This is a genomic window from Francisella philomiragia subsp. philomiragia ATCC 25015, from assembly GCF_000156715.1.
Lineage (GTDB): Bacteria > Pseudomonadota > Gammaproteobacteria > Francisellales > Francisellaceae > Francisella > Francisella philomiragia.
On the sequence record NZ_DS999316.1, the window covers coordinates 110619 to 225961 of the forward strand.

The window sequence follows — 115343 nt, forward strand, 5'->3', positions numbered from 1 at the left end:
AATAAAAAGGAATTATTTTAATAATGCTTTTTGATGTATAATTCGAGTCGAAGTTTAATAATCTTTTTTAACATATGCTTGTAGATAAATATATTTCTCATAGAGGTGCTAATAGTGATGCTGTTGAGAATACAATAGACGCTTTTCAAATTGCTAAGAGTGCTGGTTTTAACTGGTTTGAAACAGATGTGCAAATGAGTTCTGATGGGGAATTATTTTTATTTCATGATGATACTCCACAAAGATTTTCTAGTATTTCTGAAAATGTCACAAATATGTCATGGTCTGAACTAAAAGCTATAGAACTTATTCATCCTGTAGTCAAATCAAAGGCAAAGGTATTAGCTTTGAAAGAGTATCTTGAGTGGGCAGAGCATAATAATGTTTTTTTGAATCTAGAAATTAAAGTAAGTAATGAAAACATAAATTATCAAAAGGTCTTAGTCAATAAAGTTATAGGTCTGCTTGGAGCTTATCCAAATATGAAATCAAAGATTCTATTATCAAGCTTCTCAAAAGTGGTAATGAGAGAATTAAGAAGACATAAAGATTTCACTCAAGGCAAACTTTTTTATACCACTAACTGGGTTAGGGATTTTGAGTATATTGATGGTAAGCTTTATAGAAACTTTATTAAAAACAGATATATAGCAGTCATAATAAATTATAGTTGCTTAACTCATTCAAGAGTTAAATATTTAAAACGCAAATTTGGTAAAGTTTTTGTTTATTCTGTTTACACAGATGATGAAATTAAACAATTACTTGAATGGCAAGTTGATGCTATATTCATTGATAAAAAAGAACAGTTAAACCTTAGTATTTAAATATTTAAATGCTCTTTTAAAAGGTGCTCCACATTTATGATAATATCTTCACTATATGGACAGCCTTCAGGGTAAAAATATTTCAGCTCTATAAATCCTTCAGCAATTCTATATTTGAAAGTAACAAATGAATATTTTTCTTTTATAGTTTCAAGCTTTTCGGCAAGCAGGCTTTCACCTATATTATGAATATTCCATCGTTTACGGATTATTTTTCTGTTTTTTGATTTATTGGTTAAATTTAAGGCTTCAAGCATTGGTATACATTCTTTAGGAGGTCCTGGGAAAGCAAATATAAATCTATTAGAATCGAACTCTAGTTTGAATCCATTGGCGGTACCATTTTGATTTATTATAATCTTTGCATCAGTAGGGAACATAGCTTGTTTTTTAGTTCCCAAAGTGATTTTGCCATATTTAGCTAGCATTCTTTTTTCTAATTTATGCCATGATGAATCATCCAAAAGCATATCTTTTTTGAAGTATTTTGCTATGGACTCTGTGGTTAAATCATCTTCAGTTGGTCCTAAACCACCGATAGTAATAATATTTTTATGATTAGATCTTAGAAAATCAATGCTAGAAATAATATCTTCATAACTATCTTTGCAACTGATATGAAATCCTATTTCAAACCCATTACTTACTAGATATTTAGCAAAGTTACTTGAGTTTGTATTAACAATATCACCGTCAACAATCTCATCACCAATAGCTATAAAGCCAAAGTCATATCTCATATTCTTCCTTATGATTTTTTATTGATTTATTAAAATCCGCTATTCTTGAACATAATTTTTATGTATCATGATTTGTGAAGTATATATTATCTGTATACAACATTGAATATCTAAGGAGTCTTAAATGAAAATACTATCTACTAATGTTTATGTGGGACCTAACATCTATGCAAACTTTCCTGTTATAAAGCATGAGATTGATTTAGGCGTACTTGAAAACTGGCCATCTGCGAAGATTGGTGAGGATTTTATAAATCGACTTGTGGATAGTTTACCAGGATTGGAAGAGCATGGTTGTTCTTATAGAGAGAAAGGCGGCTTTATCCGCAGATTAAGAGAAGATGATGGAACTTGGATGGGACATATTTGGGAGCATGCAATACTTGAGCTTCAAGATATGGCTGGTAGTGATGTTACCTATGGTCGTACAAGATCTACAGGCGAAGCAGGTCACTATAATATGGTTTATGAATATAAGCAGAAAGATGTTGGTCTAAGAGCTATGGAGTTAGCTAGAGACTTATTAGTATCTTTATTACCTGAAGAGCTTAAGAAACAAGTAGAACATAAGAACGAAGACTTTGATTTTGAATATGAGAAGGTTAGATTTATTAAATTTGCTCAAAGCAAAGAGTTTGGACCAAGTACAGCCTCATTGATTGAAGCTGCTAAAAAAAGAGATATTCCATATCTTAGACTAAATGATCAGTCATTAGTGCAATTTGGTTATGGTAAATATCAGCAAAGAATTCGAGCAACAATAACTGGTAAGACAACTAGTATTGCGGTTGATTTATCATGCGATAAAAATCAGACTAACACCATATTGGAAGGTTTGGGGCTTCCAATGCCTAAGCAAAGAATGGTAACCACAGAAGAAGGTGCTTTAAGAGCTGCAAAAATTCTAGGTTTTCCACTGGTTGTTAAGCCTTTAGACGGTAATCATGGTCGTGGTATATCGATCAACTTAAAAACAATGCAAGAGATTAAGGAAGCTTTTGTTGAAGCGAGTAAAGTATCTAGATATGTTTTAGTAGAGCAATTTGCAACAGGCTTTGATCATAGAATGTTGGTAGTTGATGGTAAGCTTGTTGCAGTTGCAAAAAGAGTACCTGGACATGTTGTGGGTGATGGGAAACATAACATAAAAGAATTAGTTGATATCGTGAATGAAGATCCGCGTAGAGGTGTCGGACATGAGAAAGTTTTAACAAAATTAGAGCTAGATTATCAGGCTAAGACTTTGTTGAAGGCAGCGGGATATGACGAAAACACTATCCTTAAAGAAGGAGAGATTTTCTATTTAAGATCTACAGCTAATCTTTCAACTGGTGGTACTGCTATAGATGTGACGGATATAGTCCATCCAGATAATAAAGATATGGCAGAAAGAGCTATAAAGGCTATAGGACTTGATGTTGGTGGTGTTGATTTCTTGATAGATGATATTTCTCAATCATACCATGATATTGGTGGCGCTATTTGTGAGTGTAATGCTGCTCCAGGATTTAGAATGCACGTAGCTCCTAGTGAAGGTAAACCAAGAGATGTAGCTGGAGCTGTTATTGATATGCTAATTCCTAAAGAGTATGGTAACGCTAGAATTCCTATTGCTGCTATCACAGGAACAAATGGTAAAACTACAACTTCGCGTATGGTTGCCCATATGTGGAAAAATGCTGGTAAGATCGTAGGTTTAACAACTACTGATGGTGTATATATCAATGGTAAGTTGACAGTTGCTGGAGATACTACAGGTCCAACTTCTGCACAGATGGTTTTAAAAGACCCATCAGTAGAAATGGCAATCTTAGAGACAGCTAGAGGTGGATTACTAAGAAGTGGTATGGGATATGATTATTGTAATGTTGGAGCATGTCTAAATGTTTCATCCGATCATTTAGGTCTTAAGGGGATAAATACATTAGAAGATTTGGCTAAAGTCAAGAGTATTGTTCCTCAAGCAGCAAAAGATGTTGCGGTATTAAATGCTGATGATCCAAACGTACTTAAGATGTCAGCTAAAGTAACAGCAAAGCACATATTATATGTAACGATGAATCCAGAACATGCTTTAGTCAAGCAACATATACGTGCTGGTGGAAAAGCTTGTATCATCGAGAAGGGTGTTAATGGAGACATGATTACAATTTTTGATAATAATGTTCACATACCAGTTTTATGGACTCATCTAATACCAGCTACTATGGAAGGCAAGGCTATTCATAATGTTCAAAACTCTATGTTTGCTATTGCAATATGTTATAGTATGGGTATGAGTTTAGATGATCTTAGAGATGGTCTAAGAACGTTTGTTACATCATTTTATCAAGCACCAGGGCGTATGAACTGGTTTGAAGAGCATCCATTTAAGGTGCTTATGGACTATGGCCACAATCCTGCTGCAATCAAACTTGTAAGTCAGATGATTGATAATATGGAATTTTCTGGTAAGAAAATATGTGTATTAGCATCACCAGGTGACAGACGAGATCAAGATGTCTACGAGATAGCAAAAACAGCAGCACCTTATTATGATTATTTTATATGTAAAGGTGATGATGATACTCGTGGAAGAGCAGATGGTGAAATTCCTAGAATGCTTAAAGAGGGATTGATTGAGGCTGGTGTTGATGCTTCTAGAATTGAAACTATTCAAAGTGAGCAGAAGGCTGTAGATCATGCTCTTAGTATGGCACAGGATGGCGATTTGGTTGTTATATTTGCTGATAAGCTCAAGAGAACTTGGAAACAAATCATTTATTTTAACAAAAATGAAGATGATGATAAGAAAGAGCACAAAATTGAAAAAAGAGAGATGTTCTCTGCTTCAGTAATAGCTCAAGATCCTAGTTTATCATTGGAGATCTCTGAGGTTATCAAAGCTGGTGTTATAGCTGATGAAAGTGGTGTTAGAGTTATTTTCGATGAAGAAGATAATGACTAATTGTTTGGTTTTTATTATTTAATGGAGCCTTTGTATGATTCCTGAAGGTTATTCACGTAGACTTGTTGGACCTAATCTGTTTTTTAAAGAAACTGGAACAGTTCTAGATGTACCACTTATAGATAATCGCGATAAATTAACAAAACTTTTCTACCAAGAGGCAGAAAGGATACTTCCAGCTCTTGGTTGGGAGTATATAAAATTGACACATAAGTTTTTTAATAATGGTGTCCGTTATGCGATGGTCGCGCCTGTAGATATTACTATGCCAGCGTGTGATGTTATTGACTTTATTTGGTTATCTGTTAGGGAAGGTTTTGAAACTGGTGTTTTTAAGTCTCTTGATGAGGCGAAAGACAAGTTATTACCTTTGATAAATGAAGATAAGAACTTAACTTATAGAAAACTCTATGATTTAGCTAAATCTAAAGGTTTTAATGCTTTTAGAGATAAAAATAAAGCTTTTGTTGGTTCTGGTACTGGTTGTTATGAGTTTGATCTAGACAACGACAAAATTGAAGATGTTGATTGGTCAAAAGTTTATGATATTCCAGCTGTGATTGTGACAGGTACTAACGGCAAGACAACTACAGTTAGATTGACTGATTATATTTGTCGCACTGCTGGTAAGCTTACTGGTTACACATCTACAGATTGGGTTAAAGTTAATGATGAGTTGATAGATGAGGGAGACTATTCTGGTCCAACAGGTCATCAATTTGTTTTGACAAACAAAAAAGTAGAAGTTGCTTTGCTTGAGTCTGCTCGTGGAGGTCTCCTAAAGAGAGGCTTGATAGAGACTTATGTAAATGCAGCAGCTGTTACCAACGTTTCTGCAGATCATCTAGGTGAAGATGGGATTGAAACAGTTGCAGAACTAGCAGAAGCGAAAGCGATTGTATTTCGAACAATGGGCAAAGACTCTCATGCTGTAATCAATTTAGATAATTTCTATATGAAACAGCAGTTTGATAAATTAAGTTGCGCTAAAATCATTGTTACACAAGATCCTGATCAACATGATATGGATTACTACTTGTCAAAGGCTGATTATGCTTGTGTAGTGGAGAATGGTATTTTCACATGGATTGATAAAAAATCTAAAAAGCAAATTCTTCCTGTGGTGGATGCTCCTTTAACAGTTAAAGGCTTTGCTAAGCATAATATTGAAAATGCTATGATTGCTATAGCTTTATCATTTAAACTTGGCATTGATTTTGATTATATTGAAAAGGCGCTTAGAAGCTACAAGAATGATCCTAAAGTTAATAGAGGCCGAGCAAATATTTTTGAATTTGATAATAAAGTTGCTGTTCTTGATTACGCCCATAATGAAGCTGGTATGGAAGCTTTATTAAATATGATAAAAGCCTACGATAAAGGTGGTAAGAAATATTTAATGATAGGAACCACAGGGGATCGCAAATACTTAATTTCTGGAATTAATGACATTATACTCGAACATGGTATAGATTTCGTGGTTATCAAAGAAACTGAGAAGTATCTTAGAGGAGCAAAACCTCTTGAGTTACCTACGCTAATCCGTGATGATTTAGAAAGAAAGGGCTTTGACATCTCAAAAACTTATATTTCACATGGAGAGTTAATAGGGGTTAAATACATACTAGATATGCTTGAAGATAATGATATAGGTATTTTTTGTTGCCAAGCAGAGCTGGAAGAAGTTGCAAATTATCTTGAAAATTTAGCCGATAAATAACTATCTATTTAGTAGGCAAACAACATGTGTTGCGATGCCTTCTTTCCTACCTATAAATCCTAATTGTTCAGTAGTTGTTGCTTTTATGTTTATTTGATTAACTTGTATTTCAAGTACATTTGCCAAGCAAGCTTTCATTTTTTCTATATGAGGAAGCATTTTAGGTGCTTGTGCAATAATGGTACAATCAATATTGCTTATCGAGTATTCTTTATGATCAAGCATTTTTTTTATTTCAGCTAAGAAAAATTTACTATCAGTATTTTTATACTCCATGTCAGTGTCTGGAAAATGTTTACCTATATCTCCAAGACATAATGCACCTAAAATAGCATCACAAAGAGCATGAATTAATACGTCACCATCAGAGTGAGCTTCTAGTCCCATTTTATATGGAATCTCGATTCCACCAATAATTATATTTTTTTTTGTAGATGTGAATTTGTGTACATCATATCCATGTCCAATTCGAAACGACATTATATAGTTCCTAGTCTTGTGTTACAGGATAGTTATTATTTAACCATGCATTGATGCCACCTTCTACAGATATAACACCTGTATAGCCCATACTTTTTAAGCTTTTAGCTGCTAATGCTGATCTGAAGCCACTACCACAGTATAAATATATTTTTTGATGTTTATTTGGAATTAGACTTTCAATTTTAACTTCTATTTGTCCTTTGCTAAGATGGGTAGCACCTTGAATATGGAATCTATTGAACTCAGAATCTTCTCTAACATCAAAAATCACACCATCTAGCTCATTAGAGTTTATCTTATCGTATAAATCTGTTACAGAGCATTCTTTGATATCAGATTTAGCATTATTGACAAGCCTTAAAAACTCATGAGGTCTAGCTTGATTAGGTGATTTAGTAGGATAGCCTTTAGCATTCCATGCTCTCCAACCACCATCAACAGAGATTACATTTTTATAACCCATCTCACGTAGTTTATCAGCTACGATAGCAGACCTAAAACCACCACCACAATAAAAATACATCTTTTGATTTTTGTTAGGAACTGCTGACTCAATAGCACTTTCGATAATTCCTTTACTAATATGAATCGCATTAGGAATGTATCCATTTGCAAATTCTGACTCTTCACGTGTATCAATAAGTAAACCATCAAGAGTTTCTGTTTCATTCATTTTGTTGATATCATCAACTGTACATTCTTGTATTCTACTTTTTGCATCGTTTACTAAATCTAAAAAACCTGATGTGTGTTGCATATCTATACCTTGTAGTTTTGTGATTAAATAACTATTTATATTTTATCTTTTTCTTTGCTTAAAGAGAATATTTAAAGAATATAATCAATAACTTGGAATATGATAATAATAATAGCAATAGCTAGAGCAAAGTTGTTAAGCTTGCTATTTTTCATTGATTTGTAAATTATTTCAAAATTACGGTTACGAAGTATTCTAACCATATTTAGTGGACATGAAACAAGCATTATTAGAGAAAATAGTCCAACAACAGATAGTGCTATTAAAAAAAGTTTTTTAAAATAATAGTTCAGGATTATCGGTAGCATAAAAAGCAGAAAGCTTAATAATATGTTTTTGCTTAGTGTTGATAGGTTGTTCATTTTGAATCTATCAAGTATTAGATCTTTTAATGCTAATGATAGAGTTATAAAAGCAGTTGTTACAGAAATTGTAATAAAGGTATAAATTAAAGTTATAACCTCAGAGGACTGAATATTAGCTTTGAGGATATATATAAGTTGAGTTACACTATCTTCAGAGCTAAGGGATTTTAAGACTTCAGCAAAACTATTTTTATCACCATAGATAGCTATATTGCCAAATATTGATACTATCCAGCATACATATATTACTAATATTATTAGAGATGCAACTATAATAATTCTTCTAATATCTTTTGGATGTGGTCCAACATAGTTCACAACACTAGGAACAATTATATGAGCTGAGAATGTTGTAGCTAGTATTGGTAAAGTAACTATAACTTCTTTTAGAGTACCAAAACTATAACTATCTAGCTTGGAGATATTTATAGACTTGAAAAGTAATAATATTGTAAATAATATGATAATAAGTTTTACGGTAAGAAAAACCCTATTAAGCCATTCTGCAGGTCCTGTACCTTTTAAAATAAATCCACCAAAAAGTATAACAAAACTAATTTCTATAATAATATAATTTATATCTAGTAGGCTTTCAAAAGATGAGCCTATTGCAGAGATATATGCTGCAAGCATTCCGTAAAGTATTCCAAAAGCACATATATAAACCAGAATAACTCCTGGTTTTTTGAAGAGTTTATGAGCAAGTCCTAGATAACTAATACCGCTTTCAAAATGTAGGCATGCTTCTGCAACAGCTAATGTTGAATATGTCATTAAAAGCCACATCAAAAACATTATGATGCAACCAATAACAACACCAAAGCTTGAAAGAATCATAGGAATAGCAAGGATACCTCCACCCAAAGAAGTACCTATAATTAAGAAAATACTACCAATTTGCTTATTTATACTTGTCAATTTTTAGAATAGTAAGTTTTATGTTTGAATAAATTAAAGCATATAAATTAACGATTATAAATTAATAAATGAAAGAAATAATTACCAAGCAGGTATTGCTGCACCATTCGGATAAAGTTTTTCAGCTAATTGTTTAACTTCATCAGTATTAAATGCTTGTACATACTCTTTAAGTTTAGGATTATCTTTTTGTGATTCTTTAACGGCAATAACATTTGCAAATGGAGAATCTTTAGGTTCTACAAAAAGAGCGTCTTTTAGACTTAACCCTGCTTTAGGGATATAGTCATTATTTACAATACCAAGATCGACATCGCCTAGGTTATTAGGGATTTGATCTGCTTGTAGAGCTATGATTTTTAGATTTTTTGGATTACTAGCTATGCTATCTGTAGTGGCTTTCCAAGTTATACCATCTTTAAGTTTGATTAATCCAGCATCTTGAAGAATCATTAGTGCTCTACCTTGGTTAGTAGGGTCATTAGGGATTGCTACTGTAGCGCCGTTTGGAATATCTTGGATATTTTTATATTTTTTAGAGAACATTCCCATTGGGTATAAGAAAGTCTTACCAATATAAGTAAGTTTATAACCAAACTGTTTGATTTGATTTTCTAAGAATGGAATGTGTTGGAAGACGTTTGCTTGCAACTCACCATCATTAAGTGCTCTATTAGGAATATTGTAATCACCAAATGTTACTAGATTTACGTCAAGATTATATTTTTCTTTAGCTATTTTTTTACTTAGCTGCATGATTTTATCTTGAGGAGGACTGGTAATATATCCTACAGTTATTTCATTTGTATTGGTAGTAGCTGCAGCATTTACATACAGCTGTGTACCACATGCACCCAATAGAATAGCTGTAATAATCCAAAGTGAAGTTAACTTCTTGGCTGTAACTAGATAGTTGCCGTATGATTGTGTAATTTGAACAAGTATAACTAACATAATTACACCACCAAGTAATAAAGTGTAATTACCGTAATTATAACCTTTGAAGTAAGTCAAATCACCTAGGCCGCCGCCACCAACGATACCAGCCATAGCTGAGAAACCGATTAGTGAAATACATGTTAAAGTAGCAGCATCAATTAACAAATTTTTTGATTCAGGAAGTAATACTTTAAAAATAATCTGTCTTTTAGTTGCTCCCATTGATTTGGCTGCTTCAATAAGCCCGTTATCAACTTCACGCAAAGCTGATTCAGTTAGTCGAGCATAAAATGGTAGGGCAGCGATAGCTAGAGGTACTATCGAAGCTGTAGTTCCTATTGTTGTGCCAACTATAAGTCTTGTTAGAGGGTATAGAAGTATTAGCAATATGATATATGGGATACTTCTAGTTATGTTTATAATAATACTAAATGTTTTATTAAATCCTTTAACGGCAACATTTTTACTATCTTGTGTTATATATAGTAATATGCCTAATAATATACCACCTATGACAGCTACTAAAGTAGCTATGAAAACCATAAAAATAGTTTCCCAAGTTGATTGAGCTATTAGGCTAAGCTCATGTAAACTAAATATTGTCTGCTGTTGCATAACCTAACACCTTTAAATTAACATCTTGGTTTGAAAGAAATCTTAATGCATTTTCCCAGTCTTGACGTTCACCTGTAATATGACAAATCGCAATCCCCACTATCTGCTCTTGGATTGTTTCTATATTCGCTTGGATAATACTTGCAGTAGCATTAAACTGACGAGAAATTTCAGCAATGATAGGCATCTTGCCTTTGTCTCCATAGAATGTTAGTTGTACTACTGGGTATGTATTATCATAACTGTAAGGATTATCATAAATTCTTTTAGCAATAAAATCTGGAACTTTTGTATGTATGCTTGTCTCAACAAAAGATCTTGTTACAGGTGCTTGGGGATCTAGGAATATGTCTAAGGTTTTACCCATTTCTGCAATACGACCTTTGTCAATAATTGCTACACGATCACAGATTTTTCTGACAACATCCATTTCATGTGTAATCAAAACTATTGTTAAGCCAAGTTCTTTATTTAATCTTTTAAGAAGTGCCAAAATCTGTTTTGTAGAAGTTGGATCTAGTGCCGATGTCGCTTCATCAGATAATAAAACTAAAGGATCTAAAGCCAAAGCTCGAGCAATAGCAACTTTTTGTTTTTGGCCTCCACTGAGCTCTTGAGGATATGCATTTGCTTTATTTGGAAGCTCTACCAGCTCTAAAAGCTCAAAAACTCTTTTTTTGATTTCAGCTTTTGGTATTCCTTGAATCTCAAGTGGAAGGGCGATATTCTCAAAAACATTACGAGATGATAGTAAGTTGAAATGCTGAAATATCATCGAAACTTTTTTGCGAAATTCTCTAAGCTGTTTTGGATTCTTCTTTGTAATATTCTCATCAGCAATGAATATTGAACCATCAGTAGGTTGCTCTAGAAGATTTAAGCATCTTAAAAGTGAGCTTTTGCCTGCACCACTATGACCTATTATACCAAATATCTCGCCTTGCTTAATATCAAGATTTATATTGTCAAGCACGAGATTGCTAGTATTATTTGATCTGTACTCTTTTTTTAAATTTTTAATTTGAATCATTTTTCGCCTTTGCTTTATCGCCAATTTTACTTTCTTGACCACTGATTAATCTTTGGATATTGCCTTTATGTTTTACAAGTATAATTATTGCTATTATCAAAAATGGCGTTGCCACCTGCAAATCAGATGTAAATATTACTGAAAAACTTGCTATAACAGTAGCTACTAATGCTGATAAAGATGAATAACGAGTAATCACAGCAACACATAACCAAGTAACAACAAATATTAAACCTAAAATCCAGCTAAATCCAAATAGTGTACCTATTAAAGTTGCAACACCTTTGCCTCCCTTGAAGCCAAAAAATATTGGGAATATATGGCCAAGAATTGCATATAATGCAGTACATGCAGTTATAAATTCATTACCAGTTAATACTTTAGCTAAAACTACAGGCACTAGACCTTTTAGTATATCAAAAGCAAGGGTGATGATTGCTGGAACCTTGCCACCTATTCTTAGAACATTTGTAGTTCCTGGGTTGCCAGAGCCAACACTTCTTGGAGATGGTAATCTAAATATATAACAGACAATAATTGCACTATTAATTGATCCCAAAAGATAAGCAAACACTAGCATGCTAAAATTTAAAAAGTTCATTGTTTTCCTTGATGATTTTAAAACTATTTGAGTTATTATAAGAGATAATACTATCTAGGCAATATCTTCGCTAGCTATTTTTATAACTTTGTTATAGGATTAGTAGCTTAAAAAACTTATTCATTAATTTCTGTTTCAAAAGGTTAAATTTTATGACTGTAATGAAGTTCGACTTGATCAAAAAAGAAGGCAAAGCTAGAAGAGGAAAAATAAGCTTCCCAAGAGGAGATATTCAGACTCCTGCATTTATGCCAGTAGGGACTTATGGAGCTGTTAAATCACTATCTCCTGTTGAGTTAAAAGAAATGGGTGCTGATATTATCTTGGGTAATACATTTCATTTATGGTTACGTCCTGGTACTGAAATTATCAAAAAACATGGTACTTTACATGATTTCAACGGTTGGGATAAGCCTATACTTACAGACTCAGGGGGATTTCAAGTCTTTAGTTTGGGTAAAATGCGTAAGCTTACAGAAGAAGGCGTTACATTTAAATCACCAATTAACGGTTCAAAAGTTTTTTTATCTCCTGAGATATCAATGCAAGTCCAAAGAGATCTTGGCTCTGATATTGTAATGTGTTTTGATGAGTGCACACCATATCCAGCTACTGAAAAAGAAGCAAAAGATTCTATGGAACTCTCTATGCGTTGGGCAAAAAGATCAAAAGATGCTCATGGAGATAATCCATCTGCATTATTTGGAATTATTCAGGGTGGAATGTATGAGCATTTACGTGATGAGTCTCTAAAAGCTTTAAAAGAAATAGATTTCGATGGTTTTGCTATAGGTGGATTATCTGTGGGTGAGCCAAAGGAAGATATGATTAGAATCCTTGATCATACTGCTCATCAGATGCCAGAAGATAAGCCGAGATACTTGATGGGTGTAGGTACGCCAAAGGATTTAGTAGAAGCTGTTTATCGTGGTGTTGATATGTTTGATTGTGTAATGCCGTCACGAAACGCTCGCAATGGTCATATGTTTACATCAGAAGGTGTTGTTAGAATTAGAAATGCCAAACACAAGGATGATGTGTCTCCATTAGATCCAAACTGTGATTGTTATACTTGTCAAAATTTTAGTCGTAGTTATTTGCACCACCTAGATAAAACTCAAGAGATATTAGGTTCAAGATTAAATACAATCCACAATTTAACATATTACCAAAATCTGATGAAAAATATTCGCCAAGCTCTAGAAGAGGGTAGATTTGAAGAGTTTAGGAAGGAGTTTTTGGAGAACTATAAAGGCTAAATTTTATAGAAAATTTTATGTAGCATTATAAACATAGAGTTAAAAATAAGAACTCAATAATTTTTTGATAATATCAAAATTAGTTGTTTCAGAATCTCTAGCCAAAAGATAATAGGATTTTCCAGTGTGATAGCTTTTTTGTGGTGGTACATAAAGAAATCCATTTTTGATGTGTTCCTGAATTAAAAGTCTATCTGTAACAAAAAATCCAATACCTGAAAAGCAAGCCTGAATTGCTTGAAGAGAATTTTTGAAGATTATATTTTTGTTAGGCTTTTTTGAGATGTTGTTGTGCTGTGCCCAGAGTTGATAATCATCAATACGAATTTTATCATCTACATAAATTAACTTTTGTTTTGATGTTATTTCTGAGTAACTTTCACCAAAGTGTTTATTGTTGCAAACTAGTATTAATTCGCCATCTGCTAGTTTGAATTTGTGCTTATTGTTAAAATCACTATCTATACCATATTCTATGCTTATATCTATATCATCATAGTTAAAATCGACTTTTTTACCCAAAGTTACAAGTTGTATTTCAACGTTTGCTAAAGAGTCTATTAAGTCATCTAGTTTTGGGATTAGCCAATTTGCACAAAGTGTAGTCATACAGTTTATTGATAATTTTTTAGCACGTTGTTTTTTTAGGATCTCTGTTGCATTGTGAATTTCTGATACTAGAGGGTCTATCATTGTGTAGTATTCTTTGGCTAAGTCAGTAATAACTAGATTTCTTTTATCCGTGATAAATAGTTTTTTATTAAGGTGATTTTCTAATTTTTTTATAGATTGGCTTACAGCAGAGTGAGTCATAAATAGCTGTTCTGCAGCTTTAGTATAACTTTGTGTTTTCATTACTGCTATAAATACTGGTAATGAGTTTAAGGGAGGTAAGTCATTTTTTTTAATCATATTATGTAAGAAAAACTTACTTATAATGTAAGAATAAAGCGTTTTACAGATTGGTGCAAGAGTTATATTATTCTTATATCTTAAATTCATGGAGTAAAGAAAAATGAACCGAATTAATAACTTTATAAGTTTATGGTTTATGACGGTTTCTGCAGCTCTGATAGCTTTTGGCTCATTTGCACGCAAGTATCTGATACAAATAGATGGGATCTACTTAACCATGTTAGTTTCATTTGTTGGTGGAGGCATACTTATGTGGTGGGTTGTAAGTATTTCTTCCTTTTCAAGGGTTGCTCCTTTCGCTTGGCGTTCAATATTTATTAGGGTGGTGTTTAGTCTATTTGCACAGTTATTTTTCTTTATAAGTTTAAGTAATGGCTCATTATTGATTACCATTTTACTATTTAATACTAGTCCTTTATTTATTCCAGTTATTAGGTTTTTGTTTTATAAGCAGAGTGTTAGTTACTTTAATTTTGCTTGTATTATTATTAGCTTTTTGGGAATTTATCTTATACTGGGTGTTGGAGAAGGTAATGTTAATACATATAATCTTTGCGCTCTTTTTGCGGGAGTTTTAAATGCAGCATCTCAAGTTGTTTTATACAATGCAAGCAAAAAAGAAGATGTGTTTATTATAAATCTTTGGATATATACATTTATAGGAATATTTTTATTATTATTGCTACCGTTTAACATGTCTGCTATATCTAGCTTAAATGAGGTGTCAATGAAGCCTGTAGTCATTTGGGTATCAGTAGCTATAATTATATTTGGTATTAGTTCACAGATTTTTAGAGTAAAAGCCTTTAAGTACACTAAAGATCCTTCACTAATAGCCCCAGCTATGTATTTTTCAGTAATAGTTGCAGCACTATTAGATGTTGTGTTTTATGATAGCTCTATAGGTTATATGGAGATGATAGGAATTTTGATGGTGTGTGTTTCGAGCATATTGTCTTTAATAAGAAAATAATAAGAGGAAAAGAAATGAAAAATAAAATCGTGATTGTTGCAGACTTTATAAATGAGATAGTCGATGAGAAAGGCGTTTTTGGAGCTCATAACGCTAAGAGAGTTAAAGATGATAAAACTATGGAAAAGGCAAATCAATTAATTGCATGGGCAAGAGAAAATAATATTATGATTGCCCATGTTAAGGTTGGTTTTAGTAAAGATTATAAGGAGTGTTCAAAAGTTTCTCCTATGTTTAAACAAGCTCCTGAATATGGTGTTTTGCAGTTAGATACTTGGGCAACAGATTTTCATCCAAATATGGACGTCCAAGAGCATGATATAATAATTACAAAGCATCGTGTAAGTGCATTATATGGAACTAATCTTGAAGTTATTTTACGAGCAAATAATGTTCAAGATGTTATTATTTGTGGAGTATCGACTAGTTATGTGATAGAGTCTACAGTTAGAGAACTACATGATCGTGATTACAGTGTTACAGTTGTAGCTGATGCTTGTAATGCCAGTAGCCAAGAAGCGCATGAAGCAAGTTTGTCAAATCTAAATAAAATTGCTAGAATTATATGCGTAGATAATTTATTGAAGGGAGAGTGTTTTGGTAATTAAACTTACTCCCTTTTTGCTGTACCATGATATAATACACCGTATTGCATATAGAGAGTAAATAATATGAAAAAAATAACTTCTTTCTTTGTTGGGACAATGATCTCAATTTCATTATTCAGTTTCTCGTATTCATTCAATGATACTGAGAATTTGCTGTATCTTCAGGCTTACTATAACAAACAAAACGTTGAAAAAGTTAATACTTTTAAGCAGGGTTCCAGAATGTCTAGATATTCAACAAATTTGAAAGTTGACGATTATAGATAATTGTAGTCATAAAATTTTTAAAGTTATTCCAGAATAAAAACTACTCAATTAACCTAATAGATCTTCCTGTTATCTTCATTTAACTATATAGTATTTAGTTGATAAAACTATTTATATGAGTATTAATTTAGCTAAGGACTTGTTATGGCATCTATAGATATATCTCAAGATATTAAAAAAAGTTTGTTTGATAAAGATATCGATCGTAAAAAGGCTATACTTCTTACGTTTGTAGCATTTTTGTTTACTGGTTTTCAGTGTGCTATTTATGGCATGTTGACAGTACCGATTTCACAGCATTTTAATATTGATTCTAATACTATTATATTTTTTGATGGTTTCGGTTTATGGGGGCAGATTTTAGCAATGGCGACTGGAGGCATCCTTATCAAAAAATTTAAAGGCAAAAATACTTTAATAGTTGCTGCGTTATTTATGATTATAGGGTCAATTTTATCGATATTTGCTCCAGATATTTATGTTTATACAGCAATGACTTTTATATGTAATATGGCTGTTGGTTATGTGTTAGTGTCATGTAACTATATTGTGATGGGAACTGTAGAGAAACAAGGTGAATCTGAAGGTAAACTTAGCCTTTTAAATGTATTTTTTAGTCTTGGTTTTTTATCTAGTGCTTTTATAGTTGGGAATATTCTTTTTTATACTAGTTGGCAGGCAGTATTTGTGGTTGTCATGGTTTTATTTATCATATTTATATTATTTTTGTTGTCTCTTCGAATTAATGAGAAAATTGAACAGGGCGTAATCACTAAGGTAGAAAATACATCGCAACCTAGATTTATATTTTTGTCTAAGCCTATTATTTTAATGGCTATAGCACTATTTTGTATAGTTTATACAGAGCAGATAATGAACTACTATAATCAACCGCATTTACATTTTGATTTGGGCTTTAATATGAAAGATGTAGGTCTGCTAGTGGCTGTTTATATAGGTTCTCAACTTTTGGGTAGGATCTTTTTTGGTAAATTTTTATTACCTAGAGTAAGGATTGAGCGTTATCTTGTGGTGTCAGGGTTAGTTTTTGCTTTTGCTATATTCATTTTCATATATACAAAATCATTTGTCCTAGTACTAATTTTAATGGCTATACTAGGGTTTAGTGACTCATGTATATATCCATCTGTTTTAGGTTATGCAATGGATAAGCTTCCACATGTATCAAGTGGAGCAACATCATTTTTAGTAACTGTGGGTGCAATAGGTATTCCGTTAGGAACATCCCTATCTGGTATGCTTGGTAACTTATTAGGGCGTGAGCCTGCAATGTTAGTAGGGCCAGTTATGCTTTTGGTATTGGTTACATTGGTAGTGATTGTACACAATTTAAAAGTCGTGAAATAGTGGGAGTGTTATGTCTAATATAGATCAGATAAAAAAATTTATTCAAAGCTCAAAATGTGTATACAAAAATATAGAGATACCAGAGGGTGGTAGTATTAACTATATGAATGAGGATTTGAAGCCTATCCTTGAAAATAAACTTACATCTGCTCAAGCAAAAATCATACTAAATAAATATCATAAAGCTTTTGATATAGGTTTAACTAAGACAGGTTTTCCTAAAGCAGCGGAAAGAGATACAAACGATGATGCTACAAACTATGATGCTGTATGGGTGCGTGATGCAATTTGGGTGTATTATTATTTTAGTGAATTTAGAGAAAATGATGCTAAAACTCTAATTAACAAGCTTTATGAATATTATGATTCGCCGGCACAACAGAGACGTTTTGAAGATATTATAGCAAATTTAGAGTTAGCAGCAGATAAAATGGCTGTTCCGCATATCCGTTTTGATAGCTCTAGTGATTGCTATGATGATGTGATGATAAATGGTAAACCACAAATATGGAACCATAAGCAGATGGATGCTCATGGACTTTTTTTGTTAGCTCTAAATGATGCTTATCAAAAACAGATATTTAATGTAAATGATTCAGAATTGTTAGCGTTTTTAGAGAGGTTTTTTGGCTTCTTAAAGGCAATAAAATATTATGAATATGCTGATGCAGGTGCATGGGAAGAAATTGATAGGGTAAATACAAGTAGTATTTCTTTGGTGGCGAATGCTGCTAGGCAATGGAAAAGTATTTTAGATAATAAAAACCTTAAGTTATCACTAAATTTACAACAGCTAAGTGATTTAGGTATAAATAAAGTTAAAACTCAAATAGCTAGAGGAGGTGAATCACCACTTTATGATGCGGATGATATTTGTTACCGTGAGAGTGATGCTGCGATGTTGCATATTTTTACACCATACTTTAGTGATGATTTAGAATTTGCTGAATATCAAAAAACTTTAGCTCTAGTAGGAGATCTTATCCGTGATTATGGAGTGATACGTTACAAAGGGGATAGTTATCAATCTGGTAATTTTTGGTTTGAAGATGATAGTATAGCAAAAGAAAGCTTAACAGATGATGCCTCAAGTGTAGAAGAATTTGCAAAAAGAGCTAAAGGTAGATTTGAAGATTCTGAAGCGCAATGGTTTTTTGATAGCATGTTAGCTTTAGCGATGATGAATCTATATGATAAATATTCACAAGAATTTAACAAAGATAAGTATTTTAATAAAGTTGCTTGGCATCTCAAAAGAGCTTTAGCTCAAATGACAGCTAGTGATTATATAACAGCAGATGGACAGCCAGTTAATGCAGAACTGTTACCCGAGAGTATAAATGTTATTATTTTTGATGAGCAAAGGTATTATTTACCATCTCCTATTACTCCACTTAATTGGGCGAAAGCTTCATTAGCAACAGCGCTTAAAAAATTTAGTAATTATAATATTGAATAAAAGCCACAAATTAGAATGTCCAACTTTCTAATAAAACACTTATTCTAATCTTATTATTAGTCTTTAATTGATTAAGTACTACTACTAATGTAAAATTCCTACGTTTAAAAATTAAAAATTTTCGGGAGAAAAAATGAGAAAGTTACTATTATCATTATCTGCAATTGTATTATTTGCATCAACTTCATTTGCAGAAGGTGCTGAGCAAGCAGCTGGTAGTCCAATAAGCTCAATCTTAATGCTTGTGGTATTTTTTGCAATATTCTGGTTCTTGTTAATCAGACCGCAACAGAAAAAAAATAAAGAACTACGCAAAATGTTATCTGAGCTTTCAAAAGGTGATGAAGTTGTCACAAATGGTGGTATGATAGGAAAAATCGCTAAAATTGATGAGTCTTTTGTAGACTTAGAAATTGCAGAAAATGTTGTTGTTAAAATTCAAAGAAACGCAGTAGCTAATATTTTACCTAAAGGTGCTACAAAAGCTTAATAAGCTAAATTTTTATAAAGTCTTTTAATTTTTTTCTTTTTAGTAAAGGAATTTTCAATGAGTAATAACAGAAGCCTACCTATAAATCAATTTCCTCTATGGAAGAATCTTTTGATAGTGATTGTATTAGCTCTAGCACTTTTTTATGCCTTACCAAATGTGTTTGGTAAAAGTCCAGCTTTACAGATATCTCAGAAAGATGGTAATGTAAGTACACAGCTTGTCAAAAGTATCGAAGATACTCTTAATACTGACAAAATTGTATATCAAAAAGCTGAACTATCGGATGATAAAAGTAATGTTGCCATTATCTTCAAAGATGTCGAAGAGCAGCTAAAAGCTAAAAAAGCTCTGAAAGAAAGCCTAGGGGATCAGTATATTATAGCGATGAATATGCTTTCGAATTCTCCAAGCTGGTTGTCTGCGCTAGGCGCTAACCCTATGAACTTAGGATTAGATTTACGTGGTGGTATGTATTTGATGTTAGAAGCTGATACAAATACTGCGATTAATGCTCAGTTAGATAATTCTTTAAGTACAATTCTAAGTGCTGCGAAAGATAATAATATAAATATTGTTGGCTCTACAAAAGCTGAAGAGAAATCAATAGTAAAAGCTCCGCAAGATTATGTAGATAATGGTTTTGTTTCTGTTACTCTAGCAAACTCGATAGGTGTTGATCAGCTAAAACAATATTTGAATAATGAATTTAGAAAAACTCAAGACCCTAATATAATTTATAGTGTAAAAGATAATACGGTATTTATATCTTATAATAGTGCAAAAATTTTACAACTTAGACAAGATGCTATATCACAAGTTGTGACAGTTATGCGTAATCGTATTAATGCTTTAGGTGTTGCAGAAGCATCTGTGGCTCAGGCTGGTGATAATCGTGTAGTAATTGAAATACCAGGTATGCAAGATGCGACTCAGGCTAAGCAAATTCTAGGTGGCACATCCACAGCTAGTTTTTATTTAGTTAGTCCTGTGACAGATAGGTTAGCTGCAGAAGAGCAGGGTTATAAGGTTTATGCTTTAGATAATGGTAGAGGCTATCAAAGTTACTATAGTCTAAGAGGAGCACCTGTAGCTGGAGGTGCTGATATTATCGGCGCAAGTCCTTCTATCGATCATCAGACGGGTACTCCGATTGTTATGGTTGAGTTAGATAGAAGTGCGGCAAGCCACTTTAGACAAATAACAGGTAAAAATATTGGTAACCCAATGGGTGTAATGCTTGTTAATACAACTTATGAAAAAGTTAAAGATAAAGATGGTAAAGAGAAAAATGTAGTAAATAAAACTGAAAAGCTAATCAACGTTGCTACAATTCAGTCAGCACTAGGTTCTCAGTTCCAAATTACAGGATTAAATCAAAAAGAAGCAAATAATCTTGCGTTGATGATTAAATCAGGTGCGCTACAAGTGCCAGTACATATAGTACAGGAAACACAAATTGGTCCAAGCTTAGGTAAAGACAATATCGAAAAAGGTATGTTATCTATTGTGGTAGCGCTGATTGCGGTTATAGTTTTTATCTTAGTTTATTATAGAGTCTTTGGTGTTATAGCTAATATAGCTCTTGTAATGAACTTAGTATTGATTGTTGCTGTGATGTCAATCATACCAGGTGCTACACTTACATTACCTGGTATAGCAGGTATTGTACTAAACTTGGGTATGTCAATAGATGGTAACGTGCTTATATTTGAGAGAATCCGAGAAGAAATTAGAGCGGGTATGCCACGCCAAAGCGCGATTCATATTGGCTACGAAAAAGCATTTACAACTATTGTCGATTCAAATATTACAACTTTGATTGTTGCTGTTATTTTATTCTTCATAGGTAGTGGTGCAGTCAAAGGTTTTGCTATAACTCTAATGATAGGTATTGTAACATCTATGTTTACATCAGTAACTGTCTCTAGAGCAATGACAAACTTTGTGTATGGTAAGAGAAAGAAATTAGAAAAAATTTCTATAGGTATATAATTTTAGGTTGGATTTATAATGGAATTTTTCAAACAAAAAACAAATATAGACTTCTTAGGAATAAAAAAATATACAACAGCTTTCTCTGTTCTAATGATTGTTGTGTCATTATTTTTCATATTCACAAAAGGACTAAATCTTGGTTTAGATTTTACAGGTGGTTATCAGGTACAGATTCAAGCAACTAGTTTACAAAACTCAGCAACAATATCTGAAAAATTGGCTAAAGTTGGTTTTGAACATACTACAGTTACAACTTTTGGCGAAAATAATAATTATCTTATTAAGTTCACACCAGATGAAATTAATTCAAAAACTAGTAGTTTAGATAGTGCTCAACAGTATCTTAAACAACAGGTTGAGAGCTCTCTAGATGCTAAAGTTTTGAGTGTTAATTATATCGGTCCACAAGTAGGTAAAGAGCTTGCTAGTAATGGTGTTTTAGCAATCATAATTGCGATGGTATGTATTTTGATATATATCAGTGCTAGATTTGAGATGAAGTTTGGTATTAGTGCATGTGTTGCGTTGATACATGACCCTATTGTGATTCTAGGCATATTTGCAGCATTTCAACTAGAATTTGATTTGACTGTGTTAGCAGCTATATTAGCAGTGATAGGTTACTCACTAAATGACACAGTTGTAATCTACGATAGAGTGCGTGAAAACTTTAGAAAAATGCGTAATGCCAATGTAGTTGAAGTAGTTAATAAAAGTATTAACGATACCTTATCTAGAACAATTTTAACTTCTGGATTAACGATGTTGGTTGTAGTTGTGCTTTATCTATTCGGTGGTAGCTCTGTGCATAACTTCTCATTGGCTTTAATTTTGGGTATTGTAGTTGGAACATACTCATCTATATATGTTGCAGGTGTTGTGGCTGTAGCACTAGGTTTAAATAGAGAATCTTTGCTTCCTAAGCAAGTATCAAAAGAAGATATGCCAATACTTTAATATTTATTAATGTCTCTTATATAGTCAAATAGTGTATAATTTAAGTGAGAAATTGAATTAAGGATTAATAAATGAGAAAAATAATATTAGCTTCGTTAGCTATATCTTTGGGGATGTCATCTAGTTTTGCAATGTCAAAGAGTGAACCTGCACAAGCTCCTAAAGTTATTGAGGCTTCGCAACAGTCAGACAAGCTTGTAGACATATATGCAAAGGATGATCAGTCATCTGAAGTGACTGGGCAAATTTATTTCAAAAGCCAAGATAATTACAACATTTTTTATTGTAAGCAAAATAACTGGTGTGAAGTGGTTAATAAAGACAATGGCGATACTGGTTGGATAAGCTTGGAGCAGTTAAAACAAGCTCAACAAAAAATTGCTAAAATAATGCAGAAGAAAAATGCAGTTAAAAGATTAGAGGAGTATATGGTTATTCAAGATCAAAAAATTGCTCAATTATATGCGATGATGACTCAACAACAGCAGGAATTTGCTAAAATCATAGAGCAACAACAAGCTCAAATCAATCAGTTGAAGCAGGCATATTACTACCGATAGTATATTCTTGTCTTATGGGAGCTATATGACCACAAAAAAATTATTACCAGTTGCAAAAGGCAAATCGTTACCAGTTGTATCTGATAATAACCTAAATTCTTACCTTAACTTTGTTAACTCATTGCCGATACTATCTGTAGAAGAAGAGCAGGAACTTGCTAGACGCTATAAATATCAAAAAGATTTAGATGCGGCTCAGCAACTTGTTTTATCGCATCTACGTTTTGTTACTAAAATCGCGCGTAATTTTTCGGGTTACGGCTTATCGATAGCAGATCTTATCCAAGAAGGTAATATTGGTCTTATGAAGGCTGTGAGTAAGTTTGATCCAGATCAAGGTGTTAGATTAGTATCATTTGCAGTGCATTGGATTAAAGCAGAGATGCATGACTATGTTCTTAAAAACTGGAAGATTGTTAAAGTAGCTACTACAAAAGCTCAGCGTAAGTTATTTTTCAATCTTAGAAGTAGTAAAGATAAGATTGGTTGGTTAAGCTCAGAAGACATCAAACAATTAGCAGAAGAATTAGGTGTCAAAGAAGAAACAGTTATCGAGATGGAAAAGAGAATGTGTCAAGGAGATGCAAGTCTTGATTTACCATATACTGATGATGAGGGTGGGCAGTCTAATCAACAAAGCTTGTATTTAGAAGATAAATCTTCAGATATAGAACATCAAATAGTTCAACAAGATTATTATGATAATTTCAAGGCAATAGTAAAAGATGTGATAAGTGGTTTTGATACACGTACAAAAGACATTATTATGTCGCGCTATTTGCTTGATACAAAAGCAACTCTTCAAGATCTGGCCACTAAGTATAATATTTCTGCCGAAAGAGTACGACAAATCGAAGAAGAAGCGCTTGTTAAGCTCAGAAAAGCTATCAAAAATAAGTCTTAGTTTTTATTATTGTGGATGGTTAATTATTCAAAAAAATAGTATCACTTATGTTAATATAATCATCAATATAGTTTTTATTTATTTGTTAAATGAAAGATTTTATACCTAAAGTAAAATCAAAAGTAAAACACTTAGTCTATTTAGATGGTTCAAAGAGTATATCTAACAGATCTTTGATAATTGCTGCTATGGCACAAGGTCAAACAACATTTGAAAATCTGCCTAATAGTGCTGATGTATTAGCATGTGTCGGCGCGTTAAAAGAGCTAGGTTGTCAACTAAAGCATAATCAAGAATCTAAAACTTTGGTTATCCAAGGGTGTAGTGGAAAATTTGCCAACTCGAATGCAAAAATATTTTGTAATGAGTCTGGTACTTTGACAAGATTTATAATTCCTATGTTGGCTATACAAACTACAGGTCAATACTATGTATATGCAAAGCAAAGAATGATGGATAGACCTTTAGCAGATCAATTGATACCACTTGAAAAGCTAGGCATGTCAGCACTTTATCATCAAAAAGAGCATGCTATGCCTCTTACAATTGAGGCGAAGTCTTTAAATGGTGGTGATATCGAAGTAGATGGTGCTAAGAGTTCTCAGTTTGCATCAGGATTGCTTATGGCAGCACCATTTATGACAAAGGGCCTGCAACTAAACTCTATCACAGATCATAAACAGCCATATTTAGACATGACAGCTAAAGTAATGGCTGAGTTTGGTATAAATGTAAATATTGATGGAAATATTTATAGTGTAAATAACTTTAGTTATGTTTCTCCAGATAAATATGTTGTTGAGCCTGATGTTTCGACTGCATCGTATTTTTGGGCGTTTGCAGCGATTACAGGTTCAGCTATTAAGGTTATGAATGTTACTCAAAAATCTAAGCAAGGCGATATTAAATTTTTAGAAGTGCTAGAGAAAATAGGTTGTCAGGTTAATTACTTTGATGATGGTATAGAAGTTATAGGTATAGATAGTTTAAGTGGTATAGAAGTAAATATGCGTAATTTTTCTGATACCTTTATGACACTTGCTGCTATTGCATGCTTTGCAAATTCTGATACTCATATTTCAGGACTTAGTCATACTAGAGGACAGGAGTCAGATCGTGTCGATGCTATAGCAGAAGGACTTACAAAGCTTGGTATCTACGTTGAGACAACTCAAGATAGTATCTTAATATCTCCAGCAAGAAGCAAATTTAAACCAGCTGAAGTTGATAGTCATAATGATCATCGTATCGCTATGTCGTTAGCATTGTTAGGATTAAGATATGATGGTGTTGTGATAAATAATGCAGGGGCGGTTAGCAAAACATGCCCTGACTATTTTGATAGAATGAGAAGCTTAGTAGGTTCGTGATGACAAATAAAGAGCGTATTATCACCAGATACTTAAGTCAAAGATGGTATAAGAAGGCTCTTATTATCACAGCTAAAGAGCAAAACTATTTTTATAAGATAAATGTTCTGAAGCTCGTGGCTTGTTCGGGCTATCTAAAAAATGAGCCTCCGCTAGGGTGTGTATTTGATGTGGAAGCTTGGCCTTTTGAGCATAAGTTTTTTGATCTTATCATATTAGATGAGAGTTTTATAAATTGTCCTGCTTTAATGAAAGCAATATTCAATCAGCTTCATTTCTGTCTAGCAGATGATGGTGAAGTTATTGTCGCTTGTTCGGGCAATATTAGCCTATACAGTTTATTATCTAGATTTATCTCAAATGGCTTTATTAGTAAGCGAGTTAGGTTAATAAACTATACTGGTAACTTCATAGTAAATATGTTCAAAAGAATTTTTAGTAAATATTTTGTAGTGGTTTTTAAGAAAGATAATTACTTCTCCGTTGATCCGCTTAGTGTCGGAGAGCTAATCAAAGAACCTACAAAGTCAGAAGTGGCTAAAATATACAGTGGTGGTTGTGCTAAGGAAGTATATGGGAATTTTCACAAAGAAAAATAATGTAATTGCTTATACAGATGGAGCATGTAAAGGTAATCCAGGTATAGGTGGTTGGGGAGCTATCTTGAGTTATAACGGTGTTGATAAAGAGATTTATGGTGCCGAAAAAGATACAACGAATAATAGAATGGAGCTCATGGCAGCAATCAAAACTTTACAAGCGCTAAAAAGAAAATGCGATATAACAATCTATACAGACTCTAAGTATCTTCAAAATGGTATTAACCAATGGTTAGCAAATTGGAAGGCTAATGGTTGGAAGACAGCAGCTAAAAAAGAAGTCAAAAATAAAGATCTCTGGCAAGAGCTAGATAGTTTGACAACTAAACACAATGTAACTTGGAGCTGGGTAAAGGGTCATAGTGGTAATCAAGGTAATGAAAAGGCTGATGAGTTGGCAAATAAAGCAATCGCTGAATTGACAGGAAAATAAATATGAATAATTACTCTAATAAAAAAATTCTAGTTTTATATACTGGTGGTACTATCGGGATGATTAGTACTGAGCAAGGCTATGATGTTGAAGCAGGATATCTGACAAAAACAATCGCTGGGATTAGAGATTTTTATCATTATGATATGCCAGAGTTCGAGATCAAAGAATATAGTGATCTTATTGATTCATCAAATATTGATCCTAAAAGATGGATTTCGCTAGCACAAGATATATTGGATAATTATGCTAATTATGATGGTTTTGTGATTTTGCATGGTACAGATACTCTTGCTTATACGGCATCGGTATTATCTTTTATATTGGGTGAAATTGATAAACCAGTTATTGTTACAGGCTCACAAATACCAATCTCCAAGATCAGGTCAGATGCTATATCAAATATCCTTAATAGTTTGATTTTTGCATGCAATGATAATATCAAAGAAGTTTGTGTCTATTTTAATCAAAAGCTAATGCGTGGTAATAGAACTACGAAAATATCAGCGACAGATTTTGATGCTTTTGGATCTCCGAATTATCCCACTCTAGCAAAAGTTGGTATAGACATCGCAGTCAAGCAAAAAAGATTATGGCAGAGACAAGGGTCATTTAATATACCAAATTTAGATACGTTTACAATTCCTAAAGTTGCGATACTACAAGTTTATCCTGGTATGAATAGTGATATGCTATCAGCTATTGTTGAGCAACCATTACAGGGATTAATCCTCAAGACTTATGGTTCTGGTAATATGATGAATGATCCAGAAATTTATGCGACTCTCAAAAAGGCTAGTGATAGGGGTATTGTGATAGTGAACTGTACGCAGTGTTTGTATGGTAGTGTCAAAATGGCTACATACAAAGTCGCAAGAGGACTGATTGATGTTGGCGTGATTTCAGGTCATGATATGACTGATGAAGCGGCGTTTGCTAAGCTTTTTTATTTACTAGGTCAATCTAATATTTCTCTACTAGAGATCAAAAGTGCTTTCGCTACTTCTTTGCATGGCGAAGTAACATTGCTATAGCAATTATAAAAAAATGTTTATTTTATAGTACTAATATAGTATATTAATACATGAAAAAAAATTCACTTATATGTAAGGGGACTAATAATGAGCAATATTTCTGAATTAATTAAAGGCAACAGAGCTTGGGCTGAACAAATCAAAAAAACTAATCCTGAGTTTTTTGAAACTCTATCAAAAGGCCAATCTCCAGAATATTTTTGGATAGGTTGTTCTGATAGTCGTGTACCTGCTAACCAAGTTTGTGGTTTGGTTTCTGGTGATGTTTTTGTACATCGTAATGTTGCAAATGTTGTTTCACTTACAGATTTAAATTGTTTGTCGGTGTTGCAGTATGCGGTAGAAGTTTTAAAAGTTAAAAAAATTATAGTATGTGGTCACTATGCTTGTGGTGGTGTTGAGACTGTTGTTAAAGATAAGAGCTATGGCTTGATTGATAACTGGCTAACATCTATCCATGAAGTTAAAGAACAGAATAAAGAGTTTATTGAAGAAGCTTTAGCTTGCTATAAAGGTAATGAAGAAGAGTATATGAAGAAAAAAGTTGATATGATGTGTGAGTTAAACGCGATTCATCAAGCTTTAAATCTTTGTAAAACTACAGTTGTTAAGAATGCTTGGGCAAAAGGTCTTAATTTCACAATTCATGCAGCTATTTATGGCGTAAGTGATGGTAAATTATTTGAAATTGGTGGTGGTGTAGGCTCTAGAGAAGAGATGGATATTATCTATGTAGAAGCTCTCGAAGCTATCAAATCTAGATATTGTCAACCTGAAGCTTGCTCACTGTAACTCTTAATTTTCTATAGAAAAATCTTATCATTAATCATATTATATAAAATATATGTGATTAAAAATCTCCTAAATGTCATATTCTGAAGCAGATACCAAAGCAAAACTCATAACCCCAAAACTTAAAGATAGTAGTTGGGATGAACGTAGTATTACCCGTGAATATTATTTTACAGATGGTCGTAAACAAGCTGGTGGAGCCAGAGGCGAGAAAAAATATGTGGATTATTTACTTCGTTATCAAGATATAAATCTAGCTATAGTTGAGGCAAAAAAAGAAGGTGTAAACTATAAGCAAGGCTTACAACAGGCTATTGAATATGGTAAGGCGTTAGATGTTGAATATGTTTACTCTACAAATGGGCATAATATCCTTGAGTATCATATTCCAACTGGGCAAAGCCAAGATATAGATGAGTTTCCAACACCTAGAGAACTTTTTGAGCGTAAATATCCAAATATCAACAAAATTAGACAAAATGTCGTTACACAAGAGTTTTTCTCGGATGGTACAAAGGCACCACGCTATTATCAAAAGATAGCGGTACAAAAAACTATAGATGCTCTTAGTAGTGGGCAAGATAGAATATTATTAACTCTAGCGACTGGTACTGGTAAAACATATATAGCCTTTCAGATAGCATATAGAGTGCTTGAGTCAAGATGGCGAAAAAACGATATAGGTAATAAAAAACCACGGATCTTATATCTAGCTGATAGAAATATCCTGATAGAACAAGCTATGAATGAGTTTAATCCTATAGAGAATGATTGTAAAAGATTACAAGGTGTATCAATTAAGAAAAACGGTGGTAAAGTGCCACTAAGTGGCAATGTCTTTTTTGCGATATATCAAGCAGTTGCAGAGAATAAAAATCGTCAGTATTTAGCTACAGATAGTGAAGATGACAGCCTAACAGCATACTATAAACAATATCCAGCAGATTTCTTTGATTTGATAATTATAGATGAGTGCCATCGTGGTAGTGCCAATGATGATAGCTCGTGGCGTGATATTATTGAGTATTTCTCTAGTGCGGTACATCTAGGGCTGACAGCTACACCTAAGAGGGATGTCAATGGTGATACTTATAGCTACTTTGGAGATCCTATTTATGAGTACTCGCTCAAAGATGGTATCAATGATGGTTTTTTGACTCCATACAAGGTTAAACGCATTACAACAAATATTGATGAATATCGACCAAACACGCATGATAGTGTAGATGGAGATTTACCAAATAAAGTCTACGGCATCAGCGATTGGGAGAAGACTATCACCAGCCAACAACGCCATGAGCTAATCGCAAAAACTGTGTTAGATAACATTAACAAGATGGATAAGACTATCGTATTTTGTAAAAATCAAAATCATGCTCTAGAACTAAAGCTAGCTATAGATAACTTTAAAAAAGTCAAAAACCCTGACTACTGTGTGCGTGTGACTTCTGATGAAGGACAAATTGGTCGTGATTACCTTGAGCAGTTTCAAGATAATGATAAAGATATCCCTGTGATTTTGACATCTTCAAAAATGCTAACTACTGGTGTAGATGCTAAAAATGTCCGTAATATCGTCCTAACAGCACCGATAGACTCAATGATTGAGTTTAAGCAGATAATTGGGCGTGGTACACGAACTTTTGAAGGTAAAGATTTCTTTACAATCTTAGATTTTGTCAAAGCTAGTGATAAGTTCTATGACAAAGATTGGGATGGTGTTGCTGATGTGGTTACAGATGTCAAAGCTGATGGTAAGCCAAAAGAAGATACAAAAGAAGTTAAAGAAAAAGACCCTATAGAAAATCTTAAAGATAATGAAGAACCTACCAAGCAAGAGCCAATCAATATCACAATCAAAGGGCGTAAGCTTAAAGTACTAGATATAGAGACTAGTTATGTTGGTGTCGATGGGCGACCGATTGCAACACAAGAATATCTTGAGCAACTAATAGGTGTACTAGGTAAATATTGTCAGCATAATGAGCAAGCTCTCAAAGATGCTTGGGCAAACCCTAAATATAGGCAAACACTACTAGCTAAGCTTGAAGAGATGCTAAGCTTTGGACAAAATATTGACAATATCAAAGCAATCTTTAAAGCAAAAGATAGTGATATCTATGATGTGTTAAATCATCTGGTTTTTAGTAAAGATATCATCACTCGTGAGCAAAGGGCAGTTGCTGCAGAGTCATCAGAGTTTATACAGCAGTTACAAAATGCTAAGGCGAGGGAGTTTCTACTTTTTGTCTTAGATAAGTATAAAAAAGATGGCGTAGTCGAGCTAGAGCAAAAAAGACTACCGTCATTAGTTGAGTTAAGTGGTCTTGGTACAGTTTCTGAGCTTGCCAATGATTTTGGTGGTATGGCACAGTTAAAAGAAAGCTATTTGCAGTTGCAGAGGGAGATTTATAGGTGATAAAGAATCATTTAACTATAATTCCTCATAAAAACATAAAAAATAAAATTTGCTTAAATATAACAAAAAAACAAACAATTTTGATTGGAGAAAATGGATCAGGTAAATCAGCTATACTAGAGTCAATATTCAAAACTTATTCTTATAAAAAAGATGTTAGAATTGTAGGATTTAGTTCAGGAATGAATGAATCGTTTACATATTTGTTTAAACATTTAACTTTAGAGAATAAGAAAAAAATAATAAATCAAGAAAACAGTATTATAAATACTTTCTATTTTAATAGTAGTTGGGTTTTTGTATTAGTTTTTTTTGCGACCTCTTTGAAAGAAAATGGTTTAGTACGAGAGTTCTTAAAGAAAAAAAGATTGGTCTCTGAGTCGAGTGTTAAATATGATTTAACAACTAGATTATATTTTAAGCTTAAAATACCAAAAAGTTATGTAGGCACAATTCAGAGAAGCTTGGAAAAGGAAAAAGAAAAATATGATTTAAAATCTATTAGAAGATCTTTTCTTAATTTATTTTTAGAAAGAATATTGAAATTTAATGGTTATGTAAATTATGATTTCCAAGATTCGATTCCTAAAGAGTTTGTTCAAATAAAAGCAAGTAATATATATGATATTTTTAGTAAAAATATAGAAGAGATCTCCTCATTTTTTTCTATATTTAAAGATAGTTTAATAGATTTTACAGATATTAATCTTTTATTTAAAGATGGAGTAGAGCTTAATAGCTTAAGTGATGGTGAATATCAGTTATTAGCAATTTATGCGATGATAGATTTATTTGATGATAATAGAACAATATTTCTTTTTGATGAAGTTGACTCTCACTTGCACTATAAAAATATTAGTAAAATATGGGAATGTTTAGATCATATAGAGGGAAAATGTATAGCAACCTCTCATATCTCAGAAACAATTTTAAATGCTTGTCTAGATTGTATAAAATATGTTGAAAAAGGTGTTTTGCATGATACTTTAAAGTTAAAAGAGTTAAATTCTAGAATGATTAATCTTGCCAATCTAAAGCAGGATAATGAGGAAGTAATTGTAAAGTATCTAAAAACGAAAACTAATATAGTGTTAATTGATAATTATATAGATTGGATTATTTTTAAAAAATTGGTTGCTATAAAGGTTCCAGAAGGGAGTTCTACTATTTTTGATAACATAGAGGTTTATGAAAAATCTTCAAGTTATCAAGATAATAGAGATGTTTTTGCTAAAAATAAAATTGAATTTATTAAAAAAGTATTAGACAAAAAAGATAATAAAGTAACCGCTAGCGCATTTTTGATTTGTGATAGGGATGATTTAGATGGTAATACTATAGATGATGATTTAAGTATTAAATTATCTCAAGAGCAAAAAAAAGATTTTAATAAGTATAGTAAAAAACCGTATATATTAAGTTGGAAAGCTAGAGAAATAGAAAATTATTTAGTAAGTAAGACAATGTTAAAAACTAATAATAAGTACAAAGAGCTTGAAAGTAAATTTCCTTCTTTAAAATTTGAGAATTTAAAATCCATAGATGATTCTGAAGATCTAAGAATAGCCGATATAAAAGATTTTATACAACCTTTATATAATGATGATAATGGTTTTAATGAAAAGATATTAGATAAAATTATAAATCAAATACCTAAAGAAGAAATATCAGAAGATATTGAGAAGATGTACAATTTTATTAAGTCTAAGATAGAGAGTTAATATTGTAGCGATCGTGCCTTGTGCCGACCCATTTTATGATGAATTAAAATAATGGGTGTAAGGGCAACCACAAGGGATTGCCCCTACAAAAAAATATTATGTAGAGTTTGGTTTTATGCCGACCCAATATTAAAGTGTTATGGAAAAAACAAAAAAATGAGCGAATTATACAAACTGCCAGCAGGGTGGGAGTGGGAAAAATTAGAAAAAGTTTGCGATAAAGCATCATCTAACTTATCTTTAAAAAAAATAGAAAATGAAGATGGTGAATATCCTATTTATGGAGCAAAAGGATTTATAAAAAACATTAGTTTTTTTCATCGTGAAGAGCCTTATATTTCTATAATTAAAGATGGAGCAGGTGTTGGTAGGGTTACGATGCTAGATAGCAAATCATCTGTTATAGGGACATTACAGTATTTGCTACCAAAGAATTGCATAGATATTAAATATTTATACTTTTTACTTTTAGTCATTGATTTCGGTAAATATGTTAGTGGCACTACAATACCTCATATTTATTATAGGGATTATAAGGAGCATTTAGTCCCCCTCCCACCACTAGCCGAGCAAAAGCGCATAGTTGCCAAGCTAGATAGTCTTTTTGAGAAGATTGATAAGGCGATAGAATTACACCAACAAAATATCACAAATGCCAATACTTTAATGGCTAGCACCCTTGATAAGACTTTTAAAAAGTTGGAGGGGGAGTATTCATATAAAAATTTAAAAGATATAACAATTAAGATAGGTAGCGGTGCTACTCCTAAAGGTGGACAAAAAGCATATAAGCAAAAAGGTACCAGCTTAATTAGGAGTATGAATGTTCATGATATGGGTTTTTCTAAAAAAGGCTTAGCGTTTATAGATGATAGTCAAGCTGATAAATTGAAAAATGTAATTGTTGAAAAGGATGATGTCTTGCTAAATATTACAGGAGCATCTGTAGCAAGATGTTGTGTTGTCTGTGAAAGTGCCTTACCTGCTAGAGTTAATCAGCATGTATCAATAATCAGATTGAATGATAGTTTTATATCTAAATTCCTACATTATTATTTAATATCGCCGATGAAAAAAACTGAGTTATTGTTTAGTTCATCTGGTGGAGCAACTAGAGAAGCTATTACAAAAAGTATGATAGAAAATCTTCAAGTTCCTGATATTTCTCTACCAATCCAGCAACAAACCGTAGAGTATTTGGATAGTATTGCTACAAAGGTTGATAAGATTAAGCAATTAAATGAGCAGAAATTAGAGAATTTAAAGGCATTAAAAGCCAGTATTTTAGATAAGGCATTTCGTGGGGAGTTGTAATATTTAATTGTAGGGGTCGTGCCTTGTGCCGACCCGTTTTATGATGGATTCAAAATAATGGGTACAAGGGCAACCACGAGGGATTGCCCCTACAATAAAAAATAAAAATATTGGAATATATGACAAACCAAAATAACCAAACACAATATTTTAAAAATCGTAAAAATTTACGATTGCAACATTATGATTATTCATCGAATGGTGCATATTTTGTCACAATATGTGTCAATAATCGTGAATGTTTGTTTGGTGATATCATTGACGGTCAGATGTGTTTAAATGATGCAGGATTAATGATTGATGAAATTTACCATGATTTAGAAAATAAATTTACAAATATTCAATGTGGTAAATATGTGATTATGCCAAACCATTTTCATTGTGTAATTCATATTTGTAATGATGTTAAATCAAATGTAGGGGTCAACCTATGTGTTGACCCCAAATTAGAAAAGGGCGAACACGCAGGTACGCCCCTACATAAAATAATTCAATGGTTTAAAACCATGACAACCAACGCATACATCAATGGTGTTAAAACCAAAAATTGGCAACCATTTGATAAACGCTTGTGGCAACGAAATTATTATGAACATATAATTAGAAATGAAAAATCATATAATGAAATTGTAAAATATATTCAACTAAATTCTTTGAAATGGGAATTAGATGAATTAAACCCAAAATTTGAGAACAAAAATGCAATCAAAGATAAATAGAATAACAGACATACTAAGACGAGATGACGGAATCAGCGGTGCGATGCATTATACTGAGCAAGTCAGCTGGATTCTTTTTTTAAAATTCTTAAATGATTATGAAAATGAAAAATCTCTAGAGGCAGAGCTAATAGGTGAAGAGTACATATTTGTCCTAGATGAAAAATATCGCTGGAATACTTGGGCAGCTCCCAAAGGTGCAGATGGCAAGCTTGATGTTATCAATGCTGATAGCGGTGATGATTTATTAGAGTTTGTTAATAAAGAGCTTTTTCCATATCTGAAATCTTTTAAATCTATAGATGAAAATGTCAAAACTCTAAAATATAAAATAGGCGCAGTATTTGAGTATATAGATAACCGTGTAGCTAGTGGTCATACTCTACGCGATGTTATCAATGAAATTGATGAGCTAAACTTTAATAAAAAAGAAGATCTATACCAGCTATCGCAAATCTATGAGAATCTACTTAAAGAAATGGGTTCTGATGGTGGTAATAGTGGTGAGTTCTATACGCCAAGACCATTAGTCAAGGCTATCGTAGATGTAGTTAATCCTCAAGCTGGTCAAACTGTCTATGATCCAGCAGCTGGGACTTGTGGTTTTTTGATAGATGCTTATGAGCATATGTATAGTAAAGAGTTATCAACTACACAACTTGCATTTCTTAATGAAGAGACTTTCTTTGGTAAAGAAAAAACTCCTTTATCGTATGTAATGGGTGTGATGAATATGATTTTGCATGGTATTACATCGCCAAATATTAACAAGGCAAATACTCTTGTCAAAGATATTCGTAGTCTTGAGGAGAAAGATCGCTATGATATTATCCTCGCTAATCCACCATTTGGCGGTAAAGAAAAAGCAACTATTCAAACTAATTTCCCAATCAAATCAAATGCTACTGAGCTGCTGTTTTTACAACATATTTACAAAAGTTTAAAGTTAGGTGGCAGATGTGGTGTGGTTGTGCCAGAAGGTGTGCTTTTCCAGACAAATAATGCTTTTAAAAATGTCAAAAAAGAATTACTTGAAAACTATAATGTTCATACTATAGTTTCATTACCTGCTGGGGTATTTTTACCGTATAGTGGTGTTAAGACAAATGTGATTTTCTTTGATAGAGAGGGTAGCACTACAGATATTTTCTATTATGAAATAACACCACCGTACAAACTAACTAAAAATAAACCAATTCAGTTTGAGCATTTTGCAGAGTTCTTAGAAATTTGGCAGTCGCGTAAACTTACAGAAAATAGCTGGATAATAAATGTCGCAGATATCAAAGACTATGATATATCAGCTAAAAATCCTAACAAAATTGAAACAATCGAACATAAATCACCATTAGAACTAGTGAATGAAATTAAGCAAAATACTGATGAGATAGATAAACTAATAAACGAGATTGAAACTATTCTATAGAGATATTATTTTTCTATCTAATATTTTATACAAAATATAGGCTATTAAAGCTGTTGTAATATTAATAAAGAACACAGCCTCAACATATTGACTATAAATCTGACCACTAAATAGCGTAAGAGCATCTAATAATGTATAAATAGCAAAGAATATCAAACAAGCTGCTTTGAACTTTCTACTTTTAAATAGTGCTAAAATTGAGAATAAAAAAATGGCTAACTCAAAGATTCCAATCTGAAAAACAGCAGGGGTATAAATCCATCCTTGAAATTTACTAATACTATCCCCATCTACTAAATATGTAAAACTGTTGATACAAGAGTACAGGCTTATATTGAAAACAATAAAGTAGTTAGCGTAGGTGTTTGCATTATGTTTGCCATATATAATACTAGAGTGTAAAAACGCTATTATAAAAGGTGATATTAATAAACAAATACTTATAATTACAGTTACCATAAGTCGCTTAAATTTGTAGAAAATAGCTAGATTTTACAACAAATGCTTTGGCTTGTCATATATTTAATAATAAACATATAGACAATCTAATAGATGATAGTTAAAATTTGCTACTAGAAAATCGTTAAATAAATAAAAGGAAAACTTAATAATGCAAGTTACTGTAGAGAAGAAAGAAGGTATCCATTGTTCACTATTGATCGAAGTACCAGCTAATGAAGTTGATAGTATCGTTACAAAAGAAATTAACAAAACAGCAAAAACTATCAAGATGGATGGTTTCAGACCTGGTAAAGTACCTGCTGGTATGGTTGAGAAGAAGTATGGTGAGCAAATCCGTATGGAAGTAATCTCTGACTTGATTCCTCAAAAATACTCTAAAGCTATTCAAGATGAGAAATTAGCTGTAGCTGGTATCGAAGTAGAGTTAAAAGAAAATAAAAAAGGTGAGCCTCTTAAGTTTGTTGCTAATCTTGAGCTTTTCCCAGAGTTTGAAGTTACTGGTTTTGAAAAAATTGAAGTTCAAAAGCCTGTTGTTGAGCTAACTGACAAAGAAGTTAAGCAAATGATCGAAAATCTTAGAAAACAGTTAGCTACATTCTCAGAAGTAGAAAGAGCTGTACAAAAAGATGACAAAGTAGTGATTGATTTTGTTGGTAAGAGAGATGGTGAAGTGTTCGAAGGCGGTTCAGCTAATGATCAAGAATTAGTAATTGGTTCTGGTCAAATGATTCCAGGTTTTGAAGATGGTATCATCGGTATGAACAAGGATCAGCAGAAAACTATCACAGTTACTTTCCCAGAAGAGTACCAAAACAAAGATCTAGCTGGCAAAGAAGCTACTTTTGATATCACTGTTAAGAAGATTCAAGAAGCTCAATTACCAGAAGTTGATGATGAGTTTGTTGCTAAGTTTGGTGTTAAAGGTGGCGTAGATACTTTTGAAGATGAAATCAAAGAAAATATGCAACGTGAGCTTAAGTTCATCTTACAAAGAAAAGTAAAAGATCAAGTCTTCAAAGGTTTAAGAGAAATCGCTGAGTTTGAAACTCCAAAAGCTCTAATCAAAAGAGAAATTGATGCAGCTAAACAAAATTTAGTTAAACAAATGGGCGGCGGTCAAAATTTTGATGTTAACCAATTACCAGATAACTTATTTGAAGCTAATGCTAAGCAAAAAGTTGAGACTAGTCTAATACTTGACAGTATTATAGAGTCTCAAAAATTCCAAGCTGAAGATGCAGAAGTTGAGAGCTTATTAGATGAGTTAGTTCAAGCTTATGAAGAGCCAGAAAAAACTAAAGAGCAAATCAAAAAGAATGATAGAGAAATTTCAAATCTTAAAGGCTTAGTAATTGAAAATAAGCTAACTGATTGGGTACTATCTCAAGCTCAAGTAACTGAAAAGCAAGAAGATTTCTTCGAAGTTATTAAAGAAAATATGCAAGCTCAACAAGCTGGTTTCTAAACTAGTTTATAAAGAGAGGTTATAAATGATAACTAACAACTTAGTTCCTACTGTCATCGAAAAAACAGCTGGTGGTGAGAGAGCTTTTGATATTTATTCAAGACTATTAAAAGAGCGCATAGTTTTTTTAAATGGTGAGGTAAATGATCATTCAGCTAACTTAGTGATCGCACAGCTACTTTTTTTGGAGTCAGAGGATCCTGACAAAGATATATATTTCTATATCAATTCTCCGGGTGGTATGGTTACAGCTGGTATGGGTGTGTACGATACTATGCAGTTTATCAAACCAGATGTGAATACTATTTGTATCGGTTTGGCTGCTAGTATGGGATCATTACTATTAGCAGGTGGCGCAAAAGGTAAAAGATATAGCTTACCAAGTTCACAGATCATGATTCACCAGCCACTAGGTGGTTTCAGAGGTCAAGCTTCTGATATAGAAATTCATGCAAAAAATATTCTGCGTATCAAAGATAGATTAAATAAAGTTCTAGCTCATCATACTGGGCAGGATTTAGAAACTATAGTCAGAGATACTGATAGAGATAATTTTATGATGGCTGATGAAGCAAAAGAATATGGTCTTATCGATCATGTGATTGAGTCTCGTGAAGCAATTATTAAATAATTAAAGGAAGTCTAATTTAATAAGATGGCTAAAATTCTATACTGTTCTTTTTGTGGTAAATCACAACAAGAAGTCAAAAATATTATCGCAGGCCGTGATGGCAATATCTGTAATGAATGTGTCAGTAAATGTGCAGATAAAATCCATAATGCGACAGGAACTTCTGCAGAAGATGCATCATTTGAGAAGTTACCTAAGCCAATTGAAATCAAAAAATATCTAGATGATTATATTATTGGTCAAGATAATGCTAAGAAAGTATTATCAGTTGCTGTATATAATCACTACAAAAGAATTACTTCAAATACTACAAAGGATGATGATACAGAACTTAAGAAAAGTAATGTATTGTTAATAGGCCCTACAGGTTCTGGTAAAACATTATTTGCCCAAACATTAGCTAAGCTTTTGAATGTTCCTTTTGCTATAGCTGATGCAACTACTCTTACAGAAGCTGGTTATGTAGGTGATGATGTTGAGAATATCATTGTTCGCTTATTACAAAATGCTGATTTTGATGTTGCCAAAGCTCAAAAAGGTATTATCTATATTGATGAGATAGATAAGATCGCACGTAAGTCTGAAAGTGCATCGATAACTCGTGATGTATCAGGAGAAGGTGTTCAACAGGCACTATTGAAGCTTATAGAGGGAACAGTGTCATCTGTACCTCCTAAAGGTGGTAGAAAACATCCAAACCAAGATATGATTCAGGTTGATACTTCAGATATATTATTCATCTGTGGTGGAGCTTTTGCTGGTATCGAAAAAGTTGTTAAGCATAGAATGGATAAAGTTAGTATTGGATTTAATGCGGATGTTATCCAGCAAAAAAATAGCCTAGATACTGAAAAATTAATGCAGAAAGTGGAAAGTGAAGATTTAACTAGATTCGGTCTTATTCCTGAGCTTATTGGGCGTTTGCCAATTGTTACAGTTCTTAATGAGCTTAAAGAAGAAGATTTGGTTAAAATTCTTACAGAACCTAAAAATGCTTTAATCAAACAATACGTCAAACTGTTTAAGTTTGATGATGTAGCTATTGAATTTAGTGATGAAGCTCTTGTTGAGATAGCTAAAAAAGCAATAGCTAAAAAGACAGGTGCGAGAGGCTTGAGAACAATTCTTGAAAATGTGCTTCTTGAAGTAATGTTCCATGTACCATCATCGGATGATATTGAGAAAGTTATCATTAATGATAAAGTCATATTAGAACAAGAAGAGCCAATTCTTGTGACTAAAGCACAACAGCAAAAACAATTAAAAGAGATAATCTAAAAAATCTACAGGAGAATGTAAGTTTATGTCAGAAGTCCTAAATGTCGTTCCTGTTATTCCTTTAAGAGATGTAGTTATATATCCTTCGATGACTCTGCCTCTAAACGTAGGTCGTAAGAAGTCTATAGAAGCTGTCAAGCAGGCATCTAATAGTTATAATAATTATATCTTATTAGCTACGCAAAAGAATGGCTCTAGCTCTGGTGATGTTGTAGATAATATCTATGATATTGGTACTTTAGCTAAAGTTGTTCAAATTATGAAACTTCCTGATGGTAGTTTGAAAATCATAGTTGAAGGTATAGCTAAGAGATTGGTAGCTAAATATGAAAGTATTGATGGCTGTATCTATGCAAATTTAGATAGTCTTCATATTGATGATAATTATGATCCAAGTCAGATTGATAAAGAGCTAAAAGCGATTTTGTTATCAATAACTGATTCACTTAAAAAATTTGTTGATATCAGTGGTAAAGTATCAAAAGAATCTTTAGCTACGCTTATAAATACAGAAGAGCCTCATAAGTTTATATACGAGATCTCAACTATTCTAAATACTGAGATTGCCAAAAAACAAAAAATTCTAGAAGCTACAGATATTAAAAATAAAGCTCTATTACTCTTATCTTGTTTATATGAAGAATTAGAAATTCTTGAATTAGAGGCTAAAATTAAAGATAGAGTTAAGTCTCAAGTAGATAAAAATCAGCGTGAATACTATCTAAATGAACAAGTAAAAGCTATTTACAAAGAACTTGGCGAAGCTGATGAAGAGTCAGAAGTGACGGCTCTAAAAAGTAGAATAGAAGCTACTAAGATGTCAAAAGAAGCTAAAGAGAAGTGCTTAAAAGAGCTTAAGAAGCTTAAAGCAATGCCTCCTTCTTCATCTGAATCTGCAGTGTCTAGAAACTATATTGAGACTATACTTTCATTACCATGGGGCAAAAAAGCAAAAGTTAAAAAAGATATTAATTTAGCTGAAAAGGTTCTAGAGAAAGATCATTATGGTATCAAGAAGGTTAAAGAAAGGATTCTTGAGCATCTAGCTGTTCAGATCAAAAGAGATACTAATGCAAAAGCGCCTATTCTTTGTTTAGTAGGACCTCCGGGAGTTGGTAAGACATCTATTGGACAGTCTATTGCTAGAGCAACAGGGCGTGAGTATGTGCGTATGGCTTTAGGTGGCGTGCGTGATGAATCAGAAATTAGAGGTCATCGTCGTACATATATAGGCTCTATGCCTGGTCAAATTATCCAAAAGATAATCAAATCCAAAACTGAGAATCCTCTTTTCTTACTTGATGAGATAGATAAGATTTCGTCAGACTTTAGAGGAGATCCATCTGCAGCGTTATTAGAGGTGCTTGATCCAGAGCAAAATAGTACATTTAATGATCACTATTTAGAAATTGATTATGATTTATCTAAAGTAATGTTTGTTGCTACAGCAAACTCACTTGATATAGATCCTGCATTACGCGATAGATTAGAAATTATCCATTTATCAGGCTATACAGAAATTGAAAAGCAAGCGATTGCTAAACAATATCTAGTACCAAAAGCATTAGAAAATAATGGCTTAACAAAAAATGAGATTAATTTTACGCCTAAAGCAACGCTTGATATTATTCGATACTATACAAGAGAAGCTGGTGTAAGAAATTTACAGCAAAAAATAGATGGCGTGTGTCGTAAGGCTGTTAAAAATCTTCTTAAAGATCCTGAGCATGGTAAAGTCTCGATTACTCAGAACAATCTTGAGGATTATCTTGGTGTACATCAGTTTGATTATGGTATCAAAAATGCTAAACCTAAAGTTGGTCAGGTCACAGGTTTAGCATGGACATCTGTTGGTGGGGAGCTATTAACTATAGAAGCTCTGGCAATGCCTGGCAAGGGTAAAGTCAAATATACTGGTAGTCTTGGTGATGTAATGAAAGAATCTATTGATGCTGCTTTTAGTGTTGTACGTTCGATATCGAAAGACTATAGGTTAGAAGATGATTTCTATGAGAAAAAAGATATACACATACATGTTCCTGAAGGTGCTACACCAAAGGATGGTCCAAGTGCTGGTATAGCAATGACTACAGCTTTGGTCTCTGTATATACAAACAAGCCTGTTAGAAATGATATTGCTATGACAGGAGAGGTTACTCTACGTGGAGATGTCTTAGCAATAGGAGGTCTTAAAGAGAAGCTTTTAGCTGCATTAAGGGGAGGAATTAAAGAAGTTTTGATTCCTAAACAAAATGTCAAAAATTTAGCTGACGTTGATAAAGAAATACTTGAAAAACTCGAAATAACACCTGTAAACAGCATAAAAGAGGTTTTAGAGAGAGTTTTTTGATGCTAAAGTATTGAAACACTACATTTTTAGTGTTATAAACTTATATGACACTTGTCGATTATGTATAAATAAAGGAGTTTAAGACATGAATAAGAGTGAATTAGTAAGTGCTATAGCTAAAGAAGCAGATGTTACTAAAGAAGTTGCTAGCAACACTCTAGATGCTACTATTGCTGCTGTAACTAAAGCTTTAAAAAATGGTGATAGCGTTACTCTAGTAGGTTTTGGAACTTTTCAAGTAAAAGAAAGAAGTGCTAGAGAAGGTAGAAACCCTAAAACTGGTGAGACGATTAAGATTGCAGCTTCTAAAGTTCCAAGCTTTAAAGCAGGTAAAGGTCTTAAAGACGCTGTAAAATAATAAAAAATTACAAAAAAAGTAATTTTTTGAAAGGCATGCTTAACGGTATGCCTTTTTTTTATCTATAATATCTATAGTTTAATAAAGCAGTAATTATTTAAGGTTGATAAAATGTTACAGTCTTTCAATGATAGGCTCAAAGGTCCATTTACCTGGATCATCATTATTTCGATAAGTTTTATATTTGTCATATCTGGTATGACATTTTTTTTCACGAATATTGGCTCAAGTAGATCTTATGTTGCAAAAGTAGGTGATAATGAGATAGGTTTACAACAGTTTCAGCAGTATGCTCAAAATGCTACAACCGAATCACAAAAGAGAGCTGTTTTAGATCAAATGATAAATCAGTATTTAATCCTTGCAGATGCTCAACGCCATAATATTGTTGTGTCTAAGTTAGCTTTACAATCCGCTATATTTACAAATCCAATGTTCTTTGATAAAGATGGTAAATTTTCTGCAGATAAACTTAAGCAAGTTGTTGAATATATTGGAGGTATGAATAGATTAGAACAGATTCTAAGTCAAAATATTCAAGCAACAATGATTCCTAAAACTATAGCAGATACAGTAATCACTACAGACTATGAAAAGAAGCAACTAGCAAGTATTTATTTGGTTAATAAGAAAATAGAGTATTTGAAGCTATCTCCAGTAGATTTTCAATCCCAGGTTAAGCCAAATCAGCAAGATTTAGAAAGTTATTATAATGCTCATAAAAATGATTATATAAATCCAGCTCAGAAAAATATTAGTTATTTCATAATTAGTAAAGAAGACTTTATGAGTAAAAATAATATCAATAATGATGAGTTACAAGAGTATTATGAAACTCACAGAGAATTATTTAAAGATTTTGATAATAATACCAAAGCATCAATTCAAAAAATAATTCAAAATAGAAGAGCTTTAGAGCAGTTTAATAATTATTCTCAAAATATTGACAGCGTGAAATTTGCTGAATTAGAAAAAACTTTAGGTAAAGCTAAAACAGCTAGCATTGTAAATAATGATGAATCAACAATATCTGCGCTTACTAATGCTCAGTTTTTTGTAGATAATGACAAATATTCAAGTATCCCATTAGCTAATAATGAGCTTCTAGTATATCAAGTAGATAAGTCTCAACAAGCAAGTCAGCAAAAACTAGCTGATGTTAAAGATAAAGTATCTAAAGCTTTTGTTGCACAAAAATCCCAACAATTAGCTATAGAAAAATCGCAAAAATTACTTGATGACTTGGTTAGCAATAAAAAAGTTAGTATTAGCTTCAAACAAGCAACCGTTGATAGTAACTCGAAATTATTTAGTAAAGAGTTTAATGATTATGTGATGTTTAATACTAATAACCAGTATAATAGCTATCAAGCAAATAATGGTGATATATATATTTATAAAGTTACTAAGGTTGAACCTCTTGATAGTAAAAATGCCAAGTTACCTAGTCAGGTATTAAATGCAACTAAGGAAGAGGAGTTAAACTTCTATTTACAAGTAGTTAAGCAAGAAGTTCCGGTTAAAGTTAATTACAAAAATATCTAAATGAATAAACTAATCTATGGTCTTGCGGGACCAACAGCATCTGGTAAAACTTCTTTATCAATATCTATTGCAAATAAAATTAATGCTGAAATAATTAGTGTTGATTCATCACTTGTCTATAAAGGTATGAATATTGGTACAGCTAAGCCAACTTTGGATGAGCAAGGTGGTATTAAACATCATTTAATAGATATAATTGAGCCAACAGAGAGCTTTTCAGTTGCTGATTTTATAACAAATGTTAATAAGATTAAAAAAGAGATTTGGAGTAGAGGAAAAGAGGTTTTACTCGTAGGTGGAACAATGCTTTATTTCAAAGGTTTGATAGAAGGCTTATCATCTTTGCCTGAATCTCAACTAGAGATAAGACAAACTTTAGAATTAGAAAGAAAAGCAAAAGGTTTACAGTATCTTCATCAGCAGTTAAATAAAATGGATCAAGAATCAGCTCAGAAAATTAATCCTAATGACCAGCAAAGAATATTTCGTGCTTTAGAAGTAATTATGCTAACTGGTAAAAAATATTCTGAGCTTGTTAAGACATCTAAAGTTGGTGGATTAGAAGAGCAATTAAAACTATGTGCTTTGGTACCTAATGATAGGTCAATTCTACATAATAATATTGAATTAAGATTTAAACAGATGCTTGATCAAGGATTTCTAGATGAAGTTCAAAGTTTACGCAAAAATCCTAAGCTTACTAAAGAAACTACAGCTATCAGAAGTGTTGGTTATCGTCAGGCATGGGAATATTTAGATGGAGACATTAGCTATGAGGAGTTTGTCAAAAAGGGAATTGTAGCTACTCGGCAACTTGCTAAGCGTCAACTTACATGGATTCGTAACTGGCAGGATGAGATTAATCTAGTTGAGGTTGAAAACCAAAATAAAGAACAACAGATTCTAGAATATTTTGATTATAAATAAAATTTGCTGATAGATATAAATCTTGTTAGAATATATCGCGAAGTTTAATTGTTAAACTTGATAAAATAATAACTATAACAAAATAATTAAAAGGAAGTGAGACAATGTCAAGAATATCATCTTTACAAGACCCGTTCTTAAACGCTCTAAGAAAAGAAAAAGTTAGCGTATCTGTATATCTAGTTAACGGGATCAAACTACAAGGTCAAGTAGAAGCTTTTGACCAATTCTGTATCGTACTTAGAAATACTGTAAATCAAATGGTTTATAAGCATGCTATTTCTACTATAGTACCAGCTAAGAGTGTAAGAATGGTCTATAGCTCTTTTAACCCGTATCATCAAAATGCAAATGATGATCAAGATGAGAATGTAGATGATATTCATTCTGATGAGCTTGAAGTTCAAGAAAATCAAGAAAACATAAACGAATAATAATCTCTATTCTTTTTTCTTTAATAATTCCATTCGGAGTAATGTAAATGGAATTTTTCGAATCTTATGAAGCAGGTAGTAAATGCTTGCTTGTAAATATAAATTTTAAATATCGCCGCGAACTAAATGCTGATTTAACTGAGCTTGAAGGTTTAGTTTTAGCAGCTGATAAAGTTGTGTTGGAAAGTTTAGATTTCAATCACCCTGAACCTGATATCAAATATTTTTGTGGTATGGGTAAAATGGAGATGATCAAAAATAAACGTGATGAGTTAGAAGCTGATCTTGTTGTGTTTAATCATCCATTAAGCCCATCTCAAGAGAGAAATATTGAGAAGTTTCTTGAGTGTAAGATTATGGATAGAACGAGGCTAATTCTTGAAATATTCTCACTTCGAGCAAAAACTCATGAAGGTAAACTTCAAGTTGAATTAGCGCAACTAAACTATCAGTCAACACGTCTAGTCAAAGGTTGGACGCACTTAGAAAGACAAAAGGGTGGTATAGGTGTACGTGGTGGACCGGGTGAAACACAGCTTGAGATCGATAGGCGTCTAATTAGACAAAGAATTAAACAAATTACTCAAAAGCTAGAAAAAGTAAAACATCATCGTGATTTAAGTAGGTCGTCACGAAAGAAAAATAATATTCCGACAATATCATTTGTTGGTTATACCAATGCTGGTAAGTCAACGTTATTTAATAAAATAACAAATGCAGATGTTTTAGCCAAAGATCAGCTCTTTGCAACACTTGATCCTACTTTGCGTAAAGTAATCGTGCCCAAGCTAGGTGAAGTTATTTTCTCAGATACAGTAGGTTTTATTAAAAATCTACCTCATGATTTGGTAGAAGCTTTTCATGCTACATTAGAGGAAGCTATAGAATCAGATCTATTAGTCCATGTCATAGATTATGCAGATGAGGATTATAAAAGTTATATTGAGCAAGTAGAAAAAGTTCTAAAAGAAATAGGTATCGCAGATAAAGAGATGATCTGTGTTTATAACAAAATCGATAAAATTGAGAATGCTTATGCTGGATTCGTTCCTATGGATGATTCAGACTCAAGTGTGGTTGGCAGAGTATATCTGTCTGCTCAGACTGGAGATGGTATTGAAGAGTTTTATCATGCGTTGGCTACATTTTTTAATAAAACATGGGTTAGTGAAACTTTAGAATTACCACCTAAATATTCAAAGGTTAGAGCTATGATGTATGAGCTTGGAGCTGTCGATGCCGAAGATGTTTCTGAAGAAGGTAACTATTTGCTTAAAATAAAAATTTCAGAAGATGATTTTGAAAGATTTAAAAGAGAATTTGATTTAGACTTAGAAGAGTTCTTCGTTAAATAGTTTCAATCTTATTTGTACTCAGGAACTTCAATTGGATCTTTAAATATTCCAGCCCCTATGAATTTAGAGATAACTGGTGTAGATGATATTTTAACTGTAATAGTCGATAAATACTTTTTGACTATTTCATCTGAAGCAGCCACAGACAAGTTAGTAAGCCCAACTTTTTGCTTTCTAGCTATTATGTCTTTTAGTCGATGTTGCCACTGATCAAAAGCAATATTATGATCTCCTTTTGCTTGATGAAGTTCGCCCGCTAATACATAAGCCTCAACAATTGCAAATATACTTCCTAGCCCCATTAGTATAGATGGACAAGCAGCAGAGTCGCCAACTAATGCAACTCTTCCTTTATGCCAAGTATCCATACGTATTTGGCTAACTTTATCAAAATAAATTTCTTCTACATCATCTAACTTATTAAGTATATCGGGAGTTTCCCAGCCAAAGTTATTGAAAGACGTTTGTAGCAACTCTTTTTTTTGCTCTAAAGTTGCTGGGAATTGTTTTACAAGGTCAGCATCTAATGTAAACATGATTAAAGTTTCATCTTGGTCTAGACACACTCTAGCTACTTGTCGTTTCTCACCAACGCTTAGAGCATAAGTATATTTCTCATAATGATCGTAACTTTTGAGAGAAAGAGCAGCTACATACTTATCTAAATCATATTCTTGATATTCTGATTTATCAAAAGCGATGTTGCGTATATGAGAGTGTAAGCCATCAGCACCTATAACTAAATCAAAGTCTTCTTTAGTTCCATTACTAAGATGAGCAGTTATAGTCTTATCTTTTTCTTCTATTTTTTCGATAGATGTACCAAACCTAATATCTATACCTTCGCAGGCTTTATAAATGGTCTCTGCAATATCTCCGCGTTTCACACTTAGAAATTCATCATAATTATCAGTAATCAGTGAAGAAATATTAACTTTAGAAGATCTTCTACCATTTTCATCAAAACAGTGAATGTTTTTGATTTGATATGACTTTGCTTTAAGTTGCTCAAAAAGTCCCATCTTTTTCATTATTTCACAAGCTGTACCCCAAAAGTCTACTAAATATCCACCAGCTCTGAATTCTGGAGCTTTTTCAAAAAGAGTAGGTTGAAATCCATACTCTCTTAACCACCATGCTAAAGTTGTACCTGCTATACCAGTACCATTGATTGCAATTTTTTTCATTTTCATATCCCTAAGAAACGTATCTCTAATATAGATTTTAGAGTTATATTGATAGTTATTCAATACAGCTTTACTGTGCATTTAGCATTTATTTGTAGATAGTGCAAAAAATATAGGAAAATTTATATATAATAGTTATGGTAAAAAATATTTAACGTTATTTTGAATTAAAAATTATAGGAATAATTACTTATGATAAAAAGGCTAAAACAGAAGTGGTTTTGGAGTAAAAACTCTGAGCAAGGACCACCAGATTTAGAAGAAATGATTAAAAAGTTCTTTGGCAAAAAGTCAAAAAAGAACGATGATGATAATGAGAGTATTTATTCAAAAAATGCTAATAAAAATAAACCAATGTTTGAAAAACCTCCTGTAGCTAAAATTGCGTCTATAGTTATAGCATTACTGATAGTTGCGTGGGTTGGTTTTGGTTTTTATGTAGTACAACCAGCTGAGCAAGCTGCTGTACTTAGATTGGGTAAATTCTCTAAAATGGTAGAGCCTGGTCTACACTGGCATCCTATTGGTATCGATAAGGTATACAAGGAGAATGTCCAAGAGCTTAAAACTACATCGTTAAAACGTGATATGCTTACATCTGAAGAGAATATTGTCCATATTTCCTTTACAGTTCAGTATCGTATTGTAGACTTAGAAAAATACTTATTTGCAAATGTTAATACAACACAGTTATTGCAACAAGCTCTAGAAAGTGCAGTTAGACAGGTTGTTGGTGAAAATAAACTAGAGCAGATATTAACTACTAATAGAGCTGTGATTACGCAACAAGTTCGTAAAGAGATGGAAGCACTGTTACAGTCTTACAATACTGGTATATATATTAGTGAAGTAATCATGCAGCCAGCTCAGGCTCCAGAAGCTGTTAAGAGTGCATTTGATGATGTAATCAAAGCTCGTGAAGATCGCGAAAGGGAGCAAAATGAAGCCGAAGCTTATGCTAACAGAGTTGTACCAGTTGCTCAAGGTAAAGCTCAAAGAATTGTTGATCAAGCAAATGCTTATAAGCAAAAAGTAGTTTTAGAAGCACAAGGTGAAGTTGCTCAGTTTGAACAGTTATTGCCTATATACAAAAAATCTCCTGATATAGTTATGAACCAAATGTATTTTAATACTATCTCTAATGTACTACAGCACAATAAGATCTTCTTGATAGATGGTGATGGTGCAAAAAATATTTTTTATGGTTTAGATAATGCTCAAAAGCAAGCATTATTACCAAACGCTCAAGGAGGTAACTAAGATGAGTAAATTTTTAAAAATATTCTTAGTACTTGTAATAGTTATATCTGTTGTGGTGTTAAGTACTAAATTTATTGTTAAGCAAGGATCAGAGGCCGTTATCTTAAGACTAGGTGAGCTAGTAAAAGATAAAAATGGTAAAGCAGTTGAGTATGAACCTGGCTTACATGTTAAGATTCCATTTGTTGATACAGTTAAAACTTATGATATGCGTAATAGAGTATTAGAAGCAGATTCAGCTCGTGTGGTGACTAAAGAGCAAAAAGATGTTTTGATTAACGCGTATGTGGTGTGGAAGATAAGTAATAACAATATTTCAACATTCTATACGAGTACAAGTGGAAGTGTAGAGCGAGCGGAAACTCTATTGAAACAATTCTTAGAATCTTCTTTAAGAGCTGAGGTTGGTAATAATGATATTCAAAGCTTGATTAATAATAATCGTGATAAGTTAATGATTGCTTTGACAAATAGTGTCCAAAAGCAAGCTAAACAGATCGGTGTTGATGTCATAGATGTAAGAGTTAAGCAGATTGATCTACCAGATACTGTTACAGATTCTATCTATCAAAGAATGAGATCTTCACGTCAGAAAGTTGCTGCCTCAATTAGAGCAGAAGGTAAACAGTTAGCTGAAAAAATTAATGCAGCAGCAGATGCTAAAGTTACTGTAACAATGGCAGAAGCTGAGAAAGAATCTAAGATTATAAGAGCAGAGGCTGATGCAAAAGCTGCTAAAATTTTCACAGAAGCTTACTCAAAATCTGTTCCATTATATGAATTCTTAAAGAGTATGAACTCTTATAAAGAAAGCTTTAATGGAAAAAATGAAGTTGTATTTATGCTAAAACCAGATAGTAAGTTTTTCCAAGGTTTTAAATTAGAGCCAGATAGTAAGCTTGCTGAAGATATGAAGGAAGCAAAATAAAAATGACTAAAGTGAAAGTGCTTTTTGTGTGCAAAGGCAATATTTGTAGATCACCAACAGCTCATGGGGTTTTTAGAGATATTGTTAAGAAAAATGCTTTAGAAAATCATATCCATGTTGCATCGTGTGGCACAAGTTCACGTATGTGGGGACATGAAGGACATGGAGCTGATTTACGCTCTGTGGAAATGGCTAAAAAATATGATTGTGATCTTTCAGATCAAGTTTCTCAGCAATTAGAAGAGTCTGATTTTGTAGAGTATGATTATATTGTTGCGATGGATCAAGAAAATATTGATACAATGAGAGAAATGTTTCCAAAGGCAAACTTTTCGAAAGTATCAAGGATGTTACAGTATGCTCCTACCATTGAGCTAACTGATGTTCCAGATCCATATTATGAAAGTAATTTTGAAAAGGTCTTTTTGATGATAGACACAGCTTGTCACGGACTTTTCGAAAAAATAAAATTAGAGTACAAATTATGAATTACACTAAAGCAAAATATATAATGGGTGCAGCAAAAGTTTCTCAACTTCCTGAAGATACAGGAGTAGAGGTTGCTTTCGCTGGACGCTCAAATGCGGGTAAATCAAGTGCGCTTAATACTCTTACAGACCAAAAAGGTCTTGCTAGAGTGAGTAAGACTCCAGGTAGAACGCAATTAATTAACTTATTTGACTTAGGGGATAATAAGAGATTGGTTGACTTACCTGGTTATGGTTATGCAAAAGTTTCTGAAGCTATCAAAAAACAATGGCAAAGTGAGATGGAGAACTATTTGACAACTCGTAAATGTCTTGGTGGTATAGTACTTTTGGTAGATTCTCGCCATGAGTTAAAAGAGTTCGATTCTTTGATGATTGAAATGGCAATATCTTTTGATTTAGATTTACATATTCTTTTAACAAAAGCAGATAAATTAAATAATAAAGAAAGAGCGCAAGCAAATAAAATGATAGAAAGTTTTTTAAAAACTTTTATCCGTACAGATAAGATTTCATATCAGTTATTTTCTTCACTAAGTAAAATGGGCTTAGATAAGTTAAAAGAAAAACTTGATATATGGTATCAGTAATATTCAAAATATTCTTTTCATATATACTATTATCAATAGTTACATAATTAATTAAAATAGCCTATATAGAATATTCAATTCTAAGTTAAAATACTTTAGTATAAAGTAGATCTAAAATCTTTTATAAAATATGAGGTAATTCTAAAGAATGTATAAAATATTAAACTTTTACACCAAAGAAGAAGTTTCTACAGATAGTTTTGTGTTTGCTGGGGAGAATGAGCCTTGGGAAATTCAGATGGATATTGATGAGATTAGTAAAAAAATTAACAAAGACTATTTTACTCAAGCATCACCATGTTTATCTAAATATATACCATTTATGCCGATAAAAGATCCATCTAGTTTTGTATCTTTAAGAGAAGCAGCTACACCATTGCTTAAGAGTAAAATAATAGGTAAAGAGTTAGGAATTAATCTATATTTTAAGGTTGAGGGTAAAAATCCTACAGGTTCATTTAAAGATAGAGGATCTGCAGTTGATATAACAGTTGCAAAAGAGCTTGGAGCTAAGGGTATTGTGCTAGCATCTACTGGTAACATGGCGGCTTCATGTGCTTGTTATGCAGCAGCAGCTAAAATGCCTTGTTTTATTATTGTTCCAGAAGGTGTTGCAGCTTCTAAATTAGCTCAAGTTATGTCTTATGGTGGTAAAATAGTTCAAGTTAAAGGTAGTTATAATGAAGCTGCAAAATTAGCTTATGATATTGCAAAATCAAAAGATTTCTTTTTGGCTGGAGATTATGCATTTAGAGTTGAGGGTCAAAAGACAGCAGCATTTGAACTTATAGATCAGTTATTATTCCAAGTGCCAGATGAGGTTATAATACCTATAGGCTGTGGTACAAATATGACTGCTTATTATAAAGGTTTTTGTGAGTATAAAGAGTTAGGTTTTATTAATTCTTTGCCTAAACTTACTGGTGTTCAGTCTACTGAAGCAGATACATTAGCTAGAGCATATCAAAAGAATCAAAATAGAATTGAGCCTCTAAAAACAGCTAATACAATTGCAACGGCAATAGCTGTACCATATCCTATTGATGGTGATAAGGCTATAGATGCTATATATAGTACTGGTGGAGAGTCTACTGCAGTTACAGATATGAAAATGTTAGAGGCTCAATATTTGCTATCTACTAAAGAAGGGCTGTTTGTGGAACTGGCATCAGCGTCAACTATTGCACATTTACTCAAAAAATATGAAGAAGGTAAACTTCAAAAAGGAAGTACAGTAGTATGTGTACTATCCGGTGAAGGTCTAAAAGATCCTGCGGTAGTTCTGAAATCTGCTATTCAGCCACCGATTATATATCCTGCAGAGGCTGATTTTGACAGACTTTATAATAGTCATTTCTTTGATAATAAGACAATGTTATTCATAGAGCAAAATGAAGTAATATTTGATCAAGTTCCAACTCTTGAGGAAGTTAAAAAAACTCTTGGCAAATTGTTCGGAGCAAATTATGATCAGAATTTCTTAGCTAAGGTTAGAGAGCTGATTGAGAGATTCTTAGTCAAGGGTAAATCAATTAATGTCTCTGATATACAAGATATTATCCAAGATGCTACTGAGATGGCAGATGCCATTAGTAAAGATATATTAGATGTACAGTCATTTAAGGTAAATGTAGAGCTAGATCAAAAATCTGTAGCCGAAGTTACTGTCAAGGTTGCAGATCAGTTATACTTTGCATCAAGTTCTGGTGTTGGGCCTGTAGATGCTGTTTTAAATGCTTTATGTAAAGCTTGCCCGAGTGATATTAGCTATAAGCTAACTGACTATAAAGTGAAAATACGTGGACAAGGTGCTGATGCTGTTGTTTATGTAGAGATGAGCTTAGAAAAAGAAGGTATTAAAAGTATTGGTAAAGCAGTTTCTCCAGATATAATCCAAGCATCTGTAGAAGCATTTATAGATGCATACAATATTGCGTATGCATAAGTTTTTATTAAAGGTGGAACGTTATGACAAAAGTGTTGAATAAATATAGTAGAAGATTAACAGAAGATAAGTCTCAAGGTGCCTCTCAAGCGATGCTATATGGTACAGGTATGAATGACAATGATATGCACAAGCCACAAATAGGTATTGCTAGTGTATGGTATGAAGGAAATACTTGTAATATGCATCTAAATCAGCTTGCACAGTTTGTCAAAAATAGTGTTGAAAAAGAGAAACTCAAAGGTATGAGATTTAATACTATTGGGGTTAGTGATGGTATTTCTATGGGTACTGATGGTATGAGCTACTCATTACAGTCTAGAGATCTTATTGCAGATTCTATTGAGACTGTAATGTCAGCACATTGGTATGATGGATTAGTGTCTATACCTGGTTGTGATAAGAATATGCCAGGATGTATGATGGCTTTAGGTAGACTTAATAGACCAGGATTTGTGATCTACGGAGGTACTATCCAAGCAGGTGTAATGCGTGGCAAGCCTATTGATATCGTTACAGCTTTCCAAAGTTATGGAGCATGTCTATCTGGACAGATTTCAGAGCAGGAGCGTCAAGAGACTATCAAAAAAGCATGTCCAGGTGCTGGGGCATGTGGTGGTATGTATACTGCAAATACTATGGCATGTGCTATAGAAGCTTTAGGTATGAGTTTGCCATTTAGCTCATCAACACCAGCAACTTCTGTTGAGAAAGTACAAGAATGTGACAAAGCTGGAGAGACAATTAAAAACTTATTAGAACTTGATATCAAGCCAAGAGATATTATGACTCGCAAAGCTTTTGAAAATGCTATGGTGCTTATCACAGTTATGGGAGGCTCTACTAATGCAGTGCTTCATCTATTGGCTATGGCAAGTTCAGTAGATGTTGATTTAAATATTGACGATTTCCAAGAAATAGCTAATAAAACACCAGTTCTAGCAGACTTTAAGCCTAGTGGTAAATATGTGATGGCTGATTTGCATGCTATAGGTGGAACTCCAGCAGTGATGAAAATGCTATTAAAAGCTGGTATGTTGCATGGTGATTGTTTGACTGTAACAGGTAAGACTTTAGCAGAAAACCTTGAGAGTGTTGCTGATCTTCCAGAAGATAATACAATCATACATAAGTTAGACAATCCTATTAAAAAAACTGGTCATTTACAAATATTAAAAGGTAATGTTGCACCAGAAGGGTCTGTGGCTAAGATTACAGGTAAGGAAGGCGAGCTTTTTGAGGGAGTTGCTAATGTTTTTGATTCAGAAGAAAAAATGGTCGCTGCAGTAGAAGAAGGAAAAGTTAAAAAAGGCGATGTAATAGTTATTCGTTATGAAGGTCCTAAGGGTGGTCCTGGTATGCCAGAGATGCTTAAACCAACATCACTCATAATGGGTGCTGGCTTAGGTCAAGATGTCGCTTTAATCACAGATGGTCGTTTTTCGGGTGGTTCGCATGGTTTTATTGTAGGGCATATAGCTCCAGAAGCATACGAGGGCGGTATGTTAGCATTACTAGAAAATGGCGATAAAATTACTATCGATGCTATCAATAACGTTATAAATGTAGACTTATCAGATCAAGAGATTGCTCAAAGAAAAGCTAAGTGGCAAGCACCTAAGCAAAAGGCAACTAGAGGAACTCTTAAGAAATATATAAAAACAGTTTCATCTGCTTCAACAGGTTGTGTTACAGATTTAGATTAAAATTTTGTAAAAAAACTACTAAATATACTTTTTCTATTTAAAAATTTCAAGTCCATGTTTATAATGATCTAACATTTAGGGTATTAATAGTATTTCTAAATGATGTTAAGTGTTAAAATTATTCATATTAAAGGAGAGTGCTAAATTATGAAAATAACTGGCTCTCAAGCTATTGTTAAGTCGTTAGAAGCTCTTGGGGTTGATTGTATTTTTGGATATCCTGGTGGAGCAATTATGCCTACGTATGACGCTTTACATGAGGCAAAAGATACAATTCATCATGTACTTGTCCGTCATGAGCAAGGAGCTGTACATGCGGCTGTAGGCTATGCTAGGGCTACTGAAAAAGTAGGAGTGGCGATAGCAACTTCAGGACCGGGGGCAACAAATCTTATAACAGGAATTGCTGATGCTCAGATTGATTCTGTTCCTCTTGTTTGTATTACAGGTCAAGTTTTTAGTCCATTATTAGGTACAGATGCATTCCAAGAAGCAGATATTATTGGTATGTCTGTAGCAGCAACCAAATGGAACTATCAAATTACAGATCCCAACGAGATACCAGAAATATTCAAAAAAGCATTTGAGATAGCATCAAATGGTAGACCAGGTGCTGTGCTTATTGATATCACAAAAGATGCACAAGTCGGTATGATGGAGTATAAGGAAGCAGTTGGTAATAAGCTAGGTAAATGGTTGCATAAACCTACTATAAATATGGATGATATTTTAAAAGCATCTGAATATATCAACAATGCTAAAAAACCTATTTTAATTACAGGTCATGGAGTTATGCTTTCTGGAGCAGAGGAAGCAGTATTGAAATTAGCAGAGAAAGCAAATATACCTGTTGTGAGTACTTTACTAGGCTTGTCAGCATTTCCTTATAATCATGAGCTGTATAAAGGTATGTTAGGCATGCATGGTAATTATGCAGCAAATGTTCTTTGTAATGAAGCTGATGTAGTAATTGCTGTGGGTATGAGATTTGATGATAGAGTAACTGGTGATTTGAATCATTATTTACCAAATGCGAAGATTATCCATATAGAAATTGACCCTTCTGAAATTAACAAAAATGTTAAAGCTGATATTGGTATCAATGCTGATGCGAAAGAGGCACTAAATTGTTTGTTACCATATATAGCTAATAATTCTCATAATGAATGGCATAACGAGTTTGCATCTGAGCATCAAAAAGAAGTAGATGCTGTCATAAGAGATGAAACTATGCCGACTGAAGGTGAATTGAAAATGGCTGAAGTAATAAGTCTTTTATCTAAAGCTACAGACGGTCGTGCTATAATAGTTTCAGATGTTGGTCAACATCAGATGATTGCTGCTAGATATTATCAGTTTTTAGAAACTAACTCTCATATTAGTTCTGGTGGTTTGGGAACTATGGGATTTGCTCTTCCGGCAGCAATTGGTGCAAAGATGGGGGTTAAGGATAGTAGAACTGTAGTTGCTGTAATAGGCGATGGCGGTTTTCAGATGAATATACAAGAGTTAGCTGTGCTTAACCAAGAAGGAATTAATGTTAAAATTCTAATTCTGAATAATTCATTCTTGGGTATGGTTCGCCAGTGGCAGGAATTATTTTTTGAGAGTAGATACTCTTATACAAAAATATCATCACCAGATTTTGTGAAAGTAGCAGAAGCATATGGAATACAAGCTGAAAGAGTAAAAGAGAGAAAAGATCTAAAAGATGCTATAGAAAGATTTCTTAATTCTGACAGTTCATATTTGCTTGAGGTAATGGTAGAAAATCAGGAAAATGTTTTTCCTATGGTTCCAGCAGGTGAATCAATTAGTAACACAAAGCTAGGTAGAGAGGAGTAGAGCTATGAGCGAAAATATATATTTTATAACAATGAATACTGAAAATACTCTTTGTGTGTTACAAAGAATTTCTTCTGTTTTATCACGTAATCGTGTAAATATAGAACAGTTAACAGTTTTTGAAACGGCAAATAAAGGTATTTCTCATTTCAATTTGGTAGTACATAGTACACAAGATAAGATAGAAAAAATCGTAAAAAAACTGGCAAATGTGATCGAAGTAATAGATATTAATATTACAAACTGTTTACCTATGCAGGGAGCTGTAGTGAGTGAAATTCCACAAAATGTAAAAACAGTTAGTCAAAGAAAAGCAGCTTAATTAAAATTTAGGAGAATATAATAAATGGCAAAAATGAAATTTGGTAGTGTAGAAGAAACAGTTGTAACACAACAAGAATTTACTTTAGAGAAAGCTTTAGAAACTCTAAAAGACGAAACTATCGCAATTATTGGTTATGGAGTACAAGGACCGGCTCAAGCTCTTAATTTAAGAGATAATGGTTTTAATGTAATAATCGGGCAAAGAGAAAACTCTAAATCATGGGACAAAGCTATCGAAGATGGTTGGGTTGCTGGTAAATCTCTATTTAACATTGCTGAAGCTACTGCTAAAGGTACAATTGTTGTTAACTTGTTATCAGATGCTGGTCAGATTGCTTCTTGGAATACTATTAAAGAGAACCTTAAGTCAGGTGATTTATTAATGTTCTCTCATGGTTTCGGTGTGACTTATAATGAAAAAACTAGCATTATTCCACCAGCAGATGTTGATGTTGCTTTAGTAGCACCAAAAGGTTCTGGTACTAGTGTTAGAAGATTATTCTTAGCTAAGAAAGGTATCAACTCAAGCTATGCAATCTATCAAGATGCTACAGGTAATGCTGAAAAAAGAACTTTAGCTTATGGTATAGGTGTAGGTTCTGGTTATTTATTTGAAACTACTTTTGAAAAAGAAGTTTATAGTGATTTAACTGGTGAGAGAGGTGTTCTTATGGGTGCTCTTGCTGGAATCATTGAAGCTCAATATGAAGTTTTACGTGCAAATGGACACTCTCCAAGTGAAGCTTTCAATGAGACTGTTGAAGAGTTAACACAAAGTTTGGTACCTTTAGTTGCTGAAAATGGTATGGACTGGATGTTTGCAAACTGTTCTACTACAGCTCAAAGAGGTGCTTTAGATTGGGCTCCTAAATTTAGAGATGCTACTAAAGGTGTGTTTGCTGAATTGTATAATGAAGTAAAAAATGGTAATGAAGCACAACGTACTATTGATAAAAACAGTCACGCTGATTACCGTAAAGATCTTGAGAAAGAGCTTGAAGAACTTAGCCAAAAAGAAGTATGGCAAGCTGGTAAAACAGTTAGATCTCTTCGTCCTAATAAGTAATTAAATCATAAAACTATCATCTCTAATATTTATCTATAAAAATTTATAAATTTACTTAGAATTATATAATAGATATATCCTTTGATTATTAGGCTATTTTTTTCAAAAAATTCTCTATAAACTCTATTCTTTGTTCAGCGGTTTTAGTGCTTTTTGTGATGAGTAGATCTTGTTCTTTCGTGATTCTAAAATCAGCAGGCTGAGCTTGAATTAGCTTTATTAGCTTTTGAGGCTCAAATTTAGTAGTGTTAGCAAAATTAATCTTACCAGATGTGGCAAACATTTTTATTTGTCCAATGCCTAGACTTATAGCATCAATTTTGAGGTGAGCAACTTTTAGAAGATATAACACTTCAACAGGTAGCCTACCAAAACGATCAATAAGTTCAATTTTTATATTTACTAATTCTTTATGATCGGCTTTTGAAATTCGTTTATAAATATTCAATCTAGTATTTACATCACTAATATAGTAATCAGGAATTAGTGTTGGAATATTAAGTTCAACTTCACAAACAGTTGAATTAATGACATCTTCAATATTCAGCTCCTTCCCAGCTTTAAGATTAGCAATCGTTTTATCTAAGAGATCCATATATAGATTTAGACCTATACCATCAATATTACCACTTTGTTCTTGTCCAAGAATCTCTCCAGCTCCACGAATTTCTAAATCATGATTTGCGAGTGTGAAGCCACCTCCAAGTGAATCAGTGCTACCAATAGCCTCTAACCTTTTTGTAGCATCTTTTGTAATACTACCTTCACTAGGAACTAGCATATATGCGTAAGCTTGATGGTGTGAACGACCAACTCTACCTCTTAACTGATGTAATTGAGCTAGACCTAGATTGTTAGCATCTTCGATAATTAAAGTATTAGCATTTGGAATATCAATACCTGTTTCAATAATTGTGGTACAAAGTAATATATGATATTTATTATGTTTAAAGTCAAACATTATCTTTTGAATTTCTTTTTCACTCATCTGACCATGAGCAATAGCTATTCTCAAACGAGGGAATAATTCTTGAAGAATTTCTTTTTTCTTTTGAATAGTATCGACTTTATTATAAAGATAGAAAATTTGTCCACCACGAATGGTTTCACGACTTACAGCTTCACGAATTATGTTATTATCATATTCCTTAACAAATGTTTTTACAGATAAACGTTTAGCAGGGGGAGATGCAATAATTGATAAGTCACGAAGTGCTGAAAATGCCATACTTAAACTACGTGGAATAGGAGTTGCTGACATTGTTAGAATATCTATTTCAGCTTTCAGGGCTTTTAATTTTTCTTTTTGCGCGACACCAAAGCGATGCTCCTCATCAATAATTAATAATCCCAAGTTATTAAAGTCAATTTTTGAGGATATAAGCTTATGTGTGCCAATTATTATATCAACAGTACCTTTTTTGAGATTATCAAAAAGCTCTTCTTGTGCTTTTGCTGTTTTTGAACGAGTAATAACCTCGATATTTACAGCAGTATTAGCAAACCTGTCTTTAAAACTATTGTAGTGTTGTTGAGCTAAAATAGTTGTAGGTACTAAAATTGCTACTTGCTTTTGATTTTGAGTTGCTAGAAATGCTGCTCGCATCGCAATTTCTGTTTTTCCAAAACCAACATCACCACAAATAAGTCTGTCCATTGGCTTAGCAGATATCATGTCTTTGAAAACATCATTTATCGCTAAGATTTGATCAGGAGTCTCTTCATATGGAAAATCTGCACAGAATCGTAGATATTCTTCTTCATCTAAAGAATTGCTGAATCCTTGTCGCATTTCTCTTTTTGCATATATCTCTAAGAGATTTGCAGCAACATCGATAATCTTTTTGATAGTCTTTTCTTTTTGCTTTTTCCATTTATCTGAACCAAGTTTATTTAATGCTATTTTTTCAGTAATAGAAGAGTTATAAATAGAAATTAGATTTAATGAAGTGATTGGCACATAAATTTTTGCATCATTTGCATATCTTAGAAGTATAAACTCATCTTTTTTACCATTTAATTCAATACTTTCTAAGCCTTCGTATCTACCAATACCATGATCAATATGGACTACATGCATTCCGGGTTTTAGATCTGTCAGATCTTTAAGGTCAACAGTAGGGTGATAATCATGTTCTGATATTTTAGAAGAGTTTTGAATATGCTCAGGAAAAAGATCTGATTCGGTAATTAATATGATTTTCTTATCAATTATTACACCTTCTTGAAAAGGTGAGATAATTAAGCAGAATTTATCTTTGATTTTAAGAGCATCGTCAAAACTTTTTGCAATTCTTATATTTAACTGTAATTTATTCAAATGTTCTAAAAGTATTTCACCACGTCCATTCGAATCAGTTGAAAATATAACTTTATCAAAATTAGAGCTATCTATTAATTTTTGTAAATCCCTAAAAGGATTAGCTAATTTATAGTTTGCTGAGATTTTTTCTAGATGATCTATATTTAGAGTTTTAGATTTAGATTTTGGTTGTTGGAACCATTTGATATGTTGATGTTTTTCATACAGATCTTTGACTTCTTTTTGTGAATAAAAAAGTTCTTGATATGGTAAAACAGGTCTATCAATATCATGCTTTAACTCGTTATATCTATATTTAACCTCTTCTGAGAATGCTTCAATTGAGTTGCTAATATTGTCAATAAGGTGAATATTTGCAGACTTTGGTAAGTAGTCAAATAGACTAACAAGTTCAGGATAAAATAATGGTAAATAGAACTCTATACCACTAAAGTATTCATTATTTTTTATATATGTTGCAATAGTTGAATTTTGCGATTGTTCACCACATAGTATTTTGAGTTTTTCTAATGCTAAAGAAGTATTTTGTGAATTATAAATCATCTCATGTGAAGGCATAATATTTATAGATTTTATTTCTTTGCCAGAGCGTTGAGTTTCTGTATCTAACTCTTTGATTGTATCAACTTCATCATCGAAAAGATCAATTCTAAAAGCTACTTTTGATCCAACTGGGAAAATATCAATAATACTACCACGGATACTAAATTCACCTTTTTCAAAAACATTGTTTACTAAAGTATATCCAGCTTCGGTTAGTAATACTTTTTGTTTAGTTATATCTAAGCTATCACCTATCTTAAGTATAAAACTATGTTCTTTGATAAACTTGGCAGGTGGAAGTTTTCTTAATGTATTTGAAATACTTGTTATTACTAGAGTATTTTTAGGATTCTGTGTAAGTTTATGCAATATTTCTTGTCTTCTTGAGATAATGTCTATTGCTGCAGAAAATCTATCATAAGGTAGTATTTCTAAGTTAGGAAAATAGAATACTTCTATTTTTGAGTCTTTATTTAGATACTTTAATTCATCATAAACTCTATGCGCTTGTTGAGAGTCTTCAGCAACTATTAGATTAAATTCTCTATTTTGTTTAAGATATTCGTTAAACAGAATGCTAAAAGAAGAACCATAAGCATTGGACACAATAGTATCTTTTGCAGATATTTGATTGTTGAGCATTAAAATTTAGTAGATTAGAAATTATTAGAATAAATAATAATATAAATTAGTCTCTATCTCCAGCTACAGCACCAAAGATTTGTAATAGAGTTACGAAGATATTAAATAGAGAAACATATATGTTAACAGTTGCTAAGATATAGTTAGTTTCTTCACCTCTTACGATAGCATTCGTTTGCCATAAGATAAATCCACCAGAGATAAATGCAAACACTAATGAAATCACGAAACCTAAAGCTGGTATCTGTAAGAAGATATTAAGTACTAGAGCAACTATTGCAACAATAGCGCCTATAGCACAGAATGTTCCCACTCTATTAAAGTTTCTAGCAGGGCTCATAGCAACTACAGATAAGCCTAAGAAAATTAGACCTGTAGTACCAAAAGCCATCATTATAAGCTCAGCACCATTTGAAAATGCTTGGATGTAATGATTTAATATTGGTCCTAGCGAGTAGCCTAAAAGTCCAGTCAGTGCAAATGTTAAAACTATTCCCATAGGCGAGTTTTTAGTAGCATTAATACCAAATAGTAATCCAATGTAAACTACAAGCATTAGTATAGGGTTCAACACCGCAGCGCCTGAGCTCATAGCAACAAATGCCATCAAAGCACTAAATAGTAGTGTCATTGACAGTAACCAGTATGTATTTCTAAGAACCTTGTTAGCTCTTAGTGCAGACTCTTGTGATAGAGAATCTATTACACGAGTATTGTTTTCAAAGTTATTCATTTTTTCTCCTTTTTTAAATGTTTTATATATGAATAAAATTCAATCAGCTAAGATTATAGCATAATTGTATATTCTTAAATATGGGGTACGAAGTTAAAATTACAAGAAAATTGTTTATAAACTAATAGAGATATCATATAAAAAAGAGACAAATATTAAAGAAGAAAATATTAGATACAATAAGCTAGTTGTGATAACTTCATTTCTACCGCCAGCAAGTATCTTACCAAGTGAGAAATATATCGGGACAATAAAAATATTTAAAACTAAAGCTAATATAGTGGCAAAAATCAAAGCTAAATTGCAAAAAAGAACATTGTTGGTAAAAATAGCTATCATTAAAATAAAAACTCTAAAAGTTTCTATATACAGCATAGTTTTTATGATATGAGATTTGGTAATTGATTCTATGCGTAATGTTATTAGTTTGAATCTCCATCCGAAATATATGATTATACATATAAAATACCCAGCTAGTAGAAATAGTGATGTACTTAATGGAGAATTGAGATATTTTGGATTCATAACATTTTCATATCTAAGAAAGCTAAGATAAAAGATTTTATTTACTGCGAGAAGACCTAAGCTAAAATATACATATTTTAGAAGGTTTATACCACTTTCTTTATTATTTGAAATAGTAAGAATATGCAGATAAATCAAAGATAGAGGTAAGATAACCAAGTTTAGACTACTAAAGACATTAAGATTTTGTAGCAAATAGAATAAAATAAATGAAAATATAAAGAATATTAATAATACCCCATAAAAGCTGATATTAAATCGTTCAGTCTGATTAGTTAGAGAAGTGTTTAGTTTATAGCTATTTTTTAAGAAAAAAACTAATAAAAATATAGTTATAAATAGATAAAATATTTTAAAATTATACATATCTTTAAAGATTGTAATATAAGATATAATCCCTATTGCAATGCCAAGTAAAGCACTAGAGTAGACACCTATAAAACCATAAATTCTACGTAAATCAGTTTTTAGATAAAAAGCACTTAAGTTGAATAGAAGATTAACAATAACAATTGCTACTCCAATCCATAATACCGAGCAACTAAATAATATGATATTATGTATAAATGACAGAATCATAGCGATGATTATGAGCTGTAGCCCATGAACTATTGATTTGGTTGAACCAAAGAGATAATTACTGATACAACCAAAAATTCCAGCAAAAAAGATTACAAAGAGATAGTCATTTCTATTATAAAATAAGTCAATATCACCGTAACTATTTAAAATAGTCATAAAAGGTCCGATACATAAACATATGCAAAATGTCATAAATGCTATAATATGCAGGCCTTTGGGTTGATTAAAATGAATATTTACTTTAGATATTTTTTTAATATTTCTCATTATCTAAGCGCTAACTCTTGTAATTTTGTTAAATAATTTTGCTCATCTGGTAGAGTATTATATTTCTGTGATAGCCACATTTCCTCTGCTAGATAGTCTATCATAAGATGATGTACTTTATGCTCATCATTGTTATATTTACTAAGTAGCTGATGATACGTGGTATTTATCCCGATAGGGCGATTAGTTTGTACTTGTTCAATAATTGCTAAATGAAGGCTAATATGCAAAAAAGGATTTATTTGTCCCATCTCAGGCGAATAATCTTTATCAATGTTTTCAATAGTAATTTGCTTATGATATTCAGGGTGTAACTCTATAATTCTAGATATTTGTTCTTCAATAGCTGTTAGTCGTTGTTTATTTAGAAACTTATTCCAGCTATCTATAAAAAGTTTGCGAAGCTGATATCTATCATGAGAGAAAATCATAAATATTTTTCCTTATCCTTAAATTCACAGTACTGAAAAATTATACAATTACGACATTTAGGTTTTTGAGCTGTGCATATATATCTACCATGTAGTATTATCCAGTGATGTGCATCTTGAAGATACTCTTTAGGAATTACACGTAAGAGTTTTTTTTCAACTTCATTGACATTTTTACCTTTTGCTAATGGTATACGATTAGCAAGTCTAAAAATATGAGTATCAACCGCCATAGTTGGTTGATTAAATGCTGTGTTAAGAACTACATTTGCAGTTTTTCTACCGACACCCGCTAGAGATATTAGATCATCGAAGTTATCAGGCACTTGGCTATCAAATTTTTCGATTAAATCTTTACATGTTGCGATTACATTTTTTGCTTTAGTTTTATATAACCCAATAGATTTAATATATTGGGCTAACTTTTGTTCACCAAGAGCATATATTGCTTCAGGAGTATTGGCAATTTTATATAAAATTTGAGTAGCCTTATTCACACTGACATCAGTGGCTTGAGCTGATAAAATAACTGCAATCAATAGTTCAAAGTTAGAGTTATATTCAAGCTCAGTCGTCGGATGAGGGTCATTTTTTTTCCAAGTTTCAAAAATTTGGATTCTCTTCTGTCTATTCATTATTTGGTGTAGGTGTAGACTTTTTTCTATTTTTATATTTCGCTAATGAAGCAGCAATATAAGCTTTTTTATCTATTTCTTGAGCAGTAGCAATATTTTTATAAACGGCTCTTTGCTTAGCTTTTGTTTGATTTACTCTATACTTATGATATTCATATCTATCTCGGTAATGATTTTTTTGTTGAGTATATTGCTTCTCATCTAGATTACTAGGTTGCATATCTGTAGCTAAATCAGCTAGAGATATACAATCCATCGGACATGGTTCAATACAAAGTTCACAACCAGTACATTCTGATTCAATTATAGTGTGCATGAGTTTTTTTGAACCTACAATAGCATCAACTGGGCATGCAAGTAAGCATTTCTCACAACCAATACACATTGATTCATCAATCTTTGCTACAGCACGAGGTTTGTATTCTCCAAGTGAGCTATCTAGTGGTATTTCAGGTTTATTTAAAAGTTTTGATAATTCTTTTAAAGTCTTTTCTCCACCAGTTATACACTTGTTGTGCTTTTCACCATTTGTAATAGCTTTAGCATAACTATAACAGTCATCATAAGTACATTTTTGGCATTGTGTCTGTGGTAGTATTTTATCAATTGCTTCTATGGATATAATCATCTTAATATAGTTCTATATTTGTTTTGGTTTCGATATTTTTTATGTAATTGCTAATATTATTAGGAATCTCAAGCAAATCCCTAGCCATAGTTAGTATGAAAAATACTGGAAAAATATTTATATCATCCCAAGAAAAGTTATCACCATTGATGAAAGGAGTTTTAACAAAGGGAGCTATTTCTCTAAGAATTTTATTTATCGCTATAATTGAGTCGTAGGGAGGATTTCTAAGCAGAGCATCAAAATCACCAATATATTGAGATTTTTTATTTATAAAATAATCTTTAGCACTTTGTGTTGGGAAATCACATTCATTACCAGGATGATGTGGAATACGAGGATATACTATTCTGCGATAATGCTCAGCTAGTTTAGCAACAGACTCTTTGGCGTAATTATCAATCGTTGATTCTGCTATCTCAAAATTTTGAGTTTTTGCTATAAACTTACAGATTTCATCACTTTCTTTTATAAATGTTCCGTCATCTTTCTCTAAGAAAGGAACCTGCTTAGAACCAATTCTGTCTATATGAGATTTTTCATCATCATTTGCTAAGATTATCATCTCATAGTCTAATTTGCTTAGATCTGCCACTAGTCTAACTTTTATACAATAGGGGCAGTGATGGTAAAGATATATTTTCATATTTTTTTGATATTATAAAAGTTTTAGATATTATAGCATCTCTTAGGAAGAGGTAAACTTGTTTAGCTAGTCAGAGATTATGTCAGGAAATAATAGGAAATAAAAAAATGCCAAATTTTTATTTTTATTTTTTATAAAAGACATTAGTATAAAACTTATTTTCTTTTGGAATACCTATGTTTAAAGATCTAAAAACAAAACAGAGCTTTACAATTGCGGCAATTACATTCTGGGGGCAATTTGCTACCTATAGTTTTAATGCTATTTTAATTTTATACCTAACAAAATCAGTACTAGATTATGGTATTGGTTTCTCAGAAAGTCATGCTTATTCATTTCAGGGTATTTATAAGGCGATGAATTATGCAATCATTATGTTTGGTGGATATATTGCAGATAGATATCTTGGTTTGAGAAGATCTATATTTTGGGGTAGTTTGTTACTTGCTTTTGCATACTTAGCAGTATTTTTAAGTGGCTTTATGGTGCATTTCAGTAATGAGTTTTTTATTTTTGCATTTGCTTTGGTTCCTGTATGTGGCTCTTTGCAGTTAGGAACAGCATCAGCTATGGTATCAAAAATTTATAGCAAAGATCCTGTGCATGCAAAAAGTGGCATGACAATGTTTTATATATCTATTAACTTGGGTAGTTTACTAGCTTATTTAGTAGCTCCTTCATTAATTGGATACCAATTTGGTGCTTTAGCGGTATTAAGTGTGGTTTTTGTTGGTAAGTTAATAGCGATAGCAAACTTTTCTTATAGATATAAAATCTATGACAATGTCGTTGACGAAATTGATAAAAAGCCAATGACAAATGTGGCTAAAAAAGTTGTTTTAGGATATCTGGCTATAGTATATGTTTTTACAGTAATTTGTTATCACTATCCAGATTATGCAAATGTCGTTGTGGCAGGCATCAGCATGTTCTGTTTATTACTATTTTTATTTAGGACAATATTTTTCTTAAGAGATGATGTGCGTATTAAGCAAATAGTTGGTCTGATATTAATAGTTGTAGCAGTAGTATTTTTTGTTATCTATAATCAAATGGAGTCAACTCTTGTCATGGCTGCAAAGAATAACTCAGATCTTTTGATGTTTGGGTTTAGTGTAAATCCTGCAAGCTATCAGATGGTTAATCCAATTTTGATAATATTTGGTGGTATGTTACTTATAAGAATATATCCACTTTTACCAAGATTTTATATACCTTACCAGTTTGCTGTTGGAGTTTTGTTGGCTGCTATGGGGTTGTTTATAATGTATTATGGATTCTCTGTAGCAAATGATGGTGTAATTAGTGGTAATTATATTACCTTATCCTATGTATTAATCTCGATATCAGAGTTGTTTGTAAGTGCAATTGGACTGAGTATGATAGGTATATACTGTGATAGTAAAACAATAGGTTTTGCAATGGGTGCATGGTATATATCTTCATCTATGGCAAATTCTATTACAGGATTATTAAACCAAGTAGTAGCTCTTCCAAAAGATGGTGTTAGTGCCGTAGATAGTGCTAGTTTGTATCAAAATTATTTTTTTGATACAAGTGTGAGTGTTATGTTTGTAGGAGTATTTGTGCTTATACTTGCATATTTTTTGATAAGATTTATGAGAAGAAATAATATAGAATTTGTATAAGTATTAACCTAAATTAGGAGCATTAAAGTTTCTTTTAGCAGCTTCTTGATCTAGCAGATATAAACCACTATCTTTAACAATTTTGATCTTATTAATCATATCACCAACAGTAGCTTCCTCTTCAACTTGTTCATCTATAAACCATTGTAGAAAACTCTTAGTAGCATGTTCTCTTTCTTCTAGTGCTATATCCATTAGATTATAAAATCTAGTCGTAACTTCTTGTTCATGCTCAAGAGTAGTTTCAAAAGCTTCAAGTAACGAATTAAAATTATTTTGTGGTGCAGCAACAGATTTAACCTCAATGCGACCATTTTTATCATAGATAAATTTCATGATCTTTTTTGCATGGAAAAGCTCTTCTTCATACTGAGCCATAAACCAATTAGTGAAGCCACCTAAACCAAGGTCAGATGTGTAACCAGCCATAGCAAGATAAAGATTAGCTGATTCTAACTCATAATTAAATTGGTCATTTAAAGCGTCAAGTAATTTTTGTGATAGCATAGTATTTTCCTTATTTTTTTATCGTTCTATTACAGTTTAAATGTTTTTGAAATCATCTGCAAATTATATATAAGTCGATTTTTTTATATATGATTGTGAGTAATAATTTCTATAAAATAGATAATCTGAAAGTAAATATTTATAAATAGGAGTTTATCTTTTATAATGTAGTGAAAATTATAGATCAAGCGAATGCTCCAATAATTGTATGAAAGAGATATCTAATATAAAAGTAAAAATTGAGAGTGGTACAAAGTACACTACAGACCATGGTTTTCATGCCGTTAAAGATGGTATTAGGAACAAAAAAGAAAACTCAGTACACATACGCAAACCAGAATGGTTAAAAGTAAAAAAACAAGATTCAAAAGAGTATTTAAAAGTTAAGTCAATAACTAAAAAACATAGATTATCGACGGTTTGTGAAGAAGCAAAGTGTCCAAATATCAATGAGTGTTGGTCTCATGGAACAGCTACAATTATGTTGATGGGTGCTGTGTGTACTAGAGCTTGCAAGTTTTGTTCAGTAGATACAGGTAATCCAAAAGGATGGCTAGATAAAGAAGAGCCTCAAAATACAGCTGAAAGTGTTAAACTTATGAATCTTGAATATGTCGTATTAACATCTGTAGATCGTGATGATTTAGTTGATGGTGGTGCAGGACACTATGCAGCTACAATTACTGCTATCAAAAATCTTGATGAGAACATAAAGGTTGAGGCATTGACTCCTGATTTTGCTGGGGTTAAAGAAAATGTTGATAAAATTATTAATACAAAAGTTGATGTAATAGCTCAGAATATAGAGACTGTAGAGCGTTTGACTCATCCTGTGCGAGATCCAAGAGCTGGATACTGGCAGACTTTGGAGTTTTTGAGATATGTTAAACAAAAATCTCCTAATATCCTGACTAAAACTAGTATTATGGTAGGTCTTGGCGAGACTGATGAAGAAATATATAAGACTATGGATGATGCGCGTAGTGTGGGTGTGGATATAATAACTCTTGGTCAATATATGCAGCCTACTAAACATCATTTGAGTGTAGAAAGATTTGTTACGCCACAGCAATTTGAAGAATATCGTAGAGTTGGACTTGAAAAAGGATTTTTAGAAGTAGCATCAGGTCCTATGGTTAGATCAAGCTATAGAGCAGACAGAGTTTTCAAAAGAAATAATCTAGACTTATAAAATAATAAAACATAAAGGTGAATTTAAAATGGCAAAAATAGCTGTAGTATTATCTGGATGTGGTTATCTAGATGGCTCAGAGATACAAGAGACTGTTTTAACAATACTAGCATTAGAAAAACAAGGTGTAGAATGGCAAGGGGTTGCGCTTAATAAAAATCAAAAACATGTTATTAATCATCTTCATCAAAGTGTTGATAGCAAAGCATCTCCTCGAAATATTTTAGAAGAATCTGCACGTATCACTAGAGGTAATGTTATTGACATAGCAGATGCAGATAGTGATGAGTATGATGCAATCATTTTTCCGGGCGGTTTTGGTGCAGCCAAAAATATTATGGATTTTGCATTTGTTGGTGACGAAAGTTATCAAATGAATCAAGATGTGTTGACTTTTGCGCGAGCTTTTTATTTGGCAGATAAACCTGCTGGATATATATGTATTGCACCATTGATGATTCCCTTAGTATATCCAGAGGGTACAAAAGCAACTATTGGTACAGATGAGAATACATCTGCTATCCTAGAGAAAAAGGGTGCAGAAGCTATTCTTATGGATGCGACAGATATATGCGTTGATGAATCTGTAAAAGTTGTGTCAACTCCAGCATATATGTGTGCTAAAAATATTTTAGAAGTATCTCAAGGTATTGATAAATTAGTAGAAAAAGTAGTTAGTTATATATAAATAAAGTAGGTGTAAAAATGGCAGGTCATAGTAAATGGGCTAATATTAAGCATAAAAAAGCAAAAGAAGATGCTAAAAGAGGAAAAATCTTCACAAAGCTTATTAGAGAAATAACTGTTGCTGCAAGGTTAGGGGGTGGAGATAAGGATGCAAACCCACGCTTGAGAGCAGCCATAGCAACGGCTTTTGCTAATAACATGAGTAAAGATACTGTTGAGAGAGCTATCCTTAAAGGTGCAGGTGGTGATGATAGTGCTAATGTTGAAGAAGTGCGCTATGAAGGTTATGGACCGGGTGGAGTTGCTATAATAGTAGATTGTATGACTGATAATCGTAATCGTACTGTAGGAGAAGTTCGTCATGCCTTTACAAAAAGTGGTGGTAACTTAGGTACTGATGGTTCGGTTGCTTATATGTTTACTAAAAAAGGTATTATTTCATTTGCTTCAGGTGTTGATGAGGATGCTCTTATGGAAGTAGCTCTTGAAGCTGGTGCAGAAGATATTATTACTCATGAAGATGGTAGCATAGATGTCTTCACAACACCTCATGATTTTTCGGATGTGCAAGAGGCATTGATCGCAAAAGGATTTAACTCTGATAATGCTGAAGTAACTTTTGATGCAGAAACAAAAGCCGAGCTTGATATCGAAATTGCCGAGAAGGTTATGAATTTGATTGATAGATTAGAAGATCTTGATGATGTACAGAATGTATATTCTAATGTTAACTTTACTCAAGAGTTAATGGAGCAGTTAGGATAGTTTTTTCATATTTTTTTATGTAATGACAAGTTGAGACTTGTTGTTACAAATGTTATTTGTAATATCTAAAAAGCTTCTATCTATTGGGAATTATCTATAATAAAATTTTTATAAGTTTATTTAAGGTTAGAAAGTCTATAAATGGTAATCTTAGGAATAGATCCGGGTTCTAGAATAACAGGTTTTGGGATCATAAAGATTCATGATAATAAGTTGTACTATGTAGCAAGTGGCTGTATCAGGATTACAGAAACGGGTACCGCTAGAAGACTTAAACAAATTGCTGATGGCATTACAGAAGTTGTAAGTACTTATGCTCCTACTGAATCAGCTATAGAGCAGATCTTTATGTTCCAGAATCCTGGCGCGGCACTTAAGCTTGGACAAGCTCGAGGAGTAGCGATGTGTACCCTTGCTATTAATAACCTTGAAGTATCAGAGTATTCAGCCAAACAAATCAAGCAAGCTGTAGTAGGAACCGGTGGTGCTGCTAAGTCTCAAGTTCAACATATGGTACAATCAATACTAGGTTTAAGCAAAAAACCACCTGAAGATGCTGCGGATGCTTTAGCTATAGCAATATGTCATTATCATAGTAGTAAGTCTTTAGCTAGAATTGTTGGAGCAAGTCGAGTATCTCAAAAAAGAATTAGATAAATCTAGTAAAACTGTTTGTCTAAAGCTAAATGCAAATCTATAATAGTTTTAACATAAAAATTACGCTTATCAAATTATGGGAACTAGATATTATCTTCAAGCTTGTACAGTTTGGCTTATTGGTGCAACATTTTTCTTTTATGAATTTTTCTTAAGAGTATTACCAAATTCATTACATCAAGAGATTGTCGATAGCTTTCAGGCAACTGCGTTTAGCTTCTCACTATTTGGGGGTGCTTTTTATCTTTGTTATTCAGCGTTGCAAGTCCCAGTAGGCTTTATATTTGATAAATACGGTATAAAAAAATCACTATTTTTTGCAACTATTGCTTGTGCTTTGGGAGCTTTGTTATTTTCTTTAACGTCAAGTATATATGTCGCGATTTTTGCTAGATGTTTGATGGGAATTGGTGCTGCGTTTGGTTTCTTGGGATTGCTAATAATCTCAACTCAGTGGTTCCCTGTAAGGTATATGGGCATTTTATCTGGATCAACACAGATATTAGGGACTCTTGGTCCAATCTTAGCTGGTGGACCATTATTGTTTTTTGTTAGCTATTTAGATAGCTGGAGATTAGTAATATTAATATCTGCTATTGTAGGAATCTTTTTAGCGGTTTTAATATTAATATTTGTTAAAGAGGGTGCTAAAGCTGCAGAGACTTTGAGTAAGCAAGAAGTAAATAGTGAAATTAAAGGCAACCTTTTAAATAAGAATCTAATTACGATATATTTTTATGCTTTCTTTATCTATTGTTCTATACCTACTTTAGGGGCTATATGGGGAGTGAGTTTGTTAGAGACTAAGGGCTTTACGGCAACACAAGCATCATACTCTGTAGCTTTTCTATGGTTAGGCTTAGGTATTGGTAGTCCATTTTTTGGATTCTTATATGATAAATTTAAAAATAAAGTTAATATGTTGTTTGTCGTGTCCCTATTAGGCTTTGTTTGTGTTTGTGCGTTACTATTCATGGATTTGAGCCATACAATGAGTATGATAGTACTATTTTTGATAGGTTGTGCCGCTGCTGGTCAAACATTATCATTTACAGTAATTGCTAACTATAGAGCAGAAAAACCAAAGTCTATATTTTTTGGTATAAACAATACTGTTGTTATGCTTTCAGGTTTTGTTGTTCCTATTATTGTTGGAATTTTGGTTAATAGTTTCAACTTAGATATTTCTGTTGCACTTATGATTTTACCGATTGCATTCTTAGTTGCACTTATGGTTAGCTTGAAACTAACTACAATTCAAAAGTGCTAAGGTATAGATGATGATTAGTTTTATTAAAGGTACTTTGATTGAAAAAGATCCTACAGCTTTGCTTATAGATGTAAATGGCTTAGGATATGAAGTTTTTGTTCCAATGACTACGTTTTACTCATTAGGTGAAATTAATAGTCAAATTAGTCTTTATACACATTTTGTAGTTCGTGAAGATGCTCAACAGTTATATGGTTTTAAAACAAAGGTTGATAAAAAAGTCTTTCAAGAATTAATCAAAGTAAGTGGAATAGGTGCTAGGACAGCTATTGCAATATTATCAGGTATGGATTCTACAACACTTTTGCATTGTATCGAGAATAAAGATTATGGGTTGTTAGCTACTGTACCAGGTATTGGGAAAAAAACAGCTGAGCGTTTGGTTGTTGAGATCTATGATAAATTATTAAAAATGGCAAATGAGATTTATAGCCAATCATCTAGTACTTCAGCATCTGTAAATGCTAATAGTGTTCAGCACACTCAAACTCCGGCAGCTATTTCAAACTCAATTTTTAGTGAGTCAGTAGATGCACTTTTAGCTCTTGGTTATAAACAAAAAGATGCAGAGAAAATGATTCGTGGTACTATTGGAGAATCAACAACAGCTGCTGAAGCAATTCGCAAGGCTCTACAAGGGTCTATAAGATCAAAAAATAAATAATCTAAGGAATTTAAAATGATATTAGCTATAGCATTGATAGTGCTATTAGTCGTTTGTGGCATAGGGCTATTTTTTATACTTAATAAAAGATCTATAGAAACAAAGCATATTCGGACTCAATTTGAAGATTATAAAAACTCAGTACAGCAAGAATTATTATCTTTGCGTAGTAAAGAATTAACTTTTGATACACTTTTAGATCAAGAGAAGCAAAAGAATTTAGAGTTAAAACAAGATAATACTCTACGCATAGATGAGCTTAAGCAGGAGCTTAAAGAAGAGAGAGAAAAATCTTATAGCTATATCGAAGAGATAAAAAACTATAGGTCTCAAGTATCAATGCTTGAAACTCAGCTTAAAGAACAAAATGCTGCTATGAAAGATAAGTTAGAGTTATTACAAAATAGTGAGGCTAAGTTAAAAACTGAATTTGAAAATCTAGCTAATAAAATCTTTGAGGATAATTCAAAAAAACTTAGTGAGCACAATCAAGAAAGCTTAAATAGTGTTTTAAATCCTGTGCGCGAGCAGCTTAAAGATTTTAAGCAGAAAGTAGAAGATGTTTATGATAAAGAATCTACTGCTAGAGGGGCTCTGCAAAATGAGTTAAAAACTCTTAAAGAGTTAAACCAAAAAATGACTGCTGAGGCTCATAATCTCACAAATGCTCTTAGAAGTAGTACCAAGCAGCAAGGTATCTGGGGTGAGATGGTGCTTGAGAATGTCCTTGAGAAATCTGGTCTAAGAGAAGGATTTGAGTACTTTCGTGAAAAGCATACTACGGATGATGAAGGTAAAGCATATCGTCCTGATGTGGTTGTTAAACTACCTGATAGTAGAGATATCATTATAGATGCTAAGACTTCGTTATTTGCGTACAATGATTATATGGCGGCAGATGAAGAACAAAAACAAACTCATTTAAAAGCTCATATAAAATCTATTCGCGATCATATAAAAGGTCTTGCAAATAAAAATTATGAAAATTTAAAAGGTATAAATTCATTAGATTTTATATTTATGTTTATACCTGTGGAAGGCGCTTTATTAGTGGCTTTGGATAATGATATTAATCTTTATGATGAAGCATTTAAGCAAAAGATAATCTTAGTTAGTCCTACAACTTTACTAGTAGCATTACGAGCAGTTGAGAATACTTGGCGCTATGAAAAGCAAGCTCAGAGTATTACAGATATCTATAGTAGGGCAGAAGAGTTATATAAAAAGTTTGTCGGTTTTGTAGAAGATCTAGAAAAAGTTGGTAAATCTATTGCTGATGCTAATAAGTCTTACGAAAATGCTTTTAGTAAGCTAAAAACAGGCCGTGGAAATTTAATTGGTCAAGTTGAAAAGCTAAAAGTAATATCAAATATAAAACCTAAAAAAGAGCTTGAGAATAATCTAGTTGAAAATGCTATGGGAGATAATGAGTAAAATATGAATTTTTGCAACAAAACATATTCTTTTATAAAGTCGTTTTGGGAATATTTAGGACAGTCACAAGACAAAAATTATCGTATTCTACATATTGTAGTAGGTATGGCTGTTTTATTTCAGATTATAAATAGTAATTTTGTGCATACTAAATATGGACTGAACGCATGGGCATATACCCATATGCTTTGTGGGCTAGGGTTAGCAGTGTTGAGCGTGCTATTACTAATTATGTCATTAGATAAAAGAAGTTTGAGATACTATTTTCCATATCTGTATGGTGATTTTTCAGCACTAAGAGAAGATATGTTAGAGTTGAGAAAGTTTAAATTACCTAATGCTCGTAGTGGTAGTATTGCTGCTATAGTCCAAGGTTTAGGTTTATTGGCTTTAACTCTAGCATGGGTTACAGGATTTTCTTGGTTCACGGCTTGGAACTATCAGTCAGCATATATAGATAGTGTAAAAGCCGTTCATAAAACACTTGTTGATCCTGTTGAGATATATATTTATGCTCATGCTCTAATGGGAATTTTGCACTACATTTTGCAAAGATATTTTCCAAGTAGGATAAGTGACGTTAAATAATTATTAAGAAATTTTTTTCGATAAAGGCTTCAGAAAATCATCAATAGTACAATGATTTTCGATAGGATGACGAAGATTTTTGTCTTTATTAATACTGTAATGGTTATTTCTACCTACTTTTTTTACTGTTAAATAGGCTGTCTCGGTCAGGTCACTGAGTATATTTAGGACCGCTCTTTCAGTGATCCCAACCTTGATAGCCATATCTCTAATAGTTATGTTTGGGTTACTATTAATGAGACATAACACGTGTGAATGATTAGTTAGAAAAGTCCAACTTTGTAGTTTTTTAGTAGCCATTATCTATATTTTGTATTATTTATTAGTTAATTATACTGGAGAATATGGCAAAGATGAATGATGAAGCACGATTTGCATTTCACCATTATCATTTGGTTTAAATCCCATAGTATAGTTAGCTATTACTTTCGTACCGTCAGTTTGAGTTAGGTGTTTATTACCCATAACAATACCGATATTACCTTCAATGATATAACCAGTATTTTCAAACTCTAAGTCAGCCCATGGGCCAATAGCAAAACCATTATCTTCAGGGTATTTATCATTGCCAGCCACAAAATAAGATACTGCACCATCTAAGTCACCTCTAAACATTTGCTTAGAAGCAAGAGTAGGCTTGAAAAGAACTTTACTATTATCATAGGCATACATGTTTTTGATAAAATTGTGAGCTAGATTCTTATAGTCTCCTCCCTCTCTATAAGTTCTAGAAATCTTCAGAAGCCCATCCTTCCATTTAGCTAGTGCATTATCTATATCCTGTTTAGTCATATTTTTCTCCTCCCTTAAACATGAAGTTTAATATATGTATTTTATTTCGTGTATTTTATTTCATAGTAATGAGTTTGTAAAGTAGTTTTTTCAAAAAAATATTATTTAGAAAGCTTAGAGTTGTAATACAAGAATATAGAGCCAGATAGCTAGTTATTTTAAATAACTAATTTAGAAAAAATTAATTATTGTTGTGTAATTTATTGGGTTTATAAAGTATCATTATCATAAGATATCATAGAATTTTTGAGTATGCATAGCGAGCCTCTTTTCCCTCTTTTTGTCGTAGTGATGCTAGGTGTATTAATTGTCACTATTGTTCTCAAAAAACTAAAACAGCCATATGTGGTTGCTTATCTTTTAACTGGTATTTTGTTAGGCCCTTATGGACTAAAACTAATTCAAGACCAGGAGAATTTAGCTAGGTTAGGAGAAATTGGTGTAATACTGTTATTATTTTTTGCAGGCATGGAAGTATCACCTAGAAAGTTTGCTGAAAACTGGAAGGTTCCTACTATAGGTACAATGCTACAGATGCTAGTAACTAGCTTTATTGTATCTATTATTGGTTATGTTCTGGACTGGAGTCTAGCTAAGATATTGCTATTTGGTGCTGTGATTAGTCTAAGTAGTACAGCGGTTGTACTTAAATTATTAAATGATAATGGCAGTATGAAGACACGTTTAGGTCAAAATGTACTTGGTGTGCTTTTGATTCAAGATTTAGCAGTAGTTCCAATGCTTATTATCATAAGAATTATTGGTGGTGAAGAGCCATCCGTTAGTCAAATATTGATACAAGTTGTAGGAGGTATTTTAGTTATATCAATTGCTGCAATTATGGCCGTAAAGAAAAATATAAAAATACCATTTATATCTGTATTAGGCAAAGATGAGGAAATGAGAGTTTTTGCCGCTTTAGTAATCTGTTTTGGTATGGCTGGGTTAACTGAGTCTTTAGAGCTATCTTCAGCATTAGGAGCCTTTATTGGAGGGATGATTGTATCTACTGTCGAAGAAACAGAATGGGTTGGCCACAGTCTTTCTACTGTCAAAACAATTTTTATGGCGCTATTTTTTATTTCTATAGGTATGTTGATTGATCTTAATCTATTTTGGAATCATATATCTTTATTCATCTCACTATTACTACTGACCTATGTCTTAAATACAACAATAAATGCACTTATTTTTAAGGCATTACGTCAAAGAACTGATGAAGCATTGATAGGTGGCGCAATGTTATCTCAAATTGGAGAATTCAGTTTTGTATTGATTTCTATGGGATATGTTTCAGGAATTCTATCAGATACTATGTACCAATATTGTATAACATTGATATCATTGTCATTATTGTTTAGTCCATTATGGATTAGTACTATTAATTTATATATCAAAAAGTTTATTAAGAAGAAGGCTTAGCTTTAACTTCTTTGATTAGCTCATGAATGTATTGCTGTTCTATTTCTTTTTTATCATCTATATAACAATAAAAATAAGCCTTTAAATTTACGATATTTTCTTTGTCTGATACAGTTTTTATCTCAACATTTGGGGCAAAATTATATATTCCACATTGCTTGAGTTTATTCTTAGTAATAATACTACTTTTTGAGAAGTCTTCATCGAATGAGTATTTATTTGCAATTATTTTTTTAATTTTAGAGTCTAAATTATCTCTTATTTTTAGCACATTTTGTTCGGTATTTATTAGAAAAGGAATCTTATGCAACATAATATTTTCATCACTAGTAAATGTCGAAATAATACTTGTAATAACTATTGAGTTTGGAAATTTCAGAAGCTTCCCAGTTGTTTTTTTATCGCCATGCTCAGTTGTTTCATACATTCTAAAATAAAATAACTTTACTTCTGTAATATAACCATGTTGTCCTTGAATCTGGATATAGTCCCCTTCAGAAAATAAGCTTCTCCAATTGATGATGATCCAGCCAACAAGATTCATTACAGTTTCTTTATTTACGATTATTAAACCGGCAGCTACTAAGCTCAACATTGTAAATAAGTTAGTAATTCCACCAAGCCATATTTTTATTATTATTAAAAAGAAAATTATTATGCTGATATATATTATTCGAGATTTTAACTTATTAACCTGTTTTACAGTTGTTTTTCTTTTTTTCAGTATGTGAAATGACAAGATGGCTATAATAACAATAATTACTGAGATAACAAGAGTAGAAACGCTATTAAATATTAGTTCGTTATATGTTGTCATAGAGATATCCCAAAGATATTAAATTTATAAATAAAGTATATGGCTTATTTTAAAAATTTTGAATTTAAAATAAACCTAAAATCCATAATTATTTTGGCTGCAAAATATATAGAAATAGACCACATTTGAATATTTATAGTATTACTATTTATAAAATCAAAGTAATTAGACTTAAACTTAATGATATTTGATCGTAAAAAAAGGTTTTTTTCTATATCCTATAAATATGGTTAGCTAATAATATGTATTGACTGATGAGGACTCAGAAATATAGTCTATTAATAGGGTGGGGTATTTGGATAGTTGCTGCGATCTTCTATGGTTTAGACTATTTTCAACATACTGCACCAAGTGTTTTGATCAAACCAATATCTACTGGTATGGGAGTAGGAATAGAAGATATAGCTTATGTAATGAGTATATATTTTCCTATTTATGCAATATCCCAGGTTCCAGCGGGTATCATGTTAGATAGATTTGGCTCAAGGATAATGCTATCAGTATCGTGTCTAGTTATGAGTTTGGGGATTTTACTATTTGTATATGATCCAAGTTTAGATACTATGCTAATAGGGAGAGTTTTAATTGCCATAGGTTCAGCGGTAGCTTTTATAGGAACTCTAAAAGTAGCTGCTGATGTTTTACCCGAGAGAGTATTTCCTATCGCTGTAGGACTAACTAATACTATAGGAGTACTTGGAGGAATATTTGGTCAAGTATTATTAAATCATTTAGTGATCCTTCATGGTTGGCAATCAGCTTTAGCCTTAATAGGCTATTTTGGTATTTTTTGGAGCATAATAATTATTGTATTCTTAAAATCATCAATAGATATTAAGAATCCTACTAGTAATTTTAAATATTTGAGCTTTGGTCAAAGCTTAAAATTGCTTCTAAATAAGAAGCTGTGGTTATTAGCAATTTATGCAGGATTAATGGTTGGTATTGTTGTTAATTCATTTTCAGAGCTTTATGATGTTTTATTTTTAGAGCAAGCTTATAATCTATCACAGCACACAGCAGCACAAATAAGTGTAATGATGTTCGTAGGTATAGCAGTTGGTGGACCGTCGCATGGTTTTATTGCTAGTCTATTTGGTGAAAAGAGAATATGGATGCTAATCTGTAATTTAATTACTTTATTAGCATTTTCATCTGTAATTATATTTGCAAGTTCTATTACAGTTAGTTACTTATATATTATATTTTTTATAATAGGATTTTCGGTTTCGAGTATGCTTCTGGCATTTTCAGTAGTAGAAGAGATATTTCCGGCACAAATTAAAGCTACTGCATTGGCTATTGTTAATATGGTTATAGGACTATGTGGTGCGATATTTCAATATTTAATCAGTTATATTAGTGTATATCTAAATGGAGGCCCATTAACTGGTCTAATAGATATGAATGTTTTTGATAGAGCTTTTTTATATCTAATAGTACCTTTATTTATAAGCACTTTAATAATATTCTCATTAGTTATAGAAAAATATAGAATGCGGGAGATTAGTTTAGATAAGTTAAGTAAGTTTTAAAAAAATACTTTATTTCACATCTACAAAAATCACTTCTTTTTTAGATCTACAGAATGTTTCTTTGATAAAAAATATACTTATTAATACACCTAAGGCAGTAAACACCAACAATAAACTTAAACTAGTTTGATAGCTTGTTATAGATGGATTTTTGCCTTGATTAGAAAATAAATCAAAAACCTCACTAATAATCGGTGAACCAACTCCGACTGATAGCATAATAAGAAAGTTATTAACCCCTAGTGCTGCTGCTCTACATCCAGAACTAGATTGCTCAGCGATAATGGCAAATCCAATACTTTGTCCACTAGCTCCTAAGCCTAAGCAGATAAATGATAAATATAATATTGCTTGATTTATTGGAAAGAAAATAATTGTAGCTAACGAAACAAAAGTTAAGCAGATAGCAAAAATCATAACGGGCTTTCTTCTTTTTATACGATCAGATATTGCACCCAGAGTAGGACAGCCAATGCCATAACCTAGCCATGCTAAGGTAATCAAATAAGAACTAAATTTAGCATCAAAGCCATTTAAGGATAAAAAGCTTTTAGTAGCATTTTCAGAAAGGTATTCTATTGCTAAGTAAGTAGTAGCTGAGAAAACTGCAATTAACCAAATTTGTTTGTTGGAAAATATACTTTGAATCTCTTTCATTACTGATGTTGGGGTATTTAGAATAATAAATCTATTTTTGCCTGATTCACCAGATTGATCATTGTTTTTTACTATAACTATAGTTATTCCAGCTAGAACAACACCTATTATTGCTAATATAATAAATACATAGCGCCAGTCTATACCACCAGCTTGCGACAAAGACTCTAGAGGACCTGCCGCAAGCATTGGCCCGAGAACACCAATAAACTGTGAAAGACCGATAAATAAACCAATATGTTTGTGTGGTAGCCAGTCATATACAGCAATTAATAAACATAAAAAGCCAAAAGAGGCACCGAAACCTATCATAACTCTATATACTAGAGCTGCACCAAAGCTATTTGATACACCAAATAACCCAACTCCTAAGGCACAGACTAATATTGCTAAAGTTAGGGCTTTTTTTAGTCCAAGTTTATCAGTAATAATACCTACAGGAATTTGCATGATTCCATATGTAAGCTGATAAGCGGTAGAGCTAAGAATACTAAAAGTTAGTATACTTAAATCAAGGTCAGATATTATCTGATGCTCGAATGTACCTAAAATAGTTCTTAATAAAAACTCGTACATAAAAAATACAGCACAAGTCAGCCATATAGTGATTGCCAAAAAAGATAATCGATTATTCATCACTAAAATTTTCTTTTGTTATTTCTTCCCAATTTTCTATTTTTGCTTCTGCTTTTTCATCATCTTGAAAAGATGATACTTTGAATACTAAGTCACCTTCTTTAATCATAGGGTAGTTGTTAATACCTAAGATGATTCCATCAATCGGAGATCTTAGATTAACACTATCATCGTTGCCGAATGGATCTATTAGTTTACCTATTTTTTCACCTTCTTTGACCCTTGTACCAAGCTCAATTTCTGTTCTTAAAATTCCTGGTTTATCTGATATTGTCCATTCAGTGTCTTCTGAGACAAGAGGTTTAACCTGTTGAACAAAATCTTGATCTTTTAATATATCAATTTTGCGCATTACATTTTGAATACCTGCTACACCAACATTTATAGCCTCTTCATCAAATTTATTAGCTTCACCTGCTTCATAGCAGATGAATGGTATATCTAAATCTTGGTGAATCTTACGTATGCTTGAGCGACTCATATTTACAGCAGTAATAACAGGAGCTTGAAAGGCTCTAGCCATTTTGATAGATTCTTCATCTTCAGCATTAAAATACACTTGAGGTAGTATTTCATGATTTAATGCGCCTGTTTTAATTTGTACGGAATAATCAGTTTTTTTGATTATCTCTTGAGTTATTCTATATGCATAGCGATGCATGTATGAACCAGATTCATCACCAGGGAAAGCCTGTTCGAGCGTTTGACTATGTTTTATGGCATGTACTAGACCAAAAACATTTAATACAGGAATAGCAATTATTGTTCCATTTAAATCTTTTGGGTTTGTTTTTTCTAGTATAGAGTTGATGATTTCAATACCATTAAACTCATCACCACTAACCATGCCAAAAATTAGAATACATGGACCTTCTTTTACACCGTTGAGAATTTTAATAGGTAAATACATTGGTGCACATGAGTATTGGCTTGGTAATGGCATTGCCAAAGTTGCCATTTCTCCAGCTTGAAAGGTATTATCAAAAATTTTGAATTTCATAAAATTAATATAGATTTAGGAACTATTTGATTTTAAAAGGTACAGGTAGTATAACAAAGACAAAATCTTAATTCAAAAGACAGGGTAATATACAGCAAATACTAAAATAATAGATAAAAACTTGTTTTTAGGCTTTTAAAGTTTCTAAAAAACATTAAAATTGATGAGCGTAAGGTGTGTGAATTTTAAAAGGTTGTATAGGTATGTCTGAAGATTTGATGATTTTTAGTGGTAATGCTTCTAAAAAGCTTGCTTGTGAAGTAGCAAAGGAATTAGGAGCAACTCTTGGTAATGCTACTGTTGGTAGGTTTAAAGATGGTGAGATACATGTTGTATTGAATGAAAATGTTCGTGGTAAGGATGTTTTTGTCATTCAGTCTACATGTCCACCATCTGATAACTTGATGGAGTTGATACTTCTAATTGATGCTTTAAAAAGATCATCAGCTGAAAGAGTAACTGCAGTTCTACCATATTTTGGATATGCTAGACAAGATAGACGATCAAAATCAGCAAGGGTGCCAATATCTGCAAAAGTTGTTGCAAATCTCCTTCAGGCGGTTGGTTTAGATAGAATTTTATCAGTAGATATTCATGCTGAACAGATTCAGGGTTTCTTCGACATTCCATTTGATAATGCATTTGCAACAAAGATATTTTTAGAGCATGTGCGTAAAAATCCTGAAAAATATGAGAATATAAAAATTGTTTCTCCGGATATGGGTGGAGTAGTGAGAGCTAGATCTGTAGCCAAGAATTTGGGTGTTGAGATTGCCGTTGTAGACAAAAGAAGACCTAGACCAAATGTAGCAGAAGTTATGAATATAATCGGTGATGTTGAAGGTAAGCATTGTATATTAGTTGATGATATCATGGATACTGGTGGGACAATGTGTCAAGCAGCAAAAGCTCTAGTTGAAAAGGGTGGAGCTGCTAAAGTTTCTGCGTTTTGTGTACATCCTCTATTATCTGGTGATGCTATCAAAAATATAGAAAATTCAGCTATTGAAGAGCTTATAGTTACAGACTCTATTCCTCTAAAACCACATGCTGAAGCTTGTAATAAAATTAAAGTTATTACCTTAGCTCCTTTACTTGCACAAATTGTAGAGAAGACTAATGGCGAAGAATCTGTGAGTGATATCTTTAGAATAGATGGTTTAGTTGATTAATACCTTGAATTTATAGTTATAGCTGACTATAATAGCACGGTTAATCTAGGGTCGCATAGATTAATAAATTCAGTTTAAATAAAAACAAAGGAAATTTAACAATGGCAAATTTTAGTTTGAAAGCAGTTAAAAGAGAAGATTTAGGATCTGGTGCGAGCCGCCGTCTAAGAAGAGCTGGTAAAATCCCAGCTGTTATATATGGTGGTGACAAGGAAGCAGTATCTATAGTATTAGATCACGATAAAGTTTTACATTCTACAGAAGACAAAGCATTCTTCTCAAGTGAAATCACTTTAGAGATTGATGGTCAAGAAGAAAAAGTAATCATCAAAGCACTACAAAGACATCCATATAAAGTTAAGCTTGTTCACGCTGACTTCATGAGAGTATAATACCCTCAAACAAAACATTTCTGATTATATTTTTTATTATCAAAGTTCTTATGTTAAAATAAGACTTCGCATTATCTTCATTATTATTTATTGAATGAGTACTTATACTGTAGTTATTATTTTATTTATTCTTATTAGCATTTCAGCTTTTTTTTCAAGCTCAGAAACAGCTATGATGGCTTTGAATAAATATAAACTTAAACATTTGGCAAAAAAAAATCATCGAGCAGCAAAAAGAAGTTTATCTTTAGTCCGTAATCCCGAGAGACTATTGGTTGCGATACTTATAGGTAATACGTTTGCAAATATATTTGCCGGTACAGTCATTTCATCATATTCAGAAGATCATTTTGGTGATATTGGTTTATTGATAGCAACAATAGTTGTCACAATTTTAGTTTTAGTATTTGGAGAGATAATTCCAAAATCATTTGCAGCAGTCTATCCACAAAGATTAGCTTTTCCATTTTCATTACCTCTAAAAGTAATAATGATATTACTATATCCGGCAGTAGTTTTTCTTAGTATGATTTCAAAAATAACTTTAAAACTTTTTGGTATAAAGATTGAGCCTGTAAATAATGAGTCTTTGGATAAGGAAGAAATACAGACTGTTGTAAATGAATCAAATGCAAAACTTGGTGCTAAAAATAAAAATATGTTAATAGGTGTATTAGAACTTGATAAAGTTTTAGTCCAAGAAGTTATGACCCATTTTAATAAAATAGAATATATAGACCTGAGCAATTCTGTAGATAAAATTTTAGCTAGAATAGCAAAAATGAGATCTTTGAATATTATTTTATGTGAGAATGGTGTTAATAATGTTATTGGAGTTATAAAACTTAAGGAGATAACTAATTTACTTATATCAACTAAGAGATCACAAATAACAAAAGCAAGTTTACGTAAAATTGCCCATGAAGCGTATTTCATTCCAGAAACAGTTTCTTTACAGACTCAACTGGTTAATTTTCAATACAAAAGTAAACGATTTGCTATTGTGGTTGACGAATATGGTGATGTCTGTGGTACGGTTACAATAGAAGATATTATGGAAGAAATTGTTGGAGAGTTTTCTGATAGATTTGATATGAATAATAATATTCGCAAACTTGATGAAAATAGTTATCTAATAGGTGGTAGTGCTACATTAAGAGAAATAAATCGTCATATAGGGATAGAGTTTGAAAGTGAAGATGCTAAAACTTTGTCCGGCCTTATAATAGAAGAAATTGAGAACTTACCGCAAGGACCTTGTTGTATAAAATATAATAATATCTTACTTGAAATAACGAATATTAGAGATAACAAAATAGTTTCTATAAAATTAACTACGAGTATAGAAATATAAAATAGATTTTTGTTATTAAACGTTCATTCTATTCCAGTTTATATTCTGCATAAAAGGACTTGGCTGAGTAAAGCCAGTTTCTTCATAGTATTGACCTTGATATGTATATGGACTAGTTTCCATCTGCTCAACACTTTGCTGAAAGTAACCATGAATTAGATCATCTTTGTCATAGTCTGGATTATAGTATGTTCCGCTAGGTTGATAATTTGGATAGGTAAAAGATGTATTACAACCAACTATACCAATGACTGATAACCAAATCAGACAGTTATGAATTATATTCTTGGACATTTTAGATTTAGCTATACATTAAATCTGAAGTTTACAACATCACCATCTTTCATGATATATTCTTTTCCTTCAAGACGAGCTTTACCGGCTTCTTTTGCACCTTTTTCGCCATTATACTGAATATAATCATCATACGAGATGACTTCAGCTCGGATAAATCCTCTCTCAAAGTCAGTGTGAATTACGCCAGCGGCTTGGGGTGCTGTAGCGCCTACAGGGATTGTCCAAGCTCGGACCTCTTTAACACCTGCAGTTAGGTATGTATGAAGATTCAAAAGAGCGTAACCAGCTTTGATAACTCTATCAAGACCAGTCTCAGTAAGTCCCATATCAGCTAAAAATTCTAGCTTCTCATCTGGCTCAAGCTGAGAGATTTCTTGTTCCATAGCAGCACAAACAGGAACAACATTTGAATTTTCAGCTTTAGCATACTCTATAACTTTATCTAATAATGGATTATTTTCAAAACCATCTTCAGTAACATTAGCAATATACAATACAGGTTTGCTAGTTAGTAGAGGAGTTTGCTTGAGCCACTTAGCTTCATCATCTGTTAACTCAAATGTTCTAGCTGGTTTTTCTGATTCTAAATGCTCTTTTAGTTTGGTATAAAAATCTGCTTTAGCTAAAGCTTCTTTATCACCAGATTTTTTCATTTTAGCGAATCTTTGAACTGCTTTATCACAAGATTCAATGTCAGCTAATATCAGTTCCATATTGATAGTGTTAATATCATCAATAGGATCAACTTTTCCACTTACATGAATAATATTATCATCCTCAAAACATCTGACGACATGTGCAATAGCATCTGTTTCACGAATATTTGCTAGGAATTTGTTTCCAAGACCTTCACCTTTGCTTGCACCTGCAACAAGACCAGCAATGTCAACAAACTCCATAGTTGTAGGAAGTATTCTTTCTGGCTTAACAATTTTTGCTAACTCATTAAGTCTTTGATCTGGAACAGAAACGATCCCTACATTTGGATCAATCGTACAAAAAGGGTAGTTAGCTGCTTCAATACCAGCTTCTGTAAGAGCATTAAATAGAGTTGATTTACCAACATTTGGTAAACCTACAATACCACATTTAAATCCCATTATTTTATTCCTTATAATATTATTTTGTATGAAGCCTCAGCATTGTAGGCTCTAATTTGTAGTTTATTATATCATCTAAAACACATATACCATTATCAATAGCATTATCTATATCATTTTTCTGAGCTACAGAAGGATTTGATAGTACATAATTTGATACTTTTGATTTATGTCCAGGATGTCCGATACCAATTCTTAGGCGTAAATAATCATTTGTCCCAAGGTGTTGATGGATACTTCTTAAGCCATTATGACCACCGTGTCCACCACCTTTTTTTAGACGAATTTCCCCTGAATCTATATCTAGCTCATCATGTACTACTAGTATTTCTTCAGGTTCAATTTTATAGAAATTAGCAACCTTACTAACAGCTAAGCCACTATTGTTCATAAACGTAGTTGGAAATACCAATATTATGTTATTGTAATTGATATTTACTTTAGCAATATTGCAATTAAGTTTAGAATTTAGACTAAAGTTTTCATTATTATCTTTAGCAATCTTCGCAATAAACCACTCACCAACATTATGGCGTGTATTTTCATATTCTTTGCCTATATTTCCTAGGCCAACAATCATCTTTATTTTAGGCATCTTTGTTCGTGTTTTGTTGTTCTAATTTATCCAAAAGTATTTTAGTTACTTCTCTTATTATTTTACTATTTGGTTTAGCATCTTTTTGTGATTGAGTATAAAAAATAGCCATAATTATAGCTTTATCATCATCAGGCCAAATAATAGCAACATCATTTGTGGACCCATAAGCACAAGTACCAGTTTTATTACCAATTTCCCATTCATCAGGAATTTCTGCAGCTATACGATTATTACCAGAGTCATTCTCTAAAAGCCATTTCTTAAATAATAGTCGATGCTTTTTGTCAAGAATACTATTGCTAAAAGCGAGTTTATTAATATCTTTAGCCATTATTTTGGGAGTAGTTTTATTTTGATTAGTTGTAAGACTAACTTGATTAGCTACAGGCTCTAAGCCAGCTACTTTTGTTGCATGATCATGTAATGAAAGTATAAAATTATTAAGATTATTTAAACCACCTAGCTTTTCTATCAACAGATTGGTTGCAGTGTTATCACTTTGAATAGCTGCTTTGCTAAGCTCACTCACTGTCATTGTTTGATTTATATGTTTTTTTGTCACTGGCGAGTAGCCAATAATTTGATTTGCTGAGATTTTTACCTCTTTATTGAGTAAGTTGTTATCGGTCATACTCTGTTTGAGTATAGCGCCAACCACAAGAAATTTGTAAGTACTACAAATGGGGAAATAGAAGCTTTGGTTATGCGAAAAATTACTATTATCATTTCTATTAATCGTGTAGACACCTATTTTACCACCGTATTGTTTTTCTAAATTATGTAAATGATTAGATATTTCAATGTTTGCCATACTAGTAGAGAAAGCAACGCTTGAGGTAAATATAGTAATTATTAAAATTATTATTTTATTCATATATAGAGTTAGAAACTATTTGATGTTAGTAATAAGAATTCATTAACTTTTTTGATATTATCTTTCTCAGCAATTTTTGCTTCAGTAAGAGGAAGTTTATTTCCACCTGATATTTTAAGAGCACCTTCTGGAGTTTTGTAGATAATAGTTGGGAAGCCATTTATATCCGAAGATAATCTCATATTGTTTTCGGCTTTTTCATTCGGTTTTGTTAAGCTTTCATCGTACTTTTTAGTATTGTGATATTCTATCAATGCTTGAAGAGGATCTTTTGAGTTGAAAATACTTCTAACAACATCAGGACTATTTTGTAAACTACCGATAGGAATCCAACGGACTGCTAAATCACCAGATTTGATAGCAGGCTGAGAGGCATCAAATAGGCTTGCACAGTAACGACAGTTAGGATCAATGATTGCATAAAACTTATGTGGAGCATCGTCGCTACCTTGTTGAATATATGTAGCATATTTTTTTATATCTAAATAAAGATCACTTGCTTGTGGAGATGATGTAAAGTAATTAGCATATATCTGATTTAGACTTGTTAGCTTGTTTTGATTTCTATCCCATGCTAAAAGCTCTCCATTAACGATGACATCACCATCTTCACTCGTGAAAGTTACTGTTCGTTTAGTTGGATCCTTTTTATCTTCAAGGATATAAGCTTGTAGATGTATACCTGTATCAAAAGTTTTTATTACTTTATATTGTGGAAACGCTTGTTTGACAAGATATAGACCTTGTTGATTGTTAAACGATGATTTACTAAGATTTGCAGTGCTAAAGAAGTATATTATTACCAATAAAAATAATACAAACACTGAAAGGATTGCGAAAGATTTCTTTTGCATTTAACATGACTAATATTGAATAAACATAACGTGATTATACCATATATAAAGATTATCTTTAGTTAGTAGGTAAAAAAATGTCGCTAAAATGATAGCTGGGCCAAATGGTATTACATTTGTACGTTTTGCGATAAGATTTATACCTATAGCAATTAAAATTCCAAATATGCAGCTAGCAAATATTGTATAAAGAAGCATAGGATATCCAAACCATGCACCAATTGCAGCTAATAGCTTAAAATCTCCGTAGCCAAATCCTTCTTTGCCAGTGAGAATTTTGTATATCCAAAATACACTCCATAGTGATAGATATCCGATAATTGCTCCCCAAACTGACTGATCTAGTGTAGTAAATACATTATAGTAGTTAAGAATAATACCTATCCATACTAATGGTAAAGTAAGTGAATCTGGAAGTATCTGATATTTTGCATCTATAAAAAATAAAGGAATAAAAAATGTGCTTAGACCAGCGAGAGCTACTGCCTGAATAGTAAGCCCAAATATATAAAATATAGTTATAAATACTATAGCAGTAATAAACTCAATTAAAGGGTACTCAAAAGAGATACTTTCTTTACAAAAATAGCATTTACCTTTTAGAATAAACCAACCTAAAATAGGTATGTTATGACGATATTTGAGTTTATTTTTGCACTTTGGACATCTTGAGGGTGCTGTTAAGCTAAAATTCTGATCAGATTCTTGCTTGGGTAATTCAAGTATTTCTCGAGCTATGATTTTCTCATCAGCAAATATCTTGTTAGGCACTCTATATATTAGAACGTTTAGGAAGCTGCCAATAGCTGCACCAAAAAGAAATATAAATAAGAAAATTATATATATATCGTAATACATATTTATTTGTGTTCAGGCACACATTGTTTATTTTTTGGTTTAAGCTTATTAACACCATCAATAGCAGCAATACGGTATGCTTCTGCCATAGTAGGGTAGTTAAATGTAGTATTCAAGAAATATCTTATAGTGTTGTGTTTGCCAGGCATAGATTTAATTGCTTGACCAATATGGATAATCTCGGATACTCTATGACCAAAACAATGAATACCTAAAATTTCAAAAGTTTCTTTATGGAACAGTATTTTTAGCATACCGGTTTCACTTCCTGAAATCTGTGCACGAGCAAGATCTTTGAAATAGGCTCTACCACTTTCATAAGGAATATTTTCTGCTGTTAACTGTTCTTCAGTTTTACCAATACAGCTTATTTCAGGTCTTGTATAAATACCTGTTGGGATGTCTTCAACTAACTTATCATTACATGATCCATCAATAATATGCGTAGCAGCAAATCTACCTTGGTTAAAAGCCGATGATGCAAGTGAAGGGAAACCAATAACATCACCAACAGCATATATGTTAGGTTGGGTAGTTTGGTAATTATCATTTACATTCACCAGACCTCTTTGCGGACTATATTCAACTCCAATCTTATCAAGATTCAGACCATTAGTATTACCGGCACGTCCAAGAGCAAATAGCACATAGTCAGACTCTATAATTCGACCTGAATTTAATGTAGTAATTACCTTGTCGCCTTTAGCTTTGATACTCTTGTAAGTTTCGTTATGCATTAGGTTGATTTTTTGGTTAACAGTAAAGTGGTTTGTTAAAGTTTCTATAATCTCATCATCAAGGAATGACATTAATTTGTCTCTAGTATTGATAAGATTTACTTGGATATCAAGAGTACCCAATATAGATGCATATTCACAACCGATTACGCCAGCACCATATATAGTTATTGATTTAATATTTTTATCTTTTAGTTCAAGAAGCTTGTCACTATCTAAAATTCTAGGATGTGTGAAGTCTATATCATCAGGTTGATAAGGGCGAGATCCTGTTGCTAGTATGAATTTTTTAGCAGTTATGATTTCAGTAGAACCATTTTTACGCGAAATTTTAATTTTATTTTTATCTAAGAAACTCGCAAAACCATAAAATACGTCAATTTCATTATTAGCAAAACGATTTTTTTTAATTTCTCTTTGTTTTAGAACTACCTCAAATGCATTGTCTAGCATATCAGGAAAATCAAAGTTTTTTTTGTTATACCAAACTTCTCGTGATAGTTGCCTAAGAGTCTTACTCGGAATTGTTCCCCAGTTATTACAACCCCCACCAATGGCATCATCTTCAATAATTGCTACTTTTTGACCATTTCTAGTCGCTTTCATGGCAGCACCTTCGCCACCAGGACCACTACCTATAATGATAATGTCGTAATTATATTCCATGGTTTTACTCCACAATATATTTTTTGGAAAAATTGGTACACATATTCTCGAAATGATAACATAGTCTAAAGCTATGTTAATTATTTTTGATGAAATTATTCATATTTTATTAGCATTTCAGCGATTTTCTTAGTTGGAGACACAATTTGATCTACGCCGATATTATTTGCGATATTGATACTCTCATCTTTGTCTAGTTTGATTGATATTTTTATATTATCTGTTGGTTCTTCTGATGTTTTTAAAACTTCCTTGATTGAAAGAAGTGTTAAAATATTATCTGAATCTTTTTCATTAAGTATAAATATACTTTTAGCTTTGGTTATATTAGCTTTTTTGAGAGCATCATAATCATAGGATTCAGCATCTATGAAATGTTTTTCTTGTTCTACATCAGCATTAATAAATTTCTGATGATAATTTTTTTCAATAACAATAATATTGTCAATATGTGATTTAAAATAATCTTTTATTAAGCATTTAGTAATTTCCGTATATCCACAAATTACAATATGGTCCTTCATTAAAGTAGCTCCATCTTTTTGTTTAAACTTTTCTGTGATTCTATTAATAACACTACCAGCCATTACTGTTATAATAGTTGCAAATAATCCTATCCCCATAATCATAATAGATACGGTGAAAAGCTTCGCCTCTTCTGTTAGAGGGTGTATGTCTCCATATCCAACTGTACTAAATGTGACTATTGTAAAATATATTGCGTCAGAAACGTTTTTGATACCATCAAATTCATCTTTTAGATAGTATAGTCCCGTAACACTATATCCAATTGCTAAGAAAAATGAAATAAGTAATACGAATTGGTAGAAAGTAATTCTATTAGAGTTTTTCTTGTCAAATGTTTTTCTAAAATATATAAGTAATAAAATTTCTAAAACATGAGTGAAAAATGCAACATCATAAGATATATGTTTATCTTGGACATAATCTCCAATAATTGACAGGCTAATGAAAACAACAGCTAAAAACCAAAAAGTTCTTTTACGGTTATAAATACCACGGGCTATGATTATCATCAAATACCCTAAGATTAAGGGTAAAAATATTCCTAATCCAGTATTGTATTTCATACCAAAATCGTAGAGATCTGAAGGGATATTTGCATCTAAATTGACAGAGAATATTTTGTTAATTACTGGTACAGCAACTGCTAAAATAGTAATAAAACCATTTAGAGTCATTGTTACAGATATAAAAAGAGGGATATATTTAGAGTACTTTTCTTTAATAGTCACAGACGGATGATATTAAAATAATTAAAAGGATGATTAGATTATAATGTATGGTCGGTTGAAAATACAGCTAATATATAACTATATATGGGCAAGTCTTCTAATTTTGGGAATTAATACATACATGATAAATGCTGCTATACCTGCAATGATAGCTAAGCCAGCAAATAGAGCTAAATAATTATGATTTGTCTCCAGTGGTGTAGCATTGATATCTGGTGAAGCAACTAATATTGATAGTAAGCTTGCTATAACTCCAGATGTACTTCCTGTAACAACCATCCAAGATCCCATCATCAAGCCTTGTAGTCGAGGGTTGGCAAGCTTACCGATCATAGCATATCCTGTTGGAGATATTAAAAGCTCTCCTATGGACTGAAATACATAACTTAAAATTAACCATATAGCAGCTGTTTGTCCAAGTTTGTTCGCTGAGAAAATTCCTATCACTAGCATCAAAAAGCCAATTCCTATAAATACGATGCTAAAACAAAACTGCATAGGGAATGAGAATATAAATTTTCGACGAATAATTATAAGAAGACTAGGTAATAACACACCTCCCACAGCTATTACTACAGTATTTACATTTTGAAACCATTGGGTTTGGATTGTGAAGCCAAAAATATGCTTGTCAACATTAGCTTCTGTGAATACAGTTAGAGCCATTGGTGCAAGCTGATAAGCAGACCAAAATACTAATCCAAAAGTTGCTAAAACAACATAAGCATATACTTTTTCTTTTTGTTCTTTCGTATCTTGCGATCTTGCTATAGGTATAAACATTGCTAATAGAGTAATTCCGATAGCTAGTGCAATATAATTTGTATTAAGAGGATATTGTAAAGCAATAACTAAAATAGCTATAGTCAAGAAAATTAGAATGACTGTATATATACTGTTTTTGTATAGGATTTTTGTTCCTGAGTTTTTAATTTTTCTGACAAGAGGGGTAGTTCTATCCGCTACAGTTTTCCAGCTAGTAATTACAAGTAAAAAAGCGATTATGTTTGTAATAGTGGTAATAAGAAAAAGTATGTTATAACTATGTTCTGATTGATATATACCTGCTACAGTAAAGCCAATGAAAAAACCGACATTCATTCCAGCATAGTTCCAAAAGAAGGCAGTCTCGCGAGAAGTATCATCATTTTCAAATTGCTGAGTTAACATCATATTTATACATGGGACATTTAGACCACATCCCGTTAGAAATAGAGCTAGAGCTATATATAGATGTTCAGTACTTGGAAACGATAAAAATAAACAAGCGATTATCTGCAAGACCATTCCTATCAAAAATAAAACTCGATAGCTAATTAATCGACCACCAATATAGCCACCTAAGATATGCAAACCATAGTTAAATGCAACAAAAACACCCATTACAGCACTTGCTTTTGTGACAGTGAATCCCAAAGCTTGAGTCATAAATAAAACTAATGTTGAGTAAAGAACAGCAAAACTTACTGTTGAAAATAGCTGTGTTATTAGTAGTAGCCTAGAGGCTTTTTTTATTAGAGTAACACCCATTAAATTATTAGAATCAAAGTAGATAGTAAAATTGATTTTATAGATGTTTTTTTCTAAAAAATAGATAAGATAGCAAATTTGATAAAGGATTATAGAATGTACTGACTTAAATTTTTATTTTTGACTAGTCCACTTAGTTTTTCATTTATGTAATCTGTAGTTATGTTTATAGATTTGTTTTCTAAGTCCGGAGCATCAAAAGAAATTTCTTCTAGAAGTCTTTCCATAACAGTATGAAGTCTTCTAGCACCGATATTTTCAACTTCTTCGTTTACTTGAAAAGAAATTTCAGCAATCTTTCTAATGGCATCTTCTTCAAAGCTTAGTTCTACACCCTCAGTTTTCATCAAAGCAATATATTGCTTAAGTATAGAACAATCAGGCTCTTTTAGTATTCTAACGAAGTCTTCTATTTCAAGAGATTTTAGTTCTACTCTGATTGGTAATCTACCTTGAAGCTCTGGGATCAAGTCAGATGGTTTAGCAACATGAAATGCTCCCGATGCTATAAATAGGATATGATCAGTCTTTATCATACCGTATTTAGTAGAAACAGTTGAACCTTCTACTAACGGCAGTAAGTCACGCTGAACACCTTCTCTAGATACATCAGCACCTGAAGTTCCAGATTTTTTACAGACTTTATCAATTTCATCTAAGAATACGATACCGTTTTGCTCAACAGATTCAAGAGCTCTAGCCTTAATATCTTCTTCATTGATAAGTTTTGCAGCTTCTTCATCTTTGACAAGTTTAATAGCATCTTTGATTCTCATTTTCTTTGTTTTTTTCTTATCGCTACTTAAACTAGAGAACAGATCTTGAAGCTGATTTGTCATATCTTCCATACCTGGAGGTCCCATAACACCTATGCTTTTAGGAGCTACAGATACTTCGATCTCAATCTCTTTATCATTTAACTCACCATTTTGGATTTTTTTTCTGAAAATCTCGCGAGTTTTATTTTCTTTTTCTTTTTTAGATTGGGCATCTTCGGCAGGTTCATTTGCAAAGCCTACTTTTGACTCAGAAGCTCTAGCAGGAGGGATAAGAACATCTAATATTCTATCTTCTGCTAATATAGCAGCTTTTTCTGTAACTTTTTGCTTAGCTTCTTCACGCTTCATTTTAACAGCAGTTTCTACTAGATCGCGGATTATAGACTCAACATCTTTACCGACATAACCAACTTCTGTAAATTTAGTAGCTTCAACTTTGATAAAAGGCGCATCTGCTAATTTTGCTAGTCTGCGCGCAATCTCTGTTTTACCTACACCAGTAGGTCCTATCATTAGGATATTTTTAGGAGTTACTTCTTGACGCATCTCATCATCAAGTTGCATTCTACGCCATCTATTGCGTAGAGCGATAGCAACTGCTTTTTTAGCATCATTTTGACCTATGATATGTCTTTCTAATTCATGTACAATTGTTTTTGGAGTCATTACTTGTGTCATCGTATAACTATCCTTTTTTGTTTTCTAAACTTTCAATAGTGAAATTATGATTTGTGTATATACAAGTGTCTGCAGCTATTGTAAGGCTTTTTCTAACTATCTCTTCAGCAGAGAGATCAGTATTTTCTACAAGTGCAGTTGCTGCAGATCGAGCATAAGTTGATCCAGAACCAATAGATATAATGTCATTTTTGTCAGCAGCCATAACATCTCCAGCTCCTGATATTAGAAGGGATAGTTTCTCATCGGCAACTATAATCATAGCTTCTAACTTACTCAGCATTCTATCTAAACGCCACTCACGTACCATTTCAACAGCAGCTCTTTCAAGATTACCTTGATAAAATTCTAGTTTTTGTTCAAATTTTTCGAATAGTGTAAATGCATCTGCAGTAGATCCTGCAAAGCCTGTCAGAACTTTACCACCATTTAATTTTCTAACCTTTATGATATTTTCTTTTGCTATTGTATGTCCTAGTGTAGCTTGACCATCGCCACCGATTACTACTTTATCACCTTTTCTAACGCATAGGATGGTAGTTCCTTTCATTGCTTCCATAATCAAATCCTTTATTAGGTTTGTTAAAATAATCTATGTAATATTACTAAATGGTATCTGATATAAAATTTTACAAGCAATTTATTATATTTTTTTCTGCTTTAAAGGCCTTATTAGTTTTTCTGAGACAAAAATAGTGAATTTTATGTTATATTTTAGCTTGTTTTATTTTTTACTAGAGCATTATGATGAATAATTTAAATTTTAGAGAAACGATTTCAATAGCTACAAATATATACAAAAGAGCATTTAAAATAACTTTTGTATTAGCTTTTATGCTGTCATTTGTATCAGAGTTTTGTTTTGTATACCTAATGAATCACGGCATGGCAGATTATATTCAAAGTGGTAACGAAGCTGATATTTCGCAATTACCATCAGGAAATATATTAGCAAGTATATTTTTGTTGATTGTCGTAGCTACTGTATTTGTTTACGCAATGATAATAATATTGCAAGGTATTGTGGTTAAGCATGAAATAAAAGTATCAGATGCGTTAAAAATAGCTCTACAGATATTTTCAAAAAGGATATTTGTATTTCTAGGAGCATTTTTACTTTCGATGATTGCTATGACATTGTTTACGATGTTTTTACAATATATAGGTATTTTTCTAGGAATATTATTCTTCTTGACAGTTATGCCTGCTGTATTATTAGCACAAAAGGGTATTTTTGAGTCTATATCTAATAACTTTAGTATAATAAGAAGTAATTTTTTCTACATGTTTAGAATATCTATTACAATATTAGCTCTTATGATAATCAAACCATTAGTAACTTTTGGGTTAATATATTTATTGAAGGATTTTGGCTTAGAGATGAGTTCATTAGAAATGTCTATTCAAAATATTGTCGTGACAGTTGTTGATGCTTTTATTTTGCCTTTCATTTTTGCAATTAGTGTTGCAACATTCTTCTCAACAAACTCTAAATAAAATTTATTCTGTAAGAATTTTCTTAAAGAAATCAAAATCATAGCTATTTTCAAAACGGATATTTTTATCAGCTAGATTTGTGTTTTTATAAACGTTATTAATCTCTGTAACAATACCAGCATCAATCTTGATTTTGATTTGTTCACTACCTTTGGTGTAGGTTTTAGTAAATGGTAGAGTTTTTCCAAATCGCCATTTCCATTCTTTTAGTATTTCTATCTCTTTGTCTATAAGCTCTCTATTTTCTAATGGTGTTTCTTCATTAATTAGGCTTAAATCAATACTTCTGAAGCCTTTAATAAAAGATCTTGTGAGATCTTGAGTTTGTATATCATGCTTTATCTCGGATAGATTGATTACTTTTGATCGATGAGATTTCACTCCTTTTGTATCTAAAGATTTATCTATTGGTTGATGAAGATAGTCATAGAGTTTTTTTGTATTAGCATTGATGAGCAGTGTACCATGATGGAAAGCACGATCTTTTTTCTCTCGAAAAGCACTACCTGATACTTTGTAGGTATGACCATTATGATCAATAACAATATCATTTCTTTCATTGGCATATACATCTATACCTAATTTTTTGACCGTACTGCATACTAGCTCTAGGTTTGCTTTGATGTCATGTTCTTTTTTTGTACTAATGATAGTGTAGTTAAGATTACCATAGTCATGATAAACAGTTCCGCCACCACTTTGACGGCGTACCATTGGTATATTATCGTTATTCATCGCTTCAAGATTACATTCAAGCCATGGGTTTTGTGCTCTACCAATAACAACACATGGAGAGTTTTGCCATAAAAATAAAATCTTTTCATGATGAAGTTTTTCTAAGAATAACCAGTTTTCAAAAGCTAAATTGAAATAAATATCATTACTTTGTGATATATATATATGCATGGGATATTAAATGTTTTTACTTTGTAGTAAGTATAAGGTTTTATTGGTTCTATAAAAGAGTTTTGTGCTATAATTTTGCTTTATTGAGAGAAATTTTTATATACAAAATATAATGTCGACTATACAACAGACTTTAGAAATAATCAAAAGAGGGGCTGATGAAGTCCTAATCGAAGAAGAATTAGTTAAAAAACTAGAAAAAAATAGACCTTTAGTAATCAAATTTGGCTGTGATCCAACAGCTCCTGATATCCATCTTGGTCATACAGTTGTTATTAACAAATTAAAACAATTACAAGACTTAGGCCATGAAATTCACTTTTTGATAGGTGATTTCACAGCTCAGATAGGTGATCCTACTGGTAAAAATGCGACAAGACCTCCATTGACTGCAGAAGAAGTTGCTGCAAATGCTGAAACATATACTAAACAAGTATTTAAAATCTTAGATAAAGAAAAAACTGTCATTCGTCGTAATGGTGATTGGTTTGATAAAATGTCTGCAAGCGATATGATCAAACTAGCATCTAAATCAACAGTTGCTAGAATGCTTGAAAGAGATGATTTCTCAAAAAGATACAAAGGTGGTCAGTCTATCTCAATACATGAGTTCTTGTATCCATTAGTACAAGGCTATGATTCTGTAGCTATGAATGCGGATATAGAGCTTGGTGGTACCGACCAGAAATTTAACTTGTTGATGGGTAGAGAGCTACAAAAACAACAAGGTCAAGAACCACAAGTTATCATAACAATGCCACTTCTTGAAGGTTTAGACGGTGTCAAAAAAATGTCAAAATCTAGCCAAAATTATATAGGTATTGAAGAGAATCCTAATGATATGTTTGGTAAAGTAATGTCAATTTCAGATGAACTGATGTGGAGATATTACGAGTTACTTAGCTTTAAATCTTTAGATACTATAGCTAACTTAAAGCAAGATGTTGCTAATGGTACAAACCCACGTGACATTAAAATAGAGTTGGCAAAAGAGCTAATAGAGAGATTCCACTCTAAAGAAGATGCTGAAAGTGCTCATCAGGATTTTATCCAAAGATTCCAAAAAAATCAGATACCTGATGATATAAATGTTGTAGAATTAAATCAAGAATTACCAATAGCAAACTTGTTAAAAGAGGCAGGTTTAGTAGCAAGCACATCAGAAGCTATCCGTATGATTAAGCAGGGAGCTGTTAAAATAGATGGTGAAAAGGCTGAAGATAACAAAGCTATTTTTGGTAAAGGTACAGAAAATGTTTTCCAAGTTGGTAAACGTAAATTTGCAAAAGTTATTATAAAATAAGGGGTTGTTTAAAATGGATAAATTTTTATCAATATTTGTAGGGGTTTTAATCATAGTAACTATTATTACTATTTTTATTCATCTATTTCCTATAGCTATAAAAGTATGTTTTATATCAGCAATAATCAGCGCAATAATTTATGTTGTGCTTAAGATGATAGAAAAATTTAGTAATTAATCGTATTTAAATATAATAGTAAAACCAGTGGATGTAGTTTTTTATTTTTATGCAAATAAAGAACAATATTCAAGATTTTATTATTCAAAAAAATTTAGCGTTGAAACTTGAGTGTGTATCTGAAAAATATCTAAATACAACTGTAGATATAAGTGAAGAACTCAGAAAAAATATACATACTCACCCTAGCGATAATAGTGTTTCATATAATGATGAGATTGCTGAAATTTCATTGAATCTAGCTAAACAGAACAAAAGCTGTTAAGTGCTACTATAAAAATTCATAGAAAACTTAGAAGTTGTGGAGTTGATGCACAATTACATGTTTTTGAAGCAATATCTCATTGTCAATATTTAGCTAGTCCAGATATTCCTCAAGGCAAAGAGCTTCGCAGAGAAATAAAGGACTTTTTTGATAAGTACTTGAAGTAATCATTTTGACTTAAAAAAATTCTGAATATTTAGAACTCTCTAATACAAATCATAGCTAAGACCACATACAAATAAGTAACTTCATTCTGCTTGAAACAAGTAGCTTATTGAGAAAAACTTGTTACTTTTAATAATTATTAGCAAGTAGATTGATGGTTAAGTTATACTTTAAATGTAGTTATTCCGTATAACAAATATAGGGGTGTGTTATAAATGAAATATCATCTTAAAAGTTTCTTGTCTGAATTAGAAAATAAGCTTGATAAAAAGCAAATAATAACAGATGAATTTTTATGTTTTGCGTATAGTACAGACGCTAGTTTATATAGACTGTTACCCAAAGTAGTCTTACATATAAACAACGAGAAAGAAGTTTTAGAGGTTATAAAGTTAGCAAACACTTATAAAGTTCCTTTAACATTTCGAGCAGCAGGTACTAGCTTAAATGGTCAAGGTATTACAGATCATGTCTTAGTGGTTATTACAAATAAATGGAATAATTATAGCATTGAGAATAATGGAGAAATTATTCGCTTACAACCTAGCTTAACGGGTGGACAAGCAAATTTATTTCTTAATAAATATGGTCGAAAAATAGGTCCAGATCCATCTTCTGTAAATGTGGCAAAAATAGGTGGAATAGTAGCTAATAATGCCAGTGGTATGTGTTGTGGATTTAAGCATAATAGTTATAATACTCTAAAAGATATTAGAGTTATCTTTAGTGACGGACAGATCCTTGATACAAAATCGGTCGATTCAAGAGAAATGTTTAGAAAAAATAATCCTGACATCATCTCTAAGATGTCGGCAATATCTGAGCAAGTTAAGTCTAATCAAAAACTAGTAGATTTTATAAAACAAAAATATCAGATAAAAAATACTATGGGGTATGCTATTAGTGCTCTAATAGATTTTGATAATGAGATAGATATAATTTCACACTTAATGGTTGGTTCAGAAGGAACATTAGGTTTTATCTCCGAATTTAGTTATAACACGATTCCAAATTATATAGATAAGTCTACGGCTTTTATATTTTTTAGAGATATTAGAACTTGTGCTGAAGCTATTACAGCAATATCTAAATATGATGTTGCTGCAGCTGAGATAATGAGTTATTCAACTCTGATTACTATCAAAGATTTAGAAATATTAGATAGTGAATATAAAGAGCAGATAAATAAACTACAAGTAGGTTCTGCGGGATTAATGTTTGAGCTTGATGCTGATAGTCCTGAATCTCTAGAAGTTAAGAAGTCCAAAATACTTGAAGTCTTGAAAAAGTTTGAACCTCTTTTTGGTGTGGGTTATGTTACAGACGCCAGTAAATACAATCGTCTTTGGGATGTTCGTAGGGCTGTATTACCATGTGCAGGTAATAAGAAGCCAGCCTTAGACACATTAGTAATGGAAGATGTTGCTTTTCCAATAGATAGTTTAGCTGATGGTATCACTGATCTTGAAAATCTGCTAGAAAAGTATGGTTATGATAAAGATATAGCAGGTCATGCTCTAACAGGAAATTTACATTTTAATCTATCAACAAACCTAGAGAAAGATGACGAAGTTCAACGATATAAAGATTTTATGCATGATTTTACAGATATGGTTGTTAAGAAATACAACGGATCTTTAAAAGCAGAACATGGTACAGGTAGAAATATGGCACCATTTGTTGCAAAAGAGTGGGGTGATCAGCTTTACAACGTGATGCAAGAAATAAAGCTGTTATTAGATCCACATAACCTCTTTAATCCAGGTGTTCTTCTCAATGATGATAAAGATGTTTTTGTTAAAAACTTTAAAAGAAGAGTTAAGTTGGATAAGCAAGCAGATAAATGTCTTGAGTGTGGTTTTTGTGAAAGTGTCTGTCCTTCAAGAGATTTATCACTAACTCCTAGACAGAGATTGTCTGTGTATAAAGAAATGATGATCCTTAAAGAAACAGATAAAGCAAAATATAAAGATTATAAAAAGAAGTATCAATATTATGGAATTGATACATGTGCTGCAACAGGATTATGTGGAGTACAGTGTCCTGTTGAAATTAATACAGGTAGTTTTATAAAAGATTTACGAGCAGAGCAAAATAAAGCAAATATTATAGATAGTTTTATGTTTAAGCACTTTTCAGGATTTGCGACAATCTCTAACCTTGCTCTAAAAATAAGTAGAGGTTTTAGTAGAGTTTTAGGTGACAATATTCTAAGGAAGTCATCTTTAGCAGTGCATAAGGTATTAGGTAATACACCAGTCTGGAATTCTGCTATGCCAACAGGTGCAAAAAGCTTAAAAAGTATAAAACAATTTGAAGCGGGAGTTACTAAACCAAAGGTAGTTTATTGGCCAACCTGTACAACCAGAATATTTGGACCTTCAAAAGATACAAACCAAAATGATACCAAGCAAGCCGCTTTAAATATTCTAGAGAAGAGTGGATATGAGGTGATAGTCCCCAAAGGTTTATCTAATACTTGTTGTGGACAACCATTTGATTCAAAAGGATTATATGATAAAGCAGAGCAGAAGCGTCAAGAGGTAATAGAATTATTAAAAGCAACTAGTGATAACTTTAGCTTGCCAATAGTCACAGATGCTAGCCCGTGTTCACTAAGAATAAATGACGGTATGACTGATACTAAGGTTTATGATTCAGTTGCGTTTATTGCTGAATTTTGTTTAGATAAATTAAACATCCATAAAATAGGTAAATTAGCAGTTCATCAAACATGTAGTACACAAAAAGCAGGAAATCAAAAGTATATATTAGCAATAGCTAATTCATTATCAGATGATGTGGTGATACCAAGAAGTGTGACTTGCTGTGGGTTCGCTGGCGATAAAGGTTTCACTCTTCCAGAACTTAATGCCTCTGCATTGTCAGGTTTAAAAGAGGAAGTCAAAGGCTGTGTATGTGGAATTTCTAATAGTAGAACTTGTGAGATAGGTTTAAGTTATCACTCGGGATTAACTTACTATTCGGCATTTGATTTGTTAGATAAGAACTCCTCGTCTAAATTCTTAAACGTTTGACTTAATTGTGTAGTTGCTGACTAATCATTCCTTTTAAAATCGATTATCTGCCTACGTTGTTTTTTTGTAGGCTTTTCTGGGCTTAATAAGTTAGCAGTTTTTCTGATAATTGCTTCTTTTTCTCTCTTCTCGATACTTTGTTGTGTTTCTATGTAGAGTTTTTGAGCTTCAGTAGCTGATTTTCTAATTTCATCGAGAGCTTCGACAATTATTGTTTTTTTAATATGAGATTGTTGAATTTGATATTCATCACCAATATTTACAGTTTTGCTAACTTTTGTTTTTTGTCCTTGAAAGTGGACTTTACCACCTTCGATAGCTTTTTTTGCAAGAGCTCTAGTTTTGTAAAATCTTGCGGCCCATAACCATTTATCGAGTCTTACACTCATATCAGAAGAGAGTTAATTTGATTAATTTGATTATATCTAATAATAACTAGCATTTTAACTAGTTTTAAAGTCTGCTATCCTAAAAGGCAACTTAGGACTGCAAAAAAGTATCGATGAATAAAACTATAAATTTACATAAAATGAAAACATCATTGGATAGCGATAATAATGCTCGTTATGAGTTAGATGATATCTGTATAAATGATTTGATCGGAAAGAATTTAAAAATTGAATTTTTAAATGAGATAAATTGTGTATCTTGTGGCATTAAAACTAAAAAAAGCTACTCTCAAGGCTACTGCTTTATGTGTATGAGGAAGCTACCAGAGTGTGATATTTGTATCGTTAAGCCCGAATTATGTCATTTTGCGGCAGGGACATGTAGAGATTCTAATTGGGGCGAAGAAAACTGTATGAAAACTCACATTGTATATCTATCAAATACAGGAGATATTAAGGTGGGGATTACAAAGCTTAAAAATATTCCATCACGTTGGATAGATCAGGGTGCTAGTCAAGCTATTCCGATCTTTGCTGTAGAGACTAGATTAATATCAGGCTTAGTTGAAGTCGCTATTAAAGAGCATATCTCAGATAAAACCAACTGGCGAAAAATGCTTCAAGGAGAACCAGATTTAGGAGTCGATTTTGCGAGTTTAAGAGAAGAATTGATAGAAAAATCTAGTGAGAAAATAGCTCAAATCAAAGCTAAATATGGTGATAATAGTGTTGAAGCTGTAGAGGGTAATATTCAAACTATAAATTATCCTGTGCTTGAGTATCCTGCAAAAATTAAATCATTTAATTTAGATAAAGATCTAATAATTGATGCAAAGCTTATAGGTATCAAAGGTCAGTATCTGATATTCGATACAGGTGTGATAAATATCCGTAAGTATAGTGGTTATAAGTGTAATTTATCTGTATAAACCCTTCAGATAGCTAATATAAGTTAGTAACATTTTGTAAGACTTTGTAAAGCAAATTCAATATCCTTTTCTGATGATTGATCATCTTTTCTATTTCTATACACACTAAGAATCTTTTTGATTAAGCTTGCTTGATAATATTCTTTTGAAATCTCATGCTTTTTGAGTTTTTGTGTATCTTTGATTATAGATTTAATAGCAACTTTTCTACTTAGAGTATAAGGAGTAAGTGGAAATAGTTTAAATGCTAACCAAAGACCTGTACATCCAACAATTGAGCTCATAGCTATAGTAAATGATGAAGTGATTTCAAAACTCATATGATTACTTGGCTGAACCATAGATACAAATCCTAAATAAAATCCAAGACTATACATCTGTAATTTGGGGATATTGAGTGTGACTATAGGAATAAGTAGGACAATTAATAAAATTAAAATCAATAGCTCAAAATACCCAACAGCTTGTGAGAGTAAATTTAAAGTTATAAAGATGCTTATTGGTATAGATATTATTATGCCTATGATGTTTTTTCCAATTGCATCAGTAGGATTAGGCGCTGATATAAAAAGTTGTGATAATACACAAGGCAAAATAATCATCATCAGCAAGCTTGAGTTACCATCCGTACTAACCCATATATAGTACATAACTAAGAGTAGACTTACAGTCCTAGCCGTAGCGATTAGTGTGACAATCGGATTGGTGTATCTTATGAAGCTATATGTGATATTATTTTGATTACTTACGAGTTCTAAATTTTTATAACTAGATACTAAATCGATAAGTTTTGTTATGACTTTAGTTAATTTTTGATTGTCGGTGATGATTTTAGGATTATCATTTAAACTATCAATATTATTTAAGCTACTAGCGATTGTTTTTAAGTGATTTTGTAAGGTAGGGTTATTTTTTGTTTTAGCTAAACTTTTTCTTAATGAGTGTACAGCTTCTATTAGCTCGACAACAGCGTTTGAAAATACAAGATAATTACTCTTATCTAGGTTTTCATATTTTGCAGCACTTAAGTCATTATCAAGAGCTACAAGGCTATTAAGAATTCCTTCAACTTTTAAGTTATACTTTTGATTATTTATAAAATCCTGTGTAGAAAACATTTCTTGTATATATGTAGTAGTAAGATTAAGTACTTTATTAGAGTGATTTTTTAATGTCTTTTGTATTTTGACTGGAAATATGTAGTAATTTACAAAACATGAGCAGATACAGCCAATAGATATTTCAGTTACGCGAGAGAATCCAGTATGAAAAATAGTCTCTTCAGTAGTGAGATTAGGATTAGCTATAGAGTAAAAAACAATTATTATGCAGGTAACATTTGCTAGTGCTAAAGCATAGATAAAGTTCGGGTGAGACATATTGGCAGAGAAGAATATAGATATAGATATAAACGTACATAGAGCCATTAGGGCTAATACAGGAAAAGGCAAAAAAAATGTGACTATCAAAAAGCCAACAAACACTCCAATAAAGGATACAGCTATTAATAAAAGTGCTTTTTCAATAATAAAACCGGTCTCTGGTCGAGTTTGTAAAAATAGTGCAGAAATCATAGCCCACATTGGCTTATCCAAGTTTAGACTCATAGAGATATATAGAGCCAGAGTCAAAGATATACAGCCCTTAATTGTATAGATGGCATTTTCTTTATTTATAATTGTTGGTAGCTCATCTAATATCTTTTGTATCATTGTATTGTTACCGTTGCGTTAATACCGGATATTAAGTTGACACTTTTAGGTATCACATCTAGAGCTATATCAACAGGTATTCGCTTAGATAATCTTACCCAATCGTAGGTCTGCTGTACTTTAGGTAATAGTTGGCTGTTTACATCTGTATTGTTATCAGCTACTGCTTTACCGATACTTATTACATGTCCATGTAGTAGCTCTCCACCACTCATTAATTCAATATTTGCTTTATCGCCAATTTTTATATTAGGTAGTTTAGTTTCTTCAAAATATCCTGTCACATAGAAAGAATTAGCTTCAACTAAAGACATTACCGGTTTTGCTGCTACAACATAGTTTCCTTGTCGTAGCTCAATATTGTTTATGGTGCCGTCAGCTGGGGCATATACACTTGTTCTGTCTAGATTAATCTTTGCAAGTCTAGCTTCAGCTTTTGCTTTTTCAAGATCGGCTTTTTTTAGTTTCACTTGCATATGATACTCATCAAGTGTATCAAGGCTGATTGAACCATCTTTGCCAAGTTGTTCTCTACGTTGATATTGACGATCAGCTAGCTCCCATAGCATTATAGCATGCTTAAGCTCTGCTTCTTTTTCATCTAGAGTTGCTGCATATCTATCTCTATCTATAGTGAAGATTAATTGTCCTTTTTTTACTTTTTGGTTATCAAATACGTATATTTTGGTTACAAATCCAGAAACATCTGGTGCAATAGTGATAATGTTGGCTCTAATTCGACCATCTCTTGTCCACGGTGAGTATAGATAGTATCTCCATATTGAATATAGTGAGAATAAAGCAAGGCAAATTATAATAATGCTAATAGCCGTTTTAGTTTTTTTATTTGGCATTTTAGTTTCCTATTAGTAGCATGCTTAAGCCTAAATAACAGATAAATAATGCAAGGTTAAACCAAGATAATTTAAGATCTATATAGTCGTGTATGATTTTGGGTATTGCTAGATTTGTAGTGATAGTCAATATTGCTGCAATAGCCAAAAATAATATTATTGGAGAGATTAGTAAACCATCAAAAGTAATCACAGGCATATCAAGCTCCTTATTCGGATGAGACTTTTTTTAAATGTTTGTGGGGATAAATATTTATGTAACTTTCCTGAAAACAATTGTATGATACACTGTATCGCAAAATGATACAATAATGTTTTGGTAATTTCATATAAAAAAAGTTATTATTAGTCAAAATATTGTTAAACCTTTGAAATTATTAACTTTTTATGAGTAATGAAAAAAAAATCCAAGTGATTAGTAGGGCTGTCAATGTACTACAAAGTATTAGTGATGAGCCTGGTGGGATGAGCTTGGGAGATATAGCAAAGAAAGTTGATTTGCCACGATCTACAGTGCAAAGGATAGTTGCTGCCCTTGAAGCAGAAGGATTCACAAGAAGTGAAGGTGCTGGTAAGATTTTACTTGGATCCGGTATTTTTAAGTTAGCTTCATCATCTTATGCAGATATTGTTTCTTTGACACAAAACTCATTAAGAAAGCTTAGTGAAAAAATACGTGAAACAGTTGTCCTGACACAATCTAATAATACAGATCTTATTATAATGCATCGTTTCATAGCAAATAGGGAGCTACAAGTAATTCCAAGAATAGGTGTACTTGAAAAACCAATTTATTATACTGCCTCTGGTAGGGCTTTATTAGCACTATATTCAGATGAAGAAATTATTGATATCTTCGGTGAAGAGGTTGCTAATAATAAGGAACTATTTGATAAGCTTGCTAAGATTAGAGAAGATGGTGTTGAATATGATTATGGCAAAACAATAGAAGGCATAGTCAGTACGGCAGTAGCTGTAAATACATTTTTAGGTAGTCTTGGTGTTTCTATTCTTGTACCTCAATATCGTTATGCAGAAAATAAAGATTTTTATATCAAAGAGCTTTTAAAAGTTAAATCTAAAATTTTAGCAGATATAGGTGTAAAACATTCTGAATAGATTGATCAATCAATCAAATCTTCTAGTATAAACAAATTGACAATCTATAGTTATATGAGAGAATTCGAAGATTAAAAAATCTTAGTTTAAAATATAAATAGATGTCTACTAATGACTGGAAAAAAGCCCTTAAAGAATCTTTCTATTCACCTTTAGAGTTATTAGAGTTTTTGGAAATAGATAGTGAAGAAGCCAAAGTTTCATTAAATATAACCAAGAAATTTAAAATGATAGTGCCTAGATCATTCGCTAATAGAATGCAAAAAGGTAATATCAATGATCCATTGCTCAAACAGGTTTTGCCAACTATCGATGAAGAAGTGATAGATCAAGCTTATAGTAGTGACCCACTTGATGAAAAAAATTATAATAAAGTGCCAGGACTATTACATAAATACCATGGTAGAGTTCTACTGATATCACAAACAAGCTGTGCTATACATTGTCGCTATTGTTTTCGTAAAGAGTTTGACTATAAAGAAAATATCCCCGGTAGAAAAGATTGGTTAAAAGCATTTGAATATATAGCAAATGATCAAACTATCGAGGAGGTTATATTAAGTGGAGGTGATCCTCTTTTGAATAATGATGAGGTGCTAGAGTTTTTTATAGAAAATATCCAGCAAATATCTCATATCAAAAGGCTTAGGATTCATTCAAGAATACCTGTAGTATTACCAGAGCGAATGACTAATAAACTTTTGAAAATTCTTTCAGAGCACAGGCTTGATACTGTATTAGTAATACATGTTAATCATCCAAATGAGTTAGATGATGGTATTAGAGAGGTTTTAAAAGAAATACACAAGCATGGCATAATTATCCTAAATCAAAGTACATTACTTAAAGACATAAATGATGATGCTAATGTATTATATGCTTTGAGTACAAAACTTATAAATGCTAAAGTGATTCCGTACTATATACACTCACTAGATACTGTCTCAGGAACTAAACACTATAATGTTGATTGTGCTAAAGATATTATGAAAAAGCTTTCAGAAATTTCATCAGGATTTATGGTACCTATATTGACTAAAGAAATTCCAGGATATCCATCGAAGAAATGGCTATCTTTTCATAGCTAATTAAAAATTGTTGATGTTATAAAATCTTATAAAAATAAGTAAATCAATCATACTTGTCTTTAGATTTTTAGATAAATTTTTATCCTTATTTGTAAGTTATAATAAGTTTGAATCTATATACTTATAACAAAACTGACCATCCTATTTTTATCTATATAGCCATTTTATAGTATATACTGTATGTATGTGGAATTATGTTAGGTAATAATTCTATAAAATTCATTCTTAGCTAGACCTTTAATTATCGGCTTTTTTTGATCTGTCGAACTTTTAACACTGATACGAAGAAATATTTCTACAGGTCTTATAGTGTTGATAAATATAAAAGGTACTAATATATGAGTAAGCAACTATATGGAGTTATAGCGACTTCAAGCGATCAAAATGAACAGAGATTGCCAATTAATCCAGAGCTATTATTGAAAATACCTAGAGATATTAGAAATAGTCTTGTTTTTGAAGCTGGTTATGGAGAATCTTTTGGTATTTCTGATGAAAAAATTGCTAGCTTAACAGCTGGAGTAGTTTCACGCCAAGAAATATTAGAAAATATTGGCAATATAATATTGCTAGCTCCATCATCAAAAGATCTAGCTCAAATTAAAGAGGGTGGTACAATCTGGGGCTGGACAAATTGTGTCAGAGATAAAGAGATAGCACAATTAGCTATCGATAAAAAACTAACACTAATTTCTTTTGAATCTATGTTTTCTTGTGATAATGATGAAAAAATAAAGAAAAATGTATTTCATGAGGCAAATGAATTAGCAGGCTATAGCGCTGTGTTACATGCTCTTAGTTTAAAAGGTATCGATGGTAGATATGGTAATCAAAAGAGAATATTAGTAATAGGTTTTGGATCAGTAAGTCGAGGAGCTATACATGCTTTATTATCTAGAGAGTATAAAGATATAACCGTATGTACACGCTATAGTATCGCAACATTACCGAATGTAATCAAGGGGTGTAAATATATTACAGCACCCCAAAATATATCTGATAGCAAGAAGTTTGTCGAACTACTTAATAAATCAGATATTATAGTAAATGGAATCTCTCAAGATCTAATAAAACCAACAATGTTTATAAAAGAAAAAGATCTTGAGAAAATAAGTCCTAAATGTTTGGTTATAGATCTTAGTTGTAATGAAGGTATGGGATTCTTTTTTGCTAAACCAACTACGCTTAATAATCCTATGTTTAAAGTAGGGACTATAGATTATTATGGAGTCAATCATGCATCAAACTATCTTTGGGATAGTGCTACTCGATCTATATCTAAAATAATAAATGATTATTTAGCAAATATTACTTTAACCAAAGAAAATAAATCAAAAATCAAAGTATTATCAGATGCTACAGATATAAAAGACGGATTAGTTAAGAATAAAAAGATAATTTCATTCCAAAAGAGAGAAAAAGAATATCCTTATAATTATAAATCATAAGGATAATTAGATTAGATAGATTTTATATTAACAGCAGCCATTTTGCCTCTGTTTTCTTCTACTTCAAAGCTTATTTTTTCACCTTCACGTAGAGAGCTTAAACCAGCATTTTCAACTGCACTGATATGAACGAATACATCTTTACCACCATCTTGTGGCTCTATGAATCCGAATCCTTTAGATGTATTAAAAAACTTAACTGTACCTTGTCTCATTGTTTTATTTCCTTTTGTTTTGTTGTTTATATAAGTTAAATCACATTGGGCTTAGTTTCAAACTTTAACGATTTACTTATAAAGGATAGAATATTGGAAATAAACTTCTGATATATTAGTGTCGTAGTAGTCAAATAAAGTTACAATATAAATAACTGTTACTAATCATATAGTATAAAAGTGTTAATTGAAAGCTTTTTAATGAAATTTCGGTATTTTGGTTAAATCAAAATCTTCTTCATATTGATCTATGTCTTTCAAGTATAAGCATAAGTCCTGAAAATCCAAACAGCTTTCTATCATCGATGATTCTTTATTATCATTAAAATCTCTATCTGTCATATGGTTTATTAAATTAATAAACTGCTCCATAATTTCAGTATTTAATATACTCATTTCTGCTGCTTGAGCTATACTTATTTTTTTTGATTTTCTTATTTTCTTAACTAAATTAGTTATATCATGAAAAATAATTTCTAGCATTTTATTATTTTCAAAATCAATGAATGTACTTTTTGGATCAATCATTATAAATCAACATTATTAAATAGATGATTATTATACTCTGAAATAAGAGCATAATCTTGGTTATATTCATATATGTTACGTAATATGTATCTTTAGAGGATACTTTGTATTACTATTAGTAGGGTATAAATAAAATAAAGCCTCTAAATCTTCTTTAGATACTTCATTGCTATTTTGCTAATAATATTTTTAACCTTAAAAGAACTTTAATAGTTCTTAATATTCTAAAATTAAGAGAGGATAATATGCCAAGAATAATAGTTGACCCAAAAAAACCTTTTGATATTAGTTTAAGAAACTTCAAAAGAGCTTGTGAAAAAGCGGGCATCAAGCAAGAACTTCGAGATAGAAAAACTTTTGTAAAACCAACCCAGAAGAGAAAAATGGCTAAAAAAGCAGCTATTAGTAGAGCTAAGAAAGAAGCAAGAAGATCTTATTCTTATTAATTTGTTTATTCTTAGTTCAATTTATAATTTCAAAGGATAGATATGTTTGAGCTAGAAGTTGTTAAAGATGATTTTAACTTTGCAGAGCAAATGTAATAAGAAAAAGTTTTAAACCAATGGATTATGTATACTAGCAAATTATAAAAATAGAGGAATAAAAATACTATCCCAACAGTCTAGCGACTGCCAACCCTTCAAAATTTGAAGAAGAATTTCGGTAAAATGAATTATTCCCCTTCATTAGAAAAGGGTGGATTGCTAAGCACGACGGTGTAGTTCTTGAAAATAAAGTTATGAGAGTATTTCTCCCACTAATAATAGATCTCTGTGCCACTTCGATTCCGTTCATTCACTAGAGGTATGACAGTGTTTTTAAGTTATATCCCTTATTTATGAATTTAGAGCATGATTAAATCAATAGACTTTAAAATGCTAAACTTAACTGCCTATCATCAATCTCCCCAAGTTTTACACCTATACCAATTAGTCGAATATGGTAATTTTGTTTTTGATGTAACTCAATTATTAGATTTTTTAGGACTTTTTTATCTAGTGTTTTTGCTACTCTAGTCAGACTTGTTTTATTAAATTTTGTATCTGTAAATTTGACAACAATACCGATTATAGATTTATAATGCTCTTCAGTCATGCGACTGGTCAATTTATCATATAGGTTAGGTAGTTTCTCTAGGCAAGCTCCGAGAGTCTTTAGATCTTCTAAATATGTATTTTCAACACTTACAGATTTACGAATCCGTACAGGGTTAACTTCACGATTATCAATACCTCTAGCATAGTTATATAAACTGCTCCCAAATTTACCAAACTTATCTACAAGAGTAGCTAAGCTTAGTTGTTGCAAATCTAGGCAGGTTTCAACATTCATACTTTTTAGTTTTTCTTGTGAGACTTTGCCAACACCAAAAAGTTTCTTAACTGGCAGATTTTTAACAAAATTATTAACTTGTTCAGGAGTGATTACATATAATCCATTAGGTTTGTTAATATCACTAGCTATCTTAGCAAGGAGTTTATTTGGAGCTACTCCAGCTGATCCTGTAAGGCCAGTTTTATTAAAAATTTCTTGTTTGATCGCTTGAGCAATTAATGTTGCACTATTTTTATATGCTGCAACATCTGTAACATCCAGATACGCCTCATCAAGAGATAGAGGCTCAACCTTGTCTGTGAAAGTGTAGAATACCTCTCTTATAATCGAAGATGCAGCTTTATATTTTGCAAAATCAGTATTTAAAAGTATTAGATTAGGGCATTTCTGCATAGCGATCGCTGTAGGCATAGCTGAGTGTATTCCATATTCTCTAGCTATATAATTACAAGTAGATATTACCCCTCGCTTGGGGTTGGTACCACCTACAGCAAATGGTTTATCTTTGAGGCTTGGATTTGCTTTTTCCTCAACTTGAGCAAAGAAATAATCCATATCAATATGTATGATTTTTCTTGTTTTACTCATAAGGATATTTGCTGTATAAGTTTCTGGTTGAGAACTATTAGCTATTATACACTCTAATGGTTTATAGTTTTTAATTTAACTTTTGCAAAGTTTATTTATACAAATGATCTTTAAAATTAATTATTTAATTAGAATTATTTCTTATATTTTAAGTTCTATATAACTTTTTATTATATCGGATATAAATAAAATTTAAATTTAAATTTTAATTTACAATATATAATCAGCTAATTAAAATTTTATACCAATTCCTTAAATGAAAATTAAAGGTTTTTCATTAATTGAAATACTAATTGTAATAGTTATCATATCAATATTGGCTGCAGTAGCTATACCTGCATATTCTAATTATCAAATTAGATCAAAGATCACATCAGAAATTGAGAAATTAGGATCAGCTAAAGCTATGGCATCAGAATATGCTTCTAACAATAATGGTGACTTAGATTATACTGTAGATGATATTGGGGTTTTACCGAGTGGGTCTAGTATTAGCGATAATGGAGCTTTGGTACTTGATACGAGTAGCATTGTAGCTGATTCATCAGTATCACTAGTTCCTACTGTTTCTTCTGGATCTATAGTATGGAATTGTACAGCTACAGGTCTTACAGAATCTCAGCTTCCTCGTATTTGTCAAGAGTCTGATGGTATTGCAGATCAAGCGTCAGGAGAGGAGGCTGTGGCACCTGCTGAAGAAGCTGCAGTTGCACCTGAGGAAGCAGCTGTAGTTCCTAGTGTAGGAGATGGTTTTGATATGAATTTGATACAAACTTCGGATCTTTTTGCGGGTCAACCTTGTGATCCATCTGGTGGTATGACTTGTATAAATTATGCTGATGATAATACGATACAAACTGATGAGGAGGGTTCGTTTGTTATGTATAATTATACTGGCGCAGGTACTGGTAGGAGCTATGAGGAACCAGTTATGAATGGAGAACCATTCGAAATGGTTGTTCGTGAAGGTGATGGAATTATAGTTGGTAATCCTTTTACAGCTACAAGAACTTTTACTTCAGATGCAGAAATTGAAGCAGCAGTAGCATCAGGTGAGATATCCCAAGAAACAAAACAGCAGATTGACTTAGCAAAAAGCATAGCGCAAAATAGTGATAGTATATCGTTATGTAATGCAAGTCCTACGCATGTACTTTGTCAATAATTTTACACTTATAAATATCTGCAAATTCATCAACATTTGCATCTTCTTGCCATGAGTATTCTAACTCAATACTTTTTTGTTTAGCAACATCATAGCCTAAGATATCCGCGATAAAAACAAGAGACATATCTATGCCTGCACTTATACCAGAGCTTGTATAAATATTACCATCTTTTACCCATCTGGCTTTGTCGATCCAGTTTACATCTGGAGCTATAGATTTTGTCCATTTTAGAGCTTTTTTATTAGAAGTAGCTTTTTTGCCATTAAGCAGATTTGTTTGTGAAAATAAAGATGAACCTGTACAGACTGTAAGTATATATTTAGCATTATTTGCTAATCTAGTTAATTCAGTTATTAATTTTGTATTGTATATTAACTCTCTTGTACCAATACCCCCAGGCACAAATAATATCGAGTCTTTTGAATTAGCATCTGAGAGTTTTTTGGTGTTTATACAGACATTTTGACTACTATATACATTACCTCCCTCTAGAGAATAATACTCAAGTTTGAAGTGTTCTTTGAAGCTCCCAAAAATCTCAACTGGTCCAAAAACATCTAAAGTTTCAAACTCATTAAATAAGACAATAATTACATTTTGCATCATAGATACCAATACAGATAAATGCTTTGATTAGTATAGCATTATTAGATCTGTAAAATGATTTATAAAAATACTAAATAGTGTAAACTTTTAGTCTATATTTTATAAAGGTATTTTTTATATGTTGTTGATTTCTATAAAAATAATATTATCAGCTTTAATGGTACTAGGATTAATATATATATCCGAGAAAAGTCCTAGATTAGGAGGTTTATTTTCTGGTTTACCACTTAGTGTTGGTCTTTTTACTTATTTTTATGCGCGTGAGAATGGTCTACAGTTTTTGATAGATTCAATGCCCTATGCTTTTGCAGGATTCTGTTGTACTTTGTTATTTACAATAGGGTTCTATTTAGGTGGCAAATTATTTCTTAATAATCGTTATTTTAATACTTTAAGCGCTCTTTTTGTCGGTTTTATTATTTATTTTATCAGTGGCTATATTCTTACAAAATTTAGTATTAATATATTCTCTGGTTTCATGATATTTTTGGTCGCCATGTTTATCACGATTCTTTTTTTCAGAAGAGTTGCTGATAATAAGCATATAAAGGTAGCTGTTAAGCTTAAACCAGCTAATAAACTAATTGTTATTACATTTAGGATTATTTTAGTTGCTTCTTTAGTCTTATTGATTACTGGAGTATCTCGTATGGTAGGTCATGAGTGGGCTGGGATCTTTTCATCATTTCCAGTTATGTTAACATCCGTGACTACAGTTTTGATATTTACATACAAAGATCAGCTATTTCCAGGAGTATTAAAACATTTCTCTTATGGGGTTTCTATATTATTAATCTATGATTTATTAATATATTGGTTATATCCAATTATGGGTATTAATTGGGGTACTGTAGCCGCTTATATTGTTTGCTTTGTGTATCTATCATTACTAAATAAGCTAAATCAATAGCTTATATTTGAAAATCACTTTTATATAAATACTCAACGTATATAATTTAGCTAATGAA

At 32.1% G+C, this 115343-nt stretch carries 110 protein-coding genes; 67 read left to right on the plus strand and 43 right to left on the minus strand.

Features of this window, described 5'->3' with window-relative positions; genetic code table 11:
* Positions 1 to 74: 74 nt before the first annotated feature.
* The gene (locus FTPG_RS05920; protein ID WP_004287516.1) at positions 75 to 827 is read left to right on the plus strand and encodes a glycerophosphoryl diester phosphodiesterase; all 753 of its coding nucleotides are present in this window, start codon (positions 75 to 77) and stop codon (positions 825 to 827) included.
* Here the strand turns inward: FTPG_RS05920 and FTPG_RS05925 are convergent.
* Positions 824 to 1567 (minus strand): competence/damage-inducible protein A, encoded by a 744-nt coding sequence (locus tag FTPG_RS05925; RefSeq protein WP_004287517.1) that lies wholly within the window; start codon positions 1565 to 1567, stop codon positions 824 to 826. The genes FTPG_RS05920 and FTPG_RS05925 overlap by 4 nt on opposite strands.
* A 124-nt stretch (positions 1568 to 1691) precedes the next feature.
* On the opposite strand from FTPG_RS05925, the gene cphA reads away from it, so the two are divergent.
* Entirely contained in the window at positions 1692 to 4514 is a 2823-nt protein-coding gene (cphA, locus tag FTPG_RS05930) for a cyanophycin synthetase (protein ID WP_004287518.1), read from the plus strand.
* A 34-nt stretch (positions 4515 to 4548) separates the two neighbouring features.
* On the plus strand, positions 4549 to 6234 hold the full coding sequence (locus tag FTPG_RS05935) for a Mur ligase family protein (protein ID WP_004287519.1): 1686 nt from the start codon (positions 4549 to 4551) through the stop codon (positions 6232 to 6234).
* Here the strand turns inward: FTPG_RS05935 and ispF are convergent, their stop codons facing one another.
* The 6 genes from ispF to plsY form a co-directional block, all read right to left on the minus strand.
* Positions 6235 to 6714 (minus strand): 2-C-methyl-D-erythritol 2,4-cyclodiphosphate synthase, encoded by a 480-nt coding sequence (gene ispF, locus FTPG_RS05940; protein WP_004287520.1) that lies wholly within the window; start codon positions 6712 to 6714, stop codon positions 6235 to 6237.
* Positions 6715 to 6724: 10 nt separating this feature from the next.
* Positions 6725 to 7474, minus strand: a complete 750-nt coding sequence (locus FTPG_RS05945) for a rhodanese-like domain-containing protein (protein WP_004287521.1) — start codon at positions 7472 to 7474, stop codon at positions 6725 to 6727.
* A gap of 71 nt (positions 7475 to 7545) precedes the next feature.
* A complete protein-coding gene (locus FTPG_RS05950) occupies positions 7546 to 8757 on the minus strand; it encodes an amino acid permease (protein ID WP_004287522.1) in 1212 nt (403 codons plus the stop codon).
* Positions 8758 to 8838: 81 nt separating this feature from the next.
* The gene (locus FTPG_RS05955) at positions 8839 to 10311 is read right to left on the minus strand and encodes a MetQ/NlpA family ABC transporter substrate-binding protein (RefSeq protein ID WP_004287523.1); all 1473 of its coding nucleotides are present in this window, start codon (positions 10309 to 10311) and stop codon (positions 8839 to 8841) included.
* A complete protein-coding gene (locus FTPG_RS05960) occupies positions 10289 to 11341 on the minus strand; it encodes a methionine ABC transporter ATP-binding protein (RefSeq protein ID WP_012280834.1) in 1053 nt (350 codons plus the stop codon). Before FTPG_RS05960 ends, FTPG_RS05955 begins: the two co-directional genes overlap by 23 nt.
* Positions 11328 to 11942 (minus strand): glycerol-3-phosphate 1-O-acyltransferase PlsY, encoded by a 615-nt coding sequence (gene plsY, locus FTPG_RS05965; protein WP_004287525.1) that lies wholly within the window; start codon positions 11940 to 11942, stop codon positions 11328 to 11330. Before plsY ends, FTPG_RS05960 begins: the two co-directional genes overlap by 14 nt.
* A gap of 152 nt (positions 11943 to 12094) precedes the next feature.
* Here plsY and tgt point away from each other — a divergent pair, with 152 nt between their 5' ends.
* A complete protein-coding gene (gene tgt, locus FTPG_RS05970) occupies positions 12095 to 13201 on the plus strand; it encodes a tRNA guanosine(34) transglycosylase Tgt (RefSeq protein WP_004287526.1) in 1107 nt (368 codons plus the stop codon).
* 39 nt (positions 13202 to 13240) lie between these two features.
* Here tgt and FTPG_RS05975 read toward each other — a convergent pair whose 3' ends face one another.
* A complete protein-coding gene (locus FTPG_RS05975; RefSeq protein ID WP_004287527.1) occupies positions 13241 to 14113 on the minus strand; it encodes a LysR family transcriptional regulator in 873 nt (290 codons plus the stop codon).
* A gap of 103 nt (positions 14114 to 14216) precedes the next feature.
* Here FTPG_RS05975 and FTPG_RS05980 point away from each other — a divergent pair, with 103 nt between their 5' ends.
* From FTPG_RS05980 to FTPG_RS06070, 20 genes are all read left to right on the plus strand, one after another.
* Positions 14217 to 15089, plus strand: a complete 873-nt coding sequence (locus FTPG_RS05980) for a DMT family transporter (RefSeq protein ID WP_004287528.1) — start codon at positions 14217 to 14219, stop codon at positions 15087 to 15089.
* A gap of 14 nt (positions 15090 to 15103) precedes the next feature.
* Entirely contained in the window at positions 15104 to 15697 is a 594-nt protein-coding gene (locus tag FTPG_RS05985) for a cysteine hydrolase family protein (RefSeq protein ID WP_004287529.1), read from the plus strand.
* Positions 15698 to 15760: 63 nt separating this feature from the next.
* On the plus strand, positions 15761 to 15964 hold the full coding sequence (locus tag FTPG_RS09665) for a hypothetical protein (protein ID WP_004287530.1): 204 nt from the start codon (positions 15761 to 15763) through the stop codon (positions 15962 to 15964).
* Between the two features lie 144 nt (positions 15965 to 16108).
* Positions 16109 to 17332: an MFS transporter gene (locus FTPG_RS05990; RefSeq protein WP_004287531.1), complete on the plus strand. Its 1224-nt coding sequence runs from the start codon at positions 16109 to 16111 to the stop codon at positions 17330 to 17332.
* A 10-nt stretch (positions 17333 to 17342) separates the two neighbouring features.
* Positions 17343 to 18791: a hypothetical protein gene (locus FTPG_RS05995; protein WP_004287532.1), complete on the plus strand. Its 1449-nt coding sequence runs from the start codon at positions 17343 to 17345 to the stop codon at positions 18789 to 18791.
* Between the two features lie 133 nt (positions 18792 to 18924).
* The gene (gene yajC / locus FTPG_RS06000) at positions 18925 to 19281 is read left to right on the plus strand and encodes a preprotein translocase subunit YajC (RefSeq protein WP_004287533.1); all 357 of its coding nucleotides are present in this window, start codon (positions 18925 to 18927) and stop codon (positions 19279 to 19281) included.
* A 57-nt stretch (positions 19282 to 19338) separates the two neighbouring features.
* A complete protein-coding gene (secD, locus tag FTPG_RS06005; protein WP_004287534.1) occupies positions 19339 to 21276 on the plus strand; it encodes a protein translocase subunit SecD in 1938 nt (645 codons plus the stop codon).
* Between the two features lie 18 nt (positions 21277 to 21294).
* Positions 21295 to 22236, plus strand: a complete 942-nt coding sequence (secF, locus tag FTPG_RS06010) for a protein translocase subunit SecF (RefSeq protein WP_004287535.1) — start codon at positions 21295 to 21297, stop codon at positions 22234 to 22236.
* Between the two features lie 71 nt (positions 22237 to 22307).
* Positions 22308 to 22796, plus strand: coding sequence for an SH3 domain-containing protein (locus FTPG_RS06015; RefSeq protein WP_004287536.1), 489 nt, complete (start codon positions 22308 to 22310; stop codon positions 22794 to 22796).
* 25 nt (positions 22797 to 22821) lie between these two features.
* Complete coding sequence (rpoH, locus tag FTPG_RS06020; RefSeq protein WP_004287537.1) at positions 22822 to 23700, plus strand: RNA polymerase sigma factor RpoH; 879 nt, start codon at positions 22822 to 22824, stop codon at positions 23698 to 23700.
* An 89-nt stretch (positions 23701 to 23789) separates the two neighbouring features.
* A complete protein-coding gene (gene aroA / locus FTPG_RS06025) occupies positions 23790 to 25070 on the plus strand; it encodes a 3-phosphoshikimate 1-carboxyvinyltransferase (RefSeq protein ID WP_004287538.1) in 1281 nt (426 codons plus the stop codon).
* Positions 25070 to 25669, plus strand: coding sequence for a class I SAM-dependent methyltransferase (locus tag FTPG_RS06030; protein ID WP_004287539.1), 600 nt, complete (start codon positions 25070 to 25072; stop codon positions 25667 to 25669). Before aroA ends, FTPG_RS06030 begins: the two co-directional genes overlap by 1 nt.
* On the plus strand, positions 25644 to 26102 hold the full coding sequence (gene rnhA, locus FTPG_RS06035; RefSeq protein ID WP_035722521.1) for a ribonuclease HI: 459 nt from the start codon (positions 25644 to 25646) through the stop codon (positions 26100 to 26102). Before FTPG_RS06030 ends, rnhA begins: the two co-directional genes overlap by 26 nt.
* 2 nt (positions 26103 to 26104) lie before the next feature.
* Complete coding sequence (ansA, locus tag FTPG_RS06040) at positions 26105 to 27136, plus strand: asparaginase (protein WP_004287541.1); 1032 nt, start codon at positions 26105 to 26107, stop codon at positions 27134 to 27136.
* Between the two features lie 87 nt (positions 27137 to 27223).
* Positions 27224 to 27928 (plus strand): carbonic anhydrase, encoded by a 705-nt coding sequence (locus FTPG_RS06045; RefSeq protein WP_004287542.1) that lies wholly within the window; start codon positions 27224 to 27226, stop codon positions 27926 to 27928.
* A gap of 73 nt (positions 27929 to 28001) precedes the next feature.
* Positions 28002 to 30347 (plus strand): EcoAI/FtnUII family type I restriction enzme subunit R, encoded by a 2346-nt coding sequence (gene hsdR, locus FTPG_RS06050; protein ID WP_004287543.1) that lies wholly within the window; start codon positions 28002 to 28004, stop codon positions 30345 to 30347.
* Complete coding sequence (locus FTPG_RS06055; RefSeq protein ID WP_004287544.1) at positions 30344 to 32068, plus strand: ATP-binding protein; 1725 nt, start codon at positions 30344 to 30346, stop codon at positions 32066 to 32068. The genes hsdR and FTPG_RS06055 overlap by 4 nt, the downstream gene beginning before the upstream one ends.
* 156 nt (positions 32069 to 32224) lie before the next feature.
* A complete protein-coding gene (locus FTPG_RS09980; RefSeq protein WP_035722525.1) occupies positions 32225 to 33382 on the plus strand; it encodes a restriction endonuclease subunit S in 1158 nt (385 codons plus the stop codon).
* Positions 33383 to 33501: 119 nt separating this feature from the next.
* The gene (locus FTPG_RS06065) at positions 33502 to 34101 is read left to right on the plus strand and encodes a transposase (protein ID WP_035722528.1); all 600 of its coding nucleotides are present in this window, start codon (positions 33502 to 33504) and stop codon (positions 34099 to 34101) included.
* On the plus strand, positions 34082 to 35527 hold the full coding sequence (locus FTPG_RS06070) for a type I restriction-modification system subunit M (RefSeq protein WP_004287547.1): 1446 nt from the start codon (positions 34082 to 34084) through the stop codon (positions 35525 to 35527). The genes FTPG_RS06065 and FTPG_RS06070 overlap by 20 nt, the downstream gene beginning before the upstream one ends.
* On the opposite strand, the gene FTPG_RS06075 is transcribed toward FTPG_RS06070, so the two are convergent.
* Complete coding sequence (locus FTPG_RS06075) at positions 35522 to 35986, minus strand: DUF6790 family protein (protein WP_004287548.1); 465 nt, start codon at positions 35984 to 35986, stop codon at positions 35522 to 35524. The two genes, FTPG_RS06070 and FTPG_RS06075, sit on opposite strands and share 6 nt — an antisense overlap.
* 151 nt (positions 35987 to 36137) lie before the next feature.
* Between FTPG_RS06075 and tig the strand changes: the two genes are divergently transcribed.
* The 9 genes from tig (at position 36138) to hflX (ending at position 46332) form a co-directional block, all read left to right on the plus strand.
* Positions 36138 to 37454: a trigger factor gene (gene tig / locus FTPG_RS06080; RefSeq protein ID WP_004287549.1), complete on the plus strand. Its 1317-nt coding sequence runs from the start codon at positions 36138 to 36140 to the stop codon at positions 37452 to 37454.
* Between the two features lie 25 nt (positions 37455 to 37479).
* On the plus strand, positions 37480 to 38085 hold the full coding sequence (gene clpP, locus FTPG_RS06085) for an ATP-dependent Clp endopeptidase proteolytic subunit ClpP (RefSeq protein ID WP_004287550.1): 606 nt from the start codon (positions 37480 to 37482) through the stop codon (positions 38083 to 38085).
* A 24-nt stretch (positions 38086 to 38109) separates the two neighbouring features.
* Positions 38110 to 39363: an ATP-dependent Clp protease ATP-binding subunit ClpX gene (clpX, locus tag FTPG_RS06090; RefSeq protein ID WP_004287551.1), complete on the plus strand. Its 1254-nt coding sequence runs from the start codon at positions 38110 to 38112 to the stop codon at positions 39361 to 39363.
* Between the two features lie 25 nt (positions 39364 to 39388).
* Positions 39389 to 41713 carry an endopeptidase La gene (gene lon / locus FTPG_RS06095; protein ID WP_004287552.1) on the plus strand — a complete coding sequence of 775 codons (2325 nt, stop codon included), beginning with the start codon at positions 39389 to 39391 and terminating at the stop codon, positions 41711 to 41713.
* A gap of 85 nt (positions 41714 to 41798) precedes the next feature.
* On the plus strand, positions 41799 to 42071 hold the full coding sequence (locus FTPG_RS06100) for an HU family DNA-binding protein (protein ID WP_004287553.1): 273 nt from the start codon (positions 41799 to 41801) through the stop codon (positions 42069 to 42071).
* 111 nt (positions 42072 to 42182) lie between these two features.
* Positions 42183 to 43616, plus strand: coding sequence for a SurA N-terminal domain-containing protein (locus tag FTPG_RS06105; RefSeq protein WP_004287554.1), 1434 nt, complete (start codon positions 42183 to 42185; stop codon positions 43614 to 43616).
* A complete protein-coding gene (gene miaA / locus FTPG_RS06110) occupies positions 43617 to 44543 on the plus strand; it encodes a tRNA (adenosine(37)-N6)-dimethylallyltransferase MiaA (RefSeq protein WP_004287555.1) in 927 nt (308 codons plus the stop codon).
* A 104-nt stretch (positions 44544 to 44647) separates the two neighbouring features.
* Complete coding sequence (hfq, locus tag FTPG_RS06115) at positions 44648 to 44977, plus strand: RNA chaperone Hfq (RefSeq protein ID WP_004287556.1); 330 nt, start codon at positions 44648 to 44650, stop codon at positions 44975 to 44977.
* A gap of 47 nt (positions 44978 to 45024) precedes the next feature.
* Positions 45025 to 46332: a GTPase HflX gene (hflX, locus tag FTPG_RS06120; RefSeq protein WP_004287557.1), complete on the plus strand. Its 1308-nt coding sequence runs from the start codon at positions 45025 to 45027 to the stop codon at positions 46330 to 46332.
* A gap of 8 nt (positions 46333 to 46340) precedes the next feature.
* Here hflX and FTPG_RS06125 read toward each other — a convergent pair whose 3' ends face one another.
* Positions 46341 to 47519, minus strand: coding sequence for an FAD-binding domain (locus tag FTPG_RS06125; protein WP_004287558.1), 1179 nt, complete (start codon positions 47517 to 47519; stop codon positions 46341 to 46343).
* A 192-nt stretch (positions 47520 to 47711) separates the two neighbouring features.
* Between FTPG_RS06125 and hflK the strand changes: the two genes are divergently transcribed.
* The 9 genes from hflK to ilvC all read left to right on the plus strand — a co-directional run bounded on the left by hflK (position 47712) and on the right by ilvC (position 57671).
* Positions 47712 to 48779 carry an FtsH protease activity modulator HflK gene (gene hflK, locus FTPG_RS06130; RefSeq protein WP_004287559.1) on the plus strand — a complete coding sequence of 356 codons (1068 nt, stop codon included), beginning with the start codon at positions 47712 to 47714 and terminating at the stop codon, positions 48777 to 48779.
* 1 nt (position 48780) lies between these two features.
* Positions 48781 to 49707, plus strand: coding sequence for a protease modulator HflC (gene hflC / locus FTPG_RS06135; protein WP_004287560.1), 927 nt, complete (start codon positions 48781 to 48783; stop codon positions 49705 to 49707).
* 2 nt (positions 49708 to 49709) lie between these two features.
* The gene (locus FTPG_RS06140) at positions 49710 to 50195 is read left to right on the plus strand and encodes a low molecular weight protein-tyrosine-phosphatase (protein ID WP_004287561.1); all 486 of its coding nucleotides are present in this window, start codon (positions 49710 to 49712) and stop codon (positions 50193 to 50195) included.
* Positions 50192 to 50785 carry a ribosome biogenesis GTP-binding protein YihA/YsxC gene (gene yihA, locus FTPG_RS06145; RefSeq protein ID WP_004287562.1) on the plus strand — a complete coding sequence of 198 codons (594 nt, stop codon included), beginning with the start codon at positions 50192 to 50194 and terminating at the stop codon, positions 50783 to 50785. The genes FTPG_RS06140 and yihA overlap by 4 nt, the downstream gene beginning before the upstream one ends.
* A gap of 148 nt (positions 50786 to 50933) precedes the next feature.
* Positions 50934 to 52730, plus strand: a complete 1797-nt coding sequence (gene thrC / locus FTPG_RS09975) for a threonine synthase (protein ID WP_004287563.1) — start codon at positions 50934 to 50936, stop codon at positions 52728 to 52730.
* 23 nt (positions 52731 to 52753) lie between these two features.
* Positions 52754 to 54436: a dihydroxy-acid dehydratase gene (gene ilvD / locus FTPG_RS06155; protein WP_035722533.1), complete on the plus strand. Its 1683-nt coding sequence runs from the start codon at positions 52754 to 52756 to the stop codon at positions 54434 to 54436.
* 147 nt (positions 54437 to 54583) lie between these two features.
* Positions 54584 to 56281, plus strand: coding sequence for a biosynthetic-type acetolactate synthase large subunit (gene ilvB / locus FTPG_RS06160; RefSeq protein ID WP_004287565.1), 1698 nt, complete (start codon positions 54584 to 54586; stop codon positions 56279 to 56281).
* Positions 56282 to 56285: 4 nt separating this feature from the next.
* Positions 56286 to 56603, plus strand: coding sequence for an acetolactate synthase small subunit (locus tag FTPG_RS06165; RefSeq protein WP_004287566.1), 318 nt, complete (start codon positions 56286 to 56288; stop codon positions 56601 to 56603).
* A gap of 24 nt (positions 56604 to 56627) precedes the next feature.
* Complete coding sequence (gene ilvC / locus FTPG_RS06170) at positions 56628 to 57671, plus strand: ketol-acid reductoisomerase (RefSeq protein ID WP_004287567.1); 1044 nt, start codon at positions 56628 to 56630, stop codon at positions 57669 to 57671.
* 88 nt (positions 57672 to 57759) lie between these two features.
* On the opposite strand, the gene mfd is transcribed toward ilvC, so the two are convergent.
* From mfd to grxB, 7 genes are all read right to left on the minus strand, one after another.
* Positions 57760 to 61179, minus strand: coding sequence for a transcription-repair coupling factor (gene mfd, locus FTPG_RS06175; RefSeq protein WP_004287568.1), 3420 nt, complete (start codon positions 61177 to 61179; stop codon positions 57760 to 57762).
* Between the two features lie 46 nt (positions 61180 to 61225).
* Positions 61226 to 61912: a Bax inhibitor-1/YccA family protein gene (locus FTPG_RS06180; protein WP_004287569.1), complete on the minus strand. Its 687-nt coding sequence runs from the start codon at positions 61910 to 61912 to the stop codon at positions 61226 to 61228.
* A gap of 114 nt (positions 61913 to 62026) precedes the next feature.
* Entirely contained in the window at positions 62027 to 63286 is a 1260-nt protein-coding gene (locus FTPG_RS06185) for a hypothetical protein (protein WP_004287570.1), read from the minus strand.
* Entirely contained in the window at positions 63286 to 63717 is a 432-nt protein-coding gene (locus tag FTPG_RS06190) for a DUF1841 family protein (protein ID WP_004287571.1), read from the minus strand. Before FTPG_RS06190 ends, FTPG_RS06185 begins: the two co-directional genes overlap by 1 nt.
* Positions 63714 to 64352 (minus strand): endonuclease III, encoded by a 639-nt coding sequence (gene nth, locus FTPG_RS06195; protein ID WP_004287572.1) that lies wholly within the window; start codon positions 64350 to 64352, stop codon positions 63714 to 63716. Before nth ends, FTPG_RS06190 begins: the two co-directional genes overlap by 4 nt.
* On the minus strand, positions 64345 to 64980 hold the full coding sequence (locus tag FTPG_RS06200; RefSeq protein WP_004287573.1) for an RnfABCDGE type electron transport complex subunit B: 636 nt from the start codon (positions 64978 to 64980) through the stop codon (positions 64345 to 64347). The genes nth and FTPG_RS06200 overlap by 8 nt, the downstream gene beginning before the upstream one ends.
* A 1-nt stretch (position 64981) precedes the next feature.
* Entirely contained in the window at positions 64982 to 65626 is a 645-nt protein-coding gene (gene grxB / locus FTPG_RS06205; RefSeq protein WP_004287574.1) for a glutaredoxin 2, read from the minus strand.
* Positions 65627 to 65802: 176 nt separating this feature from the next.
* Between grxB and FTPG_RS06210 the strand changes: the two genes are divergently transcribed.
* The gene (locus FTPG_RS06210) at positions 65803 to 67275 is read left to right on the plus strand and encodes a peptide MFS transporter (RefSeq protein ID WP_004287575.1); all 1473 of its coding nucleotides are present in this window, start codon (positions 65803 to 65805) and stop codon (positions 67273 to 67275) included.
* 3 nt (positions 67276 to 67278) lie between these two features.
* Here the strand turns inward: FTPG_RS06210 and FTPG_RS06215 are convergent, their stop codons facing one another.
* Entirely contained in the window at positions 67279 to 67782 is a 504-nt protein-coding gene (locus FTPG_RS06215; protein ID WP_004287576.1) for a ferritin, read from the minus strand.
* 208 nt (positions 67783 to 67990) lie between these two features.
* On the opposite strand from FTPG_RS06215, the gene lipA reads away from it, so the two are divergent.
* The 8 genes from lipA (at position 67991) to FTPG_RS06255 (ending at position 75039) form a co-directional block, all read left to right on the plus strand.
* Complete coding sequence (gene lipA, locus FTPG_RS06220) at positions 67991 to 68974, plus strand: lipoyl synthase (RefSeq protein ID WP_004287577.1); 984 nt, start codon at positions 67991 to 67993, stop codon at positions 68972 to 68974.
* A gap of 28 nt (positions 68975 to 69002) precedes the next feature.
* Positions 69003 to 69662, plus strand: coding sequence for an isoprenoid biosynthesis glyoxalase ElbB (gene elbB / locus FTPG_RS06225; protein ID WP_004287578.1), 660 nt, complete (start codon positions 69003 to 69005; stop codon positions 69660 to 69662).
* Positions 69663 to 69679: 17 nt separating this feature from the next.
* A complete protein-coding gene (locus FTPG_RS06230) occupies positions 69680 to 70426 on the plus strand; it encodes a YebC/PmpR family DNA-binding transcriptional regulator (RefSeq protein ID WP_004287579.1) in 747 nt (248 codons plus the stop codon).
* Between the two features lie 141 nt (positions 70427 to 70567).
* On the plus strand, positions 70568 to 71083 hold the full coding sequence (gene ruvC / locus FTPG_RS06235) for a crossover junction endodeoxyribonuclease RuvC (protein ID WP_004287580.1): 516 nt from the start codon (positions 70568 to 70570) through the stop codon (positions 71081 to 71083).
* Positions 71084 to 71159: 76 nt separating this feature from the next.
* On the plus strand, positions 71160 to 72353 hold the full coding sequence (locus FTPG_RS06240; protein ID WP_004287581.1) for an MFS transporter: 1194 nt from the start codon (positions 71160 to 71162) through the stop codon (positions 72351 to 72353).
* A 10-nt stretch (positions 72354 to 72363) separates the two neighbouring features.
* On the plus strand, positions 72364 to 73017 hold the full coding sequence (ruvA, locus tag FTPG_RS06245) for a Holliday junction branch migration protein RuvA (protein ID WP_004287582.1): 654 nt from the start codon (positions 72364 to 72366) through the stop codon (positions 73015 to 73017).
* Between the two features lie 15 nt (positions 73018 to 73032).
* Entirely contained in the window at positions 73033 to 74451 is a 1419-nt protein-coding gene (locus FTPG_RS06250; protein ID WP_004287583.1) for a DNA recombination protein RmuC, read from the plus strand.
* A 3-nt stretch (positions 74452 to 74454) separates the two neighbouring features.
* Positions 74455 to 75039, plus strand: coding sequence for a cytochrome b/b6 domain-containing protein (locus FTPG_RS06255; protein WP_004287584.1), 585 nt, complete (start codon positions 74455 to 74457; stop codon positions 75037 to 75039).
* A gap of 3 nt (positions 75040 to 75042) precedes the next feature.
* Here the strand turns inward: FTPG_RS06255 and FTPG_RS06260 are convergent, their stop codons facing one another.
* On the minus strand, positions 75043 to 75339 hold the full coding sequence (locus FTPG_RS06260) for a helix-turn-helix transcriptional regulator (RefSeq protein ID WP_004287585.1): 297 nt from the start codon (positions 75337 to 75339) through the stop codon (positions 75043 to 75045).
* A gap of 30 nt (positions 75340 to 75369) precedes the next feature.
* Positions 75370 to 75831: a hypothetical protein gene (locus tag FTPG_RS06265; protein WP_004287586.1), complete on the minus strand. Its 462-nt coding sequence runs from the start codon at positions 75829 to 75831 to the stop codon at positions 75370 to 75372.
* Between the two features lie 252 nt (positions 75832 to 76083).
* Here FTPG_RS06265 and FTPG_RS06270 point away from each other — a divergent pair, with 252 nt between their 5' ends.
* Complete coding sequence (locus tag FTPG_RS06270) at positions 76084 to 77253, plus strand: cation:proton antiporter (RefSeq protein WP_035722541.1); 1170 nt, start codon at positions 76084 to 76086, stop codon at positions 77251 to 77253.
* On the opposite strand, the gene FTPG_RS06275 is transcribed toward FTPG_RS06270, so the two are convergent.
* The gene (locus tag FTPG_RS06275) at positions 77237 to 78070 is read right to left on the minus strand and encodes a mechanosensitive ion channel domain-containing protein (protein ID WP_004287588.1); all 834 of its coding nucleotides are present in this window, start codon (positions 78068 to 78070) and stop codon (positions 77237 to 77239) included. The genes FTPG_RS06270 and FTPG_RS06275 overlap by 17 nt on opposite strands.
* Before the next feature lie 254 nt (positions 78071 to 78324).
* On the opposite strand from FTPG_RS06275, the gene FTPG_RS06280 reads away from it, so the two are divergent.
* Complete coding sequence (locus tag FTPG_RS06280) at positions 78325 to 79605, plus strand: MFS transporter (protein WP_035722543.1); 1281 nt, start codon at positions 78325 to 78327, stop codon at positions 79603 to 79605.
* Between the two features lie 9 nt (positions 79606 to 79614).
* Here FTPG_RS06280 and FTPG_RS06285 read toward each other — a convergent pair whose 3' ends face one another.
* Complete coding sequence (locus FTPG_RS06285) at positions 79615 to 80898, minus strand: MFS transporter (RefSeq protein ID WP_004287590.1); 1284 nt, start codon at positions 80896 to 80898, stop codon at positions 79615 to 79617.
* Positions 80891 to 81898 carry a succinylglutamate desuccinylase/aspartoacylase family protein gene (locus FTPG_RS06290; RefSeq protein ID WP_004287591.1) on the minus strand — a complete coding sequence of 336 codons (1008 nt, stop codon included), beginning with the start codon at positions 81896 to 81898 and terminating at the stop codon, positions 80891 to 80893. The genes FTPG_RS06285 and FTPG_RS06290 overlap by 8 nt, the downstream gene beginning before the upstream one ends.
* A 203-nt stretch (positions 81899 to 82101) precedes the next feature.
* Here FTPG_RS06290 and FTPG_RS06295 point away from each other — a divergent pair, with 203 nt between their 5' ends.
* The 3 genes from FTPG_RS06295 to FTPG_RS06305 all read left to right on the plus strand — a co-directional run bounded on the left by FTPG_RS06295 (position 82102) and on the right by FTPG_RS06305 (position 84816).
* The gene (locus FTPG_RS06295) at positions 82102 to 83070 is read left to right on the plus strand and encodes a ribose-phosphate pyrophosphokinase (RefSeq protein WP_004287592.1); all 969 of its coding nucleotides are present in this window, start codon (positions 82102 to 82104) and stop codon (positions 83068 to 83070) included.
* Between the two features lie 101 nt (positions 83071 to 83171).
* Positions 83172 to 83462, plus strand: coding sequence for a 50S ribosomal protein L25 (rplY, locus tag FTPG_RS06300; RefSeq protein WP_004287593.1), 291 nt, complete (start codon positions 83172 to 83174; stop codon positions 83460 to 83462).
* 94 nt (positions 83463 to 83556) lie between these two features.
* Complete coding sequence (locus FTPG_RS06305) at positions 83557 to 84816, plus strand: HlyC/CorC family transporter (protein ID WP_004287594.1); 1260 nt, start codon at positions 83557 to 83559, stop codon at positions 84814 to 84816.
* A gap of 15 nt (positions 84817 to 84831) precedes the next feature.
* Here FTPG_RS06305 and FTPG_RS06310 read toward each other — a convergent pair whose 3' ends face one another.
* The 11 genes from FTPG_RS06310 to hslV all read right to left on the minus strand — a co-directional run bounded on the left by FTPG_RS06310 (position 84832) and on the right by hslV (position 95602).
* The gene (locus tag FTPG_RS06310; protein ID WP_004287595.1) at positions 84832 to 85110 is read right to left on the minus strand and encodes a hypothetical protein; all 279 of its coding nucleotides are present in this window, start codon (positions 85108 to 85110) and stop codon (positions 84832 to 84834) included.
* A gap of 11 nt (positions 85111 to 85121) precedes the next feature.
* Positions 85122 to 86213 (minus strand): redox-regulated ATPase YchF, encoded by a 1092-nt coding sequence (gene ychF, locus FTPG_RS06315; protein ID WP_004287596.1) that lies wholly within the window; start codon positions 86211 to 86213, stop codon positions 85122 to 85124.
* Positions 86214 to 86232: 19 nt separating this feature from the next.
* Positions 86233 to 86808, minus strand: coding sequence for an aminoacyl-tRNA hydrolase (gene pth, locus FTPG_RS06320; RefSeq protein ID WP_004287597.1), 576 nt, complete (start codon positions 86806 to 86808; stop codon positions 86233 to 86235).
* Entirely contained in the window at positions 86801 to 87685 is an 885-nt protein-coding gene (gene bla, locus FTPG_RS06325) for a class A beta-lactamase (RefSeq protein WP_004287598.1), read from the minus strand. Before bla ends, pth begins: the two co-directional genes overlap by 8 nt.
* A gap of 8 nt (positions 87686 to 87693) precedes the next feature.
* Positions 87694 to 88539, minus strand: coding sequence for a DsbC family protein (locus FTPG_RS06330; RefSeq protein WP_004287599.1), 846 nt, complete (start codon positions 88537 to 88539; stop codon positions 87694 to 87696).
* 9 nt (positions 88540 to 88548) lie between these two features.
* Positions 88549 to 89397: a prepilin peptidase gene (locus tag FTPG_RS06335; protein WP_004287600.1), complete on the minus strand. Its 849-nt coding sequence runs from the start codon at positions 89395 to 89397 to the stop codon at positions 88549 to 88551.
* 2 nt (positions 89398 to 89399) lie between these two features.
* Positions 89400 to 90800 carry a Si-specific NAD(P)(+) transhydrogenase gene (gene sthA / locus FTPG_RS06340; RefSeq protein ID WP_012280895.1) on the minus strand — a complete coding sequence of 467 codons (1401 nt, stop codon included), beginning with the start codon at positions 90798 to 90800 and terminating at the stop codon, positions 89400 to 89402.
* Between the two features lie 95 nt (positions 90801 to 90895).
* Positions 90896 to 92056 carry an ion channel gene (locus tag FTPG_RS06345; RefSeq protein ID WP_035722548.1) on the minus strand — a complete coding sequence of 387 codons (1161 nt, stop codon included), beginning with the start codon at positions 92054 to 92056 and terminating at the stop codon, positions 90896 to 90898.
* 78 nt (positions 92057 to 92134) lie between these two features.
* A complete protein-coding gene (locus FTPG_RS06350; protein ID WP_004287603.1) occupies positions 92135 to 93586 on the minus strand; it encodes a peptide MFS transporter in 1452 nt (483 codons plus the stop codon).
* A gap of 89 nt (positions 93587 to 93675) precedes the next feature.
* Complete coding sequence (gene hslU / locus FTPG_RS06355) at positions 93676 to 95043, minus strand: ATP-dependent protease ATPase subunit HslU (protein ID WP_004287604.1); 1368 nt, start codon at positions 95041 to 95043, stop codon at positions 93676 to 93678.
* Between the two features lie 7 nt (positions 95044 to 95050).
* Entirely contained in the window at positions 95051 to 95602 is a 552-nt protein-coding gene (gene hslV / locus FTPG_RS06360; RefSeq protein ID WP_004287605.1) for an ATP-dependent protease subunit HslV, read from the minus strand.
* A 188-nt stretch (positions 95603 to 95790) separates the two neighbouring features.
* On the opposite strand from hslV, the gene FTPG_RS06365 reads away from it, so the two are divergent.
* A complete protein-coding gene (locus FTPG_RS06365) occupies positions 95791 to 96540 on the plus strand; it encodes a hypothetical protein (RefSeq protein ID WP_004287606.1) in 750 nt (249 codons plus the stop codon).
* 3 nt (positions 96541 to 96543) lie between these two features.
* Here the strand turns inward: FTPG_RS06365 and FTPG_RS06370 are convergent, their stop codons facing one another.
* Positions 96544 to 97446, minus strand: coding sequence for a lipoate--protein ligase family protein (locus FTPG_RS06370; protein WP_004287607.1), 903 nt, complete (start codon positions 97444 to 97446; stop codon positions 96544 to 96546).
* Between the two features lie 112 nt (positions 97447 to 97558).
* Between FTPG_RS06370 and tyrS the strand changes: the two genes are divergently transcribed.
* From tyrS to FTPG_RS09670, 3 genes are all read left to right on the plus strand, one after another.
* Complete coding sequence (gene tyrS / locus FTPG_RS06375; protein ID WP_004287608.1) at positions 97559 to 98749, plus strand: tyrosine--tRNA ligase; 1191 nt, start codon at positions 97559 to 97561, stop codon at positions 98747 to 98749.
* 227 nt (positions 98750 to 98976) lie between these two features.
* A complete protein-coding gene (locus FTPG_RS06380) occupies positions 98977 to 99192 on the plus strand; it encodes a hypothetical protein (RefSeq protein ID WP_004287610.1) in 216 nt (71 codons plus the stop codon).
* 380 nt (positions 99193 to 99572) lie between these two features.
* Positions 99573 to 102395: an FAD-binding and (Fe-S)-binding domain-containing protein gene (locus FTPG_RS09670; RefSeq protein ID WP_004287611.1), complete on the plus strand. Its 2823-nt coding sequence runs from the start codon at positions 99573 to 99575 to the stop codon at positions 102393 to 102395.
* Positions 102396 to 102415: 20 nt separating this feature from the next.
* Here FTPG_RS09670 and FTPG_RS06390 read toward each other — a convergent pair whose 3' ends face one another.
* On the minus strand, positions 102416 to 102784 hold the full coding sequence (locus FTPG_RS06390) for an RNA-binding S4 domain-containing protein (protein WP_004287612.1): 369 nt from the start codon (positions 102782 to 102784) through the stop codon (positions 102416 to 102418).
* 113 nt (positions 102785 to 102897) lie between these two features.
* Between FTPG_RS06390 and FTPG_RS06395 the strand changes: the two genes are divergently transcribed.
* A complete protein-coding gene (locus FTPG_RS06395) occupies positions 102898 to 103713 on the plus strand; it encodes a DUF2797 domain-containing protein (RefSeq protein WP_004287613.1) in 816 nt (271 codons plus the stop codon).
* A 23-nt stretch (positions 103714 to 103736) separates the two neighbouring features.
* Here the strand turns inward: FTPG_RS06395 and FTPG_RS06400 are convergent, their stop codons facing one another.
* From FTPG_RS06400 to FTPG_RS06410, 3 genes are read right to left on the minus strand one after another with little or no spacing between them, the layout of a single operon-like run.
* Entirely contained in the window at positions 103737 to 105425 is a 1689-nt protein-coding gene (locus FTPG_RS06400; RefSeq protein WP_004287614.1) for an FUSC family protein, read from the minus strand.
* Entirely contained in the window at positions 105422 to 106279 is an 858-nt protein-coding gene (locus tag FTPG_RS06405; protein ID WP_004287615.1) for an efflux RND transporter periplasmic adaptor subunit, read from the minus strand. Before FTPG_RS06405 ends, FTPG_RS06400 begins: the two co-directional genes overlap by 4 nt.
* 1 nt (position 106280) lies before the next feature.
* Positions 106281 to 106478 carry a hypothetical protein gene (locus FTPG_RS06410; RefSeq protein WP_004287616.1) on the minus strand — a complete coding sequence of 66 codons (198 nt, stop codon included), beginning with the start codon at positions 106476 to 106478 and terminating at the stop codon, positions 106281 to 106283.
* 188 nt (positions 106479 to 106666) lie between these two features.
* On the opposite strand from FTPG_RS06410, the gene FTPG_RS06415 reads away from it, so the two are divergent.
* The 3 genes from FTPG_RS06415 (at position 106667) to FTPG_RS06425 (ending at position 109934) form a co-directional block, all read left to right on the plus strand.
* Positions 106667 to 107398 carry an IclR family transcriptional regulator gene (locus tag FTPG_RS06415; protein ID WP_004287617.1) on the plus strand — a complete coding sequence of 244 codons (732 nt, stop codon included), beginning with the start codon at positions 106667 to 106669 and terminating at the stop codon, positions 107396 to 107398.
* Between the two features lie 101 nt (positions 107399 to 107499).
* Positions 107500 to 108486: an EF-P beta-lysylation protein EpmB gene (epmB, locus tag FTPG_RS06420; RefSeq protein WP_004287618.1), complete on the plus strand. Its 987-nt coding sequence runs from the start codon at positions 107500 to 107502 to the stop codon at positions 108484 to 108486.
* 338 nt (positions 108487 to 108824) lie between these two features.
* Positions 108825 to 109934 carry a N(5)-(carboxyethyl)ornithine synthase gene (locus FTPG_RS06425; protein WP_004287619.1) on the plus strand — a complete coding sequence of 370 codons (1110 nt, stop codon included), beginning with the start codon at positions 108825 to 108827 and terminating at the stop codon, positions 109932 to 109934.
* 11 nt (positions 109935 to 109945) lie between these two features.
* On the opposite strand, the gene FTPG_RS06430 is transcribed toward FTPG_RS06425, so the two are convergent.
* Both FTPG_RS06430 and FTPG_RS09900 read right to left on the minus strand, forming a co-directional pair.
* On the minus strand, positions 109946 to 110149 hold the full coding sequence (locus FTPG_RS06430) for a cold-shock protein (RefSeq protein ID WP_003033554.1): 204 nt from the start codon (positions 110147 to 110149) through the stop codon (positions 109946 to 109948).
* A gap of 198 nt (positions 110150 to 110347) precedes the next feature.
* Complete coding sequence (locus tag FTPG_RS09900; protein ID WP_012280914.1) at positions 110348 to 110677, minus strand: hypothetical protein; 330 nt, start codon at positions 110675 to 110677, stop codon at positions 110348 to 110350.
* Positions 110678 to 110922: 245 nt separating this feature from the next.
* Here FTPG_RS09900 and rpsU point away from each other — a divergent pair, with 245 nt between their 5' ends.
* Positions 110923 to 111123, plus strand: a complete 201-nt coding sequence (rpsU, locus tag FTPG_RS06440; RefSeq protein ID WP_004287621.1) for a 30S ribosomal protein S21 — start codon at positions 110923 to 110925, stop codon at positions 111121 to 111123.
* Positions 111124 to 111547: 424 nt separating this feature from the next.
* On the opposite strand, the gene dinB is transcribed toward rpsU, so the two are convergent.
* On the minus strand, positions 111548 to 112600 hold the full coding sequence (gene dinB / locus FTPG_RS06445) for a DNA polymerase IV (protein WP_004287622.1): 1053 nt from the start codon (positions 112598 to 112600) through the stop codon (positions 111548 to 111550).
* A 256-nt stretch (positions 112601 to 112856) separates the two neighbouring features.
* Here dinB and FTPG_RS09580 point away from each other — a divergent pair, with 256 nt between their 5' ends.
* Positions 112857 to 113765, plus strand: coding sequence for a pilin (locus tag FTPG_RS09580; RefSeq protein ID WP_004287623.1), 909 nt, complete (start codon positions 112857 to 112859; stop codon positions 113763 to 113765).
* On the opposite strand, the gene FTPG_RS06455 is transcribed toward FTPG_RS09580, so the two are convergent.
* Positions 113743 to 114372, minus strand: a complete 630-nt coding sequence (locus FTPG_RS06455) for a DJ-1/PfpI family protein (RefSeq protein ID WP_004287624.1) — start codon at positions 114370 to 114372, stop codon at positions 113743 to 113745. The genes FTPG_RS09580 and FTPG_RS06455 overlap by 23 nt on opposite strands.
* Before the next feature lie 121 nt (positions 114373 to 114493).
* Here FTPG_RS06455 and FTPG_RS06460 point away from each other — a divergent pair, with 121 nt between their 5' ends.
* Positions 114494 to 115285, plus strand: a complete 792-nt coding sequence (locus FTPG_RS06460) for a hypothetical protein (protein WP_004287625.1) — start codon at positions 114494 to 114496, stop codon at positions 115283 to 115285.
* Positions 115286 to 115343 lie beyond the last annotated feature (58 nt).

Coding starts and splice junctions, on each gene's coding strand:
- FTPG_RS05960 (WP_012280834.1), bottom strand. CDS start 11,341: ATGATTCAAATTAAAAATTTAAAAAAAGAGTACAGATCAAATAATACT.
- FTPG_RS06270 (WP_035722541.1), top strand. CDS start 76,084: ATGCATAGCGAGCCTCTTTTCCCTCTTTTTGTCGTAGTGATGCTAGGT.
- clpX (WP_004287551.1), top strand. CDS start 38,110: ATGGCTAAAATTCTATACTGTTCTTTTTGTGGTAAATCACAACAAGAA.
- FTPG_RS09980 (WP_035722525.1), top strand. CDS start 32,225: ATGAGCGAATTATACAAACTGCCAGCAGGGTGGGAGTGGGAAAAATTA.
- rpoH (WP_004287537.1), top strand. CDS start 22,822: ATGACCACAAAAAAATTATTACCAGTTGCAAAAGGCAAATCGTTACCA.
- ilvD (WP_035722533.1), top strand. CDS start 52,754: ATGACAAAAGTGTTGAATAAATATAGTAGAAGATTAACAGAAGATAAG.
- ilvB (WP_004287565.1), top strand. CDS start 54,584: ATGAAAATAACTGGCTCTCAAGCTATTGTTAAGTCGTTAGAAGCTCTT.
- aroA (WP_004287538.1), top strand. CDS start 23,790: ATGAAAGATTTTATACCTAAAGTAAAATCAAAAGTAAAACACTTAGTC.
- FTPG_RS06295 (WP_004287592.1), top strand. CDS start 82,102: ATGTCTGAAGATTTGATGATTTTTAGTGGTAATGCTTCTAAAAAGCTT.
- FTPG_RS06350 (WP_004287603.1), bottom strand. CDS start 93,586: ATGGGTGTTACTCTAATAAAAAAAGCCTCTAGGCTACTACTAATAACA.
- FTPG_RS06265 (WP_004287586.1), bottom strand. CDS start 75,831: ATGACTAAACAGGATATAGATAATGCACTAGCTAAATGGAAGGATGGG.
- FTPG_RS06280 (WP_035722543.1), top strand. CDS start 78,325: ATGAGGACTCAGAAATATAGTCTATTAATAGGGTGGGGTATTTGGATA.
- FTPG_RS06250 (WP_004287583.1), top strand. CDS start 73,033: ATGATATTAGCTATAGCATTGATAGTGCTATTAGTCGTTTGTGGCATA.
- elbB (WP_004287578.1), top strand. CDS start 69,003: ATGGCAAAAATAGCTGTAGTATTATCTGGATGTGGTTATCTAGATGGC.
- cphA (WP_004287518.1), top strand. CDS start 1,692: ATGAAAATACTATCTACTAATGTTTATGTGGGACCTAACATCTATGCA.
- ruvA (WP_004287582.1), top strand. CDS start 72,364: ATGATTAGTTTTATTAAAGGTACTTTGATTGAAAAAGATCCTACAGCT.
- FTPG_RS06210 (WP_004287575.1), top strand. CDS start 65,803: ATGTTTAAAGATCTAAAAACAAAACAGAGCTTTACAATTGCGGCAATT.
- plsY (WP_004287525.1), bottom strand. CDS start 11,942: ATGAACTTTTTAAATTTTAGCATGCTAGTGTTTGCTTATCTTTTGGGA.
- yihA (WP_004287562.1), top strand. CDS start 50,192: ATGAATTACACTAAAGCAAAATATATAATGGGTGCAGCAAAAGTTTCT.
- FTPG_RS06290 (WP_004287591.1), bottom strand. CDS start 81,898: ATGAAATTCAAAATTTTTGATAATACCTTTCAAGCTGGAGAAATGGCA.
- miaA (WP_004287555.1), top strand. CDS start 43,617: ATGAATAAACTAATCTATGGTCTTGCGGGACCAACAGCATCTGGTAAA.
- bla (WP_004287598.1), bottom strand. CDS start 87,685: ATGAATAAAATAATAATTTTAATAATTACTATATTTACCTCAAGCGTT.
- ansA (WP_004287541.1), top strand. CDS start 26,105: ATGAATAATTACTCTAATAAAAAAATTCTAGTTTTATATACTGGTGGT.
- mfd (WP_004287568.1), bottom strand. CDS start 61,179: ATGCTCAACAATCAAATATCTGCAAAAGATACTATTGTGTCCAATGCT.
- FTPG_RS06390 (WP_004287612.1), bottom strand. CDS start 102,784: ATGAGTGTAAGACTCGATAAATGGTTATGGGCCGCAAGATTTTACAAA.
- FTPG_RS06365 (WP_004287606.1), top strand. CDS start 95,791: ATGAATAATTTAAATTTTAGAGAAACGATTTCAATAGCTACAAATATA.
- FTPG_RS06405 (WP_004287615.1), bottom strand. CDS start 106,279: ATGCCAAATAAAAAAACTAAAACGGCTATTAGCATTATTATAATTTGC.
- FTPG_RS06255 (WP_004287584.1), top strand. CDS start 74,455: ATGAATTTTTGCAACAAAACATATTCTTTTATAAAGTCGTTTTGGGAA.
- thrC (WP_004287563.1), top strand. CDS start 50,934: ATGTATAAAATATTAAACTTTTACACCAAAGAAGAAGTTTCTACAGAT.
- pth (WP_004287597.1), bottom strand. CDS start 86,808: ATGCCTAAAATAAAGATGATTGTTGGCCTAGGAAATATAGGCAAAGAA.
- FTPG_RS09670 (WP_004287611.1), top strand. CDS start 99,573: ATGAAATATCATCTTAAAAGTTTCTTGTCTGAATTAGAAAATAAGCTT.
- yajC (WP_004287533.1), top strand. CDS start 18,925: ATGAGAAAGTTACTATTATCATTATCTGCAATTGTATTATTTGCATCA.
- ilvC (WP_004287567.1), top strand. CDS start 56,628: ATGGCAAAAATGAAATTTGGTAGTGTAGAAGAAACAGTTGTAACACAA.
- FTPG_RS05955 (WP_004287523.1), bottom strand. CDS start 10,311: ATGCAACAGCAGACAATATTTAGTTTACATGAGCTTAGCCTAATAGCT.
- rplY (WP_004287593.1), top strand. CDS start 83,172: ATGGCAAATTTTAGTTTGAAAGCAGTTAAAAGAGAAGATTTAGGATCT.
- hslV (WP_004287605.1), bottom strand. CDS start 95,602: ATGGAAGCAATGAAAGGAACTACCATCCTATGCGTTAGAAAAGGTGAT.
- tig (WP_004287549.1), top strand. CDS start 36,138: ATGCAAGTTACTGTAGAGAAGAAAGAAGGTATCCATTGTTCACTATTG.
- FTPG_RS05990 (WP_004287531.1), top strand. CDS start 16,109: ATGGCATCTATAGATATATCTCAAGATATTAAAAAAAGTTTGTTTGAT.
- FTPG_RS05980 (WP_004287528.1), top strand. CDS start 14,217: ATGAACCGAATTAATAACTTTATAAGTTTATGGTTTATGACGGTTTCT.
- FTPG_RS06330 (WP_004287599.1), bottom strand. CDS start 88,539: ATGCAAAAGAAATCTTTCGCAATCCTTTCAGTGTTTGTATTATTTTTA.
- FTPG_RS06305 (WP_004287594.1), top strand. CDS start 83,557: ATGAGTACTTATACTGTAGTTATTATTTTATTTATTCTTATTAGCATT.
- FTPG_RS06240 (WP_004287581.1), top strand. CDS start 71,160: ATGGGAACTAGATATTATCTTCAAGCTTGTACAGTTTGGCTTATTGGT.
- FTPG_RS06125 (WP_004287558.1), bottom strand. CDS start 47,519: ATGAAAAAAATTGCAATCAATGGTACTGGTATAGCAGGTACAACTTTA.
- FTPG_RS05985 (WP_004287529.1), top strand. CDS start 15,104: ATGAAAAATAAAATCGTGATTGTTGCAGACTTTATAAATGAGATAGTC.
- FTPG_RS06030 (WP_004287539.1), top strand. CDS start 25,070: ATGACAAATAAAGAGCGTATTATCACCAGATACTTAAGTCAAAGATGG.
- FTPG_RS06045 (WP_004287542.1), top strand. CDS start 27,224: ATGAGCAATATTTCTGAATTAATTAAAGGCAACAGAGCTTGGGCTGAA.
- lipA (WP_004287577.1), top strand. CDS start 67,991: ATGAAAGAGATATCTAATATAAAAGTAAAAATTGAGAGTGGTACAAAG.
- FTPG_RS06165 (WP_004287566.1), top strand. CDS start 56,286: ATGAGCGAAAATATATATTTTATAACAATGAATACTGAAAATACTCTT.
- FTPG_RS06070 (WP_004287547.1), top strand. CDS start 34,082: ATGCAATCAAAGATAAATAGAATAACAGACATACTAAGACGAGATGAC.
- FTPG_RS06105 (WP_004287554.1), top strand. CDS start 42,183: ATGTTACAGTCTTTCAATGATAGGCTCAAAGGTCCATTTACCTGGATC.
- ispF (WP_004287520.1), bottom strand. CDS start 6,714: ATGTCGTTTCGAATTGGACATGGATATGATGTACACAAATTCACATCT.
- FTPG_RS06200 (WP_004287573.1), bottom strand. CDS start 64,980: ATGATTATATCCATAGAAGCAATTGATAAAATACTACCACAGACACAA.
- FTPG_RS06370 (WP_004287607.1), bottom strand. CDS start 97,446: ATGCATATATATATATCACAAAGTAATGATATTTATTTCAATTTAGCT.
- FTPG_RS06275 (WP_004287588.1), bottom strand. CDS start 78,070: ATGACAACATATAACGAACTAATATTTAATAGCGTTTCTACTCTTGTT.
- FTPG_RS06230 (WP_004287579.1), top strand. CDS start 69,680: ATGGCAGGTCATAGTAAATGGGCTAATATTAAGCATAAAAAAGCAAAA.
- FTPG_RS06395 (WP_004287613.1), top strand. CDS start 102,898: ATGAATAAAACTATAAATTTACATAAAATGAAAACATCATTGGATAGC.
- lon (WP_004287552.1), top strand. CDS start 39,389: ATGTCAGAAGTCCTAAATGTCGTTCCTGTTATTCCTTTAAGAGATGTA.
- clpP (WP_004287550.1), top strand. CDS start 37,480: ATGATAACTAACAACTTAGTTCCTACTGTCATCGAAAAAACAGCTGGT.
- rnhA (WP_035722521.1), top strand. CDS start 25,644: ATGGGAATTTTCACAAAGAAAAATAATGTAATTGCTTATACAGATGGA.
- epmB (WP_004287618.1), top strand. CDS start 107,500: ATGTCTACTAATGACTGGAAAAAAGCCCTTAAAGAATCTTTCTATTCA.
- FTPG_RS09580 (WP_004287623.1), top strand. CDS start 112,857: ATGAAAATTAAAGGTTTTTCATTAATTGAAATACTAATTGTAATAGTT.
- FTPG_RS06140 (WP_004287561.1), top strand. CDS start 49,710: ATGACTAAAGTGAAAGTGCTTTTTGTGTGCAAAGGCAATATTTGTAGA.
- grxB (WP_004287574.1), bottom strand. CDS start 65,626: ATGAAAATATATCTTTACCATCACTGCCCCTATTGTATAAAAGTTAGA.
- dinB (WP_004287622.1), bottom strand. CDS start 112,600: ATGAGTAAAACAAGAAAAATCATACATATTGATATGGATTATTTCTTT.
- hfq (WP_004287556.1), top strand. CDS start 44,648: ATGTCAAGAATATCATCTTTACAAGACCCGTTCTTAAACGCTCTAAGA.
- hsdR (WP_004287543.1), top strand. CDS start 28,002: ATGTCATATTCTGAAGCAGATACCAAAGCAAAACTCATAACCCCAAAA.
- hflC (WP_004287560.1), top strand. CDS start 48,781: ATGAGTAAATTTTTAAAAATATTCTTAGTACTTGTAATAGTTATATCT.
- FTPG_RS06335 (WP_004287600.1), bottom strand. CDS start 89,397: ATGTATTACGATATATATATAATTTTCTTATTTATATTTCTTTTTGGT.
- secD (WP_004287534.1), top strand. CDS start 19,339: ATGAGTAATAACAGAAGCCTACCTATAAATCAATTTCCTCTATGGAAG.
- FTPG_RS06260 (WP_004287585.1), bottom strand. CDS start 75,339: ATGGCTACTAAAAAACTACAAAGTTGGACTTTTCTAACTAATCATTCA.
- FTPG_RS06285 (WP_004287590.1), bottom strand. CDS start 80,898: ATGAATAATCGATTATCTTTTTTGGCAATCACTATATGGCTGACTTGT.
- FTPG_RS06400 (WP_004287614.1), bottom strand. CDS start 105,425: ATGATACAAAAGATATTAGATGAGCTACCAACAATTATAAATAAAGAA.
- FTPG_RS05995 (WP_004287532.1), top strand. CDS start 17,343: ATGTCTAATATAGATCAGATAAAAAAATTTATTCAAAGCTCAAAATGT.
- tyrS (WP_004287608.1), top strand. CDS start 97,559: ATGTCGACTATACAACAGACTTTAGAAATAATCAAAAGAGGGGCTGAT.
- ychF (WP_004287596.1), bottom strand. CDS start 86,213: ATGGGATTTAAATGTGGTATTGTAGGTTTACCAAATGTTGGTAAATCA.
- hslU (WP_004287604.1), bottom strand. CDS start 95,043: ATGACACAAGTAATGACTCCAAAAACAATTGTACATGAATTAGAAAGA.
- secF (WP_004287535.1), top strand. CDS start 21,295: ATGGAATTTTTCAAACAAAAAACAAATATAGACTTCTTAGGAATAAAA.
- FTPG_RS06065 (WP_035722528.1), top strand. CDS start 33,502: ATGACAAACCAAAATAACCAAACACAATATTTTAAAAATCGTAAAAAT.
- FTPG_RS06310 (WP_004287595.1), bottom strand. CDS start 85,110: ATGTCCAAGAATATAATTCATAACTGTCTGATTTGGTTATCAGTCATT.
- FTPG_RS06425 (WP_004287619.1), top strand. CDS start 108,825: ATGAGTAAGCAACTATATGGAGTTATAGCGACTTCAAGCGATCAAAAT.
- ruvC (WP_004287580.1), top strand. CDS start 70,568: ATGGTAATCTTAGGAATAGATCCGGGTTCTAGAATAACAGGTTTTGGG.
- FTPG_RS06410 (WP_004287616.1), bottom strand. CDS start 106,478: ATGCCTGTGATTACTTTTGATGGTTTACTAATCTCTCCAATAATATTA.
- FTPG_RS06415 (WP_004287617.1), top strand. CDS start 106,667: ATGAGTAATGAAAAAAAAATCCAAGTGATTAGTAGGGCTGTCAATGTA.
- FTPG_RS06215 (WP_004287576.1), bottom strand. CDS start 67,782: ATGCTATCACAAAAATTACTTGACGCTTTAAATGACCAATTTAATTAT.
- FTPG_RS06455 (WP_004287624.1), bottom strand. CDS start 114,372: ATGCAAAATGTAATTATTGTCTTATTTAATGAGTTTGAAACTTTAGAT.
- FTPG_RS05925 (WP_004287517.1), bottom strand. CDS start 1,567: ATGAGATATGACTTTGGCTTTATAGCTATTGGTGATGAGATTGTTGAC.
- FTPG_RS06460 (WP_004287625.1), top strand. CDS start 114,494: ATGTTGTTGATTTCTATAAAAATAATATTATCAGCTTTAATGGTACTA.
- FTPG_RS06190 (WP_004287571.1), bottom strand. CDS start 63,717: ATGATTTTCTCTCATGATAGATATCAGCTTCGCAAACTTTTTATAGAT.
- sthA (WP_012280895.1), bottom strand. CDS start 90,800: ATGGAATATAATTACGACATTATCATTATAGGTAGTGGTCCTGGTGGC.
- nth (WP_004287572.1), bottom strand. CDS start 64,352: ATGAATAGACAGAAGAGAATCCAAATTTTTGAAACTTGGAAAAAAAAT.
- tgt (WP_004287526.1), top strand. CDS start 12,095: ATGACTGTAATGAAGTTCGACTTGATCAAAAAAGAAGGCAAAGCTAGA.
- FTPG_RS05935 (WP_004287519.1), top strand. CDS start 4,549: ATGATTCCTGAAGGTTATTCACGTAGACTTGTTGGACCTAATCTGTTT.
- FTPG_RS05945 (WP_004287521.1), bottom strand. CDS start 7,474: ATGCAACACACATCAGGTTTTTTAGATTTAGTAAACGATGCAAAAAGT.
- FTPG_RS06180 (WP_004287569.1), bottom strand. CDS start 61,912: ATGAATAACTTTGAAAACAATACTCGTGTAATAGATTCTCTATCACAA.
- rpsU (WP_004287621.1), top strand. CDS start 110,923: ATGCCAAGAATAATAGTTGACCCAAAAAAACCTTTTGATATTAGTTTA.
- FTPG_RS09665 (WP_004287530.1), top strand. CDS start 15,761: ATGAAAAAAATAACTTCTTTCTTTGTTGGGACAATGATCTCAATTTCA.
- FTPG_RS06100 (WP_004287553.1), top strand. CDS start 41,799: ATGAATAAGAGTGAATTAGTAAGTGCTATAGCTAAAGAAGCAGATGTT.
- FTPG_RS06430 (WP_003033554.1), bottom strand. CDS start 110,149: ATGAGACAAGGTACAGTTAAGTTTTTTAATACATCTAAAGGATTCGGA.
- FTPG_RS06015 (WP_004287536.1), top strand. CDS start 22,308: ATGAGAAAAATAATATTAGCTTCGTTAGCTATATCTTTGGGGATGTCA.
- hflK (WP_004287559.1), top strand. CDS start 47,712: ATGATAAAAAGGCTAAAACAGAAGTGGTTTTGGAGTAAAAACTCTGAG.
- FTPG_RS06185 (WP_004287570.1), bottom strand. CDS start 63,286: ATGAGAAATATTAAAAAAATATCTAAAGTAAATATTCATTTTAATCAA.
- FTPG_RS09900 (WP_012280914.1), bottom strand. CDS start 110,677: ATGATTGATCCAAAAAGTACATTCATTGATTTTGAAAATAATAAAATG.
- hflX (WP_004287557.1), top strand. CDS start 45,025: ATGGAATTTTTCGAATCTTATGAAGCAGGTAGTAAATGCTTGCTTGTA.
- FTPG_RS05920 (WP_004287516.1), top strand. CDS start 75: ATGCTTGTAGATAAATATATTTCTCATAGAGGTGCTAATAGTGATGCT.
- FTPG_RS05975 (WP_004287527.1), bottom strand. CDS start 14,113: ATGATTAAAAAAAATGACTTACCTCCCTTAAACTCATTACCAGTATTT.
- FTPG_RS06075 (WP_004287548.1), bottom strand. CDS start 35,986: ATGGTAACTGTAATTATAAGTATTTGTTTATTAATATCACCTTTTATA.
- FTPG_RS06380 (WP_004287610.1), top strand. CDS start 98,977: ATGCAAATAAAGAACAATATTCAAGATTTTATTATTCAAAAAAATTTA.